The following is a 113,938-nucleotide window of genomic DNA, read 5'->3' as shown; positions in this document are numbered from 1 at the left end:
TCGTCGCGGCCCTGACCCTGACCGGCACCACCGTCCCCGCCGCTCACGCCGCCTACTCCATCACGGTCGAGGCGGAGAACGCCGTTCTCGCCGGGGGAGCGGTCGCCCAGACCGAGCACTCCGGGTACTCGGGAAGCGCGTACGTCGGCGGCTTCACCGACCCGAACAAGGGAACTGCCGCGGTCACAGCGACGGTGGCTCCGCCATCCACCGGAAGCTATCGCCTGGCGCTGCGCTACGCGAACGGCACCGGCTCCGCCAAGACCCTGTCCCTGTACGTCGGCGGTGCCAAGGTGCAACAGGTCACTCTGCCCGCGACGTCGGGCTGGGCCGGTTGGGGAGAGGTCAGTACGACGCTCTCGCTGACCGCCGGTGCGAAGTCCATCGCGTACCGTTTCGACGCGTCCGACTCGGGCAACGTCAACCTCGACAAGCTGATCGTGACGGACGCGCCTGCCGCCGCGGAGGGCACCCAGGAAGCCGAGAACGCCGTGCTGTCCGGCGGCGCCACGGTGTCCACCGGGCACGCGGGCTACACGGGGACGGGCTTCGTCGGCGGCTACACCGACGGGAACAAGGGCAACGCCGCAACGACGTTCTCGGTCAACTCGGCCAAGTCCGGCTCCGGCACCGCGACACTGCGCTACGCCAACGGGACCGGCGTCGCGATGACGTTGTCGCTCTACGTCCGAGGCACCAAGCTCCGGCAGATCAGCCTGCCGCCGACCTCCGGCTGGGCGAGCTGGGGTACGTCGGCGGAGTCCGTCCCGCTGATCGCCGGAGCCAACACCATCGCGTACAGGTTCGACGCGTCCGACTCGGGCAACGTGAATCTCGACAACCTGACCGTCACCCCGCCCACCGATGTACCGCCGGCCGACGGCGCAGGTCTGGAAGGTGGCTTCCTGTCCGGTGGCGCGAGCGTCGGTACGTCGATCAGCGGGTTCGCCGGCAGTGGGTATGTCACCGGGTTCACCACTGTCGGCAGCCGGGTGATCCGCACCGTCAAGCTGAACGCCGCCGGCAACGCGGCCACGACGTTGCGCTACAGCAATCCGACGGGCAGCACCAAGACCCTCAGCGTCTACGCCAACGGCGTCCGGGTGGGCCAGGTGTCGTTGCCGGCGGCCAGTGGTTGGTCGACGGTCCAGCAGGCGCTGCCGTTGCGGGCCGGACTCAATCTGATCGGCTACCAGTACGACTCGGGTGACAGCGGCAACGTCTCGCTCGACGACCTGACGGTGACGGGGTCGGCCGCGCTCGCGACGCGGGGAGCAACAGTCGCGTACACCGAGTACGAGGCGGAGAACAGCAGCACGAATGGGACCGTGCTCGGCCCGGACCGCACGTACCGGACCATCCCGTCGGAGTCGTCCGGGCGGCGGGCCGTCCGGCTCGACAACGCCGGCAAGTACGCGCAGTTCACGCTGACCCAGCCCACCAACTCCCTGGTCGTGCGGTACTCGATCCCGGACAACGCGGCCGGCACCGGGATCACCGCCCCGCTCGGCATCTACGTCGGCGGGGCGAAGGTCAAGGATGTCACGCTGACCTCGGCGTACAGCTGGGTGTACGGCAACTACCCGTTCCCGAACGACCCGGCGCTGGGCAACGGGCACCGGTTCTACGACGAGGTCCGGACCACGCTGCCGAACTACCCGGCGGGCACCGTGCTGAGGCTGCAGAACGACACCGGCACACCGATCACGGTCGACCTGATCGACACCGAGGTCGTCGCCCCGGCGCTGACTGCTCCGGCCGGCGCGCTCGACGTCACGGCGTACGGCGCGGTGCCGGGTTCGGGCGACGACACGGCCGCCTTCGGCACGGCGATCAGCGCGGCGAAGGCGCAGGGCAAGCCGCTGTGGGTCCCGGCCGGCACCTTCGACCTGACCAACCGGCTGAACGTCGACAACGTCGCCGTCCGCGGCGCCGGGATGTGGCACACCACGATCCGCGGTAACAACGGGCTCGGCGGCTTCCTCGGAACCGGCAGTGCCATCCAGTTGGCCGACTTCACCTTCGCCGGGGACGTGCGCCACCGCGATCCCGACGGCGTCGTCACCACGCACGCGGCGATGCAGGGCGACTTCGGGACCGGCTCGCTGATCCACAACGTCTGGGTCGAGCACGCCAAGGTCGGGCTCTGGGTGAACAACGCGAACGGGCTGTACGTGGCCGGTGTCCGGATCCGCAACACCTTCGCCGACGGTGTGAACCTGAACGACACGGTCAGCAGCTCCCGGGTCGACCAGAGCGTGCTGCGCAACACCGGCGACGACGCGCTGGCGATGTGGTCGTACTCGGCCTCGGTCACCAACTGCGCGTTCACCTTCAACACGGCGACACTGCCCGCGCTGGCCAACACGGCCGGCATCTACGGCGGTAACGGCAACCGGATCGAGGACAACCTGTTCTCCGACACCGTCTACACCGCGTCGGGTATCACCGTCTCGACCTGGCACGGGGCCCAGCCGTTCGCGGGGACGACGGTGGTGCAGCGCAACACGATCACACGAGCGGGCGGGTTCAACACGGACTGGAACAGCAGCCAGGGGGCGCTGTGGATCTACGCGGAGTCCCGTGACATCAGCGCGCCGGTGCTGATCAAGGACGTCGACATCGTGGACAGCACGTACCAGGGCATCCTGCTGACCTGGCAGCGGCCGATCACCAACATCACCTTCGACCGGGTCAAGGTGAGTGGCGCCGGCACGTACGGCATCGAGATCCTGAGTCCCGGCTCGGGCACGTTCAACTACGTGACGGTGGCCGGTGCCGCAGCCGGTGGTCTCAACAACACCACCGGCTTCACCCTCCACCGGGGCCCGGGCAACTCCGGCTTCTGAAGCTGCACCACTCATCAAGCGCTCGCGAGCGTGGACCGACACAGCCGGTTCACGCTCGCGACGGTGTGCGTGCCGAGAGGTTGCTGAGTGGTGGGCGACCGGGGTGCCGTCGGCAGGCCGCGCACGGGCGGCCAGAATGGGGCGACGGTCGAGGCGGAGGGAGTCAACGTGGCGTTCGTGCCAGGCGAGGTGGTCGCACCGGGGGATCCGCGGATCCTGCTGGAAGGGCAGTGGGGGCACGAGCCCGGGCTCGCGATCACGGTGAACTCCGGCTCCCGGCTGTCGTTCGGCTTCAGCGGGACCGGCGTCCAGTTGCTGTTCGACACCGACGGCCTGACCGTCGCCCCGCAGCTCTGGGTGTCCGTCGACCAGGCCGAGCCGACGCTGCACCTGATCGAGCAGCCGGTGCTCGAGCTGACGGTTCCCGACGGCCGGCACACGGTCGACCTCGTCGTGAAGGACGTCAACGAGTTCGTCAACCGCTGGAACCCGCCGTTCGCCTGCGCGGTGATCTTCGCCGGGCTGGTGCTCGACGCGACCACCCGGCTGCGGCTGGGGGCTCAGCCAGGCGGTCCGCGGTTCGAGTTCTACGGCGACTCGATCACCCAGGGCGTCCGCGCGCTGAGCGCAGACCCGGAGTCGGCCGGTGCCGACGGGGCGAAGTCGTTCGCGTACCTGACCGCCCGCGCGTTCGGCGCCACGGCGTACCAGGTGGGCTTCGGCCGTCAGGGCGTACTGCGCACCGGCAACGGCGAGGTGCCGGCGGGGACCGATTCCTTCGGCTGGAACTTCGCCGGCTCACGCGCGCTCCGCATCGCCGCCCCCGACCTGGTCGTGCTGAACCTCGGCGTGAACGACGAGACGCTGACAGCCGACCAGTACGCCGGCTACCTGCGGACCGTGCGCGCGGCGTACCCCGGCAGCACGATCGTGGCCCTGAGCCCGTTCAGCGGGAAGTTCGCCGGCGAGATCGCGGCCGGGGTGAAGGCCGTGGAGGACCCGGCTGTCCACTACGTGCCCACCGACGGCTGGATCACCGAGGCCGACTGCACCGACGGCCTGCACCCTTCGGTCTCCGGGCACGCCAAGATCGCGGACCAGTTGGTCCCGGTCCTGCAGCGGCTCACCGGCTTGTCCCCGCGCTGACCGTCGGCGCATTGCCGTCGCGCAGCCGGCGGAGGACGATGACGGGGTGGCGGAGAGCGAGTTCGCGAACGTCGACGACTACCTGGCGACGCAGCCCGCGGAGGTCCGCGAGGTGCTGGAGAACGTCCGGCAGGTGCTGCACGACGCCGTCCCGGGTGCGGGGGAGACGATCAGCTACAACATGCCCACGCTCACCCTGGACGACAAGCCGCTGCTGTACTTCAGCGGGTGGAAGCAGCACATCTCGCTCTACCCGATCCCGCCGGTCGACGAGGATCTCGCCGCCGCGATCACGCCGTACATCGCAGGCAAGGGCACGCTGAAGTTCCCGCTGCAGGAGCCCATCCCGTACGACCTGGTCGCCAGGATCGCCGGAGCCTTCGTCGCCGGCCGGGGGAAGTAGAGTCGCGTCAGCGGTTCAGGAGCTCGGCGGGATCGGCCGCGGGCGGTCCCGCGAGCGTCCAGTCGCCGAAGTGCTCAGTGAACAGGTACCAGAGCCCGTCCTGCCCCAACCGCAGCTGCTGCCGCTCCAGCGACACCCGATTCCCGTCGACGACCACCCGCCGCCCGCCGGCGAGCTGGCTCAAGGCGGCGATCCCTTCAGCCATCTGCTCGGCGGAAACCGTGCCGGTGGCACCCGGCTGGTCCTCGCCGACGCCGTCAGCTGCCGGGGAGGTCTCGGTCGCCACCGCGAGCCCTGCCGCACCGGCCTCCCGCCAGGCGACCGCCCAACTGGTCAGCTGCCGTGACGACACCCCCGCTCGATGCGCCAGATCCGCCAACGCCGACGTGCCCAGCATGCTCGCCGCCCGCCGCGCCAAATCCTGCTCGAACGTCAGCCGCAGCCCACCGTTCCCGTCGCCGACCGCCAGCTCCCACGCCCGTCGCGCCGCGTCCGTCGCCAACGCCACCAGGTCCTGCCCTTCGACCCCCGACGCCCGCGGCGGCGCCAACGCCAGCACCGCCGCCGGCACCCCAGCCTGAGCTCCCGGGCGAGGCGGCACCGGCACGTCGTGCGAACGGCCCACCGCTTCTTCGCCGGACAGCTCAGCGGCAAACGCCTGCCGAGCCAGTACGCCGACCGGCCGCGTCCGCACCTTCAACGGCTCCCCGGACACCGACGTCCGCCGGGACCGCAGAGCCGCCAGCAACTCGTCCCTCCGCCGGCCACGCAGCAACATCAACGCGAACGGATCCTCGTCCAGCTCGTCCGCGATCAGGTAGCACACCGCCGCCGAGTGCTTGCACGGCACCGCGAAGTCCGGGCAGTTGCAGGCGGTCCGCACCTCACCGGCCGTCGGCAGCAGCTCCAACCCCGCCGCCTGCACGTCCTCGACCAGTTCCGGCGGCAACTCCCCGTCCAGCAGCGCCGCCACCCGCCCGATCTGCGCCGACACCACGTCGAGCACGGCGTCCCACTCGGCGTCCGAGAACGCCCGGATCTTCACCGTCACCCCGTACGGCGTGACGCGGCTGCCCTGCACCTCCGCCCGGACCACCCCCGGGTCCACCGTCAGCTCCAGCACGCTGCCGCGCCGCGCGTACGATCGGCCGCGTCCTAACCGATTCGGGTCCAGCCGCGCCCGCTGCTCCAACGCCTCCAGCCAGGCCTTGCCCCACCAGGTCGCCCCGAACGGCCGCCGGCTGCCGGCACCCTTGGCCGCGGGCAACCCCGCGTTCTCTCCGGATCCCCGCCACCCTCGCCACGGCGTACGGTCGGGGACGTCCGGCACTGGTCGATCGTCCGGGCTCATCAGGGAGTTTTCCCAACAGCTGAAGGGTTGTACGCGCTCGCGGCGCCTGACTTCGGTGGAGTGGTGGACAGCTCGACCAGCTCAGTCAGCTCTGTGTCGGACAGCTCGCTGAGCCACGCCTCGCCGGAGCCGATCACCGCGTCGGCCAGCTCACGCTTGGCGGCGATCACTGTCGCGATCCGATCCTCCAGTGTGTGCTCGGTCACCAGTCGGTGCACCTGCACCGGCCGGTCCTGCCCGATTCGGTACGCGCGGTCCGTTGCCTGGTCCTCGACCGCTGGGTTCCACCAGCGGTCGTAGTGCACGACATGCGTCGCCTTCGTCAGCGTCAGCCCGACTCCACCAGCCTTCAGCGAGAGCAGGAACACCTGGGACTCACCTGCCTGGAACTGCTCCACCATCTGCTGTCGCCGGCGCACTCCGACCCCGCCGTGCAGGAACAGTGCGCCGATCTGGCGTGCCGCGAGATGTGCTTCGATCAGCCGGCCCATCTCGACGTACTGGCTGAAGATCAGCACCGACTCGCCTTCGGCCAGGATCACGTCGAGCAGCTCGTCGAGCGCCGCCAGCTTCCCGGACCGGCGGGGGAGCGGACCCGGCTCGTGCAGGAACTGCGCCGGATGGTTGCAGACCTGCTTGAGCTGCGTCAGCAGACTCAGTACGAGCCCGCGCCGCTCGATCCCCTGCGCCTGCTCGATCTTGGCCAGCGTCTCCCGCGCGACCGCCTGGTAGAGCGTCGCCTGCTCGGCCGTCAGCGGTACGACGACGTCGTGCTCGGTCTTGCGCGGCAGCTCCGGCGCGATGCCCGGATCGGTCTTGCGGCGGCGGAGCAGGAACGGCCGGGTGACCCGCGCCAGCCGCGCGGTCGCCTCGTCGTCGTGGTACCGCTCGACCGGTACGGCGATGTCGTGGCGGAACCGGTCGAGCGTGCCGAGCAGCCCCGGCGCGGACCAGTCGAGGATCGACCAGAGCTCGGAGAGCCGGTTCTCCACCGGCGTACCGGTCAGCGCCAGTCTCGTTGCGCCTGGCAACGTCCGGAGGGCCCGCGCGGTCCGGGACAGCGGGTTCTTCGCGTGCTGCGCCTCGTCCGCGACCACCAGGCCCCAGCGGATCTCGCCGAGCACCCGGTGGTCCTGCCGAACCACGCCGTACGTCGTGAGCACGACCTCGTCGTCACCCAGATCGCTCAGCGACCGGCCGGCTCCGTGGTACCGGCGGACGGCGACCTCGGGGGCGAACCGCTCCAGCTCGCGCTCCCATGTCCCGAGCAGTGTCGACGGGCAAACCACCAGCGTCGGCCCACGGCGGCGACCGGCGAGGTGGAGGTGCAGCGCGATCACCTGGATGGTCTTGCCCAGGCCCATGTCGTCGGCGAGGCAGCCGCCCAGTCCGAGCTCGGCCAGCTGCGCCATCCAGGCGACGCCGCGTCGCTGGTAGTCGCGCAGGGTGGCCCGCAACCCGGCCGGCTCGACGAACGGCTCCGGGTCCTCGGCGGTCCGCAGCCGGTCGAGCATGGTCTGCAGGGAGCCGCCGGCGTCGAACGGGACGAGCTCTCCATCCACCTCGATGCTGCCGGTCAGTGCCGCGGCGAGCGCCTCGGAGCCGGTCAGCCGGCGCGTCCCGCCGCGCCGCAGCTTGCGCACGAGGTCCTGGTCGATCCGGACCCAGCGTCCGCGCATCCGAATCATCGGCCGCTTCGCCTCAGCCAGCGCGGAGATCTCCTGCTCGGTCAGCTCCGACCCGTCGAGCGTCGGCCGCCACTTGAACGCCAGCAGGTCGTGCAGGGAGAAGTCCGGCCCGGTGACCGCGCCCGGTGTCGGCGTGGCCTGCACGGACCCGCGGATCGCCAGCTCACCGGCGAAGAGCTCAGCGGGCCACAACACCTCGATGCCCGCGCCGTCCAGCGCCGTACTGTCCGCCGCCAACTCGTCCAGCGCCGCGTCATCCACCGGGATCTCCGCCGGAGCCGCATCCGCCAGCGCAGTGCCCAACGGCGGCCACACCCTGGCTCCGCGCCGCAACGCCAGCAGCAGATCGGTCTCCGCTCGCTCGCCGAGCGCAGCCAGGACAGCAGGCGGCGCACTCCACACGTCAGCGACGTCGACCAGCAGGCTGGGATCCACCCCACTGCGCAGCTGCAGCACAGCCCGGAACTCGGCGGGGGGACCCTCGGCGTCCGCTCGCTCATCGCTCTCCGCAGCGGGCGCGGTCCGCGGGTGCGCCGCGCCCTGCGTGTGCTCCGCGTCCTGCGTGTGCTGGGTCAACTCGTCGGGCGGCGGTTCGATGCGGAGCACCAGGCGCGCCCCGGCCTCCTCAGCCCGCGCCGTCTCACTCAGCCAATCGGTCGGCCCCGTCGGCTTCGTCGGCTCCAACTCCGCGAAGGCCGCGGCACCAGCTCGTACTGCGACCCCAGCGGCCGGCGTACGCACCAAGGTGTCGGCCAGCGCGTCCCAGAACGCCCGCACGAGGTCCTCCGGCACGACCAGCCGCAGCGGCCGGGAACCCTCGACCGCCACCGCATGCCCGTACGGCGGCATCGCGTCTGCCAGCTTCTTCAGCCACCCGCGATCGCCCGGATCCAGCGGCGCCACCCGCCACGCCCCGAATCCGGTCGGGCTCACCTCCGGGACGACCCGCCCTCGCCCGACCAGCCCGAGCCCGGCCCACGCCGCCGCCACCCAAGCTCGCCGGCTGACCGACTGCCCTGCGCCTTGCTCCTGGGGCGACCGCGGCACGCCGTACTCGTCGTCGGCGCGCGTCAAGTACTCGACCGCCTCCGTGATGCTCAGCAGCCGCGCCGGGACCAGCACTCGCCGCACCCGCTCGCCGCGCGGCTGAACGAGCTCGACCCGGCCGTCCACTCCCAGCGAGGTCGCGGGGCCTTCGCCGTACAGCGCCAACCGGCCCGCGCGCGGCGGGTCGGCGGGAAGGAAGACCACCTCGACCACCCACCGCAGCGTACGCGCCCGCGCCGACAAACCGCGCTGAGCTTGACCTCAACGCAAGTTCAGGTTGCAGCCTGGCTCCTGCAAGCCGACAGTGACAACCTTTGGAGCGACAATCCATGCGTGCAGCAGTAGTGACCCGCTTCGGCGGCCCCGAGGTCATCGAGATCCAGGACCTGCCGGCCCCCGCGCCCGGTGCAGGGGAGGCGCTGATCGACGTCGAGCTGACCGATCTGATCTTCGTCGAGACCGCGATCCGTGAGGGCGCGCACGGCGGCTTCTTCGACGTCACCCCGCCGTACGTGCCCGGCAACTCCTTCGGCGGCGTCGTGCGTGCCGTGGGCGAGGGAGTCGGTGCGGACTGGATCGGCAAGACCGTCGTCGGCCGGACAGCATCCTTCGGTGCCCACGCCGAGCAGGTTGTCGCGCCGGCCGAAAACCTGCAAGAACTGCCCGCCGGGCTCGCGCTGGAGACGGCCGTCGCTGTGGCGGGCGACGGAATCACCGCGCTCATGCTGGAGGAGCTCGTCCCCGCCCTGGCCGGCCGCAAGGTGCTGGTGACCGCGGCAGCCGGCGGGATGGGCGTCTTGCTGGTCCAGCTCGCTCACCGGGCCGGCGCGCAGGTCATCGGCGCCGCCCGCGGCCGCGCCAAGCTCGACCTGGTGAAGGCTCAGGGCGCCGACGTGGTGGTCGACTACGCCGAGCCGGGCTGGGACAAGCAGGTGCTGGAAGCAACCGACGGGCACGGACCCGACGTCGTGTTCGAGGGGGCCGGGGGAGCGCTCGGCGCAACGGCGTTCGAGATCGTCGCCGACGGCGGCTGGTTCTCCGCGCACGGAGCGGCGAGTGGCGGGTTCGCGCCCTACGACGAGGCGGAGGCTGAGCGGCGTGGCATCACCGTCAAGGGCATCGTGGACCTCCGCGCCGACACCACCTCGACGACCGTCACCACCGCCCAGGTCCTCGACCGGGCAGCACGCGGCGACGTGGCCCCGGTGATCGACCGGGTGTTCCCGCTCGATCAGCTGGCCGACGCGCACCGCGCGATGACCGGCCGCCAACTGGTGGGCAAGGCGCTGATCCGGATCCAGTGACCCCGTCGGTTAGCCACCCGGTGCCTCCGGGCACCGGGTGGTCAGCGAAGGGTTCGGAGGAGGATCGTGATGACCGTCAAACTGAACCAGCGAGCATTCGAGCACGCCAAGCACCTGGTGAAGCAGGGCCAGACCAAGCGCGACGAGCGGGACGACTGGAGCGAGCACGCCCCGACCGCGGACCAGGAGAACGACTACCTGGACAAGCACGGCTGGGACGACTACGGCCGGTGGTACCTCGGGATCGACACCGAGAAGAGCGAAGAGACCAAGGGCCGCCACAAGTTCCCGTACGGCGACTTCCGCCGGCTGCACCGCTGCGGAGTGATCAGCGCCGAGTCACGGGCGGCCCAGCAGGACTACGACGACATCACCAAGGCCGTCGCGGAGTTGCACAAGCTCCTCGACGGCGACCACGCCTGAACCGGCCGGGACCCGCTTCCGGCCGGCGGGTACCGGCGTACGTCGTACCGCGACGGCCGGCGACATCACTCTGACCGGTGCATGCGGCAACGGATCAGTGGTCGCCGACCTGGTGGTCGGCACGGTCCAGCGGCGGGTTGGGCCGTGCGGAGACGATCTGGTTACGTCCACCGCGCTTCGCGGTCAGCAGCGCGTTGTCGGCGGCCAGCACCAGCTGGTCCATCGTGCCGGCGACATCCGGGTAGACAGCCGCACCGAACGAGGCCGGTACGCCGCTGATGACGGCAGTGCGGTTGGCGGCGGTGTCGACGGACACGGCCAGCGTGCTGAGACGGTCACGGATGCGCTCGGCGATCTCGAGCACCTCGCTCTCGGACGCACCGGGCAGCAGCACGGCCAGTTCGTCGCCACCAACGCGAGCAACCAGGTCACCCTGGCGCACCTCGGCGCGCACGCTCTCACCGACGGCCTTCAGTGCCCGGTCACCGGCTGGGTGCCCGTAGGTGTCGTTGATCTCCTTGAACTTGTCCAGGTCGAGCATCAGCAGCCCGACGCTGCTGCGCAGGGACTCCGCCCGCGCCAGCTCGGCCGGTACGGCGTTGGCCCAGTACGACGGTGTGGCCAGCCCGGTCTTCACGTCGACGCCCGCCGCCCGCTGGTACTGCGGCAGCAGCAGGTCGCGGTGCAGCGCGAGCACGGTCACCATCAGGACCGGAACCACCCACGGGTACGACGACTGGACCGCGGCGATGGCGATACCCAGGCCCAGTCCCGCGCAGATGACCAGCTGGTGCGACAGCTCACCGAGCGCGTCGCGGGCGGTGGCATCCGGGGAGGACAGCAGGATCGCGCCGATCACCAGCGCGTAGTTGACCAGCCACCAGGTCGCACCGGCGGCCAGCACGACCAGCAGCGACCAGAAGTCGGTGGGCAGCCGCGGCTCCGACACCAGTCCACCGGCGCGCAGGACGGCCGCGGCCGCGGCGCTGGCGAGGATGTAGGTCGCGGTGGAGAAGACCTTGCGGTGCGCGATCTTGCGGCCGTAGACCCGGAACCACGAGTACACGTACGCCAGGACGACCAGCGGGATCACCAGCGACAGCGGCAGCAGCAGCAGGCTGGCGAAGACCCAGAGGCACTTGAGGTTCGTGTGCGGGGAGGTGTTGGCGGCCAGTTCCCGGCGCCGCTCGATGCCGCGCGCGGATTCGAGGTGCAGCGTCGAGGCGACGGCGAGCACCGCGAAGGCGGTCCACTCGGCGTCGCTGATCGGTCCGCCGAGCAGCGACGACCGGGCCGCGAGCACGGTGATCAGGACCGCGACCAGGTCGACCGCGATCACATATCCCAACGCCGCGGGCGGCAGCGACCAGAGCTTCCATTGCCGGGGTGGCACCCAACTGCTCCGACCGATCAGAATCATCATGAGCCTCACACTGTTCACTCTGAGCGGTTATGAGTTCATCGTAACGGTCTGTTCACGTCAGGTCACCCCCGGGACTGGGGGTAATCCTCAATCATCTGTTTCGAAAGGGTCGAGAAACATGGCTAAGACGACGCGCGGCACGGGTCACGGCAACGACTGGTTCGCCGGTGGCAACGACTGGTTCACGGGCGGAAACGACTGGTTCCAGGGCGGTAACGACTGGTTCACCGGTGGTAACGACTGGTTCGTCGGCGGCGGTAACGACTGGTTCGCCGGAAATGTCGTACAGGGTGGCAACGACTGGTGACGGTCGGTAAATCTTTACGGTGCCCTTACGTTCAAACCCGGTGATTCCGGACCGGTATTCGAGATTTACCTCATCGTGATTTCGCGGGGTCGGCCGACGCCCGGTGTGCGCGTGCCCAGGCAGCGCCCGCCGCGACCGCCGCGAAAGTACCGGCAGCACCCATCACCGCCAGAGCGAGAGGAGCGCCGAGGGGCTCTGCCAGCGCGCCCGCGAGCAGGATGCCGAGCCCTTGGCTGCTCTTCAGCGCCGTGCTCGCGACCCCGAAGGCCTGACCTCTCTGGTGGTCCGGCACCGCCTGGACGAAGGCCGCGCTGGTCGGCAGGTGGTACGCCGACGCGAGGCCGGAGAGCGCCCACAACCCGACGGTGGGCAGCAGACCCGGCTCCAACGCGCAGAACACGAGCGGCACGCACGCGCACACCGCCAGGGGGCCGATGAGCTTCATCCGGCGCTCTGGCGGCCACAGCGTGATCAGCCACATGCCCAGCACGGCTCCGGCCGGACTGGCGGCCAGCAGCAGGCCCGCTGCCTCCTTGCCCTGGCCGATGTCGTCGGCGTACGGCACCGCGAGGCCCTCCACGGTCACGTAGAAGCCCGCGATCGTTGCCAGCGCCACCAGGGCGCGCAGCTTCGGCGTACGGAGTACGAGGGAGGTGCCGGCGGCCAGGTCCTGGAAGTAGCTACGCCTCGGCCCGTCGCCGGCCTCGTCCACGTCCGTCGGGGCCGGGCGACGACGGACGCCGAGCGCGATCAGCAAAGCCGACAGCAGGAACGTCCCCGAGTCGAGCAGCAGGCCGCCCGAGACGCCCACCGCCACGACGATCACGCCGCCGGTGCCGAACCCGAGCACCTGACTGAACTGGACCACCATGTCGTTGGCGGCCTTGCCCAGCACATAGTGGTCGCCCGGCAGGACCACCGGCAGCGTCGCGGCCCGCGCGGCGTTGAACGGTGAGCCGAAGGCCTGCAGAGCCAGCAGCAGCCCGATCACGACCCAGAGCGGCAGCGCCTCGATCGCCATCGCCGCGACGATGACGGCTCGCGCCAGGTCGGTCACGATCATCACCGTCCGGCGCGGGTACCGGTCGGCGAATCCCGCCAGCAGCGGGCCGAACAGCAGGTCCGGCACGTAGGTCAGGGCATAGGTGAGAGCTGTCAGTCCCGCCGACTCGGTGCGCTCGTAGACCAGGACCGACAGGGCGACGCGGGCGAGCTGGTCGCCGGCCACCGAGAGGATGCCGGCCACGAACAACGCCCTGAACTCGGAATGCCCGAAGACATCCCGCCAGCGCGCACGCTCGACCACCCCACCGACCATGCAGAGACCTTAACCACAATCCGTGCTGCCACACCTGCCCGCTGTAACGCTCAGGGGTAACCCTTCGGCGTGAGGTTGCTCGCAGCCGCGGCGGGCCAGGAACGTGGTACGGCGAATCGGTAACGACTCGGCACCCGGTGGCGGCTGGTTTGGGTGCTACGTCTACTCTGGAATCCTCTGGTACCGGGGTCTGGGCGGGGCGGCCCCGACCCTGGTACCGGAGCTGACTCCCCGGGCGTTCGTGATCCGGGTCGAGTGACTGCCCCAGCGTCGCGGCCCCCTCCCGATCGACAGGAAACTGTCGGTGCCGACCGGTAGCGTTCTTCGTGCCAGGGGCGGCTCCTGGACGTGCTTCCTTCTCCTTCACCAGGCCTGGTAGCGCGTTCGCTCTCCGCCCCTGGCGCTTGTGTCCCGCCCGCCCGCAACCCCGGGAGGCCCGATGGCCGACGCGCTCGCCGAGGTGCTGCTGCGCCGCCGACGGCTCGTCGACGCCGTTCGCCTGACCCCGCCCGTACGCCGCTCCGCGTGGCAGTGGTTGAAGCGGCCGCTGACCACCCAGGCCGGATTGGGTGCGCTGCAGGCCGAGCTGATCCAGCGCGGCTTCCTGATGTCGGTCCCGCTCTACCGGTACTGCTCCGGCCTCAACCCACTCGCGCTGACCGGCTTCGGCCGCGATCTGCTCGCGCTGCTCGACCGGGAGTCGGGCGCCTCCGCCTCACACGTCCCCCTGTTCCGCGGCTTCCCGGAGAGCGTGCCCGGCAACACGGAGACCTTCTACGTCAACCGCGTCTTCGCCCGCCTGCTGCAAGAGCCCGAGCAGCCCTGCGTACTCTGCGGCGAGGTCGGCACGGTCCGTGCGGTATCACCCTGCGCCCATCTGGTTTGCCGGACGTGCTGGGACGGCTCCGACCTCAGTGCGTGCCCTCTCTGCCTGCGCCGGATCGATCCGGACGACCCGTTCCTGGAGCCGGCCTACGACGACGTGCCGGCTCCCGCCGACGCCGATCGCCTCCGGCTGCTGAGCCTCGGGCCGGACGACGCTGCGCGGACCACCGCAACTGAGCTCCTTGCCCGGCGGTCACCCCTGTCCGTTGTCGATCGCACCGATCTGGCGGTGCTCCTGCGCGACGCCGACCGGTCGTGGTTGCCCGCTGCGATCCCGGTCCGCGAAACCCGGGCCGTTGTGCTGGCGACCCTGCTTCCGGCGTACCCGGAGCTCGTCGACGACCTGGTTGAGACCGCGACCGACGCACTGCGCCTTCTCTACGCCCTGATGAAGGCCGATCCCGGCCTGCGGACAGCGCCCGTACGCCGGCAGTCGCTGCCGCGCGCGATCCGCCGTACGGTGCTGGCGCGGCTCGACCGGATGCCGCTGGAGGCGCTCATCGACGACCTGCTCCGGCACGAACGCGCCTGGAAGCGGATCGCCGAAAACCTGCACCCCTTCGAGCACGCCATCCGCTACCCGACCGCGGCGCTCGCCTTCGCCCTGATCCGTCGCACCACGCTGGACGCGACGGCTCCCGCGCATCGAGCGATCCTCGCTCAGGCTGCCCGGCATCCGCTGATTCACCTCGAGCCTTCGGAGGCGGTCGATGCGGTCGGCTCAGGCGCCCGCGACGGCGCTGTCGGCATTCGGCCGGCCGGTGTGCGCCTGGTGATGCGGACGTTCGCAAGCCGGGTAGAAGGGGCCTTCGCGGCGGACCGTCCGGGCGTGGCGCTCGATCTGTTGCGCCAACGACCGGGGGAGCTGGTTCGGCGACTGGTGCAGCTGGCGCGGGCGCTGCCGGCCGACGCGCACGGCGTACTGGTCGAAGCCCTCGGCACTGCGGTCTCGGACGTGTCGCCGATGGTGCTGACGGCAGCGCTGGGCCAGGTCCGCACGTCTCCGGGCGGCCTCCGCCTGTTCTTCCCACGCGGCGGCACCAGCCGGATCTGGACCACCGTCGATGACCGCGAACCACTCCCAGCCCCACTCGCCGCAGCCCTTTCCGGCGTCCTCGTCGCCGAGATGTTGCGGCGAGCAAGCAGTCTGCCCCCACTCCGCCGCGCCTTCCTGGACGAGGAGCTGGGTCGCCTTGCCGCTCCCGGATCCGAGCGAGCTGCCTCCTCCACCCTGCTCCGGATGACCCGCGGCAGCGCTCAACCCATCCCCGTCGACGACGAGCTACGGCTCTTCCTCCACTGGATGCAGCAGCCCGGCCAACGAGTCGACCTGGACCTGTCCGTCGCTGTCTACGACACCGAGTGGCAGTTCATCGGCCTGTGCGACTACACCCGACTCCGGTTCGACCAGGACGCGTTGGTGCACTCGGGCGACCTCACCGCGGCGCCTGCTCCACTAGGCGCGACCGAGTTCGTCGACCTCGACCTGACCGCCGTACGCCGAATCGGCGGACGGTACCTGCTGCCTGTCGTCTTCAGCTACAACAACGTGCCGTTCGACCGGCTGCACCGAGGCTTCGCCGGGGTGATGCGCCGACCGTCGGGCTTGTTCGACCCGGCGGCGGTCGAGGAGCGGTTCGACCTCGCCGGCCCGGCGAAGATCCTGCTGCCCTTCGGCGTCGACCTGGAGACGAAGGAACTCCGCTGGTACGACGTCAACCTCAGCGCAGCCGGCTACGGCCACAGCGTGTCCCGGTACGCCGGCCAACTGGCGGTCATCGCGGCCGCGATGGAAGAGGTACACGGCGCCGGAGACCGAGTCTCCCTGTGGGAGATCGCCTGCTGGCACGCGGCCGCGCGCACCGACGAGGTCGTCGTCCGATGCGCCGACGGCTCCGTCGTCGGCTACGTCCGCGACCCTGCCGAGGACGTCACCACCTTCGCCCACCGCCTGACCACCCGCCGCGAACCCGACCGCGTCTGGGACACCGACGCCGCCCAGCGCGCCGACTTCATCGCCGTCCTCACCCCCGAAAACCTCACTCCGCCCGCCGGCGCGACGGTCTACGCGCTGCACCCCCAACTCCTCGACGCCACCGTCCACGAGCTCATCCCCGCGCCGGCTCTCCTGGCCCCTCTCACGCCGGACCTACGAGCCCGCCTGACGACCCACTAGGTGGACGCCGGCTGGTCCGTCGGCCCCATGCCGGCGACAGCGTTTGCTCCTGCGTCGCTCACAACGCTGCCCGCTCCCACCCACCGGTTGCGGGCTCCAACGACGCCCCGACGACAGTTGGCGCCTCGCCACCAGCACAGAACGCAGCCGTTCCCACCGCAGCAGCCTTCAAAGCTGACATTCCGATGACGAGTACCTCTTGACCCGCGACGGGACCGAACGAGCGGAGTACAAAGGAAGGGTCGGCGAAGGGAGCCACGCATGACGTACAACGTGGTGGTGCTCATCGAACGCGAGATGAGCGAGGGCGACGCAGCACGGGTCGCCGCCCTGCACGCACGGTACGACGAGGTGGTGGACTACCACCTGCTCGTCTCCAGCCATCCAACCGAAGGACTCGCCGGGCCGATGGCTCTGCTCGGGTCCAGTTTCGCGGACGTCGCCGGGCTGTCGACGTCCTCGCCGGCCAGAACCAGGACCGCCGAAACCGCATCCGCCCAAGCTGCGACCGCGCAAACGGCAACTGCCCAGGCGGCGACCGCCCCGATGCTGACGGACCGGACCGCCAGCGGCCGCAGTACGCCGGGCCGGACGACGACCGCGACAGCGCTCGCGGACCCGCGGTTCGACCTGGCCTCGGTGATCGAGCACAGCGCGCGCCGGTTGCGCGGCCGCAACCCCGGCCAGGTCACCGTGTCGATCACCCACGGCGAGGTCCTGCTGGCGCTCCGCAAGCTCGTCGCAAGCACCAAGAGCCGAGAGGTGGTCGTCGTCGCCTGGCCGGAAACAGCCGCGCGCTTCGTCTGCTCCAACTGGACCGCCCGAGCCCGCACCGAACTCAAAGTCCCCCGAGTCCGCGTCATAGAACACACCACCTAACCCCTCCCCACCCCCACTCCCTCCCACCCCCACCCCGCCGGCCCCGCCCGCCCCGCCCCCACGGCTGCCACCTCGCGCGATGACTGGCGTGACGGGTGACCGCTGACGTCGTACGCGGCGCCAGCGGTCATCAACCGCGCCAGCCGTCACCGGGCGCGCCAGCGGCCCTGTCCACAGGTGGTAGATGGCAGGCCGACGGCGGCTGGAGCAGGTGCACATTAAGGGCGTGAACAGACAACTTGCGGCCATCGCGGCCAGACGGGGTGGATGGTTCGACCGGACGGATGCCGTCGCGGCGGGATACTCCGACGCCGAGATCAGCGAACGGGTCCGCGCCGGCCGCTGGACGCGCGTCCGACGCGGAGCGTACGCCGAGGTCGGCAGCGCGGACGAGTCGCTGCCTCCGTGGGAACGGGCGGCGTGGCTGCACGTCCGCGCTGCGAAGGCCTACTTCCATCGCCTGGGAGGTCGAGCTGTGGTCAGTCATCAATCCGCGCTGCTGCTGCACGGACTGCAGATCTCGGAGGTCGATCTGAGCCGAGTTCACGTCACGAGGCGGGCGGGCCCGGGCCGATCCGGCCGGACTCTGTGCCAGCACGCCGCTCAACCACCGGTGACGGAGGTGGCCACCATCGACGACACTCAGGTGACGTCGGCGCCGCGGGCCGTCGTCGAGGCGATCCGCTCTGTGCCCTACCCGACAGCGGTGTCGGTGGTCGATGCCGCGCTGCGGGGCGGGTTGGCCGACCGCGATCAACTACGGGAGATGCTGCGGCGCTTCGGCCGGCAGCGAGGCGTACGCACAGCTCAACGCGCACTCGCCTTCGGCGACGGCAGGTCCGAGTCGGTCGGCGAGTCCCGGATGCGCGTTCTGCTCGCCGACCTGGGGTTGCCACCCGCCGTGCCGCAGGCCGTCATCGTGGATCGCTCCGGGACCTTCGTCGCCCGTGTCGATCTCCTGCTGCGGGAGTGGAACGTCGTGATCGAGTTCGACGGCGTCGGCAAGTACGACAGCCGTCAGGCACTGGTTGCGGAGAAGTTGCGCGAGGATCAGCTCCGCGACCTCGGCTACCAGGTCGTCCGGGCAACCTGGACCGACCTCGACGACCCAACCACCTTCGTCGCCCGCCTCAGCCGCGCCATCCACCGAAGCACCCAACAACCCCTCGCCCGAGTAACGCCTCCGACCACGACTGACGCCGTCCACGGCAGCAGTGATGAGACTCCGGTGCACTCATGACACCAGACGTCAGCCGCGGCACACCCGCTGCAGACCAGGGCGCCGGAAGTCGGCTTGACACCTTCTGGCCACCCGGCGAATCTAGGGAACCGGTTTCGATCGAGGGCGTGCCTCCGGGGCTCCGGCTCGCCGGGCGGCAGACTGGGAGCCACGTTCTCGTCCCCTGCTCCGACCAGCTCAGGAGTTCTCGCGTGAAGTCGTATCTCAGCCCCGTGGTCGCGCTGCTCGGGTCGGCCGCGTTGCTGGCCGTGACGGCCTGCTCGGCGGGCGCCGGCTCGTCCTCGGGATCGGGTTCGCCCGGTGCTACCCAGTCGCTCGCGATCGGGCTGGTCGCCGAGCCGGCCAGCCTCGACTTCACCACCACCGACGGCGCCGCGATCCCGCAGGCACTGCTCGGCAACGTCTACAACGGGCTGGTCAAGCAGGACGAGTCCGGCAAGATCGTGCCGGACCTGGCGAAGTCGTGGACCCTGTCGCCGGACCGCAAGACGTATACGTTCACGCTGGTCGACAACGCGAAGTTCAGCAACGGGCAGGCCTTCACCGCCGACGACGCCGTGTTCAGCATCGACCGGGTCAAGACCAGCTGGACCACCTCGCTGAAGGCCGCGATGGACGTCGTCCAATCCGCGAAGGCGGTCTCGCCGACGCAGTTGCAGGTCACGCTGGCGAAGCCGAGCAACGACTGGCTGTTCCGGATGACCACCCGGATCGGCGCGATGTTCTCCAAGACCGGCGTGGACAAGCTCGCCACCGAACCGGTCGGCACCGGTCCGTACACGTTCGGCTCGTGGAAGCGCGGCGACTCCATCGTGCTGCAGCGCAACGACGACTACTGGGGAACCAAGCCGCACTTCGGCCAGGTCACGCTGAAGTACTTCAAGGACCCGACCGCGCTGAACAACGCGCTGCTCACCGGCACGATCAACGTGATCGGCACCGTCCAGGCGCCGGAGGCGCTCAGCCAGTTCACCAGCAACGACAAGTACCAGGTGATCGAGGGCACGACGAACGGCGAGGTGCTGCTGTCGTTCAACAACTCCCGGCCCGTGCTCAAGGACATCCGGGTACGGCAGGCGATCCGGGCCGCGATCGACCACAAGGCGCTGCTCGACACCTGCTGGGCCGGCCGCGGCAAGCTGATCGGCAGCATGGTGCCGCCCACCGACCCCTGGTACGAGGACCTGACCAGCGCCGCGCCGTACGACCTGCCGAAGGCGAAGTCGTTGCTGCAGGCAGCGGGGGCAACCGGTAAGACGCTGCGGCTCCGGCTGCCGACGTTGCCGTACGCAACCTCCTGCGGCCAGGTGGTGAAGAGCCAGCTGGAGCAGGCCGGGCTGAAGGTGCAGATCGACCAGCTGGAATTCCCCGCCGCCTGGCTGACCGCCGTCCTGAAGAACGCGGACTACGACATGTCGATCATCGCGCATGTCGAGCCGCGCGATCTGGGCGCGGTGTTCAACGCGAAGTACTACACCCGATACGACGACCCGACGCTGCAGCAGGCGCTCGCCGCGGCCGACGCCGGTGACGAGGCCACCCAGGTCGCCGAGATGAAGAAGGCGGCCAAGCGGCTGTCCGACCAGGCTGCCGCGGACTGGCTGTTCCTGCTGCCGAACCTGATGGTCGCCGACAAGGATCTCAAGGGCCTCCCGCAGAATGCGATCACCGAGTCGCTCGACCTGTCCACGTTGTCGCGATGATCCTTCGCCTGGTCGAGCGCACCGTCGTGCTCTTGGTCAGCCTGGCGGTCAGCTCGGTGCTGGTCTTCGCCTTCCTGGCCGTGCTTCCTGGCGATCCCGCCCGCGTAGCGCTCGGCGTCAACGCCTCCGAGGACGCGGTCGCCGAGCTGCGCCGTCAGTTCGGGCTGGACCGGCCGCTGACCACGCAGTACGTCGACTGGCTCGGCGGCCTGCTGCAGGGCGACTTCGGCATCTCCTACATCTCCAAGGCGGAGATCGGCCCGCAGATCGCCGACCGGTTCCAGGTGACCGCGTGGCTGGTCGTCACCGCGATGGTGATCGCACTGCTGGTCGCGGCGCCGGCCGGCACGGTGATGGCGGCCCGGCACCGCAAGCTCTCCGGGCTCGCGCTCTCGGCGCTCTCGCAGGTCGGCGTCGCGGTCCCGGCGTTCCTGGCCGGGATCCTGCTGATCATGGTGTTCGCGGTGAAGCTCGGCTGGCTGCCGGCGAACGGCTGGACGCCACCGGCGGAGGACCCCGTCATGTTCATGAAGCAACTGGCCCTTCCGGCGTTGTCGCTTGGGCTCGTGCAGGGCGCTGTGCTCACCCGGTACGTGCGCAGCGCGGTGCTCGACGTACTGCGCGAGGACTATCTGCGAACCGCGCGAGCCAAGGGACTGCGACCGTTCCCGGCGCTGTGGCGGCACGGACTGCGCAACGCCGCAGTGCCCGTGGTCACGGTCCTCGGTCTGCAGCTCGCCACTCTGCTGATTGGTGCGGTCGTGGTCGAGCGCGTCTTCGTCATCCCCGGCCTTGGCAGCCTGCTACTGGACGGCGTCTCCAGCCGTGACCTGCTGATGGTTCAGGACGTCGTGATGGTGCTGGTGGTCGCGGTGCTGGTGGTCAACTTCCTCGTCGACCTGCTGTACGTCGCGCTCGATCCGCGCCTGCGGGTGAGCCGATGAGACGCCGCCGCTTGAACCCGAGCCTGCTCGTCGGCGGCGCGATCGTCGCCTCGATCGTGCTGGTCGCGCTGCTCTCCTTCGTCTGGACCCCGTACGACGCGACGCTGGTCGACCCGGCGGGGCGGCTCGCCGAGCCGTCGTGGGAGCACTGGCTCGGGACCGACAAGTTCGGCCGGGACATCCTCAGCCAGCTCATGGTCGGGTCGCGGACCACGCTGTTCGTCGGGCTGGTCGCGGTCGGGGTCGCGGCCCTGATCGGCGTACCGCTCGGAATCCTGGCGGCGATGAGCCCGCGCTGGTCCAGCGAGCTGATCATGCGGGCGAACGACCTGCTGCTCGCGTTCCCCGCGCTGCTGCTGGCGATCATGTTCGGCGCGGTGTTCGGAGCGAGCACCCTGACGGCGATGGTCGCGATCGGCATCGCCACGGTGCCGAGCTTCGCGCGGGTGATCCGAAGCGGCTCGCTGCAGGTGATGCGCACCGAGTACGTGCTCGCCGCCCGCGCCGCCGGCCGCCGCCCACTTCCGATCGCCGGCCGGCACGTCCTGCCGAACGTGGTCAGCCTGATCACCGTTCAGGCCTCGGTGTCGTTCGCAATCGCCGTACTGGCCGAGGCTGCCTTGTCCTTCCTCGGCTACGGCACCCCACCGCCGACGCCGTCCTGGGGCCGGATGCTGCAGGAAAGCCAGGAATTCCTCTTCAGCGCTCCGCGACTGGCGCTGTTCCCAGGCCTGGCGATCGCGCTGGCCGTGCTCGGCTTCAACCTGCTGGGCGACGGCCTGCGAGACCGCTTCGACCCCAAGCTCGAGGACCGCCGATGACCGCCGTCGACGACACCCCCGCGGACTCCCGGCCGGACGCCACGGCTCCTCACGACGCCGCGACTCCTGGCGACGCTGCGGCTCCTGGCGACGCTGCGGCTCCTGGCGACGCTGCGGCTCCTGGCGACGCTGCGGTTCCTGGCGACGCCACAAGTACTGAGGAAACGTCGACCGCCGCCGACCGCAACGTCTTGACCGTCCGCGGCCTGACCGTCGGAGTGCGTACCCAAGTCCTGGTCAACGACGTCGACCTGACCGTCGGCCCAGGGGAGCGGGTCGGACTGATCGGCGAATCAGGTTCGGGCAAGTCCCTGACCGCCCTGAGCATTCTCGGCCTGCTGCCCGAGGACGTCTCCGCCACCGGTTCCATCCGCCTCGCCGGCATCGACCACGATCTCATCGGCGCCCGCGAACGCCGGATGTCCCGCATCCGCGGCCGCCACCTCGCCATGGTCTTCCAGGAACCGATGACCGCCCTCAATCCCACCATGCGCATCGCCGACCAGATCGCCGAAGCCATGCTGATCCACCGCACCCACCGCAACCGCCGAGCAGCTCGTACGGCGGCCGTCGAACTGCTCGAACGCGTCCAACTCCAGGGCACCGATCGCGCCTACCCGCACCAACTCTCCGGCGGCCAGCGCCAACGCGTCGTCCTGGCCATCGCCCTGGCCAACGACCCCGCACTCCTCATCTGCGACGAGCCCACCACGGCGTTGGACGTCACAGTCCAGGCCATGGTGCTGGATCTGATTCTGCGCGGAGTGGCCGCCCGCGAGTCCGCCCTGCTCTTCATCACCCACGACCTCGCCGTCGTCGCGACCGTCTGCCAACGAGTCCTCGTCATGTACGGCGGCCGGGTGGTCGAGTCCGGGCCGGTGACCGAGGTGTTCACCCGTCCTCGGCACCGCTACACCCAAGGTCTGCTGGCCGCGTCCGACCTGGAATCAGCCGACTCCGGCCCGCTCGCCGGCAGCGCGGTCGTCGACGGCGACCGTCCACGCCTTCCCACGATCCCCGGCAACGTTCCACCCGCCGGTCAGTTCCCCGACGGCTGCGTCTTCCGCACCCGCTGCACCCATGCCACCAACATCTGCGCGACCACGCCTGCCTGGACCGGCACCTCCGCCCAAGGCTTCGCCTGTCACCACCCCGCCGGAGCGCCCGATGCCTGACCCCAACTCCACCGATCGCACCGGCGTGAGCGCCCTCCACCGCCCAACCCCCGTCGACCGGTTCATCGCACACCGCCCCAACGGCGGCACCGAACCACTCATCACGGTCACCGACCTCGTCCGCAACTACCCCCGCCCCCGCACCTCCCTGCTGAAACGCGCCGAAGTCGTCCGAGCGCTCCGCGGCGTCAGCCTCGAGGTCCGGCCCGGCGAGCGCTTCGGCATCGTCGGCGAATCCGGCTGCGGCAAGTCCACCCTGCTCCGCATCATCGCCGCCCTCGACCGCGCCACCTCGGGCCAGGTGGTTGTCGACGGCACCGACATCACCCGTCTGCCCGAACGCCGTCTCCGCTTCCTCCGCGAGAACCTGCAGCTCGTCTTCCAGGACCCGATGAGTTCGCTCGACCCCAGGATGCGTGTCCGCGACATCATCGCCGAACCGCTCGTCGTGCAAGGCCACCCCGCCTCCGGCCAGCGCGTCCGCGAACTGCTCGACGCCGTCGGCCTGTCCGCCGACGCCGGTGACCGCTACCCTCACCAGTTCTCCGGCGGTCAGCGCCAGCGCATCTCCATCGCCCGAGCGCTGGCCCCGAACCCGAAGATCCTCGTCGCCGACGAACCAGTGAGCGCTCTCGACGTCTCCGTGCGAGCCCAGGTCCTCAACCTCATCTCCGACCTGGTCGACGAACTGAACCTCACCCTCGTCTTCGTTTCCCACGATCTGTCCGTCGTCCGGCACGTCTGCGACCGCGTCGCCGTCATGCACGCCGGCGAGATCGTCGAGACCGGCACCACCGGCGAGGTGTACGCCGCGCCCCGCCACCGCTACACCCGCCGCCTCGTGTCCGCCATCCCCACGCTGCCCAAAGCGCTGGCCGGCGCCACCACCGCGGACCTCCTCACCACTCCCGACCCCCCGAAGGGAGCCCCAGCATGACGCCCACCGACCCCAGCCACGCCGCATCGGGCCGCACCTCGCCACCCGCCGCCGACTCTCCGCCCGACCCGAGCCCTTCCACCCATCCAGGTTCTTCGTCCAGCGTCAGCCCAGACTCTCCGGACACCGCGCGGCGCAGCCTCTCGTTCCCCTCCGGCCTGCCCATCGGTGACTCCTGGGTGGAGACTCCCACCACCGCCCCCGTCCTCTTCCCGTACGACGGCTCCGTGGTCGCCGACGCCCCGGTCGGCGACATCCCCCTGGCTCAGCAAGCCCTCGAGAACGCGCTCTCAGTCCGTTCCGAGACAGGCCGCCTGCCCTCGCATCTCCGCAGGTCCGCGCTCCAGGGAGCGCTCTCCGCGATCTCCGCCCACCGCGACGCCTTCATCGACCTGCTCGTCCTGGAAACCGGCAAGCCCCTGGTCGACTGCCGCGTCGAGCTCGACCGCACCCTGCTCACCCTCCAGACCGCCGCCGAGGAGGTCGCCCGCCTGCACGGCGAAACCGTTCCGCTCGATCTCCTCCCGAGCGGCGACGGCCTGATCGGGTTCTGGGTCCGCAAGCCGATCGGCGTCGTCATCGGCATCACCGGGTTCAACTATCCGCTGCTGCTCGCCGCGCACAAGCTCGCTCCTGCTCTCGCGGCCGGTTGCCCGGTGATCGTCAAGCCCGCTCCGCAGACTCCGTTCGCCACGCTCTGGCTCGTCCACCTCGTCCGCGAAGCGCTCATCGCCGCCGGTGGCCCCGCGTCCGCCGTACAGCTGGTCACCGGGGGAGTGGAGGTCGGTTCCACGCTCACCACGGATCGGCGGATCGGCGCCGTCTCCTTCACCGGTTCGGCCGCCGTCGGTCACCAGATCGCCCGCGACGCCGCCCCCACGAAGGTCCTGCTCGAACTCGGCTCCAACTCCGCCCTCGTCGTCGCCGAGGACGCCGACCTGGCCGCGGCCGCCGACGCCGTCGTACGGGGTGGGTACTACGCATCCGGCCAGGCCTGCATCAGTGTCCAGCGCGTCATCGTGGTCGAGTCGGTCCGCGCCGCCTTGCTCGCCGAGCTGACTCCGCGCCTGGACGCGGTGGTGGTCGGCGATCCCCGAGATCCCGCAACCCGGGTTTCCGCGCTGATCGACGAACGCTCCACCGCCCGGGTGAACGACTGGATCGACGACGCCGTCACCGCCGGGGCCACCCTGGTCCACCGTACGGAGGTTGCTCCTAGCAACGGTCGCCCGATCGTCGGCCCGACCGTGCTGCTCGACCTCCCGCACGGCCAGCGTGCCTGGGACGAGGAGATCTTCGGCCCCGTGATCGCGATCCGCTCGGTCCCGGATCTCGCGACCGCGCTCCGAACCGTCAACGAGACCCGCTACGGCCTGCACGCCAGCGTCTACACGTCCTCGCTCGCCATCGCGTTCGCCGCCATCGACCAGCTCGACGTCGGGGGAGTGGTGATCAACGAGGTGCCGGGCTTCCGGTCGGACGTGATGCCGTACGGCGGCGTCAAGGACTCCGGCACCGGCCGGGAAGGTCCCCGCTTCGCGATCGAGGAACTCACCACCACCCGGATGGCGATCATCCGCCCGAACCTCTGAGAGGTGCCTGTGACCCGCGACTACGCGCACCTGTTCCGCCTCGACGGCCGGCACGCCGTGGTCGTCGGCGCCGGCAGCGGCATCGGCCGCGAAGCCGCCCTCGCCCTGGCAGCCCAAGGCGCCCACGTCACCTGCGCCGACCAGAACCTCCCGGCCGCCCAGCAAACAGCCGAACTCGGCAGCAGCTCCACCACCACCCAGCCAGCGGAAAGCAGCACCGGCTCCGCGCCGACCCCCAAGGCAGCGGAAAGCAGCACCGGCTCCGCGCCGACCCCCAAGGCAGCGGAAAGCAGCACCGGCTCCGCGCTGACCCCCCAGCCAACGGATCGGCACACCGCCGGTAAGCCGACCAGCGGCAAGCTCACGGCGTACGAGCTGAACGTGCTCGACCCGGACGCGGTGTCCGCGGCAGCCCAGGAGCTCGGTGACGTCGACGTCCTGGTCTTCACCGCCGCCACGAACGTACGGAAGCGGATCCTCGACTATTCCGGCGACGAGTTCGACCGCGTCGTCGCGCTCAACCTCCGGGCGTCGTTCGACCTGATCCGCGCGTTCGGCCGGCCGATGACCGAACGCGGTCGTGGCAGCATCATCGGCTTCAGCTCGATCCGGGCGACGACGGTCGAGCCCGGACAGTCGGTGTACGCGGCAACCAAAGCCGGTCTCGTCCAGCTGCTGCGCACCGCCGCCGCCGAGTTCGGCCCCAGCGGCGTCCGGGTGAACGCGATCGCCCCCGGTGTTGTCGAGACCCCGCTCACCGAGCAGATCAAGGCCGACCCCGACTGGTACGCCGCCTACGCCGCGAAGAGCGCGCTCGCTCGCTGGGCCACGCCCGACGAGCTCGCCGGCGCCGTCGTCTACCTCGCCTCCGACGCGTCGACGTTCGTCACCGGCTCCGTCCTGCCCGTCGACGGCGGCTGGACCGCGATCGACGGCCGCTTCGACCCACCGAACTGACCGCGTCGCCGAGCCCCCCTGACCGACCGCCCGGACCATCGAACCGCTGGAGCCGCGCATGACCGAGAACCCCGCCGACCTCACCGCGGTCGAGCTGATCGCGCACTACCGCGAGAAAGCGCTCTCTCCCGTTGAGGTCATCGACGCCGTGATCGCCCGGGTCGAGGAGCTCGAGCCGAAGCTGGCTGCCACCTATGCGTTCGATCCGACCGCGGCTCGCGAGGCAGCGGGCGGGTCCGAGGCCCGCTGGCGGCGCGGCGAACCGGCCGGCCCGCTCGACGGCGTACCGGTCACCGTCAAAGAGAACATCGCCACCCGCGGCACGCCCGTTCCCCAAGGCACCGCCGCCACGGAGCTGATCCCAGCCATCGAGGACGCGCCCGCCGCAGCCCGTCTCCGGGCCGCCGGAGCGGTCATCTTCACCAAGACGACCATGCCCGAGTACGGCATGCTGTCTTCCGGCGTCTCCAGCTTCCATCCCCTCACCCGCAACCCCTGGGACCTCACCAAGACTGCGGGCGGTTCGAGTGCCGGCGCTGCCGCGGCCGCCGCAGCCGGGTACGGACCGATCCACCTCGGCACCGACATCGGCGGTTCGATCCGCCTCCCCGCCGGCTGGTGCGGCGTCGTCGGCCTCAAGCCCACCCACGGCCGAGTGGCCGTCGGCACCCCGTACCCCGGCAGAGCGATCGGCCCCATTGCCCGTACTGCGGCCGACGCAGCCCTGACCCTGGACGTCCTGTCCGGCCCCGACCGCCGCGACCCCACCTCGCTGCCGCCGCTACCCGCCTCAACCACCTCGACGCTGGTGATCGACAACCTCCGCATCGGCCTGCTCCTCGACGCTGGCCTCGGCCTGCCCGTCGACTCCGAGATCGCCGCCGCAGTCTCTGCCGCGGCCTCAGCCCTCGAAGCGGCCGGCGCCACCATCGATCCGATCCCGCCGATCATCGACCGCACCATGCTCGACGGCCTGGACCGCTTCTGGCGCACCCGCTCCGCCTTCGACATCGCCGCACTGCCCGAGGACCGCCGCGCCAAGGTCCTGCCCGAGATTCGCCGCTGGGTGTCCACCGCCGCCGACCTCACCCCCTTCGACGTCTTCCACGGCTACTCGCAGATGCAGGTGATGGCCACCGCCGTCGACACCGCCTTCGCCGACTACGACTTCCTGATTTCGCCGGTCGCCCCCATCTCCGCGTTCCAGGCCGAGCTCGCCTACCCGACCAACGACCCCCTGAAGCCCTTCGAACACATCGCCTTCACCGTCCCGTACAACATGTCCGCCCACCCCGCCCTCTCCGTCAACTGCGGCTGGACCACCACCGGCCTCCCGATCGGCCTGCAGATCGCCGCCCCCCGCTTCGCCGACCACGCGGCGCTCACCCTGGCGGCGTTCATCGCCGAGCACACCCCGACCCGCGTCCCACCCCTCGCCGGCTGAGGCGGAGAAGGCGACAGCCTCAGCCGATCTCCACCCGCGGCCGGACGTCGCTCCCGGCCTGCAGTACGTCGGACAGCACAGCCGTCGGAAGGTGCAGTTCGTCAGCGAGCCGCTCCAGATCAATACCCGCGTCAAGCAGCAGCTCCGAGCTGAGCTGGAGCAGTGACGGCGCCTCGACCGTCGACAGCGGCCCTGGTTCGGGATAGGCCCATTCCTTCAGCTGCTGCATGCCCCGCCGGTAGGCGTTGGGGGTCAACACACCAAGGTGGTGCGCCCGGTAGACGAGAGCCTTCAGCGAGACACCCCAGCGCTGCTTGAGCAGATGCAGCTGCTGCCAGTCGAGGCGTCGCGGCAGCTCGTCGATGAGCTGCTCGCGCGGCATCAGGAACTCCGCCGCGAACGAGTGCGCCTCCTTCTCGACGATGCTCGAGCCCGGCGCCGCGTCGAAGTGCATCACCAGGTGCGCGAGCTCGTGCGCGGCATCGAAGCGGGCTCGGGCCGCGTCGTTCTTGGCCGGATTGAGCAGCACAACGGGCCGGGTCGGCAGGTGAGCCGAGAACGCGTCGACGGTCACCGAAACCTCCGGCAACCGCAGCACCAGCACTCCGGCCGTCTCCAGCAGACGGACAACGTGCGGAACCGGGCCGGGCTCCAGCTCGAAGAACGATCGCGTCTGAGCAGCCAGTTCCCCGATCTGCTCGAGACTTGGCGACTCCGGCGCCCGCAGGTCAGGCAGCAGCGGCTGCGGAAGCTCGACCTTCTGTTCCAGCGCGGACAGTACGTCGGCCGCCAGCTCGGCGAATGCCAGCGCGCGGTCTCGCTCGAGCTGGCTGGTCGTCCGCAGGCTGCGGAAGTGCGGACTCGAGGCCGACCCCGGTTGCAGCGGCCGGTCCAGCGTGAAGAACTCCGCCGGTACGCCGAGGGCCAGCGACATCGCGGCCACCAACGGAACCGTCGGACGCGCCTGCCCCCGCTCGAACTGGCTGATCGCGGCCGGCGTCACATCCACCCGGGCGGCGAGCTCGGTACGCCGCAGTCCCCGCAGGCGGCGCGCCAGGGCAAGCCGGAGCGGGTCGAACCGCACCGCGACGCCGGCGGACCGGCGTCCTCGGGCGTCGAGGAACGAATCACCCACGGTCGAGATCGGCTTCCCGGGGCTCGACCTCGCGCAGCCGCACCGGAACCTCGGGAATCGGCCGCTGGTCGAAGCGATCGCCGTACGGGTCGGGCGCGCCGACGGTGATCGGCAGCTGACCGCCGATCTCGTCCCGGTGGACGAGTTGAACGGCGAACCAGGGGGAGCCGCCGTCGGCGTTGTCCCGCGGAAACCCGAGGTAGACGGTGATGTCGCCGCTTTCGGGGTCGCCGGCCCAGGCGAGGTGCAGGTAGTGCGGCTGCAGGTCGGCCGTGTTCGCGAGCAGGTCTTCCTCGGGCAGCGTGAAGAGCGTCATCTGCTGACTGTTCGCCAGGGGACCGTGCTGCTTGGCCGCCGAGGTGTCCCAGACGATGCTGAGCGGATCGGCGTGCGCCGACTTGCCCGGAAGCTTGGATGCGCGCAACGTACGCCCTTGGTGCACGACGCGGAGCGAGTTGTTCTGCAGGTCGGCGAGAACTCCCTGCCGGAGGGCGAAGTCGCGCACCGTGCGGTTGGCGAAGTTCCGCGCCGAGCCCATGCCGAGGGTGACCGCGTCGTCGCCGAGGTCGGGCTCGTGCCGCTCGACGTTGGTGCGCCACACCGTGCCGAGCAACGTGATGAGATCAGGCAGCACCTTGGTCGCGGTCCACTCGGACACGACCTTCGCGAGCAGCTCCTCGTGCATGCGTCCATTTATAGCGGAAACCGCAGGGCCGTGCGCGAAAATCAAGTGACGCGTGTCGCGGTGGATCAGTACTTGCCGTAGACCGAGACCCTGGTGCCGATCTTGGTTTCCCTGAAGATCCGGTGGATCTGCGGGCGCATCACCCGGATGCAGCTGTGCGAGGCCGGGTAGGTCTTGATCAGCGAGTTGGCCCGCGACCCGTGCAGGGCGATGCCCGGGCGGTCCTTCAGGAAGTAGATCGAGTCGTACATGTACGCGTCGTCGTACAGGCTGCTCTCGTGCGGGCCGGCCCACTTGCGCCACACCTTGCCGGTGCGGTTCGGCGTCTCGTGCTCCGGGGTGCCGGTGGAGACCCAGACGATCCGGCGGTAGGTCTTGTTCACGACCTGGTAGAGCATCTGACAGGTCTTGTTGACGTAGATCCCGGACGGCCTGGTCGGCACCGGGCGCTTCTTGGCCAGCAGCACCGACCGGACGTCGCCGGTGGTCAGCCGGCCGCGGCTGACCGGCAGGCCGGCGGTCTCGCGCCACGCGCACAACGCCTGCCGGGTCCGCAGCGTGACCTTGCCGTCGACGATGCCGACGGGGTAGCCCCAGTTGTCGAGTTTCTTCTCCACCTCGAGCGCGTAGTTCACCTTCGCCGGCGGGTTGACCGGCGGCTTGGGGGTCGGCGTCGGGGTGGACGGCTTCTTCGTCGGCGTCGCGCTCGGCCTGGTGCTTGGCGACGCGCTCGGCTTGGTGCTTGGCGTCGCGCTCGGCTTGGTGCTCGGGGTGGAGGTGGCGGGCGCGCTGGGCGTGGTGCTCGGGGTCGCGGTCGGCGTCGCGCTGGGAGTTGCCGACGGCGTGTCCGCGGACGGCGTACTCGCAGGACTCGTCGTTGTGCTGCGGGAAGCGGACGAGAGCGGCTCGTCGGCCGCCACGTCGCTGCATCCGCTGAGCACAACAACACCCAGTACGACTGCTCCGGCCATCAGCTGGCGTCGGTGCCTCACGATGTCCCCTTTCCCTGCTGTATCAGCGTTGCAGACAAGGGCCATCCGGGGCGGAAGCCTCGCCGTGCACCGCTTGCCCGCCGAACGCTAGTACTCCGCGAGGTCCGTCGGCGGCGACGCTCCGACACCCGTCACCGAACCGTTGTCATCCGTGCGGTACAGCCCCTTCGAAAGATCCAGCAGCACGAGCCGGTTGCCGAAGGCGTCTTCCACCACCGCGCACCGCCCGACCGGGATGTCGAACGCCGCCGACACCACCCGCCCGCCGGCCGCGACGAACTCGGCCGCGGCATCATCGGCCGACGCGACCAGCCAGCTCGGCGCGTACCCGAGTTCGGTGGTCAGCACGATCTCGGTGTCGCCCTCCGGCAAAGCCAAGCCCGCTTGGCCGATCTCGTCGTTGCGCCAGAGCAGTTCGTGGCCGAGCCGATCGCGGTAGAACGCCAGTCCGCGCTCCAGATCGGGCACGGGAATCGTGACCGCGTCGACCTTGCGCAGTACGGGAATCGTGACCGCGTCGATCTTGCGCAGTACGGGCGGCCCGGCTGCGCGCTGGGCGGGCCAGGCGTTCTCCCGCGGTGACTCGCTGGCTTGCCTCGGCTGTGTCGAACCCTCCCCGCCTTCCTTGCGGCTCTTGTCAGGATCCGGCATGGGCGGGGGCGCTCTCAGGCGACGAGGTCAGAGACCCAAGTCGCGAAGAAACTCAGGCTTGTACGCCTGCATCACCACGTACCGCGGGTCCGGCACCTCGACGTCCGCGTTCTTCTCCGCGTCGCTGGCGGCGTCGTGCTCACCCACCGGCACGGTCGGGTCGGTCCACTCCTGCTCGGCCGGATTCCACCGAGTGATCGTGTACTCCGCGCTCAACTTGTCGTCGGCGACAAGCTCCTTGACCGTACCCTCCGCCTCACGCGCGTCCTCGAGGCTGTGCGTGTAGAGCAGCATTCGGTTGCCGTCCCGGGTCACGGTCACCTGACGGCCGAGCCGCTTCCGCGCGTCGTCGTCCAGGTCCAACGCCCGCAGCCGCTCCCAGAACGTCAGCCCGTGCTCGTCATCGCCGAGCTCAACCTCAACCCGAAACTCCTCATCCGCCATGGCCCCACCCTACCCAGCCCGTGCATCGGCGCGACGCACACCGCCCCGCTCTCAGGGGCGCGAGGCGACCCGATGGAGACCGCTCACTGCGGATGTCGACCCGCATGGCGAACCCTCACCTGGACGAGTCGTTGCGCGACCTGCTGGGCGGTGAGCCCGCGCCGTCGGGCAGGACAATGTTCAGGTTGCTCAGGCGAGGCCGCCGGGGCGCGCCCGAGGTGATGAGCTCCGCCGCGAACATCGGCTCGAGAATGACCGGGTTCGCCCGCCGGGCGGCGTCCTTGTCGATCAGGGGCGTTCGCGGACCTTCTGGCCAGTCACGCTCGGGGTCGCTCTTGGCTCGACACGCCCAGCGGCTGCTCGCGGCTCACGTGGACGCGCGGTGAGCGCGGTCCGGCTGTCCCGCTTGCGCAGGACCGTGTCGCCGTCCGGGGCTCGCTGGCCCGTATGCCGCCTTCGCGGCCGCCCCAACACCCCGGTCGGCGTCCGATTCGGGTCCTATCCCGCGTCGATTCCAGTCCGAGAGCGCCCAAGATCGCTCCTCGTCGCGCGAAGGTTGCCGACGCGTCGGCGGGCATCCCGGTGCCGTCGCCCAGCCCACCGCAGCCCGACGCGAGAGAGCGCGATCCCACGACGCTCGCGGCCCCCACCTGCGGAAACTCGACCTCCCAGACCACCTTTCTCCCAGATGAGAGAGCGCGATCTCAGCGCACCAGCTCATCCGACGGTCGGCGCAAGACACGCCCGCCCCGCGACGGCGGCGCGTACGTCGTACCGGAACTGCTGAGACGCTCAAACCCGAGACGAGTCAATCGACAGCCATCCATCGACTACAGTTCTAATTCATGGAGCTTCGCCACCTGGAACACTTCGTCGCCGTCGCCGAGCAGAAGCACTTCACCCGCGCGGCCGAAGCGATGTCGATCTCGCAGTCCGGGCTGTCCGCCTCGATCCGTGCCCTGGAGCGCGAACTGCATGCGTCGCTCTTCGTCCGCAACACCCGCAGCGTCGAGCTCACCGAAGCCGGCCGCGCCCTGCTCTGCGAAGGCCGCCGCACGCTGGCCGCCGCCGAAGCCGCCAAGGACGCCGTCGCCGCCGTTCAAGGCCTGCTCCGCGGTCACCTCAACGTCGGCCTCGAGCAGTGCCTCGGTGTGGTCGACGTTCCCGCCCTGCTCGCGAAGTTCCGCTCCGCCTACCCCGGCGTCGAGATCGAAGTTCGGCAAGGCGGTTCCACGCCCATGCTCGACGAACTGGCCTCCGGCCGCCTCGACGTCGCCTTCGTCGCCACCGCCGGCGACCCGGTGGACGGCCTGGACCTCCGCCCCCTCTCCACCGAGTCGATGGTCCTCGTCTGCGCCCACGACCACCGCCTGGCCAACGCCTCCCAGGTCTCCCTGAACGACCTCGCCGGCGAATCCTTCGTCGACTTCGACCGCACCTGGGGCGCCCGAGCCATCTCCGACCAGGCCTTCGCCGCCGCCGGCGTCGCCCACCCCGTCACCATCGAGGTCAACGACGTCCACACCCTGCTGGCCCTGGTCGCCCACGACCTAGGCGTAGCTCTCGTCCCAGAACGCATCGCTGCCAAACGAGGCGACCACCGCACCGTCCCCCTCATCCCCGGCTCAGCCTCCGCCTGGCAGGTCTCCGTCGCCGTCCCCACCACCCCCGCAGCCAGCCTCACCGCCAACGCCCTGATCGGCATGCTGCCCACCACGCGAACCTGACTCGTCAAGAATTCGCCTCGACGAGCAGTCGGACCCGGAACGACATCCACGCCAGCTGATCTCGTTCGGGCGGCGGGAGGACTTCGCCGACGGCACCTCTGCGGACTACTGGTCCGACGTCCACCTCGACACGACTCGGCCACCGGCAGACGCTCGACCAGGCCGCGCGGCCAGCCGGTCCACCCGGTTCCGGCTGGTCCGCGTGCTGACGCGCCCGGCTGCACTCAGTCCCTCACCCCATGCTGACCATGGACTTGGTGCAAGGATGCGAGCCACACCCTTGTTGGTCCTGCACTGCGAATCGGCGGGTGCGAGGGCGGCGACGGTCGCCAGTGAGCCGCCGCTTCATCCCGCTGCGCCTCGTCGCTCAACAGCCACCCTGCCCACTTCGCACCGGTCTTCGGCACGGGACCGGGCCACGATCGCCGCGAGCCATTACGTGCCGAGGGCAGTTCAAGCCGCGGCGCAAGGTCCACGCGGCGCAAGGCTCACGCGGCGCAAGGTTCACGCGGCGCAAGGTCCACGTGGCCGTTGGGCCACGCGACTGCCCGGACGCGTCCGTGGAGCCAGCGCGACGGCCCGGCGGCCCGTCGACGAGCCATCCGGCGGGGCGCTGCTGCGCGTCGCTTACCGACGATTCGTGCAATTGACCCCAAACTGCCCTCCTGAGTCGCCGGGCTCGAGTCGGCTCGGGCCGGGCGGATACCTCCTGACCTCCTCGCATGGCTGCCGGCGGGACGCTCGGGCCGATCGCCCAGACCCTCGCGCCTAGGAGGGGGACACGTGCGTAATCGGTGAGGTAGAGCGGATCCCGCGCTGTGGGCACGCGTCTCACTGGTACGACGAATCCCCGGACTAACCCTCCCGGGATCGCCGGACTCGAGCCGACTCGGCCCGGGCATGTGCCCACCTAACCTCCTCGCATGGCTGCCGGCGCGGACACTCGGACCGGTCGCCCAGACGCTGGCGCCTAGGAAGGGGACACGTACGTAATCGGTGACGATGAGCAAATGCCGCTGTGGGACGCGTTCCCTCGTACGACGAATCCCCGGACTACGGCTCCCGAGATCGCCGGACTTGAGCCGACTCGGGCCGGCATGTGTCCCCGCACCTCGTCGCTTGGCTGCCGGCGAGGACACTCGTCGTGATGGCAGAGACCCCGGCGCCTGAGCGGCCGTACGTGATCGTGGTCGTAGAGCCGACGCCGCGTGGGCACGTGTCTCCCGCGTACGACGATCGGGCCGCCCACCGAGACCTTGCTCGACGAACGACCCGATGCGGCCAGCGTGCGCGGGATGATCCTGCAACCGGCGTACCGGCGTACCGGCGTACCGGCGTACCGGCGTACCGGCGTACCGGCGTACCGGCGTACCGGCGTCAGCCCAGGACCCCAGGCGTCTACCAGGCGTAATCCTCCGGCGCCGTCTTGTGGCCCGGGAAGATCTCGTCGAGCCGAGCCAGCGCCTTCTCATCCAGCTTCAGATCGACCGCGCGAACCGCCGACTCCAGCTGCTCCATCGTCCGCGGCCCCACGATCGGACCCGTCACTGCCGGCTGGTGCAGCAACCACGCGAGCGCCAGGTCACCAGGCTGAGTGCCGAGCTCGTCCGCGAACGCCTCGTACTGCTCGATCTGCGGCCGCAGCTTCTCGACCGTCTCCTTCGCGCGCCCCTCGAGCCGGCGGACACCCTCGTTCTCCTTGCGGATCACCCCACCGAGCAACCCACCCTGCAGCGGCGACCACGAAATCACCCCGAGCCCGTAGTACTCCGCCGCCGGCAGCACCTCGCGTTCCACGTCCCGCACGATCAAGTTGTAGATCGACTGCTCGCTCACCAGCCCGGTGAAGTTCCGCTTCTCCGCAGCCGCCTGCGCCTGCGCGATGTGCCAGCCCGCGAAGTTGCTCGACCCGGCGTACAGGATCTTGCCCTGCTGAATCGCGACCTCGATCGCCTGCCAGATCTCCTCCCACGGCGTGTTTCGATCGACGTGGTGGAACTGGTACAGATCGACATAGTCCGTCTGCAGCCGCTTGAGCGAAGCATCCAGCGCCCGCCGGATGTTCAGCGCCGACAACTTGTCCGTGTTCGGCCACTCCGCACCCATGTCGCCGTACACCTTGGTCGCCAGCACCGTCTTCTCACGCTTCACCGGGTCCTTCGCGAACCACTCCCCGATGATCTCTTCCGTCCGCCCCGGATAGATCGCCCGCCCGTACCCGTTCGCGGTGTCGAAGAAGTTGATCCCCTTCTCGTGCGCCGCATCCATGATCGCGTGGGAGTCCTCCACGCTCGTGTGAGGCCCGAAGTTCATCGTCCCCAACACGATCCGACTGACCTTCAGTCCCGTCCGCCCAAGCTGAGTAAAGTCCATACCTCCCACCCTGCGCGCCCAACGCTCAGACTTCCAACAGAAGAATCCGCACAGTCCGATCGGTCTGGTTTCTGAGTCGTCCAGGCTTGCAGATCACTCCATCGGCAGGTTCGTCTCGCTCAGTCGATCTTGCGGGGCTGATCGCCGGCTTCGCGGCCTAGCGCCGTGATGGTGGAGGGAGCCAGTTGGTGCGTCGCCATCGTTATAACAATGGCATTGACAACGCCGACGATTCACTGCTCTCGCTCAAGGAGCGTTGCCAAAACTTGCTGAATCGCTAAACTGATCAATTGCATCAGCTGAAGATCTCATCCTACTGCCCTAGATGGGGACTGATTTGACAGAATGGCCGTTGCAAGTCGGTGACGTGCTCTCTCGCAGTGAGCGCAGTCGCCGGTTCGGAGGTGCTCTTTTTGGTGGCATCGAACCCTCCGCGAAATCGCCAAATGTATTCCTGTATTCGGATCCGTCGGCCGCTGAAAAATATGGTTACAACTATGATGGTTGGGTCGATGGCGTGCCGTTGTACCTCTATACCGGGGATGGTCAGGTAGGGGATCAGCAGTTTCGGGATGGCAATCGCGCCATCCGCCACCATCGGGTGCAAGGGCGTGCGCTTCGCCTATTTGTCACAGATGGGAAAGTTCCCGGGACGGCGCAAAAGATTCAAAGATACGTCGGCGAGTTCGCGCTGGATCCTGAGTTGCCCTACGTCCGAGCTGAAGCGCTCGACGTCGAAAAGGTGATGCGCTCGGTCATCGTATTTAGGCTACGTCCCGTCGGAGCAGTCCTCCGGCGTTCTGAAGATAGTAGCAAATTTGGCGATGTCTCAGGCGCTTCTGAGGTGGTTCAGCAACCTCTAACTTCAGCGCGGCCGGATCTATCGGTGGATGGCGTAGCGCTGGAAGTGGTCAGCTCGACGGAATACGCCTTCGGGGCACAAGTTGCCGGTGTGGCGTCGAAGCGTGAGGCGTTACTGGTCGAACGTTTCGAGCGTTATTTGAACGGCCGTGGTCATCGCGTGGGGCGCTTTCGAGTGCGGCCACCGGGCGAGTTGCGAACCCTCCACACAGATGTGGTCGATTTCAGTGAGAATGTGCTATATGAAGCGAAAGCAACCGCTACGCGCGAGGCGATCCGCATGGCAATTGGTCAATTGCTCGACTATTCCAGGCATCTTCCGAAGAAGCATGCGTTGGCAGTTCTTCTCCCTTCCCCGCCCTCGGATGATCTCGTTGCTTTATTGAGGTCACTGAACATTCGTTGCGTATGCGAGGTGGACACGGGCTTCATCGACGTCGACTAGGTCGGACAAGGCCTTCGTCAGAAGCGTTCGGTCGGCTTCGGATCTGGCAAGGCTGGTTCTCGGCCGATTGCGGAACGCTTCCTTCCGCGATGCCTGTCATCATCGGAGCATGCTTGAGACCTCCGCGCGGTTGCTTCGGTTGTTGTCGTTGTTGCAGGGGCGGCGGGACTGGGGTGGGCCGGAACTGGCGGGGCGGTTGGGAGTGTCTACGCGGACGTTGCGGGCGGACGTGGAGAAGCTGCGGGGGTTGGGGTATCCGGTCGAGGCTCGGTCCGGGGTGGCTGGGGGGTATCGGTTGGGGGCGGGGGCTGCGTTGCCGCCGTTGTTGTTGGACGACGAGGAGGCGGTGGCGGTCGTGGTGGGGTTGCGGACCGCGGCTGGTGGGGGTGTGGCGGGGATCGAGGAGTCGTCGGTTCGGGCGTTGGTGAAGCTGGAGCAGGTGTTGCCGTCGCGGTTGCGGCATCGGGTGCGGGCCATGCAGGCGGCGACGGTGACGGTGCCGGGGCGGGGGCCGATGGTGGATGCCGAGGTGCTGACCGAGATCGCGGGGGCGATTCGGGCCGGCGAGGGGCTGCGGTTCGACTATGACGGGCGGGAGGGGAGCAGCGTTCGGCGTACGGAGCCGCATCGGTTGGTTGCCTGGGGGCGGCGGTGGTATTTGGTGGCCTGGGACAACGATCGGGAGGAGTGGCGGACGTTCCGGGTGGACCGGATGACGTTGCGCACGCCGACGGGGCCGCGGTTCGTGCCGCGGGAACTGCCCGGAAGCGACGTTGCGGCGTACGTGCAGAAGAACGTGGGGACGTCGGCGTGGCGGTACCGGGCGGAGGTGCTGGTGCACGCGTCTGCGCAGTACGTGCGGAGCCGGATGCCGATTCCGGTCGCGGCCGAGGTGGTCGACGACCAGACCTGCCGGGTGGAGCTGGGCTCGGACGGGCCGCACGAGTTGGCGTTGTGGCTGGGCATGCTCGACTGCGACTTCGAAGTGCTGGATGCCCCGGAGTTGGCGGAGGAACTGCGGCGGGTGGGGGACAGGTACTACCGGGCGGCCGGCGGGAGGTAGGTGCGGTCGCGGTGTCGGGTTCCGGACATGCCGGTATTGGACGGCGGCGAAGGGGTGCGCGGGGCGGGGCCGGGGTGCTGATACTGAGCGCCTGGTTGAGGAGGAGCCGTGAACGAATCGGGTTCGGTCGTCGAGCGCCGGCGGGTGCGGGTGTGGTTCGGCGACCACGTCATCGCTGACTACTGGGCCGAAGCGCTGCGTGCCGAGCAGTACGCCGACGCGATGGCGCGCCGGTTCGCCGGGTTGCGGGTCACCAACGATCCGCTCGGCGGCGGGTCGGTGGTGCGGCCGCTGCCCAGCGAACGGCTGTGGGACCTAGGGCCGCACTGAAGCGGGCTATCCGGCGATCCTCGCCAAGAGACGGCCGGCCCGGTTGGCCAGGGCATCGACCGTTTCGGCCACGCGGGCGACGGGCGGGGACAGGGTGAAGTTGAGCTGACGGCTCGCGGTCTTCGCCTTGTCGTCGAAGGCGCCGTGGGAGCCGTGGTCGCCAGGGACCGGATCGTAGAGGTTGTCGGGCCGGTCGCGCTGCTCCGGCTCGTCGACCTGTTGACTCTTGAAGCCGGTCTTGCCGAGAAAGGCGTCGAGCAGGGGAGCGGCCAGGCGTTCGCCGAGAATCGTGTAGACCGTGGGGAAGCCGACCCAGATCTGCCGGCGCCGGTGGTGCGCGGCGTGCCAGATCGCCTCGGCGGCCAGCTCCGGCTGGTAGATCGGCGGCACCGGCTGGGCCTTCTGGTCCAGCTTCGACCGCTGGATGCGGAACTGCGGCGTGTTCACCGCCGGCATCTGGACCTCGGTGATCCGTACGTTGCTCTCGTCGTGCAGCAGTTCGCAGCGGATCGAGTCGGTGAAACCCTGGATCGCGTGCTTGGCCCCGCAGTACGCCGACTGCAGCGGGATCCCGCGGAACGCCAGCGCCGAACCGATCTGGACGACGACGCCACGGTCGCGTGGCACCATCCGGTGCAAGGCGGCGCGGGTGCCGTTGACGTAGCCGAGATAGGTCACCTCGGTCACCCGACGGAACTCCTCCGGCGCGAGGTCGAGGAACGAGCCGAAGACGGTGGCCATCGCGTCGTTGATCCAGACGTCGATCGGGCCGAGCTCCTCCTCGATCCGCGCCGCAGCCTCGTCGACCGCCGAACTGTCGCTGACGTCGGCCGGTACGGCGACCGCCCGGCCCCCGGCCAGCTCGACTTCCTTCGCGGCGGCCGTCAGCCCTTCGCTGCCGCGGGCGATCAGCCCGACGTCGTACCCGCGCTCGGCGAACACCCGCGCGCTCGCCCGCCCGATCCCCGCACTTGCTCCTGTGATCACCACAACGCCCATAGGGCGCCTGTGCCCCTCCGAGCCGAATCCGACACCCGGTGTCGAAGTTCCGGAAGCTAGCGCTGCCTCGACCGGTCGTCGGGCGGTTGGCCACGGTGCGTCGGAGAAGAAGGTGGTCGGGGTTGCGCGGCGCTCGCGGCCGGGCGCAGGCCTGTCAGCGCGTTCACCGCCTGGGCAAGATCGGGTGGGAGGGGCCGGCGGACCGGGGTGATGGGGCGGTTCGGGTCCTTGTTGCGGCCGGTCGCGGGGGTGACGTTGGGGAGACTGTCGAGTTCGGCCAGCGGCACGCCTCTGCGCCGGTCGAGGCGTTGCGCCGTGACGGTGAAGGGACGACCGTCCCGGCGTGGTTCGAAGGCGAGGACCTGGCGAACCGGAAGCTGGCCGGGACCTGCCGCTGCGAACTCGCGGTACGTCAGGCGGTGGGACGGGCCCAGAGGGCGCCCCTGGCGGTTGCGTTCCTCGATGACCGGGATCTTGAGCTCCGCGCAGTCCCGGAGGTCGGCGTGGCGGTCGGAATAGCCGAGGCGTTCGCCGGCGAAATCGGTCTCTCGGCCTTCGCGGAGAGCGGCGAGACCTTGCCGGGCTGCTTGCAGTTGCTGGGCGGCCAAGCCGCTCGGGTCGCGTTGCGCCTCGGCGTGGAGCTGCCGGAGCTGGTCGCGCAGAGCGGGATGGGCGACCAGGTGGTACTGCGCGGTCATCGCGGGGTGTCGGTGCTCTTGGGCGGATGGTCGTCGGAGTCGAGGTTCCAGCCGAGCTCGGCGGCAAGGTCGTCGACGGGGACGTACTCGTCGGGCGAGGCACCGGCGAGGCGTTCCCGGGCGACGGCCCGGGAGTGTTCGGTCTGGGCGGCATCCTCGGCCAGCGCTTCGAGTTGCTGCCAGGCGGCGAAGGGGAGAACAACGCCTTCGGGGGCGCCGTTGTCGCCGAAGAAGAGAGGCTCGAGGCGGCCGGTACGGAAGCGGTCGAGCAGCAGGCGGAGGTTGTGCGCCGCGGTGTCCGGGTCGATGACCGGGATCCGCTCGCCGTTCGGCAGGTCGTAGGGGGTCTCGGACGACATCGGTGCTCCTCGGGCTGACGGGTCGTTTCACCCTAGGCGATGCGGACAGCGGTGGTGCGGCGATGGGCCGGGTCGCGCGGCGGGGGATCGTGCGCTCGTACGGTGTACCGCGGCGGCGAGTCCGCACGGCGTACCGGCCGGCGCCGGGAACGCCGAAGGCCGGCCCGGAGGTGCGGGCCGGCCGGTCGGTGGGGGCTGAGGGTGCGGTCAGCGGAGGTTGGCGAAGAACTTGCGGAGGTCGGCGACGACGTCGGTGGGGCGTTCGAGGGAGGCGAAGTGGCCGCCGGACTCGAAGGTGCTCCAGTGCACGATGTTGTCGTTGTCGCGTTCGGCGAGCGGGCGGATGGTCTTGAAGTCGTCGGCGAACACCGCGACGCCGGTGGGGGCGTGGTTGATCGCGGGCTCGGCGCCGGCGTGCGCCTCCTCGTAGTGGTAGCGGCCGGCGGAGGCCGAGGTGTTGGTGAACCAGTAGAGCGAGACCTCGGTGAGGATCTGGTCGCGGCTGACCAGGCTGGTGCCGTTGCCGAAGTTGTTGAACAGCTCGTTCCAGGCGAGCTGGCCGACCGGGGAGTCGGAGATGCCGACGGCAACGGTCTGCGGGCGGGTGGAGTTGATCGCGTTGTAGCCGCCGACGGACTGGAACCACTCGAGGTGCTGCAGGGCGGCGTAGTCCTCGGGGGTGAACTTCTCGAACTCCGACGGGTCGCCGCTGGGGAAGGAGAACAGCTGCAGGACGTGCAGGCCGAGGAAACCCTCGGGGTTGAGCAGGCCGAGCTCGCGGGAGATCATCGCGCCGCCGTCGCTGCCGTGCGTGCCGTACGAGTCGTAGCCGAGGCGGCGCATCAGCTGGTCGAAGGTCCGGGCCACCCGGGCCATCGTCCAGCCGCGGTCGACCAGCGGGGTGCTGAAGCCGAAGCCGGGGATCGACGGCACGACGACCGAGAACGCGTCCGCCTCGGAGCCGCCGTGCGCGACCGGGTCGGTGAGCGGGCCGATCATGTCGAGGAAGTCGACGAACGAGCCGGGGTAGGTGTGCAGCAGCAGCAGCGGGGTCGCGCCCTCGACGGCGGACGGAACGTGCAGGAAGTGCACGGTCTGGCCGTCGATCTCGGTCAGGTAGTGCGGGAACTCGTTCATCCGCGCCTCCTGCTCGCGCCAGTCGAAGCCGTTCTGCCAGTGGTCGACCATCTCGCGCAGGTAGTGGTTCGGGGTGCCCAGGTCCCAGTTGTCGCCGGGGGCCGGCTGGGGCAGCCGGGTCCTGGCGAGGCGGGTGAGCAGGTCGTCCAGGTCCGCCTGGGCGATGTCGACGGTGAAGGGCCGGATGTCGGTGCTGGTGGTGTTCGTCATGGCTTTACCGTAGAAGCCGTATAGGAACGATAGATTCCTATTTGTGCGATGATCTTCCGGGTGCGGGAAACTTCCTCGAGACTGCTGTCCTTGCTGTCGCTGCTGCAGACCCGACCGGCCTGGACGGGCGCGGAGCTGGCGTCGCGGCTGAACGTGAGCACGCGGACCATCCGGAACGACGTCGACCGGCTGCGCGAGCTGGGGTACCCGGTGGACGCGGTCCGCGGGCCGGCCGGGCACTACCAGCTCGGCGTGGGGGCGAAGCTGCCGCCGCTGCTGCTCGACGACGAGGAGGCGGTGGCGGTCGCCGTCGGGCTACGGACGGGCGCCGGCGTGAGCGGGATGGAGGAGAGCAGCGGGCGCGCTCTCGCCAAGCTCGAGCAGGTCCTGCCGCACCGCCTGCGCCGGCAGGTCAACGCGATCCACACGACGCTGTCGAAGGGGCCGGACAACACCGGCTCCAACGTGCAGGACCCGGAGGTCGACCCGGCGGTGGTGACGACGATCGCGGCGGCGATCCGGGACGAGCACTACCTGCGGTTCGAGTACGCCGTACCGGGGACTGATCCGGGATTCCCGATTCTGGTCGAGCCGTACCGGCTGGTGAGCTGGCAGCGGTACTGGTACCTGGTCGCGCGGGACGAGTCGGGGCAGTGGCGCACGTACCGTGTCGACTGGATGGACCTGCGGATGGCGACCGGCCGGCGCTACCGCCCGCGGCCGATGCCCGACGAGGACTACACCGACTTCGTACTCCGCGACGTCGCGACCACCGGGTGGAAGGTGCACGCCCGGATCACGGTGTTCGCGTCGGCCGAGCAGGTCCTGGCGCGCATCCATGCCGCGGTCGGCGTCGTCGAGTCGATCGACGAGAACACCTGCGTCCTGGTGACCGGCGCGGAGTCGCTCGAGGTGGTTGCCGTGTACATCGGCATGCTCGGCATCGACTTCCACGTCACGGCTCCGGCTGCGCTGGTCGATCATCTGAGAACGATCGGAGAGCGCTATCTCCGCGCGGTGGAGCCGGTCCCGCGACCGAGCTAGGCCCCGGAAGGCCGGGGTCGAGCGCTCTCAGAGGCCGTGTTGCTTGAGGAAGGCGACCGTGCGGGCCATCGAGGTGGGCCAGGCGGGGCCGAAGGCGTGTTCCTCGCTGGGGTAGGTGTAGAGGGTGGCGGTTTTGCCGGCCTTCTTCAACGCGTTGAGGGTTTCGGTGGACCAGGCGATGGGGCAGGTGGAGTCGGCGGTGCCGTGGTGGATGAGCACGGGCTCGGTGACGCGGTCGAAGAAGTTCACGGCGGAGAGGTTGCGCCAGAAGGCCGGGTTGCGGGTCGGTTCGCCGTACGTGCGCAGGATGGCGTTCGAGATCGCGGTGTTCTCGCGGGTCCAGCGGTTGAAGTTGTCGACGGCGTCGGAGCTGACCGGGGCGAAGACGACACCGGCCTTGACCAGGCCGGGCTGGGCGACCAGGACGTTGTAGGTGATGCCGCCGCCCATCGAGCGGCCGAGCAGGCCGATGCGGTCCGGGTCGACGTACTGCGAGGTGCGCAGCGCGAGCACGGCGTTGATGACGTCCTCGGTGTAGCCGACGCGGAGGTCGAGCTCGGTGCGGGGATCGTCGGACGACTGTGCGTGGTTGCGGTAGTCGGTGTGCAGGACGACGTAGCCGCGACGAGCGAGGTAGTCCTGCTCGCGCATCAGGCCGCGGCCGTTGGTGTAGACGGCGGGGTCGATGTAGCCGTGGTTGAGCACCAGGGCAGGGTGCGGACCGGGCGTCGACGGCACGTTCATGACGCCGGAGATCGTCAGCTTGCCGCTGGTGTAGGTGACGAAGTACCGGGTGTACGCCGCGTTGCGGGCCAGCACGCGGCCGAGCTTGAGGTTGCCACCGTTGTACTTCTTGGTCATCAGCGCTTGCAGCGAAACCGGGTTCGGCGCGGGCGTCGGGGTGGGCGACGGATCGGTGGGAGACGGGGTGGGCGACGGGGAGGGTGTGCTGGAAGGGGCGGATGACGGGGCGGTTGAGGAGACCGCCGGGCTGGGACCGGACGCAGGGGGTGCTGGATCGTCCGTTGAGGTGCAGGCGACCGCAGCCGTCATCCCGAGCGCGGCGAGCCCCGCCCATGTCATCCGCCGGTTCATGCCCCCAGTGTGCGGCCGGCCCGCGAAACCTGGCCGAAAATCCCCACAACGATCGGTTCGCGGCGGCGGGCCACGTTTCGTCGGCGGGCAGTTCGGGACGACGAAGCGGCCGGCCGCGGCTGTTCGACCTGGCGTGGGAAACGCAGTGCGCCGGTACGACTAGCCGCCCTCGACGCCGTCTAGAACGACGCCGAGAGCGGTCTGTCCGAGATGAGGTGAAGCTGCTGACCCTTGCTGGCCTCGGGTGCCACGCTTCCAGCCGGCGATGGACGCAACCCGCCGCGACTGGATCGGGGCAACCGCGTCAGGCGGTGCCGTAGCCCGGCTGGGTGCCGTACGCGCCGGACGATTCGGCGGCCTTGGGGTTCGGGCCGAAGCGGTTGTCGCCGGGCGTGCTGTCGAGGGCGAGGATGACGATCAGCGCGATGGTCCCGATGACCGGGAGCAGGCCGATCAGGATCCACCAGCCGCGGCGGTCCGTGTCGTGCAGGCGTCGCCACGTCACAGCGAGGGCTGGGATCAGGACGGCCACGGAGTAGATCCCGGACAGCAGGCCGCTGTTGTTGCCGTAGTCGGTGCCGATCACCCGGTCCAGGGCGTAGAGCACCACGGAGACGGCCACGCTCACCAGCGTGAACATCCAGTACTCCTTGCGCCGGGCACGGCCGCTGAACACCGCGTACTTCTTCAGAACGTCCACGTACCACTGCATGAAGGCTCCCGCGATCAGGTCGAGGCGGAACGGGAAGGTTCGCCGTTGGAGTTGTCACGCTCCGAGTTGCCCTCCGCACGCAAGAGCAAACGCTCGGCTGGCGCCGGTGCCGGTCAGGGGTGCGGCAGCCACCCGAAGCTCGACGCGGTGTCGACCGTCGGCTTGTACTCGCAGGCGACCACACCGGTGTAGCCCGCGGCCTTCAGCGCGTCGAGCGTGTCGTCCAGCGGCAGTGCTCCGGAGCCGGGTTCGCCGCGGCCGGGGGAGTCGGCGAGCTGGACGTGCGCGAGGGTGGCTCCCAGACGCGAGGCCGTGCTGACGAGGTCGACGCCGTTGCTGCCGAGGTGGAAGGTGTCGAAGAGCAGCGAGACGTTCGGTACGTCCTGGAGCGGGCCGTCGAGCAGAGCCAGTACGTCGTCCGCGGTGAGCAGCGGATAGCGGCCGTTCAGGCCTTCGGTCAGCGGCTCGATGAGGACCGTGCCGCCGAAGGGGGCGACGGCTGCGGCGGCCGAGCGGATCGCCTCGACGGCGCACGCTCGCTGCTCCTCGGGAGTCCATCGGTCGTCGAGCTGGCCGTAGAGCAGGTTGAACAGCCGGCAACCGGTGCGCTCGGCAATCTCCACCACGGTGGAGATGTTCGCCGCGAGCTCCTCCTGCCGGTCCGGGTGCGAGGCGACGCCACGTTCGCCGCCGGGCAGGTCGCCGCCGTAGAAGTTCAGCGCGCTCAGCGAGACGCCGCCCGCCTTCAACGCCGTCACCAGCAGGTCGATCTCGGCGCCGCTCGCCGTCGGTCCGGGGAAGGGCCACCAGGACTCGACCAAGGCGAACCCGCGCCGCGCGGCCGCCGCGTACCGGTCGAGGTAGGGCAGCTCGGTGAAGAGCATCGAGACGTTGGCGCTGAGCGGGAAGCCGCGATGATCCATGCCGAAAAGGCTAGCACCAGCTCTTGCCACGCATGCAATCTTGTCTAACAATTTCAGGGACACCCGCCGATCCGGGAGGTACCCCGCCGATGCGCGCCGAACCAGAGCAGACCGAGAGTGCCACCCGAACGCCGGACTGGCCGGAGCGGGCCACCCGCTGGGCCCAGATCACGCTCGCCGAGGACGACCCCCTGCACTTCGACGCCGACTTCTGGCTCGACCTGATGCGCGACAGCCGGTCCAACGCGACCTGTATCAGCGCCGGCGGCTACATCGCCTACTACCCGACCCAGCTGCCGTACCACTACCGCAGCCAGTACCTCGGTGACACCGACCCGTTCGGCACCTTGGTCGAGGGCGCGCGCAAGCTCGGCATGAGCGTGATGGCCCGCGTCGACCCGCACGCCGTCCACGCCGACGCCGCCGCGGCGCACCCGGAGTGGCTGGCCCGCGACGCCGAGGGCAACGCGCTCGAGCACTGGGCGCATCCCGACATCTGGCTGACCTGCGCCTTCACCGACTACCACCACGAGTTCATCACCGAGGTGGCCCGCGAGATCGTGCGCGAGTACGACGTGGACGCGATCTTCGCCAACCGCTGGGAGGGCTACTACGGCATCTCCTACAGCGAGGCGGCGCGCAAGTCGTTCCGCGACCAGACCGGCCTGGAGCTGCCGGCCGGCGAGCACCAGGAGAACTGGCCGGAGTACGTCGGGTGGCGCCGCCGGCAACTGAGCCGGCTGGTCGGGATCTGGGACCAGGCGGTGCGTGACCTGCGCCCGCACGCCCGGTTCATCCCGAACCTCGGCGCGCTCGCCGCCCGCGACCTGGACCGCGAACTGGTCGAGAAGCACTACCCGATCTTCTTCATCGACAAGCAGGGCCGGTCCGGCATCGAGGCGCCGTGGGCGGCCGGCCGCAACGGCAAGCGCAACCGCGGTGTCTTCCCGGACCGCCCGGTGCGGCTGATCACCTCGGTCGGACCGGAGCACCACCAGTACCGCTGGAAGGACTCGGTCGCCCCGGCCGAGGAGGTGAAGACCTGGATCGTCGACGGCTTCGCCCAGGGCGCGCTGCCGTGGTTCACCAAGTTCAACGCGAGCATCCCGGACCACCGGTGGGTGCCGCCGATCGTCGACGCCTTCACGCTGCACGCCAAGGTCGAGCCGGTGCTGAAGGACCTGCGGATCACCGCCGAGGTCGCGCTGCTCGACCCCACCCGGGCCGGTCAGCTCCGCACCCCGGACGGCATCGGGCACGAGGACGGCTTCTACCAGGCACTGGTCGAGGCGCGGGTCCCGTTCGAGTTCATCTCGGACCAGGAGCTGTCGCCGGAACGCCTGAGCCCCTTCAAGGTGGTCGTGCTCGCCAACGCGGAGCACCTCGGCGACGAGCAGTGCGCCGCCCTCACCCGGTACGTCGAAGCCGGCGGCTCGCTGGTCGCGGCGTACCAGAGCTCCCTGTACGACGAGCTCGGGCAGCCGCGCGGCGACTTCGGTCTGGGCGAGGTGCTCGGGGTCCGGCTGAAGGAGCCGGCCCGGGCGGTGAAGAACAACTACATCGCGCTCACCGGCGAGCACCGGCTGACCGAGGGCTTCACCGGGACCACCCGGATCATCGGCGGCACCCACGTCCTCGGCGTCGACGCGGACCCCGCGGCGCAGGTGCCGTTCCGGTTCATCCCGGACTTCCCGGACCTGCCGATGGAGGAGGTCTACCCCCGGGCCGCGCCGGACCGGCCGGCGGTGGTCTGCCGGGAGCACGCCGGCGGTGGCCGGACCGTCTACTTCCCGTTCAACCTGGGCGCGATCTTCTGGGAGGCGCTGCAGTCCGACCACGGCCTGCTGGTCGCGAACGCTGTCGCCTGGGCCCTCGGCAAGCATCCCGAGGTGACCGTCGAGGGATCCGGCCTGGTCGACCTCGCCGTGCACCGTGGTGACGCCGAGGTGGCCGTTGCCCTGGTCAACCTGACCAACCCGATGGCGATGCGCGGCGCGATCCGGGAGACGTTGCCGTTGCCGCCGCAGACCGTCTCGGTCGCCGTACCGGCGGACCGGCCGGTCCGTGCCCGGCTGCTGGTCGCGGAGGTCGACGTCGAGCCGACGGTCGAGAACGGCCGGGCCGTGCTGACCCTGCCGACCGCGGGACTGCTGGAGATCGTGCACCTGGACTGGAGGTCGTGATGCGGATCGGATTCGTCGGGCTCGGGGTGATGGGCATGCCGATGGCCGCCAACCTCGTTGCCGCCGGCCACGAGCTCGCGGTGTACCGCGGCCGGGACGGGGTCGACGGCCACCACTGCGACTCCGCCGCCGACGCGGCGGAGCGGTCCGAGGTGGTGATCCTGATGCTGCCCGACACCCCGGACGTCGAGAACGCGTTGTTCGGGCCGGACGGCGTGGCCGAGGGCATCCGGCCGGGGTCGCTGGTGATCGACATGAGCTCGATCTCACCGACCGCGACCAGGTCGTTCGCCGAGCGGATCGAGAAGCTCGGCTGCGACTACCTGGACGCGCCGGTCTCCGGCGGCGAGGTCGGCGCGCAGCAGGCCACGCTGACCATCATGGTCGGCGGCCGGCCCGACGTGTTCGAGCGGGCCAGACCGCTGTTCGAGACGCTCGGCAAGAACATCACGCTGATCGGCGGCGCCGGCGCCGGACAGACCGCGAAGGTGGCCAACCAGATCGTCGTGGGACTCACCATCGAGGCGGTCGCGGAGGCGCTGCTGTTCGCCGAGCGCGCCGGCGCCGATCCGGCCGTCGTCCGGCAGGCGCTGATGGGTGGGTTCGCGTCCTCGCGGATCCTGGAGCTGCACGGCGAGCGGATGGTGAACCGGACTTTCGACCCGGGCTTCCGGATCCGGCTGCACCGCAAGGACCTCATGCTCGCCGTCCAGGCCGCCGCGGAGCTCGATCTCGCGTTGCCGAACACCGCCGCGACGCAGCAACTGATGAACGCCGCGATCGCCGACGGCGACGGGGACCTGGACCACTCGGCGCTCTACAAAACTCTGCGCCGGCAGCCTCGCAACCAGGCGCCCCGGCGGTCGCCATGACCAGGCTGTGGTGGCAGGACCCGTTCCGGATGTTCCAGACGAACCTGCGCGAGATCGACGCCGGGCTGGACGTCGAGGAGGTGCTGGACTACCTGGTGGAGTTCGGCGCCGACACCTGGCTGCTGAGTGTCGGCGGGATTCTGTCGAACTACCCGACGGACCTCGACTTCCAGACCCGCAACCCGTACCTGACCCGGCGCTCCTCCGGCGACCTGGTCGGGGACGCGGTGAAGGCGGCCGGCCGGCGCGGGATCCGGGTGATGGGCCGGATGGACTTCTCCAAGATCGACCACCGGCGCGCCGAGCAGCACCCGGACTGGTGCTTCGTCGACGCTGCCGGCCATCCGCAGGTCTACAACGGCCTGACCAGCGTCTGCCCGAGCGGCGACTACTACCAGGTGAAGCTGTTCGAGGTGCTCGACGAAGTCCTCGACCGGTATCCCGTCGACGGCTTCTTCTGCAACTGGATGTCGTTCAACGAGGTCGACTACAGCCGGGTCTACCGCGGCGTCTGCCACTGCCTGTCCTGCCACCGCCGGTACGCCGAGTACGCGCCGGGCGAGCCGTTGCCGGAGGGCAAGGGATCGCCGGGCTACCGAACCTGGCAGCGCTTCGCCCGGGAGGTGCTGGCCGACCTCACCGGCAGGATCCGTGAACACCTCGCACGTCGCCGGCCGGAGGCGCCGCTGGTGCTCGGCGACCAGGCCGACATCGTCTTCCACGAGGCGAACAACGCGGTCGGCCGGCCGTTGTGGCACCACCGGACCAGCGAGCACGTCAGCGCGGCGAAAACCTACCGGCCGGAGGTCCCGGTGCTGACGAACTCCGTCGGCTTCGTCGACATGCCGTACCGGCTGGCGGGGGAGGAGCCGCAGCACTTCGCGCAGTACCTGGTGCAGGCGATCGCGCGCGGGGCGAATCCTTCGACGTACATCATGGGCACACCGGCGGACAACCCGTACGAGTGCCTGCAAGTGGCGGGGGAGCTGACCAGGTTCCACCGTGACCACCACGAGGTCTACCGCGACCTGGTGCCTGCGGCAGGAACGCTGCTGGTCCGGCCGGACGCGTTCGAACCGGGAGCGGTCCGGGAGTTCCAGGGGCTGTACCTGGCGCTGCTGCAACGCCATGTGCCGTTCGACGTGCTGCCCGAGGAGCGGCTCGGCGAGGCCGACCTCGGCCGGTATCGCACGGTCGTGCTGCCCGACCTCGGACCACTCGCACCCGGGATCGCGCCGGTGCTCGATGCGTACTGCGTCGCAGGCGGCGCGGTGGTGACAACCGGCAACAGCGGTGTGGTGGCGGACGAGATCCAGCTGCAGTGCCTCCCGGCGAGCAGACGGCTCGCGAGCCACGACACCGAAGAGGCGACGCGGTCCCTGCACCTGCGCAGCGAGCACGGCATCGTCCCGGTGGTCGGCGCCTTCCACCTCGTCGAGCCGTCGGCTGACGCCGAGGTCGGGCTGCACGCCCTGTCCAGGGCGCCGTACGGGCCGCCGGAGAAGTGTTACGGCCACCTCGAGCTGGATCACCCGGGGCAGCTGCGGACGTCGTACGGGCCGGGGCGGGCGGTGATGCTGCCGTGGACCATCGGGCGGGCCTACCGCGACGTCGGGCTGACGGCCCACCGGGACATCGTGGTTGACGCGGTGCTGTGGGCCGGCGGTCCACAGGTGACGACCGGACTGCCGGAACAGGTCGAGATCGTCGTAGGACGGTCGGCGGCCGGGCAGGTGATCCACCTGCTGAACAGATCAGGTGATGCCGACCAGCGGTTCGCCGAGCCGGTGCCGATCGTACCGTCGTGGCTCGCGCTGCCCGAACCGGCCGAGCATGTCGAAGCGTTGCGCGCCGGAGTACGGCGGCCGGTGGTGGACGGGCGGGTCGAGCTGCCCCAGATCGGGCTGTTCGAGGTCCTGGTCGTTCGCTGACCGCGCTGTCTTTGACAAATTGTCAAACAAGTATGCATGACCTCTTGACCGTCATGTGATCGAAACAAACAATGATCGGAAGCCGCCGCCGTGGGGGTCGACGAGCGAAACCCGACGCATCTGAGGGAACGGGAGACCGTGATGACCGGACTTGATCGGCGAGGGTTTCTGAAGCTCGCCCTGGGAACGACGGCGGCCGGGCTGTCCGCCGCGGCGGTGGCCGGCTGCGGCGGTGGCAGCGGAGGTGCCGGCGGTGGAGACGCCGGCGGCAAGACCACTCTGCGCTACGCCTGGTGGGGCAACACCATCCGTCAGCAGAACTACACCAAGGCGCTGCAGCAGTTCACCGCCGCGAACAGCGGGATCGGGATCGAGCCCGAGTTCGCCGAGTACAGCGCGTTCCAGGAGCGGATGACGACCCAGATCGCCGCCCGGGACGTGCCCGACATCTTCTGGATCGCCTCACCGCAGGTGCTGACGTACCACAAGAGCAAGCTGTACCGGAAGCTCGACGACGTCCCGACGCTGAACTGGGGTGACTACAGCAAGGAGGACCTGGAGAGCTTCAAGCTGGGCGGCGAGCTGAACACGGTGCCGTTCGCGATCTTCGTCCCGGTGATCCGCTACAACGAGACCGTGGCCAAGGCCGACGGGGTGACCATCCCGGCCGAGGGCCCGGGCTGGAACTGGGACTCCTTCGCCGACCTGCTGGTTGCCTACAGCAAGAACAACCCGGGCAAGCGCAAGGGTGTGCCGTACGCGCCGGACCACGACCTCACCTTCGAGGCCTGGCTGCGGCAGCGGGGCGAGCAACTGTGGACCGAGGACGGCCAGGTCGGCTTCACACCCGACGGTCTGGGCAGCTGGCTCGACTGGTGGGAGAAGCTGCGCAAGTCCGGCGCCGCGCTGTCGCTGAGCGAGCAGGAGGGTATGGGGCCGGACTGGGCGCAGGTCGGCAAGTTGGTGCTGGCGAACTTCGGCAACTCCAACCACATCATCGACGACGCCAAGATGTTTCCCCAGGAGCGGTTCCGGCTGCGCGCGATGCCGGTCGACCCGGCCGCGACCGCGGGGCACAAGTACCTGTACTTCCCGCGGATGGCGGTTTACCAGCGCATCGACGACGCCAAGGTCGAGGCGGCCGGCAAGGTGCTCGACTACAACGTCAACAACCCCGAGATGCTGAAGACGGTCCGGCTGACGATGGGCGCGCCGACCAACCCGAAGGTTGCCGAGCAGGCCGTCGCCTTCGCCAGCCAGGACGAGAAGGAGATGCTCGCGCTGGTCGGCAAGGAGCGGGTCGCCGAACGCAGGCCGCGGTACGAGGCGCCGCCCGGGTCGAGCACCTGGCGGACCACGATGACCCGGGTCTGCGAGGAGATCGCGCTCGGCCGGACCAGCGTGCCGGACGGCGCGAAAAAGCTGGTCGAGGAGATCTCCGCCGGTATCAAGCGGGCGCAGTGATCCGCCGATGCTGACCCAAGCGGAACGGCCGGTCGAGCACCCGTCGCCGCCGGACGCCCCGGCGGCGACGGGCAAGCGGCCGGCCTTCCACCTCACCCGGCAGGGACGCGCGGCGCACGTCTTCCTGATCCCGTGGCTGCTCGGCTTCCTGCTGATCACCGCGGTACCGCTGTTCGCGTCGCTGTACCTGGCCTTCACCGACTACGACATCCTCAACCCGCCGGAGTGGAGCGGGCTGGAGAACTTCCGCCGGATGGTGGACGACGAGCAGTTCTGGGCGTCGGTCAAGGTGACGCTGGTCTACGTCCTGGTGTCGGTGCCGCTGCAGCTCGGGTTCGCCCTGCTGCTGGCGCTGATCCTCGACCGCGGCCTGAGCGGCTTGGCGTTCTACCGCAGCGCGTTCTACCTACCGTCGCTGCTCGGCACGAGCGTCGCGATCGCGATCCTGTGGCGGGAGATCTTCGGCGACGCGGGCCTGATCAACAAAGGCCTGGCGCTGATCGGCATCGAGGGCGAGAGCTGGCTGCAGAACCCGAGCACGGCGCTGGCGACGCTCATCGTGCTGAACGTCTGGACGTTCGGGTCGCCGATGGTGATCTTCCTGGCCGGGCTGCGGCAGATCCCGGACGAGCTCTACGAGGCGGCCCGGGTCGACGGCGCCGGCGTCGTACGCCAGTTCGCCCACGTCACCGTGCCGCTGCTGACCCCGATCATCTTCTTCAACCTCATCCTGCAGACGATCGGCGCGTTCCAGACCTTCACCCAGGCGCACATCGTCAGCGGCGGGACCGGCGGACCGGCGAACTCGACGCTCTTCTACACCCTGTACGTCTACCAGCAGGGCTTCGTCGCCTTCGACATGGGCTACGCCTCGGCGCTGGCCTGGGTGCTGATGGCGGCGATCGGCGCGATCACCGCGCTGCACTTCCTGGTGTCGAAGTACTGGGTCTTCTACGGAGACAACTGATGACCACTACCACCGCCGCTGTGATCAGCAGCCCGCCGCCGGTGCGGCAGCGCCGGATCCGGTCCGCGCTCAAGCACACCGGGCTGCTGGTGTTCGTCGCGTTCATGGTCTACCCGCTGGTGTGGATGGTGGTCAGCGCGTTCAAGCCGGCCGACCAGATCCTGACCGACCCGGGCCTGATCCCGAACGACCTGACCCTGGACAACTTCAAGGACGGCTGGCACGCGCTGAACCGGCCGTTCTCGGTGTTCTTCCTGAACTCGCTGCTGGTCACGCTCGGCTCGATCGCCGGGAACCTGTTCAGCTGCTCGCTGACGGCGTACGCGCTGGCCCGGCTGCAGTTCCGGATGCGCAAGCTGTACTTCGCGATCACGCTGGCCTCGGTGATGCTGCCGTTCCACGTGCTGGTGATACCGCAGTACATCTTCTTCTCGCAGTTCGACCTGGTGAACACCTACTGGCCGCTGCTGATCCCGAAGTTCCTGGCCACCGACGCGTTTTTCGTGTTCCTGATGGTGCAGTTCATCCGGACCCTGCCGCGCGAGCTGGACCGGGCCGCCTGGATCGACGGCGCCGGGCCGTTCCTGACCTTCTGGTACGTCGTGCTGCCGCTGATGCGTCCGGCCCTGGTGACCACCACGATCTTCACCTTCATCTGGACCTGGAACGACTTCTTCGTGCCGCTGATCTACCTGACCAGGACGCAGGTGTTCACCGTGCCGGTGGCGCTGAACTCGATGGTCGACTCCGAGACCCAGAGCGGCGTGGGCATGCTGTTCGCGATGTCGTTGCTGTCGTTGCTGCCGATCCTGGTCTTCTTCGCGTTCGCCCAGAAGTACCTGATCCGCGGCATCGCGACGACGGGACTCAAGTGATGATCGTTGTGGTCGGCAAGGAGAATCCGGCGCTCGTGGAGGCGGCGGGTGAGCAGGAGCTGGTGTTCCTCGACGGGTGGGAGGAGGTGGCTCCCGGCGTCGTGGAGTCCATGGAGGCGGTGATCGGTCGGGTGCCGGCCGAGGTGCTGACCCGGGCGCCGAAGCTGCGGTGGGTGCACAGCCCGGCGGCCGGGGTCGACGCTGACCTGTCGCCGCAGATGCTGGCCTCGGACGTCGTGCTCACCTCCTCGGCCGGCAACGGCGCGATTCCGCTGGCGGAGCACGCGATGCTGCTCCTGCTGATGCTGAACCGCGACGTACCGCGCTGGATGCGGGCCCAGGCCGAGCACCGCTGGGACCGCTTCACCCACGGCGAGCTCGCCGGGCAGACCCTCGGCATCTACGGTCTCGGCAACGCCGGGATGGACCTGGCCCGCAAGGCGCAGGCGTTCCACCTGCGCGTCGTCGGCGTACGGCGTCGCCCGGAGCTGCCCTCGCCGTACGTCGACCAGGTGTACGGCGAGGACGGGCTCGACGCGTTGCTCGCCGAGTCGGACTTCGTCGTGGTGACGGCGCCGAGCACGCCCGCGACGAGCGGGCGGTTCGGCCGGGACGCGTTCGCGCGGATGAAGCCGACGGCGTACTTCGTCTGCATCTCCCGCGGCGGCATCGCGGACGACGGCGCGTTGCTGGCGGCCTTGCGGGACGGGCAGATCGCGGGTGCCGGGCTGGACGCGCACGGCGTCGAACCGCTGCCGCCGAACAGCCCGTTCTGGGACCTGCCGAACGTGATCGTCACCCCGCACAACGGCGCGACCAGCACCGCCACCGCGCGGCGTGGCGAGCAGATCGTCGGGCAGAACCTGCGACGCTTCCGATCAGGACAGGAACTGCTCAACGTGGTCGACAAGTCGGCGGGCTACTGAGCTCGCGAGCCCTTCCGGTGAGCTGGTTGACCAGTACACTTGCCTGACCATTCGACACAGGAGGGGTGCGCCGGTGGGTACCGAAACGAGTCTGGAGCTCGGGCCGTCCTCGCTGACCGAGGCGCTGTACGAGTCGGTGCGCAAGCGCATCGTCAACGGCGACATCCCGCAGGGCGAGAAGCTCACCGAGGTCCGGCTCGCCACGGAGTACAACGTGGCCCGGCCGACCGCGAAGGCGGTGCTGGAGCGGTTGGTCGCGCTCGGCCTGCTGCGGCGTACCGCGCACAAGACCGCGGTGGTGCCGACGCTCGACGAGGCCGAGATCCGCGACCTGTTCTTCAGCCGGGTGACGATCGAGAAGGCCGCGGTGTCCGCCCTGGCCGGCACCGGCCAGGTCCCGGCCGCGGCCGCGAAGGCCCAGGTCGCGATCGAGTACGCCGCCCGCGACCGGCTGTTCGAGAACCAGGTCGAGGCCGACATCGCCTTCCACACCGCGCTGGTCGCCGGCGTCGGCAGCCGCCGGCTGGCGCGGATGCACGAGCTGATCATCGGCGAGGTGCACCTGACCATGGGCCAGTACCAGGCCCACCGGACCGCCAAGCCGTCGAACGTGGCCGAGGAGCACGCCGCGATCCTCTCCGCGATCGAGGCCGCCGACCCGGCGGCGGCGGCCGAGCACCTCGCGTACCACCTGGAGCAGGCTCAGGGGCGCCTGCTCAGCTCCTTGCAGAAGGCCTGATCAGCGGCTCTGCGGGTGGTCCCAGATCATCGCGTGGGCGCTGCCGACCCGGGTGAAGGTCGCGCCGGGAAAGGCTTCGGCGTAGACGCGCTCGAACTGCTCGCGGCTCAGGTAGCGGTCGCTGACCCGGTGGTCGAGCCAGCGGCCGGTGGACAGCCGGAAGATCTCCCACGCCTCGGCAGGGCCACGGCGGACGAGGTTGCGCAGGAACTTGCGGATCTCACCGCCGTACAGCCACCAGCGGGGATTCGCCGGCCTGGCTGAAACGGTGTCGACCAGTGCGGCTCGGCCGCCGGGGGCGATCAGTCCGCGGATCTGCCGCAGGGCGTCGGGCAGGTCGGGGACGTGGTGCAGGGTGGCCGAGCTGAGCACGAAGGCGTACTGGCCGTCGAGGTCGCGCAGGTCGGACTCGAGGTAGCTGATGTTGCCTCGGGCCCGTTTGCGACGGGCCAGCCGGATCATGGCGCCGGACAGGTCGACCGCGTCGACGTGCTCGAAGTACTCGGCCAGGACCACCGCGTGCCGGCCGGCGCCGCAGCCGAGGTCGAGGGCTTTGCCGGTCGCCCGGGAATCGGCCGGCGCATCCGGACCGCGGGCCGCCGGTACGCCGACGGGCAGCACCGACGGCAGCCAGGCGGCGACCCGGTCGTCGGTCAGCTCACCCAACCGGTCGTAGAGCTCGGCCAGCCGGTTGAACGACTGAGCCTCTTCCCAGGACAGCATGCGTCTCGCCTCCACAGAGATGAGATGCGTGCCGCCCGGGAAACGTTGGCCGGCCCTGGAACAGATTTCGGCACTGCGCTCCCGGCGGGGCCGCGGCTCACGCCTTCGGAGCGAGCTTGTGCACGACGATGCCGGACTGGAAGGTCGTCGTGTCGACCAGGTCCAGGTGGGTCACGGCCAGATCGAGGCCGCCGAACATCCGGTCGCCCGGGGCCACCACCGGGAAGATCCAGAAGTGGTACTCGTCGACCAGCTTGTGCTCGAGCAGGGTCTGGGAGAACGAGCCGGTGCCGAACTTCAGCAGGTTGCCGCCGTCCTCCTCCTTGAGCTTCCGCACCGCCGCGACGACGTCGTCGCCGAGCAGCTTCGCGTTCCAGGTGGTCTCGGTCAGCGTGCGGGAGGCGACGTACTTCGGCATCGCGTTGAAGTTGTCGGTGTACGGGTCGCCGCTGCGGCCGGACCAGGCCTCCGCGAAGCCCTCGTAGGTTTCCCGGCCGAGCAGCAGGGCGTCGGTGCCCTCCATCAGCTTCATGCTGTAGTTCGTGTGGTCGTCGTCCCAGTACGGCGCGCTCCAGTCCTGCGGGTCGGAGATGCTGCCGTTGAGGGTGAGGAAGGTGCTCTCGATGATCTTGCGCATGCTGCTGGTCCTTTCGGGGCGGGTCAGGCTCGGTAGGGGGAGTGCAGGCGGGCGGTGCGGAGTGCACCGGCCCACCAGATGAGCTGGTCGAGCGTAGTCTTCACCGCGGTCTCGTAACCGGAGCCCGGCCGGGGCCAGCTCCCGTCGGCGGCGAACTGCTCCCAGTAGGAAGGCAGGGAGACCGTGTTGCGGATGGCCACGGCGTGCAGCTCGCTGAAGATCTGCCGCAGCTGGCTGGCGGCGTGCAGTCCGCCGCTCTCCCGGCCGTAGCTGACGATGGCGACCGGCTTGGCGTGCCACTCCTCGTAGTACCAGTCCAGTGCGGTCTTCAGCGGTGCCGGGAAGCTGCTGTTGTACTCGGGCGTCACCACCACGAACGCGTCCGCGGCAGCCAGCCTGGGAGCCAGTACGGCGACCTCGGCGGGCGTCGGCTCGTCGCAGTCGGTCAGTGTGGGTGGCAGGTTCGCAGCGGCCAGGTCGATCAGGTCGATGGTCAGTTCGGGCCGCTTGGCGGCGTGCCCGGCGAACCAGCCGGCGACCGTGGGTCCGAAACGCCCGCTCCGGGTGCTCCCGACGATCACTGCGACGTTCAGTTCCATCTCCATCTCCACCTCCGCTCCGGTTGCAGCTCGGGTCGTGCTGTTGAAGAGGACTCTGCCGGAGAGGGTTTACGGATTCTTTCCGGTCCTTCCGGCCGGTCGGCGGTTCGGCCGAAAAGATAGGGTGCCGCCATGCGATTCGGGGTGCTCGGACCGGTGACGGCGTGGACGGACAGCGGTGAGGCTGTCACAGTGCCAGGCCTGAAGGTGCGTGCCCTGCTGGCGGATCTGCTGGTGCACGAGGGCCGCCCGGTGCCGGCAGACCGGCTGATCGACGACCTCTGGGGCGAGGACCTGCCCGGCAACCCCGCCGGCACGCTGTCAGCCAAGGTGTCCCAGCTCCGGCGCGCGTTCGAGGACGCTGAGCCGGGCAGCCGGGCCCTGGTGACGTCCGGCCCCGCCGGGTACTCGCTGAAGGTGGACAGCGCGACGTACGACGCACTGCAGTTCGCCACGTTGCTGGAGCAGGGCCTGCTGGCGGAGGCGCTGGCACTGTGGCGCGGTCCGGCGTACGCGGACTTCGCGGACGAGCCCTTCGCGGAAGCGACGGTCGCCCGGCTGAACGAGCAGCGGCTGAGCGCGCAGGAGCAGTACTACGAGACCCACTGCGACGACATCAGCGCGATCGCGGACCTGGTCGCCCGGCATCCGCTGCGCGAGCGGCTCAGAGCGGCGCACATCAAGGCGCTGTACCGCGCCGGCCGGCAGAGCGAGGCGCTGGACAGCTACGAACAGCTCCGCGTGCTGCTGGCGGACGAACTGGGTCTGGACCCGAGTCCTGAGCTCGCGGCCCTCCAGCAGTCGGTGCTGAACCAGGAGCTGCCGCAGCTGCCTCAACGGCGAAGCAATCTGCCTGCTCAGCTGACAGAGCTGATTGGTCGCTCGGATGCGCTGGCCGAGATCGGGCAGCGGCTGGCCGAGGGCCGCCTACTGACGCTGACCGGTCCTGGCGGCGTCGGGAAGACCCGGCTGGCCGTTGCAGCGGCGGCTCAGGTCGCCGAGCGCTTCAGGGACGGAGTCATCCTGGTCGAGCTAGCCGGTGTGGCGCCCGACGCGCTGGATGTGACCGGTTCTCTGACCGACGCCCTTCAGGTCGCGCTGGACCTGCGGGAGGCGGCCGGCGCGGAGGAGGGGGTCGTGGACCACCTCGCGTCCGTGCTGGGCGAGCGGTTGCTGGTGCTGGACAACTGCGAGCACGTCATCACCGAGGCGGCCGCGTTGACCGAGTGCTTGCTGGCGGCGGCGCCGACGCTACGGGTGCTGGCGACGAGCCGCGAGCCACTGGGGCTGACGGGTGAAGCCGTGTGGAACGTGCCGACGCTGGGCGTGCCAGGGCCCCAGGACACGGTCGAGCAGTTGCAGGACTCAAGTGCTGTGCAGCTGTTCGTGGCAAGGGCATCTGCTGCGGATCGTGCCTTCGAACTGGACGAGGAGACGGCTCCTGCGGTGTCGGTGCTCTGCCGCCGGCTCGATGGGATCCCGCTCGCGCTGGAGCTGGCCGCGACTCGGGTGCGGGCGCTGGGCGTGCAGGGACTTGTCGCGCGGCTGGACGATCGGTTCCGGCTGCTTGCCACCGGCCATCGGGGTGCGGCGCCACGGCAGCAGACGTTGATGGCGATGATCGACTGGTCGTGGGAGCTGCTGAGCCCCGAGGAGCAGGTGGTGCTTCGCCGGCTCGCCGTGCACGCTGACGGGTGTACTGCGGAGGCTGCGGAAGCGGTGTGCGCGGTGGACGACGACGTCCTGGATGTCCTTGTCCGCTTGGTCGATCGCTCGCTGGTGGTCCCGGTGCGAGGCGTCGACGGGATGCGTTACCGGCTGCTGGAGTCCGTGGCGGCGTACTGCGTCGAGAAGCTGCACCGGGCCGGCGAGTACGAGGCTGTGCGCGAGCGGCATCGCCAGTACTACACCGAGCTGGCCGAGCTGGCGTCGAAGCACCTGTACGGCGCCGAGCAGGCCGTCTGGTTACAGCGGCTCGACGAGGAGTCCGGCAATCTACGGAGCGCGCTGGACGGAGCCGTCGCCGCGGGGGACGACGTACTGGCTCAGCGGTTGGTCACGGCGCTTGGCTGGTACTGGTTCCTGCGGGGGCGGTTCGCTGAGGCTCGGCGGTCGTTGGAGGCGGTGCCGGAGACGCCTGAGGTGGCGGCCTGGCTGGCGGGGTACATGTACCTGCACGGAGATGCGGAGGCTTCTCTTTTGCGCGACCGGTGCCTGTCTGAGGTCGGGCCGCGGTCGGTGCTGTGGATGGCCTTGCACTGCAGCGATTCCGGCGATCTGTCGCACGCGCTGGGGATGCTGGAGCAGTGCTTGACGTCGTTCGAGCAGTCCGGAGATCGGTGGGGGATCGCTGCGGCGCTGGCCGCGCGGGCGAAGCACGCGCATGTCCGGACCGACCTGGACGCGTTGCAGCGGGACGCCGGCGAGAGTGCTCGACTGTTCCGCGCGCTCGGGGATCGGTGGGGACAGCTGCAGGCGCTCGGCTGGCTCGGTGCGCACGCCGAGCTGGTCGGCGACTTCCGGGGCGCGGTGAAGCTGCACACCGAGGCGCTGCGGATGGCGGAGGAGCTCGGGCTGTGGCCGGACGTCGCGGCCGAGTACGGCTGGCTCGGCTGGACCGCCATTCGGGAAGGCGACTACGCGCAGGCGACGGCGTACGGGGAGCAGGCGTTCCAGTTGGCGCTGGAACAGGGGCACCGGCCGCTGGAGTCGCTCGGCGCGCTGGTGCTCGGCTTCGCGGCTCGGCGAAGTGGTGACCTGGATGTCGCGGAGAAGCGCCTGCAGACGCTGGTTGATGAGGCCCGTCGGCAGGACGACTCGGTGCTCTACCTGCCGATGGTGCTGGACGAGCTGGGCTTCCTGCTGTCGCTGCAGGGGGAGGCCCTCGCTGCGCGCGCGTTGCACGTGGAGTCGTACGGCCTCGGCTTGGAGCAGGGATCACGCAGATCGATGGCCTGGTCGCTGGAAGGCATCGCCGGCACGCTGGTCTCCGATGCGCCGGCGGTCGCAGCGCGCCTGCTGGGAGCGGCTGCCGCGGTGCAGGAGGCCGAGGGGCTACCGGCCACGCCGGCGGAGACCGCTGACCCGCAGCGGATCGCCGAGGCCGCGCGGGCGTTGCTGGGGGAGCGGTACGACGCGGAGTTCGCGGCCGGGCGGTCGCTGTCGCTGGAGGAAGCCTTTGCGCTGGTGCCCGGGGCCTAGGGCGGGGGTGCTCGCTGCTACGCCTTTGGCTGCGGCTCGTCCGCGAACACCGCGGGGGCATCGGCCACTATGCGTCGCAAGGTGCCGGTGAACTGCTCCCGCTCGCCGTCAGGCAACTCCGCCAGCATGAGCTCCAGCCTGTCGGTCAGCTCCCGGTGGAACCGCTGCAGCGCCTCGTTGCCGTCCTCGGTGAGCGACACCTTCACCGCGCGCCGGTCCTTGGCGTCCTGGTGCCGTACGACGAGGCCGCGGTGCTCGGCGCGATCCACCAGCCCGGTCAGGCTGGACCGCTCGACGCCGAGCGTTGCCGACAGCTCCGCCATTCCGACGGAACGACCCGCCAGTGAGCACAGCATCTGCGCCTGGGCCTGGGTGAGGTCACAGCCGCGCCCAACCTCGGCGTACAGGCTCTGCACGAGGAAGGTGAGCCGGACCAGGCTGCTCGCCGCTCCGAGTGTTTCTTGCATCCGGTGCTGCTCCCCACGGACGGGCTTGTGAATGTTCGTGGCACGAAGTAATTTGTTCGTCAGGTCAATAGTACGTGTCACGAACTAACTGCGGCAACGAAGGTGTGAATGATGGACTACGGGCACGAGTTGGTCTTCGGGACGTTCCTGACTCCGGTGGTGGAGCAGGCGGAGCGGGTGGTCGCGCTGGCACAGGTGACCGAGCAGGTCGGCCTGGACCTGGTCACTGTGCAGGACCATCCGTACCAGCCGCGGCTGATGGACGCGTGGACTCTGCTCACGGTGATCGCCTCGCACACCCAGTCGGTGAAGGTTGCGACGAACGTGGCGAACTTGCCGCTGCGGCACCCCGTCGTGCTGGCGCGCAGCGTCGCTGGGCTCGACCTGCTGACCGGTGGGCGCGTGGAGCTGGGGCTGGGCGCCGGTGGCTTCCGTGAGGCCATTGCTGCGAACGGTGGGCCGCAGCTGACTGCTGGACAGAGCATCACTGCGCTGGAAGAGGCAGTGGGCATCATCCGTGAGGTGTGGAAGCCGGAGGGCGGCGGGATCCGGCTCGCGGGCGAGCACTACTCGCTCAGCGGAGCCAAGCGTGGCCCGGCGCCGGCCCACGACGTGGAGATCTGGCTGGGCGCCTACAAGCCTCGCATGCTCGCGTTGACGGGGCGGTCGGCCGACGGCTGGTTGCCTTCCAGTGCGTATGCGGGGCCGGACGAGCTTGCTGCGATGAACAAGATCATCGACGAAGCCGCTGTGGCAGCCGGGCGGGAGCCGTCAACGGTGCGCCGGCTCTACAACGTGTCGGGGCGTTTCGACGGCCGCAGTGGGTTTCTGCAGGGTCCTGAGGAGGTCTGGATCGAGCAGCTGACCGAGCTGACGCTGACCGAGGGGATGAGCACGTACATCCTGGCGTCGGACGACCCGGACGACATCCGGCGCTTCGCCGAGGTGGCGGCGGGGGTGCGGGAGGCGGTGGCTGCTGGCCGAGCTACTGCTGCTTCTGCTGTGCCGGCCGCTGCTGGCTCTGTGCCGGCCGACGCTGCGTCCTTGGGGCCGGCGAGCTCGGACTCTTCGGTTGTTGCGTTTGCGGCCGCCGTGCCCACCTCTGCGCGCGAGAGCAACTTCCCGGTCGTACCAACTCCGCCGCCGACCGTACGCCGCAGCTCCGTCGTCCCGTGGGACGAGTCGGCCCGCCCCACCGGCCCCGCGCTTGACCCGGACCGCACCTACACGCCGCACCAACTCGCCTCCGGCCGGCACCTCATCCAGGTCCACGACCACCTCCGCTCCGAACTCGAGCAGATCCGCGACCTGGTCGAACAGGTCGCCGCAGGGTCCCTCGAAGTAGGCCAAGCCCGCTCCCACATCAACACGATGACCATGCGCCAGAACAACTGGACCCTCGGCGTCTACTGCGAGTCCTACTGCCGCCTCGTCACCACCCACCACTCCATCGAAGACGCGTCTCTCTTCCCCCGCCTCCGCCGCGCCGACTCCCGTCTCACCCCGGTGGTCGACCGCCTCCAGGAAGAGCACCTCGTCATCCACGACGTGCTCGAAGGAATCGACAAAGCGCTGGTAGGCCTGGTCGACGGCTCCGCCACGATCAACGCCCTCCGCGAAGCCGTGGACCTGCTCGACGACACCCTGCTCTCCCACCTCTCCTACGAGGAACGAGAACTGGTGGAGCCGCTGGCGCGGCTGGGCGTGAGTTAGTCCCGGTCGGTCTCCGGGAGGTGGACCGGTGCGTTGTCCGCGTGCGCCAGGGTGTGGGTCGAACTCGGCTGCTCATCCCAGGGCGTGCGTGTGCGCGGTTGGCGGACGAGCCGCCGGCGTCGGCGTACCGGCTACTTGGCCTCGCCCAGCAGGGACGCGAGGATGTCGAGCAGCCGAAGGGTCGGGGCCTCGGCGAGGACCTTCGCGGGGGAGGTCGCGGGCTCCGCGATCAGCCGGGTCTGCAGCACCGCGAAGTCGCGAACGTTGGCGGGGCTCACCAGGTCGCGGTGCACCGCGGCGAGGAACTCCGCGCCGGCGGAGGCCTCGCTGTAGGTCATGCGGATGAAGCTGTCGCTGACGGGGAAGAGGTACGGCCGCTTGAGGTGCAGCAGTTTCGCCTTCTTCGCGTGGCCGAACCCGCGGTGACCGGAGAACTTCTCATCCAGCGCGATCGCCGCGTCGAACAGCTCCGAACCAGGCGGTGCGTCCTCCAGCCGCGCCTTGACCGGAATCGCCGCGAACTCCTTCTCCGCGTCCACCTCGAGCAACCACGGGATGTCCAGCGCGCGCAGGTCGGAGCCGACCACCATCGTGCGCGCCAGGTCCTCCAGCGTCACCTTGTCCGGCTCCGAACCACCGACCGTGGTCAGCCCCGGAAGCCCGTCGTAGTACTTCAGCACCGCACCGTTGGACTCGCAGTACAGCCGCAGCTGCGCGATGGCCTCGTCCACGACGATCTTCCGACTACCGATGTTCATAGCCACACCCTCACACTCTTGGTGGCGAACCCGCCAGCCGGACTTGGGGCGATCCGACCGGGAATCCGATCAAATCCGGATGCGGTGCATCGTAGGGGACACCCGGCTCCCACCGCCCACAGGGTGCGTCCCCACTTCTCCACAGCCGGTAACCATCCTCCCGTAACCCCCATCTTCCCCCATAAACTCTCCGTAACCCCGCCCGCTCGAAGCTGATCCGCTGGTCTGAGTCCTGGCGGTCGCGATGTACGGCGTCAAACTCCGGACACCCAGGACGCCGTACGACCTGACGGCCACGTCGCTCGCAGGCCGAGCCCACGACGATCGCACCGGCTACATCAGCAGTCCCTGAGTTCTGCTCGAGTCGGCTGGACGGCGTCAGTGGCGCGACGCGGGTCTCCGGGGCCGTTGGCCACAGCGTCTGTGCGAATGACTATCGGTGACCCGCATGGGCGTCCGCGAGCACTGGCGAGTTCCTGTGCGCGTCGTACTGGTCCGGGCTGCCTTCGACGGTCAGGGCGCAGCCGGACCGGCCGCACTCGCACGCGAAGGGAAATGGCGGCAGTTCAGCGAATCCCCGGTCCGCCTGCCAGAGGCGGAGTTGGCGGCAGGCGGCGCGGTTCTCGATGCGCCGCTGCCTGCTCAACTGCTCACCGGGCTGGAGCCTCGGGAGGTCACCCAAAGTCGCTTCGACCGTCGCGAAGACCGCCTCCCAGTCCGGAGCAGGACCTAGCTCGATGAGAGGCAGCCCCGCAGCTGCCGCCTCTTCCCGAATCCGCTGCGCGAGTACGGCGTCGCGCGCGAGCAGGGCATCCAGTTGAGCCCGCGCGGCGGGATCGTCGACACCGGCGAGCCGCTGCTCCCGCGCCTTCCGCGTCTGCTCGGTATCAGGCACCAGCCAGATCGCCGCGCGAACCTCAGCACGCAGCATCGACGGCAACAGCTGCGGCCCCTCAACCAGCGCCGGGACCTCGCCGAGCCCGCGTTCCCGCACGTCCTCCACCAGCACCTCCAGCCGCGCCCGCGAAATCTCGATGAACACCGCAGCGGCCTCTTCCGGGCCCTCGGCAACCTCTTCGGCCAGCGACCTGAACGCAGGTATCCGCTCCAGATGGTCGTACGTCCACAGATCAACCGGGTGCAACGGCAGATCCCGTTCGCGCGCCAGCCGCCGAGCAACCGTCGACTTGCCGGCACCGGGCGCCCCACCGATCCACACCATGCTCGTCATCCAGCCATCGTTCCAGGGGCCGGGTTCGCGGCGAGCAGGTCTGGGGGTCGACGGTGAGACGCCGTACGGAGGTGCGCGCTCGTCCGCACAGCGTGCTCGTGCGAGGCAGCATGCCCGCGGGACAGCGGGTAGCGAGGCGCTGGGTGTTCCCTGTAGGCGACATGTCCAGCGGGGGTGCAGCGGGTCAGCGGGCAGCGGGTCAGCGGAGTCCGGCGAGACAGCGGGTGGCGGGGCGCCGGGTCCTCGTACGGCAACACGTCCAGCGGGCTGCGGCGGGTCAGCGGGCAGCGGGTCAGCGGATTGCAGGCAGGGCGGCGGGACAGCGGCGTTGCACGCACAGCAGGAACGACAGGGGCAGCAGCTGGGACGGGCGGAGAGCACCGCGGCAGCGGCGGCTTCGTCGACGGCACCAAGCAGCGGCTCGCGGGGACGGCATGGACGCCGGGACGCCGCGGACGCCGGGGAGGGGTGGCGGAAACGTCGGGACAGCGGGTGGTGCTGGGGAGGGGTGGCGGATGTAGTGGGACAGCGGGTGGTGCTGGGGAGCATCGCGTGGATCGCGGGGGCAGAGGAAATATGCCGACCGTCCTGGCCCGAGCAGTTCGTCGCTCGGGAAGAACCTCCGGCTAAGTGTGCGGAGGTGCATGGACTGGGAACGGCGGCGCGAGCGAGTCGAGCCAGGGCAATCGGTGCGCGGTTCCCGCCGGAAGTCCGTCCGAGCACGAGTACCTCGACGGACGAGACCGACTCCGACGTCGGCGCGGGCGGTGTGGGGAGGTGATCGTGCGGGGGTGCGCGGGCGTGGGAGCGGTGGCGCGAGGTGCGGGGGCGGGATGGGGAGGCGATCGTGCGGGGGTGCGCGGGCGTGGGTGCGGTAGCGCGAGGTGCGCGGGCGGCGTGGGGAGGCGAGCGTGCGGAGGCCGTTTTGCGTGTGAGCGGTGTCTTGCCCGGCCGTTCCGCCTCTGCGGCCTGCCGATCGTGCTCCGGCCCCGGTCCGATCAGGGACCTCACACACCATGCGGGGACCTTGGACAGGCTGCGTCCTGTCCGAGGTCCCCGCATGGTGTGCGCCGTACAGCTGAGCTGCCGGCTACAGGCGGATCGACTCCGTGTTCAGCAACTTCGATGATTGCCGGGCCGAGTTCGTGGCCCATGTTGGAGCACTTGGTCTCGCCGAAGGGCAGATAGACCTAGGAGCGCCCGCGCTGCTGAGACTGATCACGCAGGCTCGAGCCGCCACGCCATCTAGGTGCCAGGACACTCGTCCGCCGCATAGCTGCCTCGATGTACCGGGTCTAGTCAGTGCGCGAGCACGGCGGTGCCGAGCGTGGTAGACCGGCGTGCTGAACGCGCGGGGAGGACTCCGCCAGCCCGGAACGCTGACTCCTTCAGTCCCGGAGCAAGGTCGAGCGACTTCACGGCGGGGTCGGTGAGGTGCTGGAGTCGGTCAGATGGTGGTGATGAGGATCTGGACGGCCAGGGCGGTGATCAGGGCGCTGGATGCCAGCGCCGTCAGGAGGCGGGCTCGGGGGCTGGTCAGTAGGCGGCCGAGGAGGGCGCCGCTGCCGGAGAGGAGGAGTTGCCAGGAGGCGGAGGCTGCGAAGGCGGCGAGGATGAAGAGGGACTGTTCCAGGTAGGTGGGAGTGGTGGTGTCTTGGCCGCCCAGGACCAGCGCGGTGAAGTAGATGATCGTGGTGGGGTTGAGCAGCGTCATGCCGAGCAGGGTGATGTAGGCCCTGATGGGGGTAGGTAGTGGCACGGCTGAGTTGTTGGTGGACTGGATGCGGCGGTGCTGGGTGAATGCGGTGACGGCTCCGCGTGCGGCGAGAGTCAGGAGCACCGCGACAGAGATCCACTTGAGGGGTGTGGTGATGGGCGCGAGGGCCGGAGCGATCGCGGAGCCGCCGAGGGTGGCGACGAGGGCGTAGAGGCCGTCGGCGGTTGCGACGCCGAGGGCGGCTGCGGCGCCGACCCTTAAGTTCGTACGGGCGGTGAGGGCTACTAGATAGGTGCCGATGGCGCCGACGGGGATGGCGATGCCGTAGCCGGCCAGCAGACCGGCGACGAGCGCGGTGATCACGAGCGGGAGCGGATCGGTCCCCACAGTCGGCCGGTCTGCTGCTGGGCCGCCACCGGAAGTTCGGCGGAGGTCAACGGCAGAAGGGTTGTGGTCGTGGTCATGTACCGATCGTCGGGCTGTCGCTGTGGGACGGCAAGTGAATTAGCTGCTATCGGCCAACGTCGGAATCGAGCAGGCGCAGTAGGTCAGGCGGCGGTGGTAGCCGCCCTCCGACTCCAGTGGGACCTCGGGCGCAGGGCTATAGCGAGACCTGAGGCGGCAGGGCTAGGCCCGGGCAGCGGCGCTGCTCGATCGCCCAACGCCGGGTACGCACCTGTCGTGGGCCGGGCGGCGCTGCTGACTGACAGGTCCTCGTTGAGCTGCCAGGCCTGGTTGCGGGCTCCGGTGCAGTCGGTGATGACAGCCGGACAGCCGTGCCTTTCGCGGGCGTGCCGGCTCCCGGCGCGGTGCACGTGGGTGGTGCCGATCAGGACGCGGTGCACGTGGGTGGTGCCGATCAGGACGCGGTGCACGTGGGTGGTGCCGATCAGGACGCGGTGCACGTGGGTGGTGCCGATCAGGACGCGGTGCACGTGGGTGGTGCCGATCAGGACGCGGTGCACGTGGGTGGTGCCGATCAGGACGCGGTGCACGTGGGTGGTGCCGATCAGGACGCGGTGCACGTGGGTGGTGCCGATCAGGACGCGGTGCACGTGGGTGGTGCCGATCAGGACGCGGTGCACGTGAGTGGTGCCGATCAGGACGCGGTGCACGTGAGTGGTGCCGATCAGGACGCGGTGCACGTGGGCGGCGCCGATCAGCACGCGGTGCACGCGGGTGCTGCCGATCAGCGCGCGGCGGCGGGACCGGGGCAGCGGCGCTGCCGGTCGGTACGCGTAGTACGCCTTGTGGCCGGCCAGACAGATTTCATGGGTGTGGACGGGTGCGTCTTTTAGTTGCGATAGGCAAATTCATAGCTGGTGGGCATGGGCTGCCGTGGGGGACAGGAAGAGCAGGGTTGCTCGGGACTTGGTGGGGAGCATGGTGGTGTAGGCCTGGAGTTGCGGGGTGTAGTGGGCGATGCGGGCGTGCAAGGCTGCGGCGGGAATGGCGTCGGTTTTGTAGTCGACGATCATCAGGGTGCCGTCGTCCTCTCGGTAGAGCAGGTCGATGAAGCCTTCGAGCACGGTGCCGTCGGGCTGCGGGATGCCGACGTAGGACTCCCGCCAGTGGTCGCGGGTGGCGGCTCGTTGAACGATCTCGGAGGAGAGGGCCGAGCGGACGAGGGCTCGCACGACGTCGGCGTACTCGACTACTCCTTCGGCCAGGCACTGGGCCGCGACCGCCGCGTCGAGCCCGGCGCCGGTGGTGAGGTCGACGACCTGGAGCACGCCGTGCACGGCGCGGCCGATGGCGGTGCCGTAGCGGCCCTTCGACCAGGGTGGGAGGTCGATGTCGCGGGCGGCTTTAGCGGTGCCGGGGTCGGCCTCGTGGAGGGCGACGTCCGGGCCGGTGCCTTCCAGGCCGGAGGGGCTGTGCGAGGACTTGCGACGGCTGGAGGCGCGGGCTTGCTCGATGCGCGTCTGCCATTCGGCGCGGTTGAGGGGTGGGGCCACTTCGAGGGCGCGGCGGGTGCGCGTGGTGAGGGCTTGCTTCTGGCCGCTGGGGGAGTCGTTGTTGTCGTCGGGGGAAGCCGCTGAGGCGACAGGGGCCAGCGAGAAATGCTCGCCGGGTACGCCGGCCTCGGGACGGGAGGCTGAGGCCGGGTCCGCGGTGAGCGCGCTGGTCGACGGGGTGGCCAGGCGGTGGATGTGAGGGACGTCCAGGGCGTTGGCCGAGGTGAGCAGTTCGGCGTTGCTGGAGTGGCGGCGGGTGCCGGATCGGTGCAGCGAGACAACGAGGTGGTCGCGGGCCCGGGTGGCTGCCACGTAGAGCAGGCGCCGGCGTTCGTACTCGTCCATCTGCTCGTCGACGGGCTGCACCAGATCGAAGTCCTCGGTCTGGATCGAGGCCTTGAGCTTGACCGCGTAGCCGCCGTCCGGTGGCCAGAGGACCTGGACGCCGCGCTGGCGGTTGGGGGACGCGGTCATGCCCGACAGGATGACGATCGGGAACTCCAGGCCCTTGGCGGCGTGGATCGTCATCACCCGGACGGCATCGGCGTCGGTCTCGGGCAGCACGGCCTCGGCGACCCGGGACGCCTCCTCGCCCTGGTGCGCGGCCCAGGCGAGGTACGAGCGGAGGCCGCCGTGCTCGACCTCGGACCAGGCGCGGGCCTGGTCGACGACGAAGCGGACCCGGCGCCAGGCGTCGCGGGCGCGAGGGCCGGTGGCGGCGACTTCCAGCATGCGGCGGTCGGCGACGATCTTGGCGAGGACTTCGCTCGGGCTGAGCCAGCGGGAGGCGTAGTACGTGCGGCGGAGCCACTCCATCGCCTCGCCGACCGGGTGGGCCAGCAGGCTGTCGGGGACCGGGGCGGTCAGGGTGAAGGAGGCGCCGGATCGCTTCCAGGTGAAGAGATCGTCGTCGCCGCAGCCGAAGAGTGGGGAGCGGAGCGCGGTGACCAGGGCGAGTTGATCGCTGGGGTCGCCGAGGGCGCGGGCGCAGGCGAGCAGGTCGCGGACCTCGGCGGTTTGGTAGACGAGGGAGCTGGCCTCGGCGCGGTACGGGATGTCGGCGCGGTCGAGGGCGTCCTCGAGGAACGGCAGCGAGGTGCGGGCGGGGACGAGAATGGCGATGTCCCCGGCGCCGGCTGGGCGCCAGGTGGAGGTCTTCTCGTCGTAGACCGTCCAGCCTTCGTCGAGGGCTTGGGAGATGACGGTGGCGACGTCGGCGGCTTCGCGTTCGCGCAGGACGGAGGCTTGGGCTCGGGGGAGGTCCTCGTGCGGGTCGGCGCCGAGGATGGTGACGGCTGGGCCGCCGGTTGGGGGCTGGGTGTCGGGTGATGCGGTGGGTGGGGTTGAGGCCGTCTGGGCGGGGATGTTGTCGTTGGGGGACCAGGCGGGGATGACCGTTGGGGCTGTGTAGCCGGTGGGGGCGTCGCTGGGTGGTGTGGTGGGAACGACGCTGAGGTGGCGGCGGATGTGGGTGACGGTGGCGAGGGGTGGGTCGTCGGACGGGGATGGTGTGGGTTCGTCTTCGGCGTCGGTCTCGGCGTCTCCGAAGAGGGAGAGCTGGTCGCCGGTGGCTGGGGAGGAAGGCGGCGGGGGAACGGGGCCGACTGGGGTTGATGCGGTGGGCCTGCGGCCGTAGGGGTTGGCGGAGGCGGAGGGGAGGGTCGTGGGGGTCGGGGGCGGGGAAGGGCGGTGGGGGGTCAGGGGGTGATAGGTGGGTTGGGCGTCTTCGGCGGGGGTGATGAGGGTGCTGAAGACGGTGTTGATCCAGGTCAGGACGGGGGTGACGGTGCGGAAGTTGGTGGTGAGGGTGACCGTCTCGCCGAGGAGGGACTGGGCAGTCAGGTAGGTGGCGATGTTGGCGCGGCGGAAGCGGTAGATCGACTGCTTGGGGTCGCCGACGACGAAGAGCGAGCCATCGGGGACCTCCACGTCTCGCCAGTCCTCGGCGTCCGCGGCGGCGCCGCCAGCGATGCGGACAGCGAGCTCGATCTGGATCGGGTCGGTGTCCTGGAACTCGTCGAGCAGCAGGCGCTGGTAGCGCTGCTGGAGGGCCGAGCGCACCGACGGCTCGCGCCGGAGCAGGTCGCGGGCCAGGACGAGCAGGTCGTGGAACTCGAGGCGGCCGTCGGCGCGCCGTCGCTCGGCGGACTCCAGCACGCGCTCGGCGAGCCAGTGCGAAAGGTGCCGGAGGCAAGCGTCGAGGAGAAGCTCGACCAGCGAGCCGGCGACCTCGACCACTTCGCTGCAGTCGCCGCGCATCCGGGCGATGTCCGGCCAGTTCTCCTTGCGGCCGATCTTTCCGACCTTGAGGGCGCGCACGCTGTGCAGGACCGCCAGCTGGGTCTCGGCGTCGGTCGCGGCGGCCAGCATCACGCCGAGGTCGCGGATCCGCTGGACCTTGGGCAGCAGCCGGTCGTCGTCGGCCCGGCAGTTCTCGGCCGCCGCGCCGATCTTGGCCGCGGCGGCGATCAGGCCGCTCAGGTCCGGCATCGCGACCAGCTCGGGCGGGTCGACCAGGACGCGTTCCTCGATCAGATCCCAGTCGTTGCCGAAGAGGCGGGCCAGCGAGCGGAGGTGCTTCAGCTCGACGCCGACCGCCATCGCGAGCAGCAACGGCTCGGCGATGGCATCGTCGTCCAGCAGTTGCTGCTGCAGCTCGGACCAGCGTTCCTCGAAGGCGACGGACGAACCGACCTCGTCCAGTACGTCGATCAGCGGCGGCAACCCGGCCTCGATCGGGTGGGCGAGCAGGATCTGCTGGGCGAACGAGTGCAGCGTGCCGATCGAGGCGGAATCCAGGTCGTCGAGCGCTTCGTCCGCCAGCGCGCGGTGCGGTCCCTTGCGGGCCTTCTCGAACTCCACGCGCAACCGGTCCCGCAGCTCTGCGCCGGCCTTCTCGGTGAAGGTCACCGCCGCGATCGTGCGCAGCGGCACCTCGTCGCGCAGGACCAATGTGGTCACGCGATCGACGAGGGCGTGTGTCTTGCCGGATCCCGCGCCGGCTTCCACGAACAGCGTGGTGTCGGTGTCAGTCCGGATCTGCTCTCGCGCCGCGTCGTCCAGCAGCTCAGTCATCGAGTGCCACCTCCTCGGCGGTGGACAGTGCGCCCGGGTCGATCAGTCGCACCAGCCGATCCAGCGTCGGGTCGAACCTCAACCTGTCGTACCGGGCCCGGACCTCGCTGTGCCCGATGCCGTCGGGGTTGCAGTACGGGCACTGGACCCAGAGGAAGTCCGGCACTTCGGGCGCCTTGGCGGGGAAGTACCCGGCGGCGATCGACGAGACGATCACGTCCAAGGCGTGCACGTACCGCTCGGCGACCTCGGGCGTCAGCGGCACCGGGATTCGCCGGCCACCCTTGCGGACGAACCAGTACGCCGCCTCGACCGGTGTCGACTCGTCGCCGAGCCGGGCGCGCGCGGCGTACGCGTAGACCGGGAGCTGGAGCTTCGTGCCGGCGGCGACGGGATCGTTCTCGATCGCCTCGTAGCGGGAGAAGCCGCCCGTCTTCACGTCGGTGACGTAGATCGTGCCGTCCTTGCCGAGATCGACCTTGTCGGCGGACCCGCGCAGCAAGACCCGGCCCGACGGGATCGGAATCTCGACCGGCGGCTCGCCGTCGAGCCCGAACCGCAGCTCGCTCGCCACCACCGACGCGTTGTGCTCGGCCCGCCAGCGGTCGTCGTCGTCCAGCAGGACCATCAGGTCGCCGAGGATGCGAAGCCGTTCGCGCTGCCACAACCGCGGGTGGCCGGTGAGGCCTTCGGCCTCGAAGCGCTGCGCGAGGTCGGCACCGATCGTCAGCAGCAGCGACCGCTGCTCCGGTGACCAGGGCTCGCCGTAGCCGGGCAAGGAACCGGCCAGGCGGGTCACGAAGGCGTCGAGGCTGTTGTGGATGAGGTTTCCGACCTGAACGGGCGAGATCACCAGCAGGTCCTCCGGCGCCTCCAAAGGCTGCACCTGCAGCAGTCGCTCCACGAAGTACGCGTGCGGGCAGGCGGCGTAGGCCTCGAGCGACGTCGGGGAGGCGATCCGGTCCTCGGTCGCGTAGTCCGGCAGTCCGTCGACGCCGGACAGGTTGCCGTCGAAGCGGGTGAACTCGTCCGCAGCACGGGCCCGCAGCAACAGTCGGGCCCGGTCCACCACGGCGTCCGTCAACGTCAGCCCGGCGGCTGCCGCACGGACCTGCCAATCCTGCTCGGTAGCCGGCAGCTTGGCTGTGGTCAGCGAACCCGAGTACGACGCGGACGTTAGCAGGTGGCCGTCGTACGACGCCTGGTCCCACACCGTCGCCGCGAGCGCGTGGTCACCGCTCAGCTCGCGCAGGGTCCCGAGCAGCCAGCGAGTCGGCAGCCGGCGGCTGGACCGGCGCAGATCGCCGCGGGGGAACGACGCTACGACGCGGGAGGCTCCGGCGGAGAAGGCGGCCAGCAGGTGTCGCTGCTTGCGGTCGAGCCGGTCGCGGGCGGAGGCAAGCTCGGGCGCCGCCGCCTCGCGAACCCTGTGCGGCAGCAGGGCATCCTCGTGCAGACGGCCGGGATACAGGTCCTCGGCGAGTCCGACGACGAAGACCACGTCGACCGAGAGTCCGATGCTCGCGGACAGCGGAGCCACCAGGACGCCGGTGCCGAACGTGCCGACCCGGGGCAAGGACTGCTGCAGCTCGAGGTCGAGCACGTCCCGCAGCACGGTCAGGCTGGCCGGAGTGCCGAGCTCGTCGAGCGTGGACAGACCGCGCAGAGTCCCCTCGACCGCGACTGCCGCGTACTGCTCCTCGACCGGCAGGGATGCGTAGTCACCGAGCAGATCGTGAAAGAGCCGGAGCACGACGTGCGACAGCTCGGACCAGCTCTCCATCAGCGCGGCTGCGTTGAGCCGCCGCCGTAGCTCGACGGCGAAGGCGTGCAGCCGCAGGGCATGGGACGCGTTGTGCTCCGCGCGACGGGCCACTGCCGGCCGGGGATCCTCCGCGCCACGCTCCTGGTCGGCCGTCCGGCGCTCCGTGTCGGCGTACCGGGCGAGGCGGACGTCCCAGTCGTCGCCGCGGACCACGCCGGCCGCGCGGGACAGCCGCTCCCACTGGGGAACCGGGATCCGCTCTCCGGTGAAGTCGCGGGTCGGAGCGTTCGCCAGTGCGCGGAACAGGTCGGCGCGCGGGAGGTCGTGGTCGACGAGGGCGAGAACCTCCAGCAACGTGCGGGCCAGGGCGCGCTCGTGCACCGGCCGCGTGCCGGGACCGTTCACCGTGACCTTCGCGGCGGCGAGGTGCTCGTGCAGCAGCCGTGCGTACGGCGTGGCGGCGGCGTACAGCACCGCGACCCGGTGCGCGGGCGTCTTCTCCAGGGTGGCGAGCACGTCGCGCACGACGCAGCGGACCTCGTCGTCGGCGTCGGACGCGTTCAGCACCTCGGTTGCCACGGGGTAGTTCTTCGAGATCGACGGTGGCAGGTCGATCCCGATCCGCTCCAGCGACCGGCGCACCGCGCGGTCGGCCCGCTTCACGTCGGTCAGGCCGACGATCACGGTCACATCGGCCGCGGCGATGCCCAGCGAGGCGACGAACGACGCCTCGGCCTGGGTCAGCTCCTGCGGCAGGTAGAGCACCAGCGAACCGAGCTCCGCGACGGCAGCAGGATCCGCGGTCGCACGCTCGGTCGCGGCGCGCAGCAGGTCGGTCTCGTCGTACCAATCGGTCTGCAGTTGGTCGCAGACGTGGCGGTGCAGCTGGATCAGTGACGGGCCGAGCCCCGACGCCGCCGCGACCTTCTCCAGACCGGGATCGCTCAGATCGCGCAGCTCCCGGTGCGCTGCAGCAAGCGCTTGGATGGTCGACGGGTGCTCGGCGACCTCGTCGAAGACCCCGGGCGCCTTGGACAGCGCAGTCCGCCAGGTCGCCGCGACGATCGGCCGCGTCGCCGGTCGCCTGGGCGCCAGCAGCCCCGCGGCCAGTTGCTCGGCGAGGCGCGGCAGTGTTGCCAGGTACAGCGCGGCGACGCCGGTGGCGGCGAGATGCCGACGGGCGACCACGCCGGTCAGGTTGTCCGGCAGGAGCAGGGTGACCGGCTTCATCGGGTCGCCGGCCTTCAGCCGCGTGACGACGTGGTGCAGCCTGTCCAGCGCGGCCGCGCCGTACGCCGTGGTCTCGATCCGGGTCCCGCTCACTGTGCCCCCGATCCTTTTCGGTCTGTCACCGAAGACGCTAAACCCTGTCACAGACATATTTCCGCCGATCCGGGCCCGCCCCAATGAACCCGTCAGGACCTGAACCGGAACCCGTGGGGAACTCGCCGCCGCAAACGCGCGTCCCGCAGCAGCGCCCGGCCCCGAAAACCCCGCCCCGGAAGGCGGAGCCACGCCGTGTCGCTGCGAGGCCGGCGATCCGCTCCGACAATGAATGCATGACCAAGGAGACCGCCGTCGCCCGCGCGCTGCTGGTGCTGGTCTTCGCCCCGGCGGGTGGGCTGTTCGGCAAGGCCGCGGCGGAGGTCGCCGCCGGCCGGCCGTGGTGGCCTTGGCTGCTCGCGGCGCTGGTCTGGCTGATGGTTTCCGGACTGGCATCGATGGCGGTGTCGCACCGGCTCGACGAGCACAGATAATGCTCCGATGGCCGCCGCGGTGCACCACGTCGAGATCTGGGTCCCGGACCTGTCCCGGGCAGTGAGCAGCTGGGGCTGGATCCTCGGCCGGCTGGGCTGGAAGGACGGTGACGGCTGGCCCGGAGGCCAGACCTGGACCAGCCCCGACGGCAGCTATCTGGTCGTCGAGCAAAGCCCCGCCATGACGGCCACCGAGCACGACCGGCTGCGGCCGGGCATGAACCATCTCGCGCTGAACGCGAGCGACCGGGCCGAGGTCGACGGGATCGTTGCCGAGGCCGCCGGGCACGGCTGGACGCTGATGTTCGCCGACCGCCACCCGTACGCCGGTGGGCCGCAGCATTACGCCGCGTTCCTGCACAACGAGGACGGCTACCAGCTCGAGATCGTCGCACCCAACTGATCGGTCGGCAGGTGAGACTTGTGGTGCCTGGAGTGACGAATGGGACGGTTGGTGTGACATGGTTGTCCCCGCCAGGAAAGGTCGCGGGGCGAAGGTGGAAGGACGGTGCTCGTGACGGAGGCGCCTGACGGGACAACTATGCCCGGACCGGTTTCTCCGGAGGTTCTGGAAGCTCGCATACGCGGCCTGCAGCACGCCTTGGCGCAACTGCTCGACAACGCCCGGCGCCTCACCCGGGGCGAGCATCAGCGCGCCGTCCAGCTGCACCGTCAGCTGCAGGAGCAGACCGCCGCCGCCCGGCGCGAGTCCCGCGGACTCGTCGAGGCCGCGACCGCCGAAGCGCTGGCCACGGCCGAGCCGGCCGCGCGCCTGCTCGCCGACCGGCTGGCTCCCGGCTTGGCCTCCATTCCTCCGAACGACGCGCGCTGGCGATCCCGCCAGCTGGTCGGCGCGGGCGTTCCGTCGTACGTGCGGGTGGGCGATCTCGACACCGGTACGCCGGTCGTGGCGCCGCTGCTGCGCACGAACGGCTGGCGAGTCACGTCGGACCGGCCTGAGTCGGCCCGCCGGCTCCTGCAGAGCGTCGCACTGCGCCTGGTCGCGGCGTCCGAGCCGTTCCGGCTGCGGATCGACTCGTTCGACCCACGGCTGACCGGCATGATGGGCCTGCTCGGGCACCTGACCACGAAGTACCCGCAATTGGTGCCTAGGGCAACACACACCGCGGAGCAGCTGCACGGCGTGCTGTCCGGGCTGGTCGACGTGTCGTCGCTGCGGGCCAGCCGGCAGGCCCAGTTGGGCCACAAACGGTTCGAGGAGCTGATCCGGGAGACCGGGCGGGTCACCGATCCGTACCGGCTGGTCGTGCTGTTCGACTACCCGGCGGGCATCGACACGCTCGCCCAGCGCGACCTGGTCCGGCTCGCGGCGACCGGCGCCGACCGCGGCATCTGCTTCCTCGTTCACCACGACCCCGCGATGGCGTCGGAGAGCGACGTCGACCCGCGCCAGCTGCTCGATCTGCTCACGCCGGTCTCCGTCGCGAACGAGAAGGTCGAGCTGTCCCAGCTGCCCAACGTGGCGGCGCGACTGGACCCGCCGTTCGACGCGAACGTTGCTGCCGGCATCTGTGACGTCGTCGCCGAGCTGGCCGAGATCGCGGTGCTGCCGACGATCGAGTTCGACCGGACGCTGCCGGACCGGTCCACGTGGTGGCAGCCGGTCAAGGACGAGCTGAGCACGGTGATCGGGTACGACGACCGCACGCCCGCGCTGATCCGGCTGCGCAGCGGCAACCCGGCGCTGCCGCACGTGCTGGTCGGCGGCGCGGTCGGCCAGGGCAAGTCGAACCTGCTGCTCGTGATGATCCACGGCCTCGCCGCCCGGTACGACCCGGCGGACCTGGAGATGTACCTGCTCGACTTCAAGCACGGCGTCGAGTTCTCCGCGCTGGGGCCGGCCGCCGACCGCGAGCACTGGCTGCCGCACGTCCGCGTCCTGGGCATCCACAGCGACCGTGCCTTCGGTCTCGCCGTCCTGCGGCACCTGTCCGACGAGCTCGCGCGGCGCAGCGAGATCTTCAAGGCCCACGGGAACGTCGCCGACATCGCCGAGCTGGGCCCTGGTCCTGGCCGTCCGCCGCGGATCCTGGCCGTGCTGGACGAGTTCCAGGTGCTGCTGGAGGACGACGACGAGCTGGCCGACGAAGCGGCGCGGCTGCTGGAGCGACTGGTCCGGCTCGGTCGCGCGTACGGCGTCCACGTGGTGCTGGCGACGCAGACCATCGAAGGGGTCAAACGCCTGTCGACCCGGCGTGACTCGATCTTCGGCCAGGTGCCGTACCGGATCGCGCTGAAGACGACACCGGCCGACTCGCAGGCGATCCTGCGCACCGGCAACACTGCCGCCGCCGAGCTGCAGTTCCGTGGCGAGGCGGTGCTCAACGCCAACTTCGGCTCGCCCGACGACAACCAGCACGTCCTGGTCAGCTTCGCGGACAAGCCGGTGCTGGACCAGTTGCGCCATGAGCTGTGGCGCCGATCCGGTACGACGCACCCGCCGCGCGTCTTCCACCTGGCCGAGCCGGCGCGACTGCCCGACACAGCGGCCGCGGTGAAGCCCGAGCTGGGCCGTCCATGGACCGGGCTGCCGATCGCGGTGACCGAGGAGCCGGTGGCGATCGAGGTACGGCCCGAGCCCGGCGCCGGCGTACTGGTGCTCGGCGACGGTCCGGCTGATGCGCTGGGCGTGCTGACAGGACTCGCAATCTCTGCGGCAGCCGCCGCCGTTGTGGCGCCGCGGTTCGTCTTCGTGGACGGCACCGGATCGTCGCCGGTGATTGCTGAGGGCAAGGAAGCGCTCGTGCAGACCTTGCGCTCGCTCGGCTGCGAGGTGGAGACGATCGACAAGCACGAGGACGTCGCGCCGCGGATCTTCTCGCTGCGGGACGCGGTGCGCGACGGCCAGGTGGGCGGTACGACGTACCTGCTGGGGTTCGGTTTCCACGGCGTACCGAAGATGCAGACGCAGGTCGACGGGATCTTCGAGAGCCCCGCGAACGCGCTGCAGGAGATCGTGCGCGAAGGACCGACGCAGGGGCTGATCACCTTCGGCTGGTGGAACCGGCTGCACGTGTGCACCGAGCAGCTGGGCTACGGCCGGGCGAACGTGGCGACGCACCTGTTCCTGCGGCACCCGCAGGACGGGGTGCGTGCGGTGTGCGGTCCGCTGATGCGCTGGGCGTCGGAGCCGCACCGGGGCCTGCTGTGGGACGGGCTGCACCCGGAGGCGCAGGTTGTCGTACCGTTCGCGCCGCTGCGGGTGGACGAGGTCGACCGGTGCGTGGAGCAGGTGCGCCGATGAAGACCGAGGAGCAGCAGTGGGCGGAGTACGCGCGGGCGCTGCGGCAGGTTGCCAGTGCCCGTGCCGACGCGCAGCAGGCGCAGGACCGGATGACTGCGGCCAGGACCCAGGCTGAGGTCGCCGCGATGGCCGAGGCCGACGCGATGGCCGAGCGTGGGCGGAAGCTGGAGGTGCGGCTCAACGGGCTCGCCGAGAAGGCCGCTGTGAGCCTGGAGCGCGCCGGACTGCCGCCGGAGGGCAAGAAGGCCAGTGTGCCGCTGCCCGAGATCCGCGGGATCTCCGACATCGAGACCGCGGCGGCCAGGATCACCAAGCAGCTCGCGGACACCGTGGACAAGCTGGAAGAGGTCCGGGCGGCGACCCGGGCCGAGCAGGAACGCCGCAAGCGCCGTACGATCAGCGCCGCCCTGACGGTGGCCGGGTTCGTCGTCGTCTGGGTGGTCACCCAGTCGTTCCTCGCCGGGATCGAGGCTGCCGCGCTCGCGGCGGTCACGATGCTGGCGGCGTCCCGGGTCCTGGGCCTGCCCCGGTTGCCCGGTGCGCGCTGGTGGGGCTGGGGCGGGGCGGTGCTGGTCGTCGTACTGATGGCGGCCGGGCTGCCGTGGTGGCTGGCGATCGGTGTCCCGGTGATCGTGTCGGGAACGGCGATCGTGCTGCCGAAGAAGCGCAACTCCTAGGGAAGAGGCAGTCGACGTGTCCGACGTACAGCGGCTCAAGGAACAGCTGCACCAGGTTTCGGCCGAGGCCAAGCAGGCGGCGGGTGGCCTGGCGGGGTTCAAGCTGCGGTTCACCCAGCACAGCGCGCAGGTGGAGAGCCTGATCGCCGGTACGGCGACCGGGGTCGACCGCGACATCTCCGAGATCCTCGACGCGGCCGGCAAGGCGGTCGAGCAGGCAGCCGAGGCACTGGAGATCGCCTCGGCCGGCTGCAAGAGCTACGCGGACCAGATCTAGGCCCGACCGTGCCCTCCGACCTGCAGCGGGTGGCTCGGGGCCTGGTCGAGTGTCTCGACGAGGTGCCTCAGGTCGTCATCCACCTGCAGCGGACGGCCGAGCGGTGCCGGGAGAACGCCGCGGTGGCGATCGCCGCGTCGCACGGGCAGGCGACGGTCGCGGCGCAGCAGCTGGACGCGGCCGCTCGGGCCTGCGAGGCGGCGGCGCACTATCTGGCGATGGCGCCGCCGAAGGCCAAGGCCTGGGCGGAACGGCTGGTCGGTGAGCGACGGTCGACGGATCGGCCGGATGCCGGCTCGGCGGACCGGAACCGGGCGACCGGCGGAATCGGTGATGTCGCTGAGCGGGACTCGAAGGGGCGGACCAAGCGGTTGTCGGCCCGGTACCGGCCGGTCGAGGATCCGGAGGCGCCTGAGCCGCCGTTGATCGTGGTCGCTCGCAAGGCGATGGAGAAGTTCCGCAAGCGGCAGGAGAAGGACGAGCAGGACCGGGAAGAGACGCCGGAGCCGCTGGAGGTCGAGATCGTCGTTGATCCCGAGGGCCGGCTGAACGTCTCGGAGCGCGACGAGGACCAGGAACGTCGGGACGAGGACGAGCCGGACTACGAGATCGCGGTCGACCTCGGGGAGGCGGCCCGGAAGCTGCTGGAGGCGATGGCGGCCGGGGAGAACGAGGCGTGGCAGCGGGCGGAACTGGTCATCGCCGTCGACCGGGTCACCGCGACGTTCGACTACCCGGAAGAACCCCCCGAACCGCTGACGCCGCCGGTGGTCGAGGTGGAGCTGCCGGAGTTCGAGCCGGGCGAGGAGGTGTCGCGGCAGGCGATCGACGTACCGGCTGTGGAGGTTGAGCTGGAGCGGGCGGATGGGGAGCCAGGGGAATTCGACCCGGCGTTCGAACCGCGTGCGTTCGGCGACGACTTCAGGCCCGGCGTGCACGATCCACAGAACAGCTTCTTGGCCAAGGAACTCGCTGTGGCGAAGCGGCTGGAGCAGGAAGGGTGGCGGATCGACGCGCGGGTTCCGGATCACGGGTCCGGCGAGAAGAACCCGGACACCATGGTGCGCAGGAGCGGTGCGGACGCCGGAGTGAAGATCGAGTTCAAGACGCTGCGCAGCGGCTCGAGCGAGGCGGTCAAACGCAACGTGCTGGACGGCAGCGAGCAGGTGCTGCCAGACGGCGAACTTGTCATCGACGGACGAGACGTTGGGCTGGCCGAGGCCGTCGTCGACCGCTCCATGCGGGCCTTCGGCCAACCTGGAAGAACGGTCGCGGCCGTAGTCCATTTCATCCTGGCCGACGGACGCTTGGTCACCTACAAGAAGGAGTACTGATGTCCAGTACCGACAGCATCTTTCTGGACGTGGACGGGACGCCTGGTCAGGTTGCTGAGTGGATGGTGGTGTTCCTCGGGTTCGAAGTGGTGGGAGTTGAGCCGGAGCGGGTCGTGCTGCGGGGGCGGCCTGCGGAGGCTGAGGGGTGGCTGGGGGTCGTGGTGAGGCGGAATGGGTATGTGTCGCCGGATCCGGAACCCGGCGAGGTGCAGGCGATCGACGGGTACGGCGTGGAGGTCAGCGTCAAGTACGACGCGAAGACCGAGGCGGTGCTGCATGGTGAGACGCGGCGGATCTTCGAGCGGCTGGTCGACGGGCATCCCGGCGTACCGATGGTGCTGTGTGAGGAGCTGGCGATCTTGGTCGCTGCTCATCTGCCGGGGGCGGGGACGAAGTACTTCGACGGTGAGGTGACTCTGGACGCGCCGGATGTCGAGGTGTGGCGGCCCTGGGTCAGTTCTCGCTCGCATCGGTGAGTCGCAGGAGGACGGGTGGCTGACAGCGACGAGATCTTTCTGGCTGTCGCCGAGCCGGTCGGCGCGGTGGGGGAGTGGGTTTCGCACGTCCTCGGGCTGGAGCTGCTCGCGGGCACCGAGGACGAGCTGCAGTACCGCGGGCGGGGGCGGTCGTTCGACGGGTGGGTGGGGGTGTTCGTCGAGCGGAACTCGTTCGAGCCGGAGCCGGGGGAGGTGCAGGCGATGGATCGGTACGGGGTGCGGGTTGATGTGCAGAGCCGGACGCACAAGGGGAAGCAGGCGGAGGAGGCTCGGTTGATGTTCGAGGCTTTGGTGGCGGGGATGCCTGAGGTGCCGGTGTTGTTGTCGCACAATCTGGAGGTCTTGGTTGCTGCGAGTCGGCCTGGGGTGGGGACGCACTACTTTGAGGCGAACACGTGGCTTGACGGGCCGGACGTCGAGCCGTGGAAGCCGTGGGTGCTGCTGAGTGAGTGAGTTTGTGATTGCGCCCTTGGAGGAGCCGCCGTGGAGGGTTGCGGCGGAGAAGTTCGCGGTGTTGTTGCGCGAGCGGTGGCCTGGTGTGCGGGTGGGCACCAGTGTTGAAGGGTCGAGCATGGCGCTCGAGGCGTTGATTCCGTTGGGGCCGGGCCAGCCGGAGCTGGAGATTGCGCTCAGTGGGACCGGGCAGGCGGTGACGCTCGATGCGGCGGATGCGGAAAGTGCGTCGGAGTTCGCGGTGTGGTTCGTGGAGACGATGTTGCCGGGCGAGTCCGGGGCGCATCTGATGGAGCTGGGGGCCATGCGAGCGGTTGAGGTTGCGGCGGGCCTCGATGCGGACGAGGTACGCCGACGGCTGGGGTGAGGAGGCGGGATGTCCGACAACGCGAGTTTGTTCATTCGGTCGGGGGAGCCGGCGGGGGTGGTGGCTCGGTGGTTGTGTGGGGCGTTGGGGCTTGAGAGGGCGGCGGGGGCCGGGGACGGGGAGGTGGGGTTGCGGGGGCGGGCCGTGACGGTGGATGACGGGTGGTTGGGGTTCATCGTGCGGCCCAACGGGTATGCCGACGTCGATCCGGGGCCCGAGGACGTGCAGGCGATGGACGGGTATCCGGTCGAGGTCGACATCCGGTTCGGCGGGCGGGACGACGACGTGCTGAAGGCGGAGGGGAAGGCGGCCTTCGAGCGGGTGGTGGCGGTGCGGCCCGATCTTGCGGTGCTGCTGTGTCACAACCTTTCGCTTCTGGTGGCGGCGTACCTGCCGGGTGTGGGGATCAAGTACTTCGGGCCGGGCACGACGCCGGATGCTCAGGACGAGGGCACGTGGGGGCCGTGGGTGCGCGGCTGAAGCCCGCGGGGAGAAATTTCCGGAAGTCGCGTCATAAGCCGGTGAGGGCTTCGTCACTACCTGTGAACCCATCCCCACAGGGAAGTGGAAGTGATCGACGTGATGTGCAGGTGCTCGATGTCGCTGATGGGAACACCACGGGGCGGGAACGGCCGCCTCCTTGCCAGTCGCCGGGTGCACTGATGGGCGACGACGACGCGGAATCTCGACGCTGCCGGGTCCGCGTGTGGTTCGGGGACCACGTGGTCGCGGACTACTGCGCGGAGGCCGAGCTCGCGGGCCGGTACGCCGCGGCGATGACCCGGCGGTTCGCCGGGCTGCGGGTGACGAGCGAGCCGTTGTCGGCCGCGGATCCGGGCGGCGGCCGGCCGTTGCCGGGGGAGCGGTTGTGGGAGGTGGCGCCGACATGAGTTCTCGTCGGTTTCGGCTGATCCGTCACCACGACGTCTCCGGCGTCAGCGGGACCGGGCCGGTCGCCGAGGGGGTGCAGTTCACCGACGGGGCCGTCGCGCTGCGCTGGTACGGCGACTATCCGACCACCACGGTGTGGGACGGGATCGACTCGGTGATCGCCATCCACGGCCACGAGGGCGCGACCGAGGTCGAGTGGCTGGACCCCGATCCAGGGCCCGACCCGGAGGTGCCCGTGCGCGCGGATCTGCCGCCCCGGCCCTGGCCGGAGCTGCACCCCGCGCCCGAGCCCCCACCCGAAGGCCAGACCGCCAACGAGGCCGGCGCGACACCGTAGTACGCCGGCGCCGCCGCCGACCGCGTAGTACGCCGCCGGCGCCGACCGCCGGCCGGCCATGACCCGCCGGGCACGACAGGGCCGGGGCCATGCCGGGCCGGGCATGCCGGGCCAGGGCATGACGACGGCCCGGCACCCGACGCGCCGGGCCGTCACCAGGACCGGATCGGACGACTCGCCGATCTGATCTGTTCGCATCGGAACCGGTCACCCGCAGACCGGCTCCTCACCACCGACTGGCTCCTACCTCACCGATCCAGCCCGGCTGACCACGACCGGGTCCGGCGCCGCGGACCTGGTCTTTCCCGAGCGGGCCGGCGCCGAACTCCCTGCGGTGTCCGGCCCGCTCGAAACCCTGGGGACCAACTCAGCGTGGGTAGTCCATCGCTTCGAGCAGGTCAAGGTTCCGGAACGTCGGCGGTCCGTCGCACAGCTCGGCCAGGCCGGCCGCGAACTCGCTGGTGTCGGACCGTTTGGAGTTCTCCATCGCTTCCTCGTACGAGGCGAACTCGATGATCGAGACGTACCGGTCCGCGGTGTCGCGGTCCACGCACGCCATCGCCCGGGTCGGGCCCGGGCCCTCGCCGGAGGCCTGCCGCTGGGCACGGAACTCGGTCATCAGCGCGACGACCTCGTCCGGCTTCGCCGTCCGGTACTCGATGATCTGCACGAATCCCGCCATGGTTCCCCCTTGGTGAAAGTCTCCCTGCTGCTGACAGTGCGCCCGGAACCCGCGGTTCGCAAGAGGCGGCGCTCCCTGATGACGCCGCGCGGAGGGCAGGCCACGAAGCGTGCCGGATTCGGACCTGCCCGAGCTGCTCTGCTCTCAGCAGAGCAAGCTGGGCTTTGCCGGTCCGGACTGCTTGGCTGGAGCCATGGACATCCTGGTACTCGGCGGCACCGCTTGGCTCGGACGGGAGATCGCGACGCAGGCGATCGCGCGCGGGCACGACGTCACTTGCGTCGCCCGGGGTGAGAGCGGAGCCGTTGCCGACGGCGCCCAGCTGGTCGCGACCGACCGGAGCAGGCCCGACGCGTACGACGGCGTACCGGCGCAGGACTGGGACGCGGTGTTCGAGGTGTCGTGGCAGCCAGGCTTCGTCCGGTCCGCGCTGGCGGCGCTCGGCGAGCGGGCGCGGCACTGGACGTACGTGTCGACCGGCAACGTGTACGCCGACTTCAGCACGCCCGGCGCGGACGAGTCGTTCCCGCTGCGCGCCGCGGCTGAGTCCGACGAGGCCGACCGCGACCAGTACGGCGAGGCGAAGGTGGCGTGCGAGCAGGCCTCGGTCGAGGCTGTCGGGGATCGGCTGGTGATCGCCCGAGCCGGCCTGATCGGTGGACCGGGCGACCCGAGTGACCGGGCCGGTGCCTGGGTGGCACGGGCGGCCCGAGGTCCGGAGGAGCCGCTGCTGGTCCCGGACACGCCCGAGCTGGCGACGTCGGTGATCGACGTACGGGATCTGGCGTCGTGGCTGCTGGACTGCGCGGAGCAGCAGGTGGTCGGGACGTTCGACGCGATCGGTCCGGTGGTGCCGTTCGGGCAGTGGATCGAGCTCGTCCGGGAGATCGGCGGGCACACCGGGCCGGTGGTGCTCGCCCCGCGGGAGTGGCTGAAGGAGCAGAAAGTCGAGCAGTACATGGGGCCGGAGTCGCTCGCCATGTGGCTGACCGAGCCGGGGTACGAAGGCTGGTCGAGCCGCAGTGGACAGGCGGCGGTTGCAGCTGGGCTGAAGCACCGGCCGCGGGCGGAGTTCCTGCGGGACGCGCTGGAGTGGGAGCGGGAGCTGGGTCTGGACCGCGAGCGGAAGGCTGGTCTCAGCCCGGCGCGCGAGCGCGAGCTGATCGCTCAGCTGCAGGCGGCGCAGGCGGGCGGGAGCTGACCACGCCGGCCGCTGGGAGTGAGCGGTCCGGCCTCACGGCGAGGCCGCTGGCATAGTGGGGGTCCATGAGGCTTGTGCTGATCTCGGACACCCACTTGCCGGTCCGCGCGAAGCGGTTGCCCGAGCCCGTCTGGGACGCGGTGGACGAAGCCGACGTCGTCGTCCATGCCGGTGACTGGGTGAGCGTCGAGCTGCTCGACGAGCTGACCGCGCGGGCGCGGCACCTGATCGGGTGCTGGGGGAACAACGACGGCCCCGAGCTGCGGAAGCGGCTGCCGGAGGTCGCGCGCGAGACGCTCGACGGGCTGCGGGTCGCCGTCGTGCACGAGACGGGCGCGGCCAAGGGCCGGGAGCTGCGGTGCGAGAAGGCCTACCCGGACGTCGATCTGCTCGTCTTCGGGCACAGCCACATCCCGTGGGACAGTACGACGCCGCGGGGTTTGCGGCTGCTCAACCCGGGCTCGCCGACGGACCGCCGGCGCCAGCCGTACAAGACGTTCCAGACCGCCACGATCACCGACGGGCGGCTGGAAGAGGTTGCTCTGCACAACCTCTAGGGCGTGTCCCGGCCCGATCCCGCGGGCCGGCGCGCGTCAGGCGTTGGCGGCTTCCCGGACCCGGGCCTTGAGCCGGTCGCGGACCTCTTCGGGCGTGTAGGCGCGCCGCTTGCGCTCGCCGCGCGCGATCACCACACCGGTCGCCGCGACACCCACCAGACCGGCGACGCCGAGCACCTTCCATAGCTTCATGAGCACTAACCTAGCGACGTGGAGACGCGGATATCGCTGGACGAGGCTACGGATCTGACACGAACGGGTGACATTTGGCTGTTTCGCGGCGGTTCGGCGGCCGACCGCGCGATCCGGCTGACCACGAACAGCCCGGTGAACCACGTCGGGATGGCGATCGTGATCGAGGACCTGCCGCCCCTGATGTGGCACGCGGAGCTGGGCCGGTCGCTGCCGGACGTGTGGACCGGGAACCACCAGCGCGGCGTCCAGCTGCACGACCTGCGCGACGCGGTGACCACCTGGTCGAACAAGTACGGCCAGCGCGCGTGGCTGCGGCAGCTGGACCACCCGGTGACCAAGGAGATGGAGGACGCCGTACTGCGGGTCGTGGCGCGGCTCGACGGTACGCCGTTCCCGTCGACGGCCCGGCTGGCTTCCCGCTGGCTGCGGGGACGGGTGCCGGCGTTCCGGCGGGGACGTCGTGAGCTCGAGCTGGAGACGGCGTACTGCGCCGAGGTGGTCGCGGTGACGTACGAGGAGATGGGTCTGCTGCCTGCGGAGCGGCGCCCGAACTGGTACGACCCGGGCCGGTTCTGGAGCGGTGACGACCTGGATCTCGGGCTGGGTGCGACGCTGGGCGAGGAGATCGCGGTCGACGTACCGGCCTGATCCGGATCGCCCTGCTGGGCGGCGATCCTGGGCGGCGGCCGGGAAATGTCGGTGGCGCCTGGTTGGCTGGTGTCAGGTCGGAACGAACCCGAGGAGGCGTCGCGGATGTATGCCGTCATCGACACCGAGACGACCGGCCTGCTGCCCGGGCACCGGCACCGGGTGATCGAGATCGCGGTCGTGCTGCTCGACCAGCACGGCCGGTTCGAGCACGAGTGGGTGACGCTGCTGAACCCGCAGCGCGATCTCGGCCCGCAGCACATCCACGGGATCCTGACCGCCGACGTGCTGGCCGCGCCGGAGTTCGTGGACGTCGCGCGTCATCTCGGCGCGCTGCTCGCGGGGCGGATGGTGGTCGGGCACAACGTGGAGTTCGACCTCGGGTTCCTGCGGGCGGAGTTCGCCCGGCTCGGGCACGTGGTGCCGTTGATCACCGAGCGGTCGATGTGCACGATGGCGCTCGCCGGCTATCTGTACCCGGGGTCGAAGCGGACGTTGGGGGCATGCTGCGCCGCGGCCGGGATCTCCCTGCAGGGTTGGCATTCGGCCCTCGCGGACACGCGCGCGACGGCTGAGCTGTTCGCGACGTACCTGCGGTCGTTCCCGTCCCCGCCGCCGTGGCAGTGGGCGTACGAGGAGATCCGTGGGCTGCCGTGGCCGGAGCTGCCGGGCACGACTTTCACGCCGACCGTGCGACCGGTGCACGCCGGCGGCCGGCACGGGTGGATGAGCCGGCTGGTCGATCAGCTGCCCCGGGTGCCGGAGCCGCCGCAGGCCGACTCGTACCTGAGCGTCCTGGACACGTTGCTGGCCGATCGCGAGATCGATGCCGCCGGTGCGGACCTGCTGGTGCACGTGGCGACGGATCTCGCTCTGACCCGCTCGCAGGTCGATCGGCTGCACGGCTCGTACCTCGACGGGCTGGCCGCCGCCGTCTGGCGCGACGGCGACATCACCGGGGGACAGCGCGCGGATCTGGATCGGGTCGCGACCATGCTCGGGCGGACTGCCGCCGATGTGGACGATGCGTTGCTGGCGGCGAGCAACGGCCAGTACGTCGTACCGGCTCGGCCGGGGGCGCGCGGGTTTCCGCCGGGCAGCACGCTGGTGTTCACCGGCGACATGGTCGAGGCGCGGGAGGTCTGGTGGGACCGGGCGGTCGCGGCCGGGTTCCGCCCGCAGGAGGCGGTGCGGCCGGACACGACGTTCGTGGTGGCGGCCGACGTCGACAGCCTGTCGTTGAAGGCGCGGGCCGCGCGGGAGTACGGCGTACCCATCATCCCGGTGGAGGACTTCCGGCGCATGGTGCCGGCGCACCTGCTGCAGTCCGGCCCTGAGCAGAAGGCAGGCTGAGCCGGCACCTCGGTGGCTCGACGGCGTGGCGATTGGCACGTGACGCGACGGACCCGAGGACGAGGCCCGTAGGGTTTCGGTTGTGGAGCGACTGGAGCTGGCGCGGCGGATTCAGCAGGTGGCGCACCTGACCGGGGAGTTCGTGCTCCGGTCGGGCATCACGACGGGGGAGTACTTCGACAAGTACCGGTTCGAGGCGGATCCGGTCCTGCTGGACGAGATCGCCGCGGCGATGGTGCCGCTGGTACCGGCCGAGACCGAGGTGCTCGCGGGACTGGAGATGGGTGGGATTCCGGTCGTCACCGCGCTGGGGCGGCACACCGGTCTGCCGTGTGCGTTCGTGCGCAAGGAGGCGAAGGGGTACGGCACTCGGCGGTTGGCGGAAGGTGCGGACGTTGCGGGCCGGCGGGTGCTGGTGGTGGAGGACGTGGTCACCAGCGGTGGGCAGATCGTGCTGTCGACCGAGGAGTTGCGGGCCTTGGGTGCCGAGGTGCGAGAGGCTCTGTGTGTGATCGACCGGGGGCAGGGTGGTGGCGAGGCGCTCGAGGGCGTGGATCTCGAGCTACTTGCCTTGCTGCGGGCGGACGACCTCAAGGCTGCTGTGACCAGACACTGAACGGGATCGGGGCGGTGGAAACTGTTGGTCGAAGCGCGCCGCCAAGGCCGGCGTCACCGGGGTGAGGATCTGGCCGGTGGCCGGGTCGCCGAAGTAGCGGACCTCGGTGGGGTTGGTGGCGGCGTAGAGCGCGATATAGGTGCAGACCACGGCGTCGAGGGTGTCCTCGACACGTTTGAGGTCGGCCTTGATGGTGGCTTGGGCGAGTCCGGTGCGCAGGTTGTGCCAGGCATCGCAGGTCTTCACGTGCAGCGGCGTCGGCGCGGTCGCCAGGGACTCGACGTACTCGGCGAGGCGGAGCATCTCCGACCGCAGGTGGTGGAAGTCGCGGCCGGGTTTCGCCTTGTACTGCAGCACGCGCGGCAGGTCGAAAAGCGCTACCAAGGCGGGGTGCGGGTAGACCTCGGCGGCGCGGCGGGGCGACGTGCTGGTGGGGTCGAGGTCCAGGTCGAGGGCCTCGACGAGGCCGACGGCGCGTGAGCCGTCGACGAAGCTCGCGCCCGCCGTGTTGGCGGCGTGGCAGGACGCGCCGTACCGGCCGAAGTACTGCGAGATCAGCCGCTCGCAGGGTCGGTGGCCGGCCGGGTTCACCACGATCACCGGCGCGTCGAAGGCGACGAAGCACGGACCGCCGGTCCACCGGCGCAACCAGGCCAGGATGTCGTCGTCGGTACGCCGGACGGCCGCATCGAGCAGCCGGCCCGTCGCGTCGGCGACGGCGAGACCGGTGACGCCGCGGCGGCCCCAGGCCAGATCGACCCCGACGAACCTCAGGTCGGGTCGCGGCGGGGGCGCGGGTGCGTCAGTCGTCGGCGCGCTCGATCTCGAAGCGCAGGCTCTTGCCGGAGCGGATCCGCTCGACCGCGGCCAGGCACGCCTCCGGGCTCATGTGGACGCCGATCTCGCCGAGCCGGTTGCGCAGCACCAGCGCCGCGTCCTCGGCCGAGCGCGAACTGGACTCGTTGATCGCGTCGATCGTGGCGGTGGTCAGCTTCTCCCGGATGTCCGGGTGCACCACGTGGACCTCGTGCGTGATTCTGAACTCCGACATCGCGACCTCGTTCTCTGTCCGGCCTGCGTGACCTGGGTATCACGCTGGTTCCCCACGACCAGCCCGCCGGAGCATTCTGCCGCTCCGGACGCGTTCAGGCGAGTACCCGGGACACAAAGGTTTCAAGCCGGACCGCCAGCCGCTGCACCCGTACCTGCGGCGGCACGGTCTCGCCCTGCGGTACCTCGAGCTCACGAAGCCCGCGCAGGTAGAGCGAACAGGCCAGGTCGGCGCAGATGTAGGTGCCCACCGTGTTGCCCGCCCGGCCGGCCGCACCAGCCCGGCGCGCCGCGAACAAGGCGACGTCGGTGACCTGGTGCGCGGTGTGGCAGATGTCGCACAGCCCGGTGCCGCGGCGGGGCTTGCCGGTCGCCGCGGTGTTCAGCGCGATGCCGGTCAGCGCTTCCTCCCGCGGTACGACGAGGTAGGCGCGGGCCGGCGCCTTCGGGTCACGCCAGCCGAGGAAGTCGAGCGACTCCCACGGCAGCTCGTCGAACCCGGTCGGCAGGGTCATCGCCTTCACCTGGCTCTTGGTCGAGTTGACGAAGGATCGGCGGATCTCGTCCGCGCTCAGCGCCTGCACTGCCCTACTCCTCTACGTGACGGTTGCGGCTCTACTGAAACGCGGCCGGCGGGCGGGACGCAACCCAATTAGTCCGTTGCCGGTAGCAACATATCCGTGCCGCGTGGCGGCTCTCCGAGGCTGGACGGATCGGGGCCGGGTGTGGCAGATTGAAAGTGGAAAGTTCAACTAAACGCCTCCGGAGGCAGTTTTCCATGAGCACGTACGCCGATCTGACCGGTGACTACACCATCGACCCCTCGCACAGCCGGGTCGGGTTCGTCGCCCGGCACGCGATGGTGACGAAGGTGCGGGGATCGTTCAACGAGTTCGAGGGCACCGCGCACGTCGACGGGCAGAACCCGGCGAACTCCAGCGTGCGGGTCGCCATCCAGGCCAAGAGCATCGACACCCGCAACGGCCAGCGGGACGACCACCTGCGCAGCAACGACTTCCTCGACATGGACAACCACCCGGAGATCACCTTCGAGTCGGCCGCCGTCGAACCGGCCGGCGACGACACCTTCAAGGTGTCCGGCGACCTGACCATCCGGGGCGTGACGAAGCCGGTCGTGATCGACTTCGAGTACACCGGCTCGGCGACCGACCCGTTCGGCAACGTACGGATCGGGCTGGAGGGCTCGGTCGTGATCAACCGCAAGGACTTCGGTGTCACCTGGAACGCGGCGCTCGAGGGCGGCGGCGTGCTGGTGAGCGAGAAGATCACGCTCGAGATCGAGGTCTCCGCGATCAAGAACGCCTGACCCGTCGGCGACCCGGAGTCGCCGCTGTCACCCGATGCCGGGTCCGCTGGAGAGCAGTGGCCCCGGCATCGCGCGTGGTTTCGTCGCGATGGGATCACGATCGCTCGCCGGCAGGTTTTGTCACCGCTGGTGCTGGAAGACTTCCGGACAGTGCCCGGCCAGCTCCAGGGAGTCCGCCGATGATCGACGCCCGACTGCATCGATGGTTGTCGCCGCTGCTGGGCCGCCGCCACCCGGCCCGCCGTACGCCGGAGTCGTTCCGGCCGCGCGGGACGAGCTCGCGGGTGAGCCGGCTCGCGGCCCGGTACGACGCCGACGTGGACGAGGCGCTGCGGCGGCTCTGGCCGAAGGCGCGGATCTACCACGACGGGGAGTTCGCCCGGGACCGGGCCGACTTCCTGCTGGTGGTGCGGGGCCGCGGAGTGATGGTCGAGACCAAGGTGAAGAGCGATCCCGGGGTGTTCCGGGGGTCGACACTGCCGCCGCTGCTCGACCGGCTCGCGCGCGACGGCAGGCGGCTGCTGATTCTGCTGAACCAGGGCGATCCCACGCCGGCCCGCGAACTCGTCGCCGCCAAGCTCGGCGACCGGGCCCGCATCGTCGTCTGGTCCGGTCCGGAACACGACGACGAGCTCCGCGCCGCGGTCGAAGAACTCATCCGCCAGGAGTCCCGGCACCCCCTCTGACCCTGGTGCAGTCGCGCCCCAGCGCCGCGAGCAGGCCTTCCCCACGGGAGCACTGACCGCCGCGAAGGCGCCTTCGCGGCGGCCGGGGATCACCGCACGGTCACACCTGGAAGCCTTGGCGCCAGCTGGAATGGGCCGGGCGCCATCCCAGCTCGCGCTTGGCCTTGGCGTTGGACGCGCCGCGCAGTTCGGTCATCAGCACGACGCCGGCCGGTCCGGCGGCGAGCCGTCCGACGAACCGCGGCACGCGCATCGGCTTCTTGGCGTCGAGCATCGTCGCCAGTTCCGGGAGCCACTCGGCGACCGGGGCAGGGTCGTCGTCGACGATGTTGTAGACACCGCGGTCCCCGTGCTCCAGGGCTGCGACGGTGGCCTCGGCGGCGTCGGCGATGTGCACGAACGACCACACCCCGCCGCCGTCGCCGACGACCGGGAACTTGCGCTTGCGGATCATCTCCAACTGCTCCGACCCCGGCGCCATGGAGGTGCCGGGCCCGTAGAAGGCGCCGTAGCGCAGCACGATGCCCTCGGTCCAGGTGGCGCCGAGCACGGCGTTCTCCAGGTGCTTGACCGCGGCGATCATCGGGGCCATCGGGGGGATCGGTGCGGGATCCAGGGGATCTTGTTCGGTCTTGACCGGCCCGCCGGTCCGGCCGTAGGTGAACGCGCCGTTGCTCTGGGCGACGAACCGTCGTACGCCGGCCGCGCGGGCGGCTGCCAGCAGGTTGTCGGTGCCCTCGATCCGCAGCCGGTCGGTGGCGGCGAAGCTGCGGTCGAAATGGCGGGTGTCGATGTGCCCGATCGCGGTCAGCTGGTGCACGACCACCTCCGGCGACGCTTGGCGCACGGCGGCCTCCACCGCGGCCCGATCGAGCGCGTCGGCGATCACCGGCACCGCGCCCAGCTGCGTCGTCTTGGCCTTGTCCGACGCACTGCGGATCATGGCGAACACCTCGTGGCCCGCGCCGGTCAGCCGCGGTACCAGCTGCTTGCCCATCGCTCCAGTCGCTCCCGCAACCAACACTCTCATCGTCAGCTCCTGTTCGGTTCGGATGTGCCCCTTGAACCGGACAGGCCGCCGTTTGCTGACAAGGGGCGTGGGTGACGCGCATCACATCACGAGCAGGGGTTCCCCGCGGTCGGCCGCCGCCCACTGGTCGGTGGCACGTTCGAGCTTGTCCGGGTTGGCTTGGGTGCGGCAGGCGGTGATGCCCTCGGCGGTGACCTCCAGGCACATGATCGCGACGACCCGGTCGTCCACGACGACCACCACGGCGGGTTCGCCGTTGGCGGTCGAGGCGTAGATCTGCGGCGAGCCGCCGACGAGGGCGCGCTTGGCCTCGGCCGGCTTGAGCAGGCCCTGCACGAACTGCGCGACCGCGACGGCTCCCTCGAACGCCTTGGTGCGGGCCGGAACCTTGCCTCCGCCGTCGCCGACGGAGATGGCGTCCGTCGTGAGCAGGCGGACCAGCTGCTCGGTCCGGCCGCTCGTGGCGGCCGCGAGAAACTCCTCGACGATCCGCTGGGCGGCGGCCTTGTCGATGACGGGGCGGGCTTTGGCGTCCGCGACATGCTTCTTGGCACGGTGATAGATCTGCTGGCTGGCGGCCTCGGTGACCTCGAGGATCTCGGCGATCTCCCGGTGCGGGTAGTCGAAGGCCTCCCGCAGGACGTACACGGCCCGTTCGTTGGGCGACAGCCGCTCCATCAGAGTGAGCACCGCGTACGAGACCGCTTCCCGTCGCTCGGCGGCGTCGGCCGGGCCGAGCATGGGGTCGCCGGCCAGCAGCGGCTCGGGCAGCCACCGGCCCACGTACGTCTCGCGCCGTGCCCGCGCGGAGGTGAGCTGGTTGAGGCAGAGGTTGGTGAGGACCTTCGTCAGCCACGCCTCGGGAACCTCGATGCGGTCGACGTCGGCGGCGTGCCAGCGCAGGAACGTCTCCTGCACGGCGTCCTGAGCCTCGGCCGCGGAACCGAGCAGACGGTAGGCGATGGCTTCCAGGCGCGGTCTCGACAGCTCGAACCGGTCGACGTCGTCCACTGTCCCAGGCACGACCCGATCGTATCCGGGGCTCGGTCAGGTGCGGGGAGCCGACAGCGCGGAGAGCGGGGCTCTCCGCGCTGGGGGCTTGGCTCCGGGGCGCGAGGTGTGCCGTGGGGGCGGCGGCCCGGAGACGTCAGCGGGTCAGTACGTGCGCGGTCGAACGGGTCAGCACTTCTGCGGCAGCGTGCGGCCGCCGTCGACGACCCAGCGGCCGTCGTGCTGCTCGATGCGCATCTCGTCGACCCACCGGGTCGGCGTCTTCGCGGGCAGCACACTCCTGCCCTTCGCGTCGACGGTGCGGGCCTGCAAGGTGTCGTAGCAGGCCCGGACCAGAACACCGGCCGCGGCAACCGTGCGCTTGGCCCAGATCACCCTGGTGGCGCCGGTGTTGCGCAGCTTCTTCGTCCGGTAGAACTTCGCCTGCTGGCTGATCGAGCGGTACAGCTCCGGCGTCATCACCGGGACCAGCTGCTTGGTGGTCCGGCCACCGCTGCGCATCATCGTGTCGAGCGCGACGCGGTAGTCGTGGTAGGCGGCGATGATCGGGTCGTCGGAGACGGTCGGCGCACCCGGCTGGCCGGAGGCGTCGGCGATCTGGCTGGACGCGCCGGGCTTCGCGGCCTTGTGGGCGCCCGGAGCCGACGCGGCCACGTCGGCCGACTTGTCGGCGCCGCAACCGGCGAGCATCAGGACCGGGATCAGCGTGGCGGTCACCGCCAGGTCTCGAATGCGCATGGGGGGAACCTCCTGTCGGCGCGGCACTGCCGCTCGCACCGTCCGGCACTGCCCGTGTAACGCGGAGACACGCACCGTGGTCACTGTGACCTGAATCACATCAGACCTGCCGTCGAGGGGATGGGTCGGCGGAGGTGGTCGTCCGCCGCGTGCGGTGGGAGGGTGAGCCCGGAGGTGGTGGTCGGCGTGGACGGGCTGGAGCGGTTGCGGGCGTTGTGCCTGGCGTTGCCGGAGGTGACCGAGCGGTTGAGCCACGGTGAGCCGACCTGGTTCGTCCGGGGCAGGAAGACCTTCGTGATGTTCGCGAACCGGCACCACGACGACCGGGTCGGCTGCTGGTGCGCCGCCCCCGAAGGGGCGCAGGAGGAACTGCTCGCCACCGACCCCGAGCGGTTCTTCCGCCCGCCGTACGTCGGGCACCGCGGCTGGGTCGGCGTCTACCTGGACGTCGAGGACGTCGACTGGGACCAGCTCGCCGACGTCGTCCGGGACGCCTACCGGCAGGTCGCCCCGAAGTCCCTGGTCGCGCAGCTGGAGGACTAGGGCATCACCGATAGGGTGGCGCGGTGAGTGAGACGCAGGCCCCGGTCCGTGGCATCGGGGACAAGTTGGCCATCGGTCTGTCCCTGGGAAGCTCCGCCGCGGTGATGGTGCTGGAACTGGTCTCGCTGCGGCTTGTCGCGCCGTACCTGGGGCTGACGCTGGAGACCAACACCGCGATCATCGGCGTCGCGCTGGCCGCCATCGCGACCGGTGCGGCGATGGGCGGGCGGTTCGCCGACTCGGTGTCGCCGGTCCGGACGCTCGGGCCGCTGGTGCTGTTCGGCGGCGCCCTGGTGCTGCTGGTCCTGCCGGTCGTTCGGTGGACCGGTGAAGCCGTCCGCGGCGGTGGCAGCAACGCGGTGTTCCTCGCGGTCGCCGTCGCGATGTTCGTGCCCGCCTCGCTGCTGGCCGCGGTGACGCCGATGGTGACCAAGCTCAGGTTGTCCACGTTGGCGCAGACCGGCACAGTCGTCGGCCGGTTGTCGGCGTACGCGACCGTCGGCGCCATCGCCGGCACGGTGCTGACCGGGTTCGTGTTCGTCGCGAAGGTGCCGACCAGTGTGATCGTGCTCTGCCTCGGCGGTCTGCTCGTCGCCACCGGGGCGATCCTGACCATCGTGCTGCGCGGTCTGCAGGCGGCGACCCGGCCGCTGGTGCTGGCGCTGGTCGGCACCGGGCTGACGCTGCTCGCCCCACGGCCGTGCGAGGTCGAGACCGCCTACCACTGCGCCCGGATCGAGCCGGATCCCGCCCGCGCCTCCGGCCGCACGCTGTACCTCGACCAGCTCAGGCACTCGTACGTCGACCTGGCCGACCCCACTCATCTCGAGTTCCAGTACACCAAGAACTTCGGGGCCGTCGTCGACAGCCGGTGGCCCGCGGGGCAGCGGCTGGACGCGTTGCACGTCGGCGGCGGCGGACTGACCATGCCGCACTGGCTGACGGCGACCCGGCAGGGCAGCCACAACAAGGTGTACGAGATCGACCCCGGCGTGATCGCGCTCGACCGGGCCGAGCTCGGCGCCAAGCCCGGACCCGAGCTCGACCTGCAGACCCGCGACGGGCGGCTCGGCGTACGGTCGGAGCCGGCGGACAGCCGCGACCTGGTGATCATGGACGCCTTCGGTGGGGTGGCCGTGCCGTGGCACCTGACCACCCGCGAGGTCGTCGCCGACGTCCGGCGGGTGCTGCGGCCGGGCGGGATCTACCTGGTCAACGTGATCGACTTCGGTCCGCAGAACTTCTTCAAGGCCGAGGCGCGGACGGTGGCGGCCGAGTTCGAGCACCTCGCGGTGGTCTCCACCGAGGAGGCGCTGGCCGGCGAGGAGGGCGGCAACTTCGTGGTGGTCGCCTCCGACCAGCCGTTGCCGATCGCCGAGCTCCGGGCCCGGCTGGCGAACCGTGCCGCGGTGATCGACGGGGCCGAGGGCATCCGCGCGCTCGTCGGCGACGCGCCGCTGCTGACCGACGACTTCGCCCCGGTCGACCAACTGCTGACCCCGTTCCAGGGCTGAGCAGCACGCGCCGCGAGGGTCCCGTCACAGGGTGAGACGGCCCGAGCGCGGGCTGAGACACGGCACGGCCGGAGTTGTGCTCGTCGCCGTTGGCTTGTTGCATGTGCTCATGCACCCACGCGCAGGCCAGCCCGCCCAGCCCGAGGACCTCGTCGACGTCGACGCGCTGCTCGCGGCGTACGAGGGCATCACCCCGGACGTCGGCGACCCCGCCCAGAAGGTCGTCTTCGGTACGTCGGGCCACCGCGGCTCCAGCCTGGACGGCGCCTTCAACGAGGCGCACATCCTGGCCATCACCCAAGCGATCTGCGAGTACCGCGCCGGGGAGGGCACGACCGGCCCGCTCCTGGTCGGCCGCGACAGCCACGGCCTGTCCGAGCCGGCCTGGCGCACCGTGCTCGAGGTGCTGGCCGGCAACGACGTGCAGACGCTGGTGGACAGCGCGGATCGGCTGACGCCGACACCTGGTGTGTCGCACGCGATCCTGCGGCTCAACCGCGGCGCCGGCGCGGGGGCCGACGGCATCGTGATCACCCCGTCGCACAACCCGCCGCGCGACGGCGGCATCAAGTACAACCCGCCGCACGGCGGCCCGGCCGACTCCGACGCGACCGGCTGGATCGCGACCCGGGCGAACGAACTGATCGCCGGTGGCAACCGCGAGGTGCGCCGCAAGCCGTTCGACGCGGCCCGCGCGCAGGCCGGCGACTACGACTTCCTCGGCCACTACGTCGACGACCTGCCGTCGGTGGTCGACCTGGAGGCGATCCGGGCCGCCGGGATCCGGATCGGCGCCGACCCGCTCGGCGGCGCGAGCGTCGACTACTGGGCCGCGATCGCGGAGCGGCACGGCCTCGACCTGACCGTGGTGAACCCGCGGGTCGACCCGACCTGGTCGTTCATGACGCTGGACCACGACGGCAAGATCCGGATGGACTGCTCGTCGCCGTCCGCGATGGCCTCGCTGGTCGCCGCCAAGGACCGCTACGACCTGGCCACCGGCAACGACGCGGACGCCGACCGGCACGGCATCGTCACCCCGGACGCCGGACTGATGAACCCGAACCACTACCTGGCCGCGGCGATCTCCTACCTGTTCGCGAACCGGCAGTGGGGTCCGGAGGTCGCGGTCGGCAAGACGCTGGTGTCGTCCTCGCTGATCGACCGGGTGGTGGCCGGCCTGGACCGGCGGCTGTGGGAGGTGCCGGTCGGCTTCAAGTGGTTCGTGCCGGGCCTGATCGACGGGTCAGTCGGCTTCGGCGGCGAGGAGTCGGCCGGGGCGAGTTTCCTGCGTTTCGACGGCCAGGTCTGGACCACCGACAAGGACGGCATCCTGCTCGCCCTGCTGGCCGGCGAGATCACCGCGGTGACCGGCGAGACGCCGTCGCAGGCGCACGCCAAGCTGGTCGAGCGGTACGGCGCCTCGGCGTACTCCCGGGTGGACGCGCCGGCCATCCGCGAGCAGAAGGCGAAGCTGTCGGGTCTGTCGGCCGACGCGGTGACGGCGACCGAGCTGGCCGGGGAGCCGATCCTGGACCGGATGACCAGCGCGCCGGGCAACGGCGCGGCGATCGGTGGCCTGAAGGTGACCACCGAGTCGGCCTGGTTCGCGGCCCGGCCGTCCGGCACCGAGGACCTCTACAAGATCTACGGCGAGTCGTTCCGGGGCGCCGACCACCTCGAGCAGGTCTTCGCCCAGGCCCGCGAGGTGGTCTCCACCGCGCTCGAGACGCCCTGACGCCCTGACGCCTCAGCGCACGAAGGCGTCGACCAGCCGGTCCAGGTCCGCGGCGGGATTGGTGGTCAGCCCGCTGTGGATCGGGCCGGGGTGGACGACCGTACTGCGGGGCGCGGCGAGCCAGCGGAAGCGTTCGCCGATCCGGGTGGCCGCGGCCGGACCGCCGGCCGGGTCGCCCGCGCAGATCGCCCGGATGTGCTCCAGCGAGGCGCACACCACGTCGACGTCGACCGCGGGGTCCAGGGCCCGCAGCCGGGCCGGGTCGACGTCCCAAGCGGCGCCGAGGAAGTCCATGCCGCGGCAGTAGAGCACCGCGCCGACGTTGACGAACTCGCCGCGCTGGATCCGCGGTGCGGCCCGCAGGATGACGTAGTCGAACGGCACCAGGGCCCCCGGGTCGATCACCGCGCACCTCCGGGCAGCCAGGCGGACCGGTCGGCGAGCCGCGCGCACAGGTGCCCGTGGTACCGCTCGCGGTCGCCGTCGGCGATCCACTCGTCGGGAACCAGCGCGATCACCTCGGTGAGCAGCTCCGGGGTGATCTCGGCGGCCAGCTCCGCGTCGATGCCCGGGACGTCGCGCGCGACGGTGCTGAAGACGTGGTCGGTTGCGTCGTAGGGCAGGGCGGCGAACCGCTGCGCCGACATCCAGGAGTGGTGGAAGTACAGCGCGGCGCCGTGGTCGATCAACCAGAGCTCCTTGTGCCAGACGAGCAGGTTGGTGTTGCGCCAGGAGCGGTCCACGTTCGCGATGAAGGCGTCCAGCCACAGGATCCTGGCCCGGGTGGCCCGGTCGGGCTCGCCGCTGGAGCCGTCGTAGCCGAACGAGCCGGGCAGGAAGTCGACGGCGAGGTTGAGCCCGGCACTGCGGACCAGCAGGTCCTGGATCTCCTCGTCCGGCTCGGACCTGCCGATCGCCGGGTCCAGCTCGCACAGCTTGAGCTCGGGCACCCGAAGGCCCAGCCGGCGGAACAGCTCGCCGGCGATGATCTCCGCGACCAGTGCCTTCGGGCCCTGGCCGGCGCCGTGGAACTTGAGCACGTAGGTGCCGAGATCGTTGCCTTCGACAACGCCCGGCAGCGAGCCGCCCTCGCGTAGCGGCAGCACGTAGCGGGTGGCGGTGACGATCGGCAAACTCACGCCGCGAAGCCTAGAGGTCGGTTTCTGTTCCGCGGGCGTCGGGTACCAATTCCGCGTGAAACTTCCGTCCATGGGTGTCGAAGAGGAACTCTTGCTGGTCTCCGCGTCCGGCGAGCCGTTGCCGCGCAGCAAAGCGGTCAAGGAAGAAGCGGAGGGAGTCGACGTCGAGCTGGAGCTGACCAGGGCGCAGGTGGAGATCAACGCGCCCGTCTGCGACTCGTCCGACGAGCTGCGCCGGCACTTGGTCGACGGCCGGACCAAGCTCGCCGCGGCCGCCGCCGAGGAAGGCGCCCGGCTGCTGGCCGTCGCGGCTCCACCGAGCGGTCAGGCGCTGCAGCTGGTGACGAAGAAGCCGCGGTACCAGGAGATGGAAGCGCGGTACGGGCAGCTGGCCCGGGAGCAGGGAGTCTGCGGCTGCCACGTGCACATCGACGTACCGGACAAGGCGGCCGCGCTGAGAGTGAGCAACCACCTGCGGCCGTGGCTGCCGGCGCTGCTCGCGCTCACCGCCAACTCCGCGGTCTACCTGGGCGAGGACACCGGGTTCTCGAGCTGGCGCTGGATCATGTGGTCGCGGTGGCCGTGCGCGGGCCAGCCGCCGTACTTCGAGTCCGTGGAGCACTACGACCGGCTGGTCCGGACACATCTGGCGGCGGGCAGCATCATGGACGAGCGAATGGTCTACTGGGACGCCCGGCCGTCGACGCACCTGCCGACGCTGGAGGTCCGGGTCAGCGACGTTCCGCTCACCGTTGACGAAACCGTGCTGATCGCGACCCTCAGCCGGGCGCTGGTGATGACGGCGCTCGCGGACGGTGGGCCGGGGCCCGAGCTGCAGCCGGAGGTCCTGCGGGCGGCGTACTGGCTGGCGGCGCGGGACGGGCTGACCGGCGACAGCGTCGACGTGCTGAACGCGCAGCCGATGCCGATGGTCGACGTGCAGAAGCTGCTGCGGGAGCACGTGCAACCGGCGCTGGAGGAGCTCGGCGATCTGGAGCTGGTCGAGGAGACCACCGAGCGGCTGCTGACCGACGGCAACGGCGCGGTCCGGCAGCGCCGGGCGTTCCGCGAGAGCGGCGACGTCACCGCCCTCGCGGAAATCAAGCCCTGATCGATTCCCTGCGTGCTGCGCGGCACCTCGCACCGGGCACCGGCTCGCGACTGCAGGGAATCAATCAACACGCCGCTAGCTCCGGAGGAAGTCCTCCAGGCCGTGCAGGTCGTCGGTGTTGAGGTGGTCGACACCGGCGGCCACCAGCTCGGCCCAGAGGGCGTCACGGGCGGCGCCGCGGGTGTCGGGCGTCGCCCAGAAGCGGACCCGGTAGCCCGCGCGGTGGGCGGTGCCGACGATCGTGCGCAGCTTCTCCCGCTCGGCGGCCGGGAAGGCGCCGACGCCCTGCCAGGTGAAGTGCTTGGTCCAGTTGTCGCTCACCAGCGGCATCAGCGAGGCGGGCAGCTTCGAGTTCAGGTCGGTCAGGCGGCCGTCGTACCCGGCGTACCGGACCTTCTGGGCCTTGAGCACGTCGAGCGGGCGGTTGCCGCTGATCACCGCGGTGACCGCGCCGGGGTAGGTCCGGCCGTTGACGAAGATCGTGCTGATGCCGCGGTACTTCGCGAGCGCGGCGTGGATCGCGGCGTACGTCGAGGGGCCGTCGCTCTTGATGTCGATCAGCAGCTGGAAGTCGCGGCCGTGCCGGTAGACCCGGCCGTGGTTGGCCTTGACCCGGTCGGCGAGCGGCTGCAGGTAGAGGCTCTCCAGCGTGCGGCCGGCGACGGTGTCCTCCAGGTCGTGCGCGACGCGCAGTTCGCCGTCGACCAGCCAGACGTCCGCCTCGACGCTGGTGAAGCCGCGGTCGAGCGCGTCCTGCAGCGGGCGACGGTGCTCGTAGTCGTTGTGCGCGTGCGCGGCCGCGAGCGGACGGACCGCCGGGGCCTCGTACGCCTTCGGCAGCCGGTAGCCGTTGTCGCGGGCGACCGTACGGAGCCGGTCGGGGTAGTCGGAGATGATGCCGTCGACACCCTTGTCGACCAGCGACTGCATGGTCGCCGGGTCGTTCACCGTCCACGGCACGACCTTCAGGCCGGCCCGGTGCGCGTCCTTGACCATGCCCGCGGTCACGTACGGCCGGTACGCCGGGTCGCCGATCTTGCCGTCCTGCGGGAACCCGTGCACCGGGGAGATCGCGTCGGCGCCGAACGACGTGGTCGCCTTGACCAGGTCGCCGCCGAAGTCGTCGATGTCGATGCCGCCGAGCCACGGCGACTTGCCGGGCTGACCGGTCTGCAGGAAGTCGTAGTTGGTCAGCGCGACGATCGGCAGCTCGGGCGCGACCTGCCGCATCCGCATCAGGGCGCCCCAGTCGAAGCTCTGGATCGTGACCTGGTGGCCGATCCGGGCCTTGCGGACCTCGCCGGCGACGATCTGCACGAACTGCTCGCGCGGGGCGGTCTCGGTCGGCGCGCCGGCCTCCACCTTCGTCTCGATGTTCAGCGTGACGCCGTGCGCGCGGTACCGGCGGACCAGGTCGAACACCTCGTGCAGCTCGGGCATCCGGGCGCCCGGGTCCGCGGTCTGGCCGGGGTGGTTCGGCTGGGTGAGCGAGCCGCAGTCGAGCTGCTTCACCTGCCGCAGGGTCAGCGTGTTGATGTACTTGCCGACGTACGGGTACTCGGGATCGCCCGGGGTGTACGGGGCGGTGTCCTTGCACTTGGCGGCGGAGATCCGGCGGTCGTGGGTGACGACGGCGTGCCGGTCCTCGGTGATCTGGATGTCGAGCTCGAGCGTGCTGACGCCGACCTCGAGACCGCGGGAGAACGACGCGATCGTGCTCTCGACGGTGAGGCCGAGGCCACCGCGGTGAGCCTGCAGGTCGAGCTCGCGGCCGCGGGTGGCCGACGCGTCGACGGCGACCAGGCCGGGGCCGAGCAGGCCGGCGGTGAGGGCGAGCGGGAGCAGCGCGCGGGAAAGGCGGCGCATGAGGGGTTCCCTTTCGTCGGGCGGATTCTGGGGGCGGGGCGGCCTCGTGGCGATGTTTTATTGCTACGAGGTACCGCGCGCCTCTTGAAGGTAACCAACGAAAGGCCGGCAGGTAACCGGCTGGCGCCGAAGAGTGGCGGGAGACAGCGGGGTGGCGAATCGCCACCGCTGGGAGTTTGGGGCGTCGGACCGGGAAGCGCCTCACGGCGCGTGGCCGCTCGTAGCGGCTTCATTTGGGACCCGGGGCTACCGCGGCCCGACGCGTCTCTCAGTGTAGCGGGTGGTCAAACGCCTTGTCCTGTTGAGCTTTCCGGGGTTGCGCCTAGCATCTTTCCCGCGGTTCGTGCAAGTACCGCGGCCGCACTGCCAGGGAACTACCAGAGTTGCCCGGCGCGTTCGGTCCGCGCCGCGGTCTGCAACTGGTCGGCCATCTCGACCAGCTTCGACGCCGAACGGACCTCGTCGTGGCCGTCCTCGGCCAGGTGGGCCCGGCCGGTGGCCACGATGCGGGCGAACGCCGCCGCGCGGTCCAGGGTGGTGGCGAAGTCGCCGCTCGCCACGCCCCGCAGTACGGCGTCGACCATGGTGCGGACCTCGGTGGGGCCCGGCGGGTCGGCCACTCCGGCAACCACCGCGTGCACCTCGGCGTACTTGCGCCCGGTCGTGTACTCGCGGGAGACGTTCTCGGCGTGCGAGTGCACCCAGGAGCGCAGCAGGTAGAGCCGCCACAGTGTGCCGGGCAGCGAGTCGGCGGGTGCGTCGGACCAGAGGTCCGCCAGCTCGTCGAGACCGTAGTCGTCGGCCAGCTTGACCACCCGGGCGATCACCTCGGCATCTTCGCTGGAGCGTGCACCGCGAACCAGCAGCTCCGCCGTCCGGTGCGCGACCTCGGCCACCGCGGCAGGGTCATTGTCACCCGGCAGCGACTCGAACAGCTGGTTGCCCGGCAGGATCGGCCGGCGGGGAGTGGGAACGGTCACCCGGCCATGATCCCTGACCCCCGCGCCCTTCGCACTCCGACCCGATGGTCCGCCTTGCTCGCTCTCTTCTCCGCCCCCACCACTGACCCCGCTCGCCGCCGGTCCGCGCCACCGCCGCGGCGGCCCGACCGCGCCGCGACGCCCTCCCGACGCTCAGGACCCGCCGGACTCTGTGCACGGTCCAGCCACGTACTCGACGTGGGGGTGGCTGGGTGGTGCTCAAAGTCGGTCGGGTGGGGAAGCGGCGTGCAGTGGAGAGCGACTTTGTGCACCGGTCGGCCATGTTCGCGCGGTTGGGATGGCTGGGTGGTGCTCGAAGCGGGGCGTTCGGGGTGTGCCGGGTGTCGAAGGGTGCGGCGGTGGGGGGCGGGCGTGCCGGCGGGTCGTGATGGGGGAGCGCGCCGGTCGGTACAGTCGGGGCATGGCGGTAGGACGAGGGTCGGCGAAGAGTGGTTTGGCGAAGAACCTGGTCAAGTACGGCGTGCGGTACGGGCCGATGGCGTTCGAGGCGGTGAAGCACGGGCGCGAACCTGCCCAGCAGGCGATCCAGGCCGCGCTGGCGAAGCGGTCCGCCCGGAAGAAGGCTGTCGAGCACACGCTGACCGTGCGGGACGGATCGCTGCTGAAGGTGATCAAGGACGGCCAGGCGGTGTTCTTCGTGTTCAGCGGGGACGCGATCGTCACGACGTACCCGCCGGTGCCGCAGGCGACGTACCCCGAGTTGCTCCGGCACTCCGACCTGGACCGCCGGGAGCAGGCCGCGGACCTCGCCGTCGAGCGCCCCAAGCTGATCGACCGGCTGCCGAAGCGTCGGCGCCGCTGACCGTCGATGTGGCAAGCGCCACGTCAGGATTGACGCAGGTGTAACACGGCGGACCCGGCCCGGTCACACCCTCCGCGCACAGTGGACGCACGATTCCACGAGGGAGGGCGTCCGCATGCTCTGGAAGATCAGGACAGAACTCGCCGACCGGCCCGGAGCACTGGCCGAACTCGCTGCACGGTGTGGTGCGGACGACATCAACATCCTCAGCCTGGAGGTCTTCACCGCCGAGACCGGCGCCGTCGACGAGCTGGTGGTCTCCACCGGCGTCGGCTGGACCGCCGACAGCCTGACCGCGCTGGTCGCTGAAGCCGGCTGCACCGGTACGACGGTCCGTCCGTGCCAGGCCGACGTGCTGAGCGACGGCCCGACCAGGTACCTGCGCGCCGTGCTGCGACTGATCGACGACCCGCTGGCCGTGGACGAGGAGCTGGAAAACCTCCAGGGCTTCGGCGAGTACACCCCGGCCGAGTGGGCCCGGGCCGACGTCCTGGTCGAGATCGCGAGCCGCCTCTCCGGGCAGGACGCGGGGGAGGTGCAGGCGGTGCCGCGCCCCGGCAGCGTCGTACCGGAGCTGCGCCGGGCCACCGTCGAGGACGCCGAGGCGGTCGTCGCGATGCACGACCGGTGCTCGTACGAGAGCCGCACCCGGCGGTACCACGTGCCGATGCCGAAGCTCACCGCCCGGACCGCGCGGCACCTGTCCGCCCCGGCCGGCGGCGTGTCGATCGTGGCGTCCGTCGAGGACGCCGTGGTCGGGATGGCGACCGCGGCTCCCTGGGACGAGCTGGGCGGCGGCGCGATGGAGGTCGCCGTGCTGGTCGAGGACGGCTGGCAGCGGCAGGGGCTCGGCTCGCAGCTGCTGCGGCTGGTGATCCGCGAAGCGCGGCTGCTGGGCGCCGACCGGGTGGTCTGCATGGTGCAGCCGGAGAACGCCGCGATGCTGCGTACCGTCGAGAGTCTGCGGATGCGGACCCGTGTCGTACCGGACGGCGACAGCTTGATGGTGGCGATCGCCCTGTCCGACCGGAGCCTGTCGCATTCCGTAGATCGGGCACCGGTGGCCTATCGTCAGTCCCGTGCCATCCCTGCCCACCGGTCGCAACCCGCACGGTCTTCTGGTCAACCTGCCCGCGAGCGCTCGCTCGCCGGTCGTGGAGCTGTTCCGGCGGTTCCTGATCGCGCTGGGACTGCTGACCCTGATGGTGCTCATCGTGGTGGTCGACCGTGACGGCTACAAGGACACCTACGACGGCGAAGTCGGGCTGATCGACAGCATCTACTACGCGACGGTCACGCTCACCACGACCGGGTACGGCGACATCACCCCGGTGACGCCGACCGCCCGGCTGGTGAACGCCTTCGTCGTCACGCCGCTGCGCATCTCGTTCCTGGTGGTCCTGGTCGGCACGACCCTGGAAGTCCTGGCGAACGAAGGTCGTCGCATCATGCGCGACTCGCGGTGGAGGAAACGCATGAAGGATCACACTGTTGTCGTCGGCTACGGCACCAAGGGCCGGTCGGCCGTGCAGACCCTGCTGAGCAACGGGGTGAAGCGCGAGGAGATCGTGGTGATCGACCCGCGCGCGCAGGCGGTCGGGGACGCCGGCAACGACCAGATGGCCGCCTTCCACGGCGACGCGACGAACCGGACCGTGCTGCGCCGGGCCGAGGTGATCACGGCCCGGGAGGTGATCGTGACCACCGACCGCGACGACTCCGCGGTCCTGGTCACGCTGGCGGTCCGGCAGCTGAACCCGAACGCGCACATCGTGGTCGCGGTGCGCGAGGAGGACAACGTGCCGCTGCTGCGGCAGAGCGGCGCGGACGCCGTGGTCACCTCGTCCGAGGCGGTCGGCCGGCTGCTCGGACTGTCCGCGGTCAGCCCGAACCTCGGCGAGGTGATGGAGGACCTGCTCACCTACGGCGAGGGCCTGGAGGTGGCCGAGCGCCCGGTGCTCGGCCGCGAGGTCGGCAAGTCGCCGTCGTCGGTGCCGGACCGGGTGGTCTCGGTCGTGCGCGACGGCAAGGTGTACCGGTACTACGACTCGAACGTCTCGGTGCTGACTGCCGGCGACAAGCTGATCGTCGTCCGGCCGTCCAAGGAAACCCCGTGGGCCGAGCGCCCCGGCGCCGACGACGGCGAAGAGTAGCCCTCCGCCACCCAGGCACCGCCGTACGGCGGTGACCTGCGCCGATCCCGGGGAGTTCGGACAGCAACTGGGGGCCGGGGACAGGGCAGGTCCTGTTCGAGGTGCCGCGACGATGTCCGAGGTGCCGCGACGGTGTTCGCGGTGCCGCGACGATGTCCGAGGTGCCGCGACGGTGTTCGCGGTGCCGGCTGGTGTCCGGGGGTTGACGACCTGCGGCCGGAGTTCTATGGTCTCGCTTGTAAACGATTACAAGAACGATTACAGGAGTCCCCGTGAGCCGTCCCACGATCGCTGCCGTGGCCCGGGTGGCCGGGGTGTCGGTGGCCTCGGTGTCGCGGGTGCTGAACGGGTTGCCGGCGACCGAGGAGATGGCCGCCCGGGTGCAGCAGGCGGTGGACCAGCTCGGCTACGTGCCGGACTCGCGGGCGCGCTCGCTCAAGGTCGGGCGGACCTTTCAGCTCACGCTCGCGGTGGCCGACGTCGGTAACCCCGTCTACGTGACGATGATGCGCGCGGTCGAGGAGGTGGTCTCGGCGGCGGGCTACCGGCTGGTGGTGACCACCACCGGGCCGGACGTCGTCGACGAGGTCGCGCTGGTCCGTGGCATGGCGCGCGGGTACGCCGACGGGCTGGTGATCAGCCCGCTGCGGGTGGACGACGACCTGGTCAAGTCGATCCAGGAGTGCGACGTACCGGTGGTCGTCGCCGGTAACGTGCCGGCCAGGGCGGGCGTCGACACCGTCCGGGCGAACTCCCCGAAGGGCATGCGGCTCGCCGTCGACCACCTGCTGGATCGCGGCCGCCGCCGCATCGCCTTCGTCAACGGTCCGGTCGACACGGTGCCCGGTACCGCCCGCTCCAGGGGATTCACCGAAGCGATGAAGACGAACGGACTGGAGCCGGTCGCGGTGGTCGAAGCCACCGACTTCACCTTCCCCGCCGGCCGCGCCGCGGGCGCCGAACTGCTCGACGGCGGTTTCCCGGATGCGGTGATCGCCGCCAACGACCTGCTGGCAGTCGGGCTGATGCACGAGCTGGCGGCCCGGGAGTTGCGCGTGCCGGACGACGTGGCGGTGATCGGGATGGACGACAGCGAGCTGGCCGAGCAGAGCTTCCCGCCGCTGACCAGCGTGAACCTGGGATCGGCCGAGCGCGGCCGGCGGGCCGCGGAGTTGCTGCTGGCAAGGATCGAGGACGACAGCCGGACCCCGCGCCGGATCGTGGTCCAGCCCTCCCTGAGCGTGCGGAGATCGACATGACCACGCAAACCGTCGCCGCGCCGGAGCGTGCGGGCGAGCGGCCACCCGGCCGCGGCGGTGGCCGCCCGAAGCAGAACCGGGAAGCGATCTTCCTGTTCCTGCCCGCGCTGCTGCCGGTGCTGCTGCTCAGCGTGTACCCCCTGGTGAGGGGTATCGCGCTCGGCTTCACCGACGCCCGCGCCGGCCTGAACGTCGACACCAACTTCATCGGCTTCGGCAACTTCGGCAAGCTGCTGCACAACGACCTGTTCTGGGACTCGTTCCGGATCGGCCTGATCTGGACCGTCTCGGTCACCGTGCTGCAGTTCGTCGCCGCGCTCGGCCTGGCTCTGCTGCTGAACACCGACATCAAGTTCCGCGGGGTCGCCCGCACGCTGGCGCTGATCCCGTGGGCGATGCCGCCGGTGGTGGTCGCAATCATGTGGCGGCTGTTGCTGCACCCGACCAACGGACCGGTCAACGAGATCCTCCAGGGCCTGCACCTGACCGACCAGCCGATCAACTTCCTCGGCGACTTCAGCACCGCGCTGCCGGCGGTGATCGTGGTCGGCATCTGGGTCGGCATGCCGATGACGACGGTCACGCTGCTGGCCGGCCTGCAGAGCATCGACCGCTCGCTGTACGAGGCGGCCGCGGTGGACGGCGCGGGCGCGTGGAGCCAGTTCCGCCACGTCACGCTGCCGCAGCTGCGCACGGTGATCGTGGCGATCACCAGCCTGGACATGATCTGGAACTTCAACTCGTTCGGCCTGGTCTACGTGCTGACCGCCGGCGGACCGGGCGGCAAGACGATGCTGCCGATGCTGTTCGCCTACAACGAGGCGTTCCGCTACGGCAACTTCGGGATGGCCGCCGCGATGGGCGACGTGATGGTCGTGATCATCATCGTCTTCCTCGCCTTCTACCTGCGGAACCGGCTGAGGAGCCAGGCATGAGGACGCGGCCCGTCACCCGCGCCGCGCAGTACGTCGCGGTGCTGTGCTACCTGGTCTTCCTGGCGACCCCGCTGGTGTGGCTGCTGTCCAGCTCGCTGAAGTCGCCGCAGGAGTTCGCGAGCATGGACCCGTCGTTCCTGCCCCAGCAGCTCGACTTCTCCAACTTCAGCGACGCGCTGGAGGAGCAGGGCCTGGTCCGCTCGATGCTGAACTCGCTGCAGATCTCGGTCGCGACGACGGTGCTGGTGCTGATCGTGTCGCTGCCGGTCGCCTACGCGCTGGCCCGCTTCCGCAGCCGGCTGCGGCCGGTGACGAACGGCTGGATCCTGATCAGCCAGGTGTTCCCGGTGATCCTGATCGTCATCCCGCTGTTCATGATCCTGCGGCCGCTGCAGCTGACCAACACGATCCCCGGCGTGGTGATCGTCTACATGGTCTGGTCGATGCCGTTCGCGCTGTGGATGCTGCAGGGGTACGTCGCCGCGGTGCCGCGCGAGCTGGAGGAGGCCGCGTCGGTGGACGGCGCGAGCCGGCTGCGCACGATCGTGTCGATCGTGATGCCGCTGCTGCGGCCGGGGCTGATCGCGACCGCGATGTTCACCTTCATCTCGGCGTGGAACGAGTTCTTCTTCGCCCTGGTCCTGCTGCAGGACCCGCAACTCAAGACGCTGCCGCTGGTGCTCGCCCGCTTCGTCGGGGCCGAGGGCCAGGTCCAGTTCGGCCCGCTCGCGGCCGCGTCCGTGCTGGCCACCGTGCCGAGCCTGATCTTCTTCGCCTTCCTGCAGCGCCGGCTGGTGTCCGGTCTGCTGTCCGGCGCCGTCAAAGGCTGACCGCCTTCCCCTGAGGAGAGAACATGTACAAGAAACTGGTGACCGCCCTGCTGGCGGCGGGCGCTGCGGTGGCGCTCGCGGCCTGCGGCGGCGGAAGCGACAACACCTCCGGCGGCGACGGGTCGGGGGAGAAGGTGACGCTGAAGTTCCAGAGCCTGGCCTTCCAGAAGACCACGGTCGCGGCGACGAAGAAGATCGTCGCCGACTGGAACGCGGCCAACCCCGACATCCAGGTGGAGTACGTGCAGGGCAGCTGGGACTCGGTGCACGACCAGTTGGTCACCCAGTTCCAGGGCGGCACCGCGCCGGACATCATTCACGACGAGTCCGCCGACATCACCGGCTTCGCGAACCAGGGCTACCTGGCCGACCTCACGCCGTACCTGAGCCAGCAGACCAAGGACGCCGTGCCGGCCGGGGTCTGGGACACCGTGAAGAGCGGCGACGGCAAGATCGTCGCGGCGCCGACCCTGCTGCAGTCGTACGTCGTGTTCGGCAACTCCGCGTTGCTCAAGCAGGCGGGCGTCTCGGCCACCGGCGACTCGCTCAGCTGGGACCAGCTGGCCGCGAACGCCAAGAAGCTGACCGGGAACGGCAAGTACGGCCTCGGCTGGGGCCTGAAGAGCCCGACCGCGACCGTGCTGAACCTGGGCATGAACTTCGACGGGGCCTTCTTCGAGGGCTCCGGCCGCGACGCCAAGGCGAAGATCGGCGACGCCGAGCTCGAGGTGCCGAAGCGGATCCACGCGATGGCCTACACCGACAAGTCGATCGACCCGACGTCGCTGACCCAGAGCGGCTCCGACGTGCTGCCGGGCTTCTTCGGCGGCAAGTACGCGATGGTGGTGGCCGGCAACTACACCGCCCAGCAGATGGCCGAGCAGGCGCCGAAGGGCTTCCAGTGGGAGGTGCTGCCGCCGCTGAAGGGCACCAGCGAGAAGCAGGCGGCGAACCCGCAGACCCTGTCGGTCCCTGCCGAGGGCAAGCACATCGAGCAGTCGGCCAAGTTCATCGACTACTTCATGCAGGCCGAGAACCTGGCGGCGGTGGGGCAGGGTGACTGGCTGATCCCGACCACGCAGGCGGCCCGGGACAAGATCCAGCAGGCCACCGGCGGAAAGAACGGCTGGACCCAGACGCTGGCCGGCGGGTCCGAGCTGACCAAGGCCCCGTTCCAGAGTGTAGAGAACTACCCGAAGTGGAAGGACCAGATCGCCACTCCGGCGCTGCAGGAGTTCCTGGCGAACAAGATCGACCTCGCGACGCTCGGCCGGAAGCTGAACGACGGGTGGGGCCAGGTCAACAGCTGATGCCTGACACAGGTGGCACCGCACTGGAGGACAGGTCGGTCGGGGCCCTGCTCGGCTCCGCCGTCGGCGACGCGATCGGCGGCGCGGTCGAGGGCTGGACCCCGGAGGCGATCCGGGAACGGCATGGCGGCTGGGTGACCGGCATCGTCGGCCCCTGGTACGAGGACTGGCGCAACGCGCGGCCGATCGCGCCGTACCACAAGGGCGATGGGCACATCACCGACGACACGTTGATGACGCACGCGCTGGTCGAGGTGTACGCCGAGCGCCGCGCCCACCTGGACGCGTACGCGATCGCCGACTCGCTGGTGCCGAAGATGCTGACCGGCCGGCGCTGGGTGCCGGAGCTCGAGGCGGACGCGTTGCTGCTGCAGCGCGTCTTCCTCGCCGAGAAGTGGCTGGTGGCCAGGTTGCACTACGGGCACGTCGACCCGCGCGAGGCCGGCGTCGGCAACATCGTGAACTGCGGGGCGGCGATGTACGTCGCGCCGGTCGGCATCGCCAACGCCGGTGATCCCGCCGGCGCGTACGCCGAGGCGATCGACCTCGCCGGGGCGCACCAGTCCAGCTACGGGCGGGAGGCGGCCGGGGTGTTCGCGGCCGCCGTCGCCGCCGCGATGGTGCCGGGGGCAACGGCCGCGTCGGCGGTCGGCGCCGCGCTCGAGCTGGCCAAGGACGGCACCCGGGCGGCGGTCGCGGCTGTCGCCGAGGCCGCGCAGGGGCTGAGTGACTGGCGCGAGGCGATTCCGGTACTGCGCAAGGCGGTCGAGCCGTTCGACACCGTCGGTCCGGACTACCGCGACCAGTCGCTCGACGCCCGGCGGCCGAGCCGGACCAAGGCGATCGAGGAGCTGCCGGTGGCGCTGGGGTTCGTCCTGGTGTCGGGTGGCGACGTCCGGGAGGCAGTGCTCGGCGGGACGAACTACGGGCGTGACGCCGACTCGATCGCGTCGATGGCCGGTGCGGTGACCGGCGCGCTGAGCGGGCGAACCGGCGTACCGGGGGACTGGGCGGAGGAGATCGCGACGGCGAGCAGGACGGATCTGGTCGAGCCCGGCCGGGTGATGGCGTCGGTCGCGCTGGACCTGCGCGCGGCGGACGCCGAGCGGTGGGCCCGGCGGACCGCCGCGCTGGACGCGCTGGCCTGAGCGATGTCAGCTGTCGAACGCCTCGAGCTCCACGATCCGCGAGTAGCCGTGGTCGTTGACGTCGTGCACGACGACTTGGACGGCGTCCAGGCGACGGGCGGACGGAAGCATGCGACGGACTGTCACGCCGTCGCCTCGGACGTGACCAGGTGCGCGTTTCGCCTGGTGCAACAGGAGGATCGGTTCCGATGAGGATGACGTGGGTGCAGCCCGAGGACCTGCTGCCGCACCAGCTGGCGCAGTCCCGCGCCGAAGGCGTCGACGTGGCCGACGTCGAGTCCCGCTGGTCGCAGGCCGGCGGCTCCACCGAGGCCCCGGCCTCCGGCGCCTCGGACACCCCGGCCGGCCCCGGCCTGCGAGCCTTGGCCCGGCAGTTGCTGGAGGAACTGGACGCGCGATCGCCCGAGTGGTCGCCATCAGCGATCCCTTCCCTGCCGTTGCTCGCCGGGCAGGCAGACGACCTGAGCCGCAGAGTGCTGAACGCCTGGACCGGGCGGGCTGCGGGGAACTTGCTGGGAAAGCCGGTGGAGAAGATCCCGCGGGAGGGGATTCGGGAGATCCTGGTCAGCTCCGGTCAGTGGCCGCTGACGCGGTACGTGACGGCGGTGGGGGTGCCGGACGAGGTGCAGGCGCGCTGGCCGTGGAACCGGCGGTCGAAGCCGACGAGCCTGCGCGAGGTGATCGACGGCATGCCCGAGGACGACGACCTGAACTTCGCGATCCTGGCGTTGCAGCTGGTGGAACGGCACGGCGACGCCTTGACCACCGAGGACGTGGCGCAGGCCTGGTTGAGCGACCTGCCCGCAGGACGCGTGTTCACCGCCGAGCGGGTGGCCTACCGCAACCTGCTGGACGGCGTACCGCCGGAACGCGCCGCGCGGGTCCGCAACCCGTTCCGCTGGTGGATCGGCGCACAGATCCGCACCGACGTCTACGGCTGGATCCACCCCGGCGACCGTACGGCGGCCGCCCGGCTCGCGCTGACCGACGCCCGCCTGAGCCACACCGGCGCCGGCGTCGACGGCGCGCTCTGGGTCGCGGCGATGTCGGCGGCGGCGATGGTCCTGGACGATCCCCGCCAGGTCGCGCTCTCCGGCCTCGAGGCAGTGGCCGCCGACAGCGAGCTCGCGCGGGCGGTCCACCGCGGACTTTCGCTCGCCGACACTCCGCTGGACCAGGCGCTCGACGCGCTGCACGCCGAGTATGGACACCTGCACTGGGTTCACGCGGTCAACAACAGCGCGCTCACGGCGTACGCGCTGACGGCGCCCGACTTCGCCACCGGGGTCGGGCGTGCGGTGATGGGCGGCTGGGACACCGACTCCGTCGGCGCGACCGTCGGGGCCGTGCTTGGCGCGGTGCTCGGCGTTCCGGCAGAGTGGGCAGGACCCCTGGACAACCGGATCGCGACCAGCCTGCCCGGGATGAACCAGGTGGCGATCGACGAACTGGCCGCGCGCACCGTGGCCGTAGCGAGTGGAGAGGTGGCCCGGCGTGCCTGAGGTCGTGCCCGAGGTTGGTGCCGAGGTCGTGGTGGTCGGCAGCGCGAACGTGGACCTGGTGCTTCCGGTCCAGCGGATCCCGCGACCCGGCGAGACGGTACTGGCGACCGGACTGACCCGCGGCCCGGGCGGCAAGGGCGCGAACCAGGCGGTCGCCTCGGCCCGGGCGGGTGCCTCGACCGCGTTCGTCGCCGCGCTCGGCGACGACGACGGCGGCGCTCTGCTGCGCGCTGCGCTCGCGGAGGCCGGCGTCGACCTGTCGTTGCTACAGATTTCGCAGGCGCCGACCGGTACGGCGATCATCACCGTCGACGGCGCGGGGGAGAACGCGATCACCGTCGCGCCGTCCGCGAACGCCACGCTGCGGCTGACGCCCGCGGCCCGGTCCGCAGTGGCCGGAGCGAAAATAGTCCTTTCCCAACTCGAGATCGGTTTCGGTACG

Annotated in this window: 106 protein-coding genes (2 of these 106 only partly in view); 67 read left to right on the top strand and 39 right to left on the bottom strand. The window is 70.2% G+C overall.

Annotated elements, in window-relative coordinates; genetic code table 11:
* The 3 genes from KFLA_RS23135 to KFLA_RS23125 form a co-directional block, all read left to right on the top strand.
* Window positions 1–2,849 carry the 3' portion of a CBM35 domain-containing protein gene (locus KFLA_RS23135; protein ID WP_012922244.1) on the top strand. 31 nt of this gene lie to the left of the window's left edge, so 2,849 of the gene's 2,880 nt are visible here — the last part of the coding sequence; its start codon lies off the left edge, out of view; the stop codon is at window positions 2,847–2,849.
* 168 nt (window positions 2,850–3,017) lie between these two features.
* A complete protein-coding gene (locus tag KFLA_RS23130) occupies window positions 3,018–3,995 on the top strand; it encodes a GDSL-type esterase/lipase family protein (protein ID WP_237706576.1) in 978 nt (325 codons plus the stop codon).
* Window positions 3,996–4,041: 46 nt separating this feature from the next.
* The gene (locus tag KFLA_RS23125) at window positions 4,042–4,398 is read left to right on the top strand and encodes an iron chaperone (RefSeq protein ID WP_012922242.1); all 357 of its coding nucleotides are present in this window, start codon (window positions 4,042–4,044) and stop codon (window positions 4,396–4,398) included.
* A gap of 7 nt (window positions 4,399–4,405) precedes the next feature.
* On the opposite strand, the gene KFLA_RS23120 is transcribed toward KFLA_RS23125, so the two are convergent.
* Complete coding sequence (locus KFLA_RS23120; RefSeq protein ID WP_237706575.1) at window positions 4,406–5,728, bottom strand: SWIM zinc finger family protein; 1,323 nt, start codon at window positions 5,726–5,728, stop codon at window positions 4,406–4,408.
* A gap of 20 nt (window positions 5,729–5,748) precedes the next feature.
* On the bottom strand, window positions 5,749–8,697 hold the full coding sequence (locus KFLA_RS23115) for a DEAD/DEAH box helicase (RefSeq protein WP_272941264.1): 2,949 nt from the start codon (window positions 8,695–8,697) through the stop codon (window positions 5,749–5,751).
* Between the two features lie 116 nt (window positions 8,698–8,813).
* On the opposite strand from KFLA_RS23115, the gene KFLA_RS23110 reads away from it, so the two are divergent.
* Together KFLA_RS23110 and KFLA_RS23105 are read left to right on the top strand one after the other, a co-directional pair.
* Entirely contained in the window at window positions 8,814–9,788 is a 975-nt protein-coding gene (locus KFLA_RS23110; RefSeq protein ID WP_012922239.1) for a zinc-binding dehydrogenase, read from the top strand.
* 69 nt (window positions 9,789–9,857) lie between these two features.
* Complete coding sequence (locus KFLA_RS23105; protein ID WP_012922238.1) at window positions 9,858–10,211, top strand: hypothetical protein; 354 nt, start codon at window positions 9,858–9,860, stop codon at window positions 10,209–10,211.
* A gap of 94 nt (window positions 10,212–10,305) precedes the next feature.
* Here KFLA_RS23105 and KFLA_RS23100 read toward each other — a convergent pair whose 3' ends face one another.
* A complete protein-coding gene (locus KFLA_RS23100) occupies window positions 10,306–11,634 on the bottom strand; it encodes a GGDEF domain-containing protein (protein ID WP_148256711.1) in 1,329 nt (442 codons plus the stop codon).
* Here KFLA_RS23100 and KFLA_RS39035 point away from each other — a divergent pair.
* Window positions 11,633–11,941, top strand: coding sequence for a hypothetical protein (locus KFLA_RS39035; RefSeq protein ID WP_237706574.1), 309 nt, complete (start codon window positions 11,633–11,635; stop codon window positions 11,939–11,941). The two genes, KFLA_RS23100 and KFLA_RS39035, sit on opposite strands and share 2 nt — an antisense overlap.
* A 70-nt stretch (window positions 11,942–12,011) precedes the next feature.
* On the opposite strand, the gene KFLA_RS23090 is transcribed toward KFLA_RS39035, so the two are convergent.
* Window positions 12,012–13,259, bottom strand: coding sequence for an MFS transporter (locus tag KFLA_RS23090; protein WP_012922235.1), 1,248 nt, complete (start codon window positions 13,257–13,259; stop codon window positions 12,012–12,014).
* A gap of 439 nt (window positions 13,260–13,698) precedes the next feature.
* On the opposite strand from KFLA_RS23090, the gene KFLA_RS23085 reads away from it, so the two are divergent.
* From KFLA_RS23085 to KFLA_RS23035, 11 genes are all read left to right on the top strand, one after another.
* Window positions 13,699–16,320 (top strand): MXAN_6230/SCO0854 family RING domain-containing protein, encoded by a 2,622-nt coding sequence (locus tag KFLA_RS23085; RefSeq protein ID WP_012922234.1) that lies wholly within the window; start codon window positions 13,699–13,701, stop codon window positions 16,318–16,320.
* Between the two features lie 261 nt (window positions 16,321–16,581).
* Window positions 16,582–17,199 carry a hypothetical protein gene (locus tag KFLA_RS38425; protein WP_012922233.1) on the top strand — a complete coding sequence of 206 codons (618 nt, stop codon included), beginning with the start codon at window positions 16,582–16,584 and terminating at the stop codon, window positions 17,197–17,199.
* Window positions 17,200–17,383: 184 nt separating this feature from the next.
* Window positions 17,384–18,439, top strand: a complete 1,056-nt coding sequence (locus KFLA_RS23075) for a type IV toxin-antitoxin system AbiEi family antitoxin domain-containing protein (RefSeq protein ID WP_012922232.1) — start codon at window positions 17,384–17,386, stop codon at window positions 18,437–18,439.
* A 191-nt stretch (window positions 18,440–18,630) separates the two neighbouring features.
* Entirely contained in the window at window positions 18,631–20,142 is a 1,512-nt protein-coding gene (locus KFLA_RS23070) for an ABC transporter substrate-binding protein (RefSeq protein WP_012922231.1), read from the top strand.
* Entirely contained in the window at window positions 20,139–21,086 is a 948-nt protein-coding gene (locus KFLA_RS23065) for an ABC transporter permease (RefSeq protein WP_012922230.1), read from the top strand. The genes KFLA_RS23070 and KFLA_RS23065 overlap by 4 nt, the downstream gene beginning before the upstream one ends.
* Complete coding sequence (locus KFLA_RS23060; protein ID WP_012922229.1) at window positions 21,083–21,907, top strand: ABC transporter permease; 825 nt, start codon at window positions 21,083–21,085, stop codon at window positions 21,905–21,907. The genes KFLA_RS23065 and KFLA_RS23060 overlap by 4 nt, the downstream gene beginning before the upstream one ends.
* 191 nt (window positions 21,908–22,098) lie before the next feature.
* Window positions 22,099–23,082, top strand: a complete 984-nt coding sequence (locus KFLA_RS23055) for an ABC transporter ATP-binding protein (RefSeq protein ID WP_041290410.1) — start codon at window positions 22,099–22,101, stop codon at window positions 23,080–23,082.
* Window positions 23,075–24,019, top strand: a complete 945-nt coding sequence (locus tag KFLA_RS23050) for an ATP-binding cassette domain-containing protein (RefSeq protein ID WP_012922227.1) — start codon at window positions 23,075–23,077, stop codon at window positions 24,017–24,019. The genes KFLA_RS23055 and KFLA_RS23050 overlap by 8 nt, the downstream gene beginning before the upstream one ends.
* Complete coding sequence (locus KFLA_RS23045; protein ID WP_012922226.1) at window positions 24,016–25,611, top strand: aldehyde dehydrogenase family protein; 1,596 nt, start codon at window positions 24,016–24,018, stop codon at window positions 25,609–25,611. The genes KFLA_RS23050 and KFLA_RS23045 overlap by 4 nt, the downstream gene beginning before the upstream one ends.
* Before the next feature lie 3 nt (window positions 25,612–25,614).
* Window positions 25,615–26,568 carry an SDR family NAD(P)-dependent oxidoreductase gene (locus tag KFLA_RS36865; protein WP_083792909.1) on the top strand — a complete coding sequence of 318 codons (954 nt, stop codon included), beginning with the start codon at window positions 25,615–25,617 and terminating at the stop codon, window positions 26,566–26,568.
* Window positions 26,569–26,626: 58 nt separating this feature from the next.
* The gene (locus KFLA_RS23035) at window positions 26,627–28,012 is read left to right on the top strand and encodes an amidase (RefSeq protein WP_012922224.1); all 1,386 of its coding nucleotides are present in this window, start codon (window positions 26,627–26,629) and stop codon (window positions 28,010–28,012) included.
* Window positions 28,013–28,031: 19 nt separating this feature from the next.
* Here the strand turns inward: KFLA_RS23035 and KFLA_RS23030 are convergent, their stop codons facing one another.
* The 3 genes from KFLA_RS23030 to KFLA_RS39030 form a co-directional block, all read right to left on the bottom strand.
* Complete coding sequence (locus KFLA_RS23030) at window positions 28,032–29,147, bottom strand: helix-turn-helix domain-containing protein (protein ID WP_012922223.1); 1,116 nt, start codon at window positions 29,145–29,147, stop codon at window positions 28,032–28,034.
* Window positions 29,140–29,832 (bottom strand): hypothetical protein, encoded by a 693-nt coding sequence (locus KFLA_RS23025; RefSeq protein WP_012922222.1) that lies wholly within the window; start codon window positions 29,830–29,832, stop codon window positions 29,140–29,142. Before KFLA_RS23025 ends, KFLA_RS23030 begins: the two co-directional genes overlap by 8 nt.
* Window positions 29,833–29,897: 65 nt before the next feature.
* On the bottom strand, window positions 29,898–30,449 hold the full coding sequence (locus tag KFLA_RS39030) for a L,D-transpeptidase family protein (protein ID WP_237706572.1): 552 nt from the start codon (window positions 30,447–30,449) through the stop codon (window positions 29,898–29,900).
* Window positions 30,450–30,480: 31 nt separating this feature from the next.
* Between KFLA_RS39030 and KFLA_RS39025 the strand changes: the two genes are divergently transcribed.
* Complete coding sequence (locus tag KFLA_RS39025) at window positions 30,481–30,915, top strand: hypothetical protein (RefSeq protein WP_049797417.1); 435 nt, start codon at window positions 30,481–30,483, stop codon at window positions 30,913–30,915.
* Here KFLA_RS39025 and KFLA_RS23010 read toward each other — a convergent pair.
* Window positions 30,912–31,475, bottom strand: coding sequence for a VOC family protein (locus tag KFLA_RS23010; RefSeq protein WP_012922219.1), 564 nt, complete (start codon window positions 31,473–31,475; stop codon window positions 30,912–30,914). The two genes, KFLA_RS39025 and KFLA_RS23010, sit on opposite strands and share 4 nt — an antisense overlap.
* 27 nt (window positions 31,476–31,502) lie before the next feature.
* Window positions 31,503–31,919: a hypothetical protein gene (locus tag KFLA_RS23005; RefSeq protein ID WP_012922218.1), complete on the bottom strand. Its 417-nt coding sequence runs from the start codon at window positions 31,917–31,919 to the stop codon at window positions 31,503–31,505.
* A gap of 845 nt (window positions 31,920–32,764) precedes the next feature.
* Between KFLA_RS23005 and KFLA_RS22995 the strand changes: the two genes are divergently transcribed.
* Complete coding sequence (locus KFLA_RS22995; RefSeq protein WP_012922217.1) at window positions 32,765–33,646, top strand: LysR family transcriptional regulator; 882 nt, start codon at window positions 32,765–32,767, stop codon at window positions 33,644–33,646.
* Window positions 33,647–34,793: 1,147 nt separating this feature from the next.
* Window positions 34,794–35,057 carry a hypothetical protein gene (locus KFLA_RS37570; protein ID WP_148256710.1) on the top strand — a complete coding sequence of 88 codons (264 nt, stop codon included), beginning with the start codon at window positions 34,794–34,796 and terminating at the stop codon, window positions 35,055–35,057.
* Here KFLA_RS37570 and KFLA_RS22990 read toward each other — a convergent pair.
* Window positions 35,045–36,019, bottom strand: coding sequence for an aldo/keto reductase (locus tag KFLA_RS22990; protein WP_012922216.1), 975 nt, complete (start codon window positions 36,017–36,019; stop codon window positions 35,045–35,047). The genes KFLA_RS37570 and KFLA_RS22990 overlap by 13 nt on opposite strands.
* Before the next feature lie 325 nt (window positions 36,020–36,344).
* Between KFLA_RS22990 and KFLA_RS37565 the strand changes: the two genes are divergently transcribed.
* The 3 genes from KFLA_RS37565 to KFLA_RS22980 all read left to right on the top strand — a co-directional run bounded on the left by KFLA_RS37565 (window position 36,345) and on the right by KFLA_RS22980 (window position 38,718).
* Complete coding sequence (locus KFLA_RS37565; protein ID WP_012922215.1) at window positions 36,345–37,325, top strand: SRA domain-containing endonuclease; 981 nt, start codon at window positions 36,345–36,347, stop codon at window positions 37,323–37,325.
* A gap of 109 nt (window positions 37,326–37,434) precedes the next feature.
* Window positions 37,435–38,388, top strand: a complete 954-nt coding sequence (locus KFLA_RS22985; protein ID WP_012922214.1) for a helix-turn-helix transcriptional regulator — start codon at window positions 37,435–37,437, stop codon at window positions 38,386–38,388.
* A gap of 108 nt (window positions 38,389–38,496) precedes the next feature.
* Window positions 38,497–38,718 (top strand): hypothetical protein, encoded by a 222-nt coding sequence (locus KFLA_RS22980; RefSeq protein WP_012922213.1) that lies wholly within the window; start codon window positions 38,497–38,499, stop codon window positions 38,716–38,718.
* Between the two features lie 6 nt (window positions 38,719–38,724).
* Here the strand turns inward: KFLA_RS22980 and KFLA_RS22975 are convergent, their stop codons facing one another.
* From KFLA_RS22975 to KFLA_RS22960, 4 genes are all read right to left on the bottom strand, one after another.
* Entirely contained in the window at window positions 38,725–39,705 is a 981-nt protein-coding gene (locus KFLA_RS22975; RefSeq protein ID WP_237706570.1) for an SDR family oxidoreductase, read from the bottom strand.
* A gap of 68 nt (window positions 39,706–39,773) precedes the next feature.
* Window positions 39,774–40,415, bottom strand: a complete 642-nt coding sequence (locus KFLA_RS22970; protein WP_012922211.1) for a hypothetical protein — start codon at window positions 40,413–40,415, stop codon at window positions 39,774–39,776.
* Window positions 40,412–40,774 (bottom strand): hypothetical protein, encoded by a 363-nt coding sequence (locus KFLA_RS22965; protein WP_012922210.1) that lies wholly within the window; start codon window positions 40,772–40,774, stop codon window positions 40,412–40,414. Before KFLA_RS22965 ends, KFLA_RS22970 begins: the two co-directional genes overlap by 4 nt.
* 207 nt (window positions 40,775–40,981) lie before the next feature.
* Window positions 40,982–42,121 (bottom strand): epoxide hydrolase family protein, encoded by a 1,140-nt coding sequence (locus tag KFLA_RS22960; protein ID WP_012922209.1) that lies wholly within the window; start codon window positions 42,119–42,121, stop codon window positions 40,982–40,984.
* A 60-nt stretch (window positions 42,122–42,181) separates the two neighbouring features.
* On the opposite strand from KFLA_RS22960, the gene KFLA_RS22955 reads away from it, so the two are divergent.
* Window positions 42,182–43,165: a helix-turn-helix transcriptional regulator gene (locus KFLA_RS22955; protein ID WP_041290405.1), complete on the top strand. Its 984-nt coding sequence runs from the start codon at window positions 42,182–42,184 to the stop codon at window positions 43,163–43,165.
* Between the two features lie 27 nt (window positions 43,166–43,192).
* On the opposite strand, the gene KFLA_RS22950 is transcribed toward KFLA_RS22955, so the two are convergent.
* The 3 genes from KFLA_RS22950 to KFLA_RS22940 all read right to left on the bottom strand — a co-directional run bounded on the left by KFLA_RS22950 (window position 43,193) and on the right by KFLA_RS22940 (window position 45,895).
* A complete protein-coding gene (locus tag KFLA_RS22950) occupies window positions 43,193–44,026 on the bottom strand; it encodes an alpha/beta hydrolase family protein (RefSeq protein ID WP_012922207.1) in 834 nt (277 codons plus the stop codon).
* A gap of 538 nt (window positions 44,027–44,564) precedes the next feature.
* A complete protein-coding gene (locus KFLA_RS22945) occupies window positions 44,565–44,972 on the bottom strand; it encodes a DUF805 domain-containing protein (protein ID WP_012922206.1) in 408 nt (135 codons plus the stop codon).
* A gap of 113 nt (window positions 44,973–45,085) precedes the next feature.
* A complete protein-coding gene (locus KFLA_RS22940) occupies window positions 45,086–45,895 on the bottom strand; it encodes a hydroxypyruvate isomerase family protein (RefSeq protein ID WP_012922205.1) in 810 nt (269 codons plus the stop codon).
* Window positions 45,896–45,984: 89 nt separating this feature from the next.
* Here KFLA_RS22940 and KFLA_RS22935 point away from each other — a divergent pair, with 89 nt between their 5' ends.
* The 8 genes from KFLA_RS22935 (at window position 45,985) to KFLA_RS22900 (ending at window position 55,852) form a co-directional block, all read left to right on the top strand.
* On the top strand, window positions 45,985–48,078 hold the full coding sequence (locus KFLA_RS22935; protein WP_012922204.1) for an alpha-amylase family protein: 2,094 nt from the start codon (window positions 45,985–45,987) through the stop codon (window positions 48,076–48,078).
* Window positions 48,078–48,950, top strand: a complete 873-nt coding sequence (locus KFLA_RS22930) for a 2-hydroxy-3-oxopropionate reductase (RefSeq protein ID WP_012922203.1) — start codon at window positions 48,078–48,080, stop codon at window positions 48,948–48,950. The genes KFLA_RS22935 and KFLA_RS22930 overlap by 1 nt, the downstream gene beginning before the upstream one ends.
* Entirely contained in the window at window positions 48,947–50,881 is a 1,935-nt protein-coding gene (locus KFLA_RS22925) for an alpha-amylase family protein (protein WP_012922202.1), read from the top strand. Before KFLA_RS22930 ends, KFLA_RS22925 begins: the two co-directional genes overlap by 4 nt.
* Window positions 50,882–51,022: 141 nt before the next feature.
* Entirely contained in the window at window positions 51,023–52,345 is a 1,323-nt protein-coding gene (locus KFLA_RS22920) for an ABC transporter substrate-binding protein (RefSeq protein WP_012922201.1), read from the top strand.
* Between the two features lie 7 nt (window positions 52,346–52,352).
* Window positions 52,353–53,312 carry a carbohydrate ABC transporter permease gene (locus KFLA_RS22915; RefSeq protein WP_012922200.1) on the top strand — a complete coding sequence of 320 codons (960 nt, stop codon included), beginning with the start codon at window positions 52,353–52,355 and terminating at the stop codon, window positions 53,310–53,312.
* Window positions 53,312–54,187: a carbohydrate ABC transporter permease gene (locus KFLA_RS22910; RefSeq protein WP_012922199.1), complete on the top strand. Its 876-nt coding sequence runs from the start codon at window positions 53,312–53,314 to the stop codon at window positions 54,185–54,187. Before KFLA_RS22915 ends, KFLA_RS22910 begins: the two co-directional genes overlap by 1 nt.
* The gene (locus tag KFLA_RS22905) at window positions 54,187–55,113 is read left to right on the top strand and encodes a D-2-hydroxyacid dehydrogenase (RefSeq protein ID WP_012922198.1); all 927 of its coding nucleotides are present in this window, start codon (window positions 54,187–54,189) and stop codon (window positions 55,111–55,113) included. Before KFLA_RS22910 ends, KFLA_RS22905 begins: the two co-directional genes overlap by 1 nt.
* A 73-nt stretch (window positions 55,114–55,186) precedes the next feature.
* Window positions 55,187–55,852 (top strand): GntR family transcriptional regulator, encoded by a 666-nt coding sequence (locus tag KFLA_RS22900; protein WP_012922197.1) that lies wholly within the window; start codon window positions 55,187–55,189, stop codon window positions 55,850–55,852.
* Here the strand turns inward: KFLA_RS22900 and KFLA_RS22895 are convergent, their stop codons facing one another.
* The 3 genes from KFLA_RS22895 to KFLA_RS22885 all read right to left on the bottom strand — a co-directional run bounded on the left by KFLA_RS22895 (window position 55,853) and on the right by KFLA_RS22885 (window position 57,817).
* Window positions 55,853–56,575 (bottom strand): class I SAM-dependent methyltransferase, encoded by a 723-nt coding sequence (locus tag KFLA_RS22895; RefSeq protein WP_012922196.1) that lies wholly within the window; start codon window positions 56,573–56,575, stop codon window positions 55,853–55,855. It abuts the gene before it with no gap.
* A 97-nt stretch (window positions 56,576–56,672) separates the two neighbouring features.
* Entirely contained in the window at window positions 56,673–57,212 is a 540-nt protein-coding gene (locus KFLA_RS22890) for a dihydrofolate reductase family protein (protein WP_012922195.1), read from the bottom strand.
* 23 nt (window positions 57,213–57,235) lie between these two features.
* Window positions 57,236–57,817 (bottom strand): NADPH-dependent FMN reductase, encoded by a 582-nt coding sequence (locus KFLA_RS22885; protein WP_012922194.1) that lies wholly within the window; start codon window positions 57,815–57,817, stop codon window positions 57,236–57,238.
* A gap of 126 nt (window positions 57,818–57,943) precedes the next feature.
* Here KFLA_RS22885 and KFLA_RS22880 point away from each other — a divergent pair, with 126 nt between their 5' ends.
* Window positions 57,944–61,012 (top strand): AfsR/SARP family transcriptional regulator, encoded by a 3,069-nt coding sequence (locus KFLA_RS22880; protein ID WP_012922193.1) that lies wholly within the window; start codon window positions 57,944–57,946, stop codon window positions 61,010–61,012.
* A gap of 17 nt (window positions 61,013–61,029) precedes the next feature.
* Here the strand turns inward: KFLA_RS22880 and KFLA_RS22875 are convergent, their stop codons facing one another.
* Window positions 61,030–61,479: a MarR family winged helix-turn-helix transcriptional regulator gene (locus tag KFLA_RS22875; RefSeq protein WP_012922192.1), complete on the bottom strand. Its 450-nt coding sequence runs from the start codon at window positions 61,477–61,479 to the stop codon at window positions 61,030–61,032.
* A 111-nt stretch (window positions 61,480–61,590) separates the two neighbouring features.
* Between KFLA_RS22875 and KFLA_RS22870 the strand changes: the two genes are divergently transcribed.
* Complete coding sequence (locus KFLA_RS22870; RefSeq protein WP_202797013.1) at window positions 61,591–63,192, top strand: LLM class flavin-dependent oxidoreductase; 1,602 nt, start codon at window positions 61,591–61,593, stop codon at window positions 63,190–63,192.
* A gap of 131 nt (window positions 63,193–63,323) precedes the next feature.
* On the opposite strand, the gene KFLA_RS22865 is transcribed toward KFLA_RS22870, so the two are convergent.
* From KFLA_RS22865 to KFLA_RS22840, 6 genes are all read right to left on the bottom strand, one after another.
* Entirely contained in the window at window positions 63,324–63,950 is a 627-nt protein-coding gene (locus tag KFLA_RS22865; protein WP_012922190.1) for a DUF6308 family protein, read from the bottom strand.
* 433 nt (window positions 63,951–64,383) lie between these two features.
* Entirely contained in the window at window positions 64,384–65,181 is a 798-nt protein-coding gene (locus tag KFLA_RS22860) for a zeta toxin family protein (RefSeq protein ID WP_148256707.1), read from the bottom strand.
* A gap of 1,447 nt (window positions 65,182–66,628) precedes the next feature.
* On the bottom strand, window positions 66,629–67,261 hold the full coding sequence (locus KFLA_RS22855) for a LysE/ArgO family amino acid transporter (RefSeq protein WP_148256706.1): 633 nt from the start codon (window positions 67,259–67,261) through the stop codon (window positions 66,629–66,631).
* Between the two features lie 185 nt (window positions 67,262–67,446).
* Window positions 67,447–68,073, bottom strand: coding sequence for a hypothetical protein (locus tag KFLA_RS22850; RefSeq protein WP_012922186.1), 627 nt, complete (start codon window positions 68,071–68,073; stop codon window positions 67,447–67,449).
* Window positions 68,074–68,211: 138 nt separating this feature from the next.
* Window positions 68,212–71,931, bottom strand: coding sequence for a UvrD-helicase domain-containing protein (locus KFLA_RS22845; RefSeq protein WP_012922185.1), 3,720 nt, complete (start codon window positions 71,929–71,931; stop codon window positions 68,212–68,214).
* On the bottom strand, window positions 71,924–75,019 hold the full coding sequence (locus KFLA_RS22840; RefSeq protein ID WP_041289454.1) for a PD-(D/E)XK nuclease family protein: 3,096 nt from the start codon (window positions 75,017–75,019) through the stop codon (window positions 71,924–71,926). Before KFLA_RS22840 ends, KFLA_RS22845 begins: the two co-directional genes overlap by 8 nt.
* Before the next feature lie 236 nt (window positions 75,020–75,255).
* On the opposite strand from KFLA_RS22840, the gene KFLA_RS22835 reads away from it, so the two are divergent.
* From KFLA_RS22835 to KFLA_RS35865, 12 genes are all read left to right on the top strand, one after another.
* Entirely contained in the window at window positions 75,256–75,453 is a 198-nt protein-coding gene (locus tag KFLA_RS22835) for a hypothetical protein (RefSeq protein ID WP_012922183.1), read from the top strand.
* 7 nt (window positions 75,454–75,460) lie between these two features.
* The gene (locus KFLA_RS22830; protein ID WP_012922182.1) at window positions 75,461–75,856 is read left to right on the top strand and encodes a VOC family protein; all 396 of its coding nucleotides are present in this window, start codon (window positions 75,461–75,463) and stop codon (window positions 75,854–75,856) included.
* A 198-nt stretch (window positions 75,857–76,054) separates the two neighbouring features.
* Complete coding sequence (locus tag KFLA_RS22825) at window positions 76,055–78,718, top strand: FtsK/SpoIIIE domain-containing protein (RefSeq protein ID WP_237706569.1); 2,664 nt, start codon at window positions 76,055–76,057, stop codon at window positions 78,716–78,718.
* Window positions 78,715–79,395, top strand: a complete 681-nt coding sequence (locus tag KFLA_RS22820; protein WP_012922180.1) for a hypothetical protein — start codon at window positions 78,715–78,717, stop codon at window positions 79,393–79,395. The genes KFLA_RS22825 and KFLA_RS22820 overlap by 4 nt, the downstream gene beginning before the upstream one ends.
* A gap of 16 nt (window positions 79,396–79,411) precedes the next feature.
* Window positions 79,412–79,672 (top strand): hypothetical protein, encoded by a 261-nt coding sequence (locus tag KFLA_RS22815; protein WP_012922179.1) that lies wholly within the window; start codon window positions 79,412–79,414, stop codon window positions 79,670–79,672.
* 8 nt (window positions 79,673–79,680) lie between these two features.
* Window positions 79,681–81,006, top strand: coding sequence for a hypothetical protein (locus KFLA_RS22810; RefSeq protein ID WP_012922178.1), 1,326 nt, complete (start codon window positions 79,681–79,683; stop codon window positions 81,004–81,006).
* Window positions 81,006–81,482: a hypothetical protein gene (locus KFLA_RS22805; protein WP_012922177.1), complete on the top strand. Its 477-nt coding sequence runs from the start codon at window positions 81,006–81,008 to the stop codon at window positions 81,480–81,482. Before KFLA_RS22810 ends, KFLA_RS22805 begins: the two co-directional genes overlap by 1 nt.
* 15 nt (window positions 81,483–81,497) lie before the next feature.
* The gene (locus KFLA_RS22800; RefSeq protein ID WP_012922176.1) at window positions 81,498–81,956 is read left to right on the top strand and encodes a hypothetical protein; all 459 of its coding nucleotides are present in this window, start codon (window positions 81,498–81,500) and stop codon (window positions 81,954–81,956) included.
* Entirely contained in the window at window positions 81,949–82,323 is a 375-nt protein-coding gene (locus KFLA_RS22795) for a hypothetical protein (protein ID WP_041289453.1), read from the top strand. The genes KFLA_RS22800 and KFLA_RS22795 overlap by 8 nt, the downstream gene beginning before the upstream one ends.
* Window positions 82,324–82,467: 144 nt before the next feature.
* Window positions 82,468–82,803: a hypothetical protein gene (locus KFLA_RS22790; RefSeq protein ID WP_148256705.1), complete on the top strand. Its 336-nt coding sequence runs from the start codon at window positions 82,468–82,470 to the stop codon at window positions 82,801–82,803.
* A 182-nt stretch (window positions 82,804–82,985) separates the two neighbouring features.
* Window positions 82,986–83,213, top strand: a complete 228-nt coding sequence (locus tag KFLA_RS22785; RefSeq protein WP_012922173.1) for a hypothetical protein — start codon at window positions 82,986–82,988, stop codon at window positions 83,211–83,213.
* Window positions 83,210–83,551 (top strand): hypothetical protein, encoded by a 342-nt coding sequence (locus tag KFLA_RS35865; RefSeq protein WP_012922172.1) that lies wholly within the window; start codon window positions 83,210–83,212, stop codon window positions 83,549–83,551. Before KFLA_RS22785 ends, KFLA_RS35865 begins: the two co-directional genes overlap by 4 nt.
* A 367-nt stretch (window positions 83,552–83,918) precedes the next feature.
* Here KFLA_RS35865 and KFLA_RS22775 read toward each other — a convergent pair whose 3' ends face one another.
* Window positions 83,919–84,233 carry a hypothetical protein gene (locus KFLA_RS22775; RefSeq protein ID WP_012922171.1) on the bottom strand — a complete coding sequence of 105 codons (315 nt, stop codon included), beginning with the start codon at window positions 84,231–84,233 and terminating at the stop codon, window positions 83,919–83,921.
* A 193-nt stretch (window positions 84,234–84,426) separates the two neighbouring features.
* Between KFLA_RS22775 and KFLA_RS22770 the strand changes: the two genes are divergently transcribed.
* Complete coding sequence (locus KFLA_RS22770; protein ID WP_012922170.1) at window positions 84,427–85,434, top strand: NAD-dependent epimerase/dehydratase family protein; 1,008 nt, start codon at window positions 84,427–84,429, stop codon at window positions 85,432–85,434.
* A 65-nt stretch (window positions 85,435–85,499) separates the two neighbouring features.
* On the top strand, window positions 85,500–85,991 hold the full coding sequence (locus tag KFLA_RS22765; protein ID WP_012922169.1) for a metallophosphoesterase family protein: 492 nt from the start codon (window positions 85,500–85,502) through the stop codon (window positions 85,989–85,991).
* A gap of 36 nt (window positions 85,992–86,027) precedes the next feature.
* On the opposite strand, the gene KFLA_RS38420 is transcribed toward KFLA_RS22765, so the two are convergent.
* Window positions 86,028–86,183 (bottom strand): hypothetical protein, encoded by a 156-nt coding sequence (locus tag KFLA_RS38420; RefSeq protein ID WP_012922168.1) that lies wholly within the window; start codon window positions 86,181–86,183, stop codon window positions 86,028–86,030.
* A gap of 18 nt (window positions 86,184–86,201) precedes the next feature.
* Here KFLA_RS38420 and KFLA_RS22760 point away from each other — a divergent pair, with 18 nt between their 5' ends.
* The 3 genes from KFLA_RS22760 to pyrE all read left to right on the top strand — a co-directional run bounded on the left by KFLA_RS22760 (window position 86,202) and on the right by pyrE (window position 88,803).
* A complete protein-coding gene (locus tag KFLA_RS22760) occupies window positions 86,202–86,834 on the top strand; it encodes a hypothetical protein (protein ID WP_012922167.1) in 633 nt (210 codons plus the stop codon).
* 105 nt (window positions 86,835–86,939) lie between these two features.
* Window positions 86,940–88,187, top strand: coding sequence for an exonuclease domain-containing protein (locus KFLA_RS22755; RefSeq protein WP_012922166.1), 1,248 nt, complete (start codon window positions 86,940–86,942; stop codon window positions 88,185–88,187).
* Window positions 88,188–88,269: 82 nt separating this feature from the next.
* Window positions 88,270–88,803, top strand: coding sequence for an orotate phosphoribosyltransferase (gene pyrE, locus KFLA_RS22750; RefSeq protein ID WP_012922165.1), 534 nt, complete (start codon window positions 88,270–88,272; stop codon window positions 88,801–88,803).
* On the opposite strand, the gene KFLA_RS22745 is transcribed toward pyrE, so the two are convergent.
* The 3 genes from KFLA_RS22745 to KFLA_RS22735 all read right to left on the bottom strand — a co-directional run bounded on the left by KFLA_RS22745 (window position 88,750) and on the right by KFLA_RS22735 (window position 90,437).
* Window positions 88,750–89,556, bottom strand: coding sequence for a DUF429 domain-containing protein (locus KFLA_RS22745; RefSeq protein ID WP_237706883.1), 807 nt, complete (start codon window positions 89,554–89,556; stop codon window positions 88,750–88,752). The two genes, pyrE and KFLA_RS22745, sit on opposite strands and share 54 nt — an antisense overlap.
* A 49-nt stretch (window positions 89,557–89,605) precedes the next feature.
* A complete protein-coding gene (locus tag KFLA_RS22740; RefSeq protein ID WP_012922163.1) occupies window positions 89,606–89,854 on the bottom strand; it encodes a hypothetical protein in 249 nt (82 codons plus the stop codon).
* Between the two features lie 94 nt (window positions 89,855–89,948).
* Window positions 89,949–90,437, bottom strand: a complete 489-nt coding sequence (locus KFLA_RS22735; RefSeq protein WP_012922162.1) for an FBP domain-containing protein — start codon at window positions 90,435–90,437, stop codon at window positions 89,949–89,951.
* Between the two features lie 194 nt (window positions 90,438–90,631).
* Between KFLA_RS22735 and KFLA_RS22730 the strand changes: the two genes are divergently transcribed.
* Window positions 90,632–91,180, top strand: a complete 549-nt coding sequence (locus KFLA_RS22730; RefSeq protein WP_012922161.1) for a YceI family protein — start codon at window positions 90,632–90,634, stop codon at window positions 91,178–91,180.
* 179 nt (window positions 91,181–91,359) lie between these two features.
* Window positions 91,360–91,866, top strand: a complete 507-nt coding sequence (locus KFLA_RS22725; RefSeq protein WP_012922160.1) for a hypothetical protein — start codon at window positions 91,360–91,362, stop codon at window positions 91,864–91,866.
* Between the two features lie 100 nt (window positions 91,867–91,966).
* Here KFLA_RS22725 and KFLA_RS22720 read toward each other — a convergent pair whose 3' ends face one another.
* From KFLA_RS22720 to KFLA_RS22710, 3 genes are all read right to left on the bottom strand, one after another.
* On the bottom strand, window positions 91,967–92,896 hold the full coding sequence (locus KFLA_RS22720; protein WP_012922159.1) for an NAD-dependent epimerase/dehydratase family protein: 930 nt from the start codon (window positions 92,894–92,896) through the stop codon (window positions 91,967–91,969).
* 81 nt (window positions 92,897–92,977) lie between these two features.
* Window positions 92,978–93,919 carry an RNA polymerase sigma factor SigJ gene (gene sigJ / locus KFLA_RS22715; protein WP_012922158.1) on the bottom strand — a complete coding sequence of 314 codons (942 nt, stop codon included), beginning with the start codon at window positions 93,917–93,919 and terminating at the stop codon, window positions 92,978–92,980.
* 156 nt (window positions 93,920–94,075) lie between these two features.
* Window positions 94,076–94,645 (bottom strand): hypothetical protein, encoded by a 570-nt coding sequence (locus KFLA_RS22710; protein ID WP_012922157.1) that lies wholly within the window; start codon window positions 94,643–94,645, stop codon window positions 94,076–94,078.
* A gap of 162 nt (window positions 94,646–94,807) precedes the next feature.
* Here KFLA_RS22710 and KFLA_RS22705 point away from each other — a divergent pair, with 162 nt between their 5' ends.
* The 3 genes from KFLA_RS22705 to pgm all read left to right on the top strand — a co-directional run bounded on the left by KFLA_RS22705 (window position 94,808) and on the right by pgm (window position 98,440).
* A complete protein-coding gene (locus KFLA_RS22705) occupies window positions 94,808–95,188 on the top strand; it encodes an MmcQ/YjbR family DNA-binding protein (RefSeq protein ID WP_237706568.1) in 381 nt (126 codons plus the stop codon).
* A 23-nt stretch (window positions 95,189–95,211) separates the two neighbouring features.
* Window positions 95,212–96,702 (top strand): fused MFS/spermidine synthase, encoded by a 1,491-nt coding sequence (locus KFLA_RS22700; protein WP_012922155.1) that lies wholly within the window; start codon window positions 95,212–95,214, stop codon window positions 96,700–96,702.
* A 109-nt stretch (window positions 96,703–96,811) separates the two neighbouring features.
* Entirely contained in the window at window positions 96,812–98,440 is a 1,629-nt protein-coding gene (pgm, locus tag KFLA_RS22695; RefSeq protein WP_012922154.1) for a phosphoglucomutase (alpha-D-glucose-1,6-bisphosphate-dependent), read from the top strand.
* A 12-nt stretch (window positions 98,441–98,452) separates the two neighbouring features.
* On the opposite strand, the gene KFLA_RS22690 is transcribed toward pgm, so the two are convergent.
* The gene (locus KFLA_RS22690; RefSeq protein WP_012922153.1) at window positions 98,453–98,845 is read right to left on the bottom strand and encodes a DUF3037 domain-containing protein; all 393 of its coding nucleotides are present in this window, start codon (window positions 98,843–98,845) and stop codon (window positions 98,453–98,455) included.
* Complete coding sequence (locus KFLA_RS22685; RefSeq protein ID WP_012922152.1) at window positions 98,842–99,579, bottom strand: HipA family kinase; 738 nt, start codon at window positions 99,577–99,579, stop codon at window positions 98,842–98,844. Before KFLA_RS22685 ends, KFLA_RS22690 begins: the two co-directional genes overlap by 4 nt.
* Before the next feature lie 55 nt (window positions 99,580–99,634).
* Between KFLA_RS22685 and KFLA_RS22680 the strand changes: the two genes are divergently transcribed.
* Window positions 99,635–100,690, top strand: coding sequence for a carboxylate-amine ligase (locus tag KFLA_RS22680; RefSeq protein ID WP_012922151.1), 1,056 nt, complete (start codon window positions 99,635–99,637; stop codon window positions 100,688–100,690).
* Between the two features lie 75 nt (window positions 100,691–100,765).
* Here KFLA_RS22680 and KFLA_RS22675 read toward each other — a convergent pair whose 3' ends face one another.
* Window positions 100,766–102,556, bottom strand: a complete 1,791-nt coding sequence (locus KFLA_RS22675) for a glycerophosphodiester phosphodiesterase family protein (protein WP_012922150.1) — start codon at window positions 102,554–102,556, stop codon at window positions 100,766–100,768.
* Between the two features lie 374 nt (window positions 102,557–102,930).
* A complete protein-coding gene (locus KFLA_RS22670; protein WP_012922149.1) occupies window positions 102,931–103,536 on the bottom strand; it encodes a hypothetical protein in 606 nt (201 codons plus the stop codon).
* A 421-nt stretch (window positions 103,537–103,957) separates the two neighbouring features.
* Here KFLA_RS22670 and KFLA_RS22665 point away from each other — a divergent pair, with 421 nt between their 5' ends.
* The 10 genes from KFLA_RS22665 to KFLA_RS22620 all read left to right on the top strand — a co-directional run.
* Window positions 103,958–104,359: a hypothetical protein gene (locus tag KFLA_RS22665; protein ID WP_041289451.1), complete on the top strand. Its 402-nt coding sequence runs from the start codon at window positions 103,958–103,960 to the stop codon at window positions 104,357–104,359.
* Window positions 104,360–104,474: 115 nt separating this feature from the next.
* Window positions 104,475–105,590: a GNAT family N-acetyltransferase gene (locus KFLA_RS22660; protein WP_012922147.1), complete on the top strand. Its 1,116-nt coding sequence runs from the start codon at window positions 104,475–104,477 to the stop codon at window positions 105,588–105,590.
* Window positions 105,562–106,512, top strand: a complete 951-nt coding sequence (locus KFLA_RS22655; RefSeq protein WP_012922146.1) for a potassium channel family protein — start codon at window positions 105,562–105,564, stop codon at window positions 106,510–106,512. Before KFLA_RS22660 ends, KFLA_RS22655 begins: the two co-directional genes overlap by 29 nt.
* 272 nt (window positions 106,513–106,784) lie before the next feature.
* Window positions 106,785–107,771, top strand: coding sequence for a LacI family DNA-binding transcriptional regulator (locus KFLA_RS22650; RefSeq protein WP_012922145.1), 987 nt, complete (start codon window positions 106,785–106,787; stop codon window positions 107,769–107,771).
* Window positions 107,768–108,706 carry a carbohydrate ABC transporter permease gene (locus KFLA_RS22645; protein WP_012922144.1) on the top strand — a complete coding sequence of 313 codons (939 nt, stop codon included), beginning with the start codon at window positions 107,768–107,770 and terminating at the stop codon, window positions 108,704–108,706. Before KFLA_RS22650 ends, KFLA_RS22645 begins: the two co-directional genes overlap by 4 nt.
* Window positions 108,703–109,536, top strand: a complete 834-nt coding sequence (locus tag KFLA_RS22640) for a carbohydrate ABC transporter permease (protein ID WP_012922143.1) — start codon at window positions 108,703–108,705, stop codon at window positions 109,534–109,536. Before KFLA_RS22645 ends, KFLA_RS22640 begins: the two co-directional genes overlap by 4 nt.
* A gap of 23 nt (window positions 109,537–109,559) precedes the next feature.
* Window positions 109,560–110,846 carry an ABC transporter substrate-binding protein gene (locus tag KFLA_RS22635; RefSeq protein WP_012922142.1) on the top strand — a complete coding sequence of 429 codons (1,287 nt, stop codon included), beginning with the start codon at window positions 109,560–109,562 and terminating at the stop codon, window positions 110,844–110,846.
* A complete protein-coding gene (locus KFLA_RS22630; RefSeq protein WP_012922141.1) occupies window positions 110,846–111,994 on the top strand; it encodes an ADP-ribosylglycohydrolase family protein in 1,149 nt (382 codons plus the stop codon). Before KFLA_RS22635 ends, KFLA_RS22630 begins: the two co-directional genes overlap by 1 nt.
* 188 nt (window positions 111,995–112,182) lie before the next feature.
* Window positions 112,183–113,496: an ADP-ribosylglycohydrolase family protein gene (locus KFLA_RS22625; protein ID WP_012922139.1), complete on the top strand. Its 1,314-nt coding sequence runs from the start codon at window positions 112,183–112,185 to the stop codon at window positions 113,494–113,496.
* A protein-coding gene (locus KFLA_RS22620) for a ribokinase (RefSeq protein ID WP_012922138.1) crosses the window boundary here: on the top strand, window positions 113,489–113,938 show its start. The gene runs 459 nt beyond the window's last position; 450 of the gene's 909 nt are visible here — the first part of the coding sequence; it begins with the start codon at window positions 113,489–113,491; the stop codon falls past the right edge of the window. The genes KFLA_RS22625 and KFLA_RS22620 overlap by 8 nt, the downstream gene beginning before the upstream one ends.

The sequence above is a fragment of the Kribbella flavida DSM 17836 genome, from assembly GCF_000024345.1.
In the GTDB taxonomy this organism is placed as follows: Bacteria; Actinomycetota; Actinomycetes; order Propionibacteriales; family Kribbellaceae; genus Kribbella; species Kribbella flavida.
Note: the sequence above shows the minus strand (reverse complement) of the source record. Positions and strands in the feature narration are given on the sequence as shown.

Bases quoted from the DNA above. Each gene is read 5' to 3' on its own strand.
- KFLA_RS22870 (WP_202797013.1), top strand. From the start codon at position 61,591: ATGGACTACGGGCACGAGTTGGTCTTCGGGACGTTCCTGACTCCGGTG.
- KFLA_RS23110 (WP_012922239.1), top strand. From the start codon at position 8,814: ATGCGTGCAGCAGTAGTGACCCGCTTCGGCGGCCCCGAGGTCATCGAG.
- KFLA_RS22665 (WP_041289451.1), top strand. From the start codon at position 103,958: ATGGCGGTAGGACGAGGGTCGGCGAAGAGTGGTTTGGCGAAGAACCTG.
- KFLA_RS22945 (WP_012922206.1), bottom strand. From the start codon at position 44,972: ATGCAGTGGTACGTGGACGTTCTGAAGAAGTACGCGGTGTTCAGCGGC.
- KFLA_RS22785 (WP_012922173.1), top strand. From the start codon at position 82,986: ATGGGCGACGACGACGCGGAATCTCGACGCTGCCGGGTCCGCGTGTGG.
- KFLA_RS22640 (WP_012922143.1), top strand. From the start codon at position 108,703: ATGAGGACGCGGCCCGTCACCCGCGCCGCGCAGTACGTCGCGGTGCTG.
- KFLA_RS22965 (WP_012922210.1), bottom strand. From the start codon at position 40,774: ATGTCGTCCGAGACCCCCTACGACCTGCCGAACGGCGAGCGGATCCCG.
- KFLA_RS22915 (WP_012922200.1), top strand. From the start codon at position 52,353: ATGCTGACCCAAGCGGAACGGCCGGTCGAGCACCCGTCGCCGCCGGAC.
- KFLA_RS22835 (WP_012922183.1), top strand. From the start codon at position 75,256: ATGACCAAGGAGACCGCCGTCGCCCGCGCGCTGCTGGTGCTGGTCTTC.
- KFLA_RS23105 (WP_012922238.1), top strand. From the start codon at position 9,858: ATGACCGTCAAACTGAACCAGCGAGCATTCGAGCACGCCAAGCACCTG.
- KFLA_RS23050 (WP_012922227.1), top strand. From the start codon at position 23,075: ATGCCTGACCCCAACTCCACCGATCGCACCGGCGTGAGCGCCCTCCAC.
- KFLA_RS22765 (WP_012922169.1), top strand. From the start codon at position 85,500: ATGAGGCTTGTGCTGATCTCGGACACCCACTTGCCGGTCCGCGCGAAG.
- KFLA_RS39035 (WP_237706574.1), top strand. From the start codon at position 11,633: ATGAGCCTCACACTGTTCACTCTGAGCGGTTATGAGTTCATCGTAACG.
- KFLA_RS22950 (WP_012922207.1), bottom strand. From the start codon at position 44,026: ATGACCAAGAAGTACAACGGTGGCAACCTCAAGCTCGGCCGCGTGCTG.
- KFLA_RS23060 (WP_012922229.1), top strand. From the start codon at position 21,083: ATGAGACGCCGCCGCTTGAACCCGAGCCTGCTCGTCGGCGGCGCGATC.
- KFLA_RS23010 (WP_012922219.1), bottom strand. From the start codon at position 31,475: ATGCCGGATCCTGACAAGAGCCGCAAGGAAGGCGGGGAGGGTTCGACA.
- KFLA_RS22710 (WP_012922157.1), bottom strand. From the start codon at position 94,645: ATGCGCATTCGAGACCTGGCGGTGACCGCCACGCTGATCCCGGTCCTG.
- KFLA_RS23025 (WP_012922222.1), bottom strand. From the start codon at position 29,832: ATGCACGAGGAGCTGCTCGCGAAGGTCGTGTCCGAGTGGACCGCGACC.
- KFLA_RS23005 (WP_012922218.1), bottom strand. From the start codon at position 31,919: ATGGCGGATGAGGAGTTTCGGGTTGAGGTTGAGCTCGGCGATGACGAG.
- KFLA_RS22730 (WP_012922161.1), top strand. From the start codon at position 90,632: ATGAGCACGTACGCCGATCTGACCGGTGACTACACCATCGACCCCTCG.
- KFLA_RS22960 (WP_012922209.1), bottom strand. From the start codon at position 42,121: ATGACGAACACCACCAGCACCGACATCCGGCCCTTCACCGTCGACATC.
- KFLA_RS22660 (WP_012922147.1), top strand. From the start codon at position 104,475: ATGCTCTGGAAGATCAGGACAGAACTCGCCGACCGGCCCGGAGCACTG.
- pgm (WP_012922154.1), top strand. From the start codon at position 96,812: ATGCACCCACGCGCAGGCCAGCCCGCCCAGCCCGAGGACCTCGTCGAC.
- KFLA_RS22920 (WP_012922201.1), top strand. From the start codon at position 51,023: ATGACCGGACTTGATCGGCGAGGGTTTCTGAAGCTCGCCCTGGGAACG.
- KFLA_RS22940 (WP_012922205.1), bottom strand. From the start codon at position 45,895: ATGGATCATCGCGGCTTCCCGCTCAGCGCCAACGTCTCGATGCTCTTC.
- KFLA_RS22860 (WP_148256707.1), bottom strand. From the start codon at position 65,181: ATGACGAGCATGGTGTGGATCGGTGGGGCGCCCGGTGCCGGCAAGTCG.
- KFLA_RS22775 (WP_012922171.1), bottom strand. From the start codon at position 84,233: ATGGCGGGATTCGTGCAGATCATCGAGTACCGGACGGCGAAGCCGGAC.
- KFLA_RS22755 (WP_012922166.1), top strand. From the start codon at position 86,940: ATGTATGCCGTCATCGACACCGAGACGACCGGCCTGCTGCCCGGGCAC.
- KFLA_RS22720 (WP_012922159.1), bottom strand. From the start codon at position 92,896: ATGAGAGTGTTGGTTGCGGGAGCGACTGGAGCGATGGGCAAGCAGCTG.
- KFLA_RS22625 (WP_012922139.1), top strand. From the start codon at position 112,183: ATGAGGATGACGTGGGTGCAGCCCGAGGACCTGCTGCCGCACCAGCTG.
- KFLA_RS22865 (WP_012922190.1), bottom strand. From the start codon at position 63,950: ATGAACATCGGTAGTCGGAAGATCGTCGTGGACGAGGCCATCGCGCAG.
- KFLA_RS22935 (WP_012922204.1), top strand. From the start codon at position 45,985: ATGCGCGCCGAACCAGAGCAGACCGAGAGTGCCACCCGAACGCCGGAC.
- KFLA_RS23100 (WP_148256711.1), bottom strand. From the start codon at position 11,634: ATGATGATTCTGATCGGTCGGAGCAGTTGGGTGCCACCCCGGCAATGG.
- KFLA_RS22885 (WP_012922194.1), bottom strand. From the start codon at position 57,817: ATGGAGATGGAACTGAACGTCGCAGTGATCGTCGGGAGCACCCGGAGC.
- KFLA_RS22875 (WP_012922192.1), bottom strand. From the start codon at position 61,479: ATGCAAGAAACACTCGGAGCGGCGAGCAGCCTGGTCCGGCTCACCTTC.
- KFLA_RS22905 (WP_012922198.1), top strand. From the start codon at position 54,187: ATGATCGTTGTGGTCGGCAAGGAGAATCCGGCGCTCGTGGAGGCGGCG.
- KFLA_RS22655 (WP_012922146.1), top strand. From the start codon at position 105,562: ATGGTGCTCATCGTGGTGGTCGACCGTGACGGCTACAAGGACACCTAC.
- KFLA_RS37570 (WP_148256710.1), top strand. From the start codon at position 34,794: ATGGCAGAGACCCCGGCGCCTGAGCGGCCGTACGTGATCGTGGTCGTA.
- KFLA_RS22890 (WP_012922195.1), bottom strand. From the start codon at position 57,212: ATGCGCAAGATCATCGAGAGCACCTTCCTCACCCTCAACGGCAGCATC.
- KFLA_RS22925 (WP_012922202.1), top strand. From the start codon at position 48,947: ATGACCAGGCTGTGGTGGCAGGACCCGTTCCGGATGTTCCAGACGAAC.
- KFLA_RS22820 (WP_012922180.1), top strand. From the start codon at position 78,715: ATGAAGACCGAGGAGCAGCAGTGGGCGGAGTACGCGCGGGCGCTGCGG.
- KFLA_RS22770 (WP_012922170.1), top strand. From the start codon at position 84,427: ATGGACATCCTGGTACTCGGCGGCACCGCTTGGCTCGGACGGGAGATC.
- KFLA_RS23045 (WP_012922226.1), top strand. From the start codon at position 24,016: ATGACGCCCACCGACCCCAGCCACGCCGCATCGGGCCGCACCTCGCCA.
- KFLA_RS22675 (WP_012922150.1), bottom strand. From the start codon at position 102,556: ATGCGCCGCCTTTCCCGCGCGCTGCTCCCGCTCGCCCTCACCGCCGGC.
- KFLA_RS22895 (WP_012922196.1), bottom strand. From the start codon at position 56,575: ATGCTGTCCTGGGAAGAGGCTCAGTCGTTCAACCGGCTGGCCGAGCTC.
- KFLA_RS22880 (WP_012922193.1), top strand. From the start codon at position 57,944: ATGCGATTCGGGGTGCTCGGACCGGTGACGGCGTGGACGGACAGCGGT.
- KFLA_RS23085 (WP_012922234.1), top strand. From the start codon at position 13,699: ATGGCCGACGCGCTCGCCGAGGTGCTGCTGCGCCGCCGACGGCTCGTC.
- KFLA_RS22725 (WP_012922160.1), top strand. From the start codon at position 91,360: ATGATCGACGCCCGACTGCATCGATGGTTGTCGCCGCTGCTGGGCCGC.
- KFLA_RS22740 (WP_012922163.1), bottom strand. From the start codon at position 89,854: ATGTCGGAGTTCAGAATCACGCACGAGGTCCACGTGGTGCACCCGGAC.
- KFLA_RS22845 (WP_012922185.1), bottom strand. From the start codon at position 71,931: ATGACTGAGCTGCTGGACGACGCGGCGCGAGAGCAGATCCGGACTGAC.
- KFLA_RS23090 (WP_012922235.1), bottom strand. From the start codon at position 13,259: ATGGTCGGTGGGGTGGTCGAGCGTGCGCGCTGGCGGGATGTCTTCGGG.
- KFLA_RS23065 (WP_012922230.1), top strand. From the start codon at position 20,139: ATGATCCTTCGCCTGGTCGAGCGCACCGTCGTGCTCTTGGTCAGCCTG.
- KFLA_RS37565 (WP_012922215.1), top strand. From the start codon at position 36,345: ATGGGGACTGATTTGACAGAATGGCCGTTGCAAGTCGGTGACGTGCTC.
- KFLA_RS22985 (WP_012922214.1), top strand. From the start codon at position 37,435: ATGCTTGAGACCTCCGCGCGGTTGCTTCGGTTGTTGTCGTTGTTGCAG.
- KFLA_RS22830 (WP_012922182.1), top strand. From the start codon at position 75,461: ATGGCCGCCGCGGTGCACCACGTCGAGATCTGGGTCCCGGACCTGTCC.
- KFLA_RS22635 (WP_012922142.1), top strand. From the start codon at position 109,560: ATGTACAAGAAACTGGTGACCGCCCTGCTGGCGGCGGGCGCTGCGGTG.
- KFLA_RS22930 (WP_012922203.1), top strand. From the start codon at position 48,078: ATGCGGATCGGATTCGTCGGGCTCGGGGTGATGGGCATGCCGATGGCC.
- KFLA_RS22990 (WP_012922216.1), bottom strand. From the start codon at position 36,019: ATGGACTTTACTCAGCTTGGGCGGACGGGACTGAAGGTCAGTCGGATC.
- KFLA_RS22805 (WP_012922177.1), top strand. From the start codon at position 81,006: ATGTCCAGTACCGACAGCATCTTTCTGGACGTGGACGGGACGCCTGGT.
- KFLA_RS22995 (WP_012922217.1), top strand. From the start codon at position 32,765: ATGGAGCTTCGCCACCTGGAACACTTCGTCGCCGTCGCCGAGCAGAAG.
- KFLA_RS23075 (WP_012922232.1), top strand. From the start codon at position 17,384: ATGGCAGGCCGACGGCGGCTGGAGCAGGTGCACATTAAGGGCGTGAAC.
- KFLA_RS38420 (WP_012922168.1), bottom strand. From the start codon at position 86,183: ATGAAGCTATGGAAGGTGCTCGGCGTCGCCGGTCTGGTGGGTGTCGCG.
- KFLA_RS23035 (WP_012922224.1), top strand. From the start codon at position 26,627: ATGACCGAGAACCCCGCCGACCTCACCGCGGTCGAGCTGATCGCGCAC.
- KFLA_RS22630 (WP_012922141.1), top strand. From the start codon at position 110,846: ATGCCTGACACAGGTGGCACCGCACTGGAGGACAGGTCGGTCGGGGCC.
- KFLA_RS22970 (WP_012922211.1), bottom strand. From the start codon at position 40,415: ATGACCGCGCAGTACCACCTGGTCGCCCATCCCGCTCTGCGCGACCAG.
- KFLA_RS38425 (WP_012922233.1), top strand. From the start codon at position 16,582: ATGACGTACAACGTGGTGGTGCTCATCGAACGCGAGATGAGCGAGGGC.
- KFLA_RS22910 (WP_012922199.1), top strand. From the start codon at position 53,312: ATGACCACTACCACCGCCGCTGTGATCAGCAGCCCGCCGCCGGTGCGG.
- KFLA_RS35865 (WP_012922172.1), top strand. From the start codon at position 83,210: ATGAGTTCTCGTCGGTTTCGGCTGATCCGTCACCACGACGTCTCCGGC.
- KFLA_RS22645 (WP_012922144.1), top strand. From the start codon at position 107,768: ATGACCACGCAAACCGTCGCCGCGCCGGAGCGTGCGGGCGAGCGGCCA.